This window comes from Paracoccus sp. TOH (genome assembly GCF_030388245.1).
GTDB lineage: Bacteria > Pseudomonadota > Alphaproteobacteria > Rhodobacterales > Rhodobacteraceae > Paracoccus > Paracoccus simplex.
On record NZ_CP098360.1, the window covers coordinates 1390625 to 1499415 of the forward strand.

117 protein-coding genes and 2 pseudogenes (2 of these 119 running past the window's edge) are annotated in these 108791 nt (G+C 67.4%); 65 read left to right on the plus strand and 54 right to left on the minus strand.

Annotated features, from left to right (window positions below):
- The 5 genes from odhB to sucC all read right to left on the minus strand — a co-directional run.
- Window positions 1-997 carry the 5' portion of a 2-oxoglutarate dehydrogenase complex dihydrolipoyllysine-residue succinyltransferase gene (odhB, locus tag NBE95_RS06905; protein WP_289893167.1) on the minus strand. 554 nt of this gene lie to the left of the window's left edge, so the window shows 997 of its 1551 coding nt (coding positions 1-997); the start codon lies at window positions 995-997; its stop codon lies beyond the left edge, outside the window.
- Between the two features lies 1 nt (window position 998).
- Complete coding sequence (locus tag NBE95_RS06910; protein ID WP_289893168.1) at window positions 999-3965, minus strand: 2-oxoglutarate dehydrogenase E1 component; 2967 nt, start codon at window positions 3963-3965, stop codon at window positions 999-1001.
- Window positions 3966-3985: 20 nt separating this feature from the next.
- Window positions 3986-5149 (minus strand): glycosyltransferase family 2 protein, encoded by a 1164-nt coding sequence (locus NBE95_RS06915; protein WP_289893169.1) that lies wholly within the window; start codon window positions 5147-5149, stop codon window positions 3986-3988.
- Between the two features lie 182 nt (window positions 5150-5331).
- Window positions 5332-6216, minus strand: coding sequence for a succinate--CoA ligase subunit alpha (gene sucD, locus NBE95_RS06920; protein WP_289893171.1), 885 nt, complete (start codon window positions 6214-6216; stop codon window positions 5332-5334).
- 4 nt (window positions 6217-6220) lie between these two features.
- Window positions 6221-7414, minus strand: coding sequence for an ADP-forming succinate--CoA ligase subunit beta (gene sucC, locus NBE95_RS06925; RefSeq protein ID WP_289893172.1), 1194 nt, complete (start codon window positions 7412-7414; stop codon window positions 6221-6223).
- Window positions 7415-7747: 333 nt separating this feature from the next.
- On the opposite strand from sucC, the gene NBE95_RS06930 reads away from it, so the two are divergent.
- On the plus strand, window positions 7748-10291 hold the full coding sequence (locus NBE95_RS06930; RefSeq protein WP_289893173.1) for a calcium-binding protein: 2544 nt from the start codon (window positions 7748-7750) through the stop codon (window positions 10289-10291).
- Between the two features lie 67 nt (window positions 10292-10358).
- Here NBE95_RS06930 and mdh read toward each other — a convergent pair whose 3' ends face one another.
- Window positions 10359-11321: a malate dehydrogenase gene (gene mdh, locus NBE95_RS06935; RefSeq protein ID WP_289893174.1), complete on the minus strand. Its 963-nt coding sequence runs from the start codon at window positions 11319-11321 to the stop codon at window positions 10359-10361.
- A gap of 187 nt (window positions 11322-11508) precedes the next feature.
- Here mdh and NBE95_RS06940 point away from each other — a divergent pair, with 187 nt between their 5' ends.
- The 13 genes from NBE95_RS06940 (at window position 11509) to NBE95_RS07000 (ending at window position 20753) form a co-directional block, all read left to right on the plus strand.
- Window positions 11509-12243, plus strand: a complete 735-nt coding sequence (locus tag NBE95_RS06940) for a sulfite exporter TauE/SafE family protein (RefSeq protein ID WP_289893175.1) — start codon at window positions 11509-11511, stop codon at window positions 12241-12243.
- Between the two features lie 80 nt (window positions 12244-12323).
- Window positions 12324-13163 (plus strand): CoA ester lyase, encoded by an 840-nt coding sequence (locus tag NBE95_RS06945; RefSeq protein WP_289893176.1) that lies wholly within the window; start codon window positions 12324-12326, stop codon window positions 13161-13163.
- A gap of 45 nt (window positions 13164-13208) precedes the next feature.
- Window positions 13209-13751 (plus strand): NnrU family protein, encoded by a 543-nt coding sequence (locus tag NBE95_RS06950; protein WP_289893178.1) that lies wholly within the window; start codon window positions 13209-13211, stop codon window positions 13749-13751.
- Window position 13752: 1 nt separating this feature from the next.
- Window positions 13753-13959 (plus strand): DUF1737 domain-containing protein, encoded by a 207-nt coding sequence (locus NBE95_RS06955; protein ID WP_289893179.1) that lies wholly within the window; start codon window positions 13753-13755, stop codon window positions 13957-13959.
- Between the two features lie 9 nt (window positions 13960-13968).
- A complete protein-coding gene (locus NBE95_RS06960) occupies window positions 13969-15003 on the plus strand; it encodes a MaoC family dehydratase (protein ID WP_289893180.1) in 1035 nt (344 codons plus the stop codon).
- A gap of 314 nt (window positions 15004-15317) precedes the next feature.
- Window positions 15318-15710: a succinate dehydrogenase, cytochrome b556 subunit gene (gene sdhC, locus NBE95_RS06965; protein ID WP_289893181.1), complete on the plus strand. Its 393-nt coding sequence runs from the start codon at window positions 15318-15320 to the stop codon at window positions 15708-15710.
- Window positions 15711-15726: 16 nt separating this feature from the next.
- Window positions 15727-16116 carry a succinate dehydrogenase, hydrophobic membrane anchor protein gene (sdhD, locus tag NBE95_RS06970; protein WP_019352759.1) on the plus strand — a complete coding sequence of 130 codons (390 nt, stop codon included), beginning with the start codon at window positions 15727-15729 and terminating at the stop codon, window positions 16114-16116.
- A gap of 9 nt (window positions 16117-16125) precedes the next feature.
- Window positions 16126-17928: a succinate dehydrogenase flavoprotein subunit gene (sdhA, locus tag NBE95_RS06975; protein WP_289893182.1), complete on the plus strand. Its 1803-nt coding sequence runs from the start codon at window positions 16126-16128 to the stop codon at window positions 17926-17928.
- Window positions 17928-18278: a hypothetical protein gene (locus NBE95_RS06980; RefSeq protein WP_289893183.1), complete on the plus strand. Its 351-nt coding sequence runs from the start codon at window positions 17928-17930 to the stop codon at window positions 18276-18278. The genes sdhA and NBE95_RS06980 overlap by 1 nt, the downstream gene beginning before the upstream one ends.
- 23 nt (window positions 18279-18301) lie before the next feature.
- On the plus strand, window positions 18302-18592 hold the full coding sequence (locus NBE95_RS06985) for a hypothetical protein (protein WP_289893184.1): 291 nt from the start codon (window positions 18302-18304) through the stop codon (window positions 18590-18592).
- Window positions 18593-18661: 69 nt separating this feature from the next.
- Window positions 18662-19444, plus strand: a complete 783-nt coding sequence (locus NBE95_RS06990; protein WP_289893185.1) for a succinate dehydrogenase iron-sulfur subunit — start codon at window positions 18662-18664, stop codon at window positions 19442-19444.
- A 128-nt stretch (window positions 19445-19572) separates the two neighbouring features.
- Window positions 19573-19734 carry a hypothetical protein gene (locus tag NBE95_RS06995; protein WP_289893186.1) on the plus strand — a complete coding sequence of 54 codons (162 nt, stop codon included), beginning with the start codon at window positions 19573-19575 and terminating at the stop codon, window positions 19732-19734.
- Between the two features lie 182 nt (window positions 19735-19916).
- Entirely contained in the window at window positions 19917-20753 is an 837-nt protein-coding gene (locus NBE95_RS07000; protein ID WP_289893187.1) for a DUF1989 domain-containing protein, read from the plus strand.
- An 89-nt stretch (window positions 20754-20842) separates the two neighbouring features.
- Here NBE95_RS07000 and NBE95_RS07005 read toward each other — a convergent pair whose 3' ends face one another.
- Window positions 20843-21535 carry a metal-dependent hydrolase gene (locus NBE95_RS07005; protein ID WP_289893188.1) on the minus strand — a complete coding sequence of 231 codons (693 nt, stop codon included), beginning with the start codon at window positions 21533-21535 and terminating at the stop codon, window positions 20843-20845.
- Window positions 21536-21676: 141 nt separating this feature from the next.
- Between NBE95_RS07005 and gatC the strand changes: the two genes are divergently transcribed.
- The 4 genes and pseudogenes from gatC to NBE95_RS07025 all read left to right on the plus strand — a co-directional run.
- Window positions 21677-21964: an Asp-tRNA(Asn)/Glu-tRNA(Gln) amidotransferase subunit GatC gene (gene gatC, locus NBE95_RS07010; protein WP_289893189.1), complete on the plus strand. Its 288-nt coding sequence runs from the start codon at window positions 21677-21679 to the stop codon at window positions 21962-21964.
- On the plus strand, window positions 21961-23442 hold the full coding sequence (gatA, locus tag NBE95_RS07015) for an Asp-tRNA(Asn)/Glu-tRNA(Gln) amidotransferase subunit GatA (protein WP_289893191.1): 1482 nt from the start codon (window positions 21961-21963) through the stop codon (window positions 23440-23442). The genes gatC and gatA overlap by 4 nt, the downstream gene beginning before the upstream one ends.
- A 23-nt stretch (window positions 23443-23465) precedes the next feature.
- Window positions 23466-24035 carry a hypothetical protein gene (locus tag NBE95_RS07020; RefSeq protein ID WP_289893193.1) on the plus strand — a complete coding sequence of 190 codons (570 nt, stop codon included), beginning with the start codon at window positions 23466-23468 and terminating at the stop codon, window positions 24033-24035.
- Window positions 24032-24607, plus strand: a pseudogene (locus NBE95_RS07025) (N-acetylmuramoyl-L-alanine amidase); the annotation flags it as partial. The gene NBE95_RS07020 and the pseudogene NBE95_RS07025, both read left to right, overlap by 4 nt.
- A gap of 246 nt (window positions 24608-24853) precedes the next feature.
- Here NBE95_RS07025 and NBE95_RS07030 read toward each other — a convergent pair.
- The 6 genes from NBE95_RS07030 to NBE95_RS07055 form a co-directional block, all read right to left on the minus strand.
- On the minus strand, window positions 24854-25876 hold the full coding sequence (locus tag NBE95_RS07030) for a tyrosine-type recombinase/integrase (protein WP_289893194.1): 1023 nt from the start codon (window positions 25874-25876) through the stop codon (window positions 24854-24856).
- Between the two features lie 23 nt (window positions 25877-25899).
- Entirely contained in the window at window positions 25900-26109 is a 210-nt protein-coding gene (locus tag NBE95_RS07035; protein ID WP_289893195.1) for a hypothetical protein, read from the minus strand.
- 106 nt (window positions 26110-26215) lie between these two features.
- Window positions 26216-26437, minus strand: coding sequence for a hypothetical protein (locus tag NBE95_RS07040; RefSeq protein WP_289893196.1), 222 nt, complete (start codon window positions 26435-26437; stop codon window positions 26216-26218).
- A gap of 65 nt (window positions 26438-26502) precedes the next feature.
- Complete coding sequence (locus NBE95_RS07045; protein ID WP_289893197.1) at window positions 26503-26706, minus strand: hypothetical protein; 204 nt, start codon at window positions 26704-26706, stop codon at window positions 26503-26505.
- Entirely contained in the window at window positions 26703-26945 is a 243-nt protein-coding gene (locus NBE95_RS07050; protein WP_289893198.1) for a hypothetical protein, read from the minus strand. The genes NBE95_RS07045 and NBE95_RS07050 overlap by 4 nt, the downstream gene beginning before the upstream one ends.
- Window positions 26946-27018: 73 nt before the next feature.
- Window positions 27019-27192: an Arc family DNA-binding protein gene (locus NBE95_RS07055; protein WP_289893199.1), complete on the minus strand. Its 174-nt coding sequence runs from the start codon at window positions 27190-27192 to the stop codon at window positions 27019-27021.
- A 114-nt stretch (window positions 27193-27306) separates the two neighbouring features.
- On the opposite strand from NBE95_RS07055, the gene NBE95_RS07060 reads away from it, so the two are divergent.
- The 4 genes from NBE95_RS07060 (at window position 27307) to NBE95_RS07075 (ending at window position 28868) form a co-directional block, all read left to right on the plus strand.
- Window positions 27307-27738 carry an Arc family DNA-binding protein gene (locus NBE95_RS07060; protein ID WP_289893200.1) on the plus strand — a complete coding sequence of 144 codons (432 nt, stop codon included), beginning with the start codon at window positions 27307-27309 and terminating at the stop codon, window positions 27736-27738.
- Window positions 27739-27962: 224 nt separating this feature from the next.
- Window positions 27963-28085 carry a hypothetical protein gene (locus tag NBE95_RS07065; protein WP_289893201.1) on the plus strand — a complete coding sequence of 41 codons (123 nt, stop codon included), beginning with the start codon at window positions 27963-27965 and terminating at the stop codon, window positions 28083-28085.
- A 94-nt stretch (window positions 28086-28179) separates the two neighbouring features.
- Window positions 28180-28398: a hypothetical protein gene (locus NBE95_RS07070; protein ID WP_289893202.1), complete on the plus strand. Its 219-nt coding sequence runs from the start codon at window positions 28180-28182 to the stop codon at window positions 28396-28398.
- 116 nt (window positions 28399-28514) lie between these two features.
- Entirely contained in the window at window positions 28515-28868 is a 354-nt protein-coding gene (locus NBE95_RS07075) for a hypothetical protein (RefSeq protein ID WP_289893203.1), read from the plus strand.
- Window positions 28869-28956: 88 nt separating this feature from the next.
- Here the strand turns inward: NBE95_RS07075 and NBE95_RS07080 are convergent, their stop codons facing one another.
- From NBE95_RS07080 to NBE95_RS07195, 24 genes are all read right to left on the minus strand, one after another.
- Window positions 28957-29469 (minus strand): hypothetical protein, encoded by a 513-nt coding sequence (locus tag NBE95_RS07080; RefSeq protein WP_289893204.1) that lies wholly within the window; start codon window positions 29467-29469, stop codon window positions 28957-28959.
- Window positions 29470-29471: 2 nt separating this feature from the next.
- A complete protein-coding gene (locus NBE95_RS07085) occupies window positions 29472-29828 on the minus strand; it encodes a hypothetical protein (RefSeq protein ID WP_289893205.1) in 357 nt (118 codons plus the stop codon).
- Window positions 29828-32287: a hypothetical protein gene (locus NBE95_RS07090; RefSeq protein ID WP_289893207.1), complete on the minus strand. Its 2460-nt coding sequence runs from the start codon at window positions 32285-32287 to the stop codon at window positions 29828-29830. Before NBE95_RS07090 ends, NBE95_RS07085 begins: the two co-directional genes overlap by 1 nt.
- Window positions 32288-32296: 9 nt before the next feature.
- On the minus strand, window positions 32297-33901 hold the full coding sequence (locus NBE95_RS07095) for a terminase TerL endonuclease subunit (protein WP_289893208.1): 1605 nt from the start codon (window positions 33899-33901) through the stop codon (window positions 32297-32299).
- Window positions 33901-34335 carry a phage terminase small subunit P27 family gene (locus NBE95_RS07100; RefSeq protein ID WP_289893209.1) on the minus strand — a complete coding sequence of 145 codons (435 nt, stop codon included), beginning with the start codon at window positions 34333-34335 and terminating at the stop codon, window positions 33901-33903. The genes NBE95_RS07095 and NBE95_RS07100 overlap by 1 nt, the downstream gene beginning before the upstream one ends.
- On the minus strand, window positions 34332-34652 hold the full coding sequence (locus NBE95_RS07105) for a head-tail adaptor protein (protein WP_289893210.1): 321 nt from the start codon (window positions 34650-34652) through the stop codon (window positions 34332-34334). Before NBE95_RS07105 ends, NBE95_RS07100 begins: the two co-directional genes overlap by 4 nt.
- Window positions 34649-35122, minus strand: a complete 474-nt coding sequence (locus tag NBE95_RS07110) for a DUF3168 domain-containing protein (protein WP_289893211.1) — start codon at window positions 35120-35122, stop codon at window positions 34649-34651. Before NBE95_RS07110 ends, NBE95_RS07105 begins: the two co-directional genes overlap by 4 nt.
- Entirely contained in the window at window positions 35119-35547 is a 429-nt protein-coding gene (locus tag NBE95_RS07115) for an HK97 gp10 family phage protein (RefSeq protein ID WP_289893212.1), read from the minus strand. The genes NBE95_RS07110 and NBE95_RS07115 overlap by 4 nt, the downstream gene beginning before the upstream one ends.
- Window positions 35547-35855: a head-tail connector protein gene (locus NBE95_RS07120; RefSeq protein ID WP_289893213.1), complete on the minus strand. Its 309-nt coding sequence runs from the start codon at window positions 35853-35855 to the stop codon at window positions 35547-35549. The genes NBE95_RS07115 and NBE95_RS07120 overlap by 1 nt, the downstream gene beginning before the upstream one ends.
- A 1-nt stretch (window position 35856) precedes the next feature.
- Window positions 35857-36303, minus strand: coding sequence for a hypothetical protein (locus tag NBE95_RS07125; RefSeq protein ID WP_289893214.1), 447 nt, complete (start codon window positions 36301-36303; stop codon window positions 35857-35859).
- A gap of 3 nt (window positions 36304-36306) precedes the next feature.
- Window positions 36307-36786, minus strand: coding sequence for a hypothetical protein (locus NBE95_RS07130; protein ID WP_289893215.1), 480 nt, complete (start codon window positions 36784-36786; stop codon window positions 36307-36309).
- A complete protein-coding gene (locus NBE95_RS07135) occupies window positions 36783-37088 on the minus strand; it encodes an HNH endonuclease signature motif containing protein (protein WP_289893216.1) in 306 nt (101 codons plus the stop codon). The genes NBE95_RS07130 and NBE95_RS07135 overlap by 4 nt, the downstream gene beginning before the upstream one ends.
- Before the next feature lie 86 nt (window positions 37089-37174).
- The gene (locus NBE95_RS07140; protein ID WP_289893217.1) at window positions 37175-37555 is read right to left on the minus strand and encodes a hypothetical protein; all 381 of its coding nucleotides are present in this window, start codon (window positions 37553-37555) and stop codon (window positions 37175-37177) included.
- A 13-nt stretch (window positions 37556-37568) separates the two neighbouring features.
- Window positions 37569-39098: a phage major capsid protein gene (locus NBE95_RS07145; RefSeq protein ID WP_289893218.1), complete on the minus strand. Its 1530-nt coding sequence runs from the start codon at window positions 39096-39098 to the stop codon at window positions 37569-37571.
- Complete coding sequence (locus NBE95_RS07150; RefSeq protein WP_289893219.1) at window positions 39098-39487, minus strand: hypothetical protein; 390 nt, start codon at window positions 39485-39487, stop codon at window positions 39098-39100. The genes NBE95_RS07145 and NBE95_RS07150 overlap by 1 nt, the downstream gene beginning before the upstream one ends.
- Window positions 39474-40685: a phage portal protein gene (locus NBE95_RS07155; protein ID WP_289893220.1), complete on the minus strand. Its 1212-nt coding sequence runs from the start codon at window positions 40683-40685 to the stop codon at window positions 39474-39476. The genes NBE95_RS07150 and NBE95_RS07155 overlap by 14 nt, the downstream gene beginning before the upstream one ends.
- An 81-nt stretch (window positions 40686-40766) precedes the next feature.
- A complete protein-coding gene (locus NBE95_RS07160; RefSeq protein ID WP_289893221.1) occupies window positions 40767-41006 on the minus strand; it encodes a DNA-binding protein in 240 nt (79 codons plus the stop codon).
- A gap of 141 nt (window positions 41007-41147) precedes the next feature.
- Window positions 41148-41279, minus strand: a complete 132-nt coding sequence (locus tag NBE95_RS07165; RefSeq protein WP_289893222.1) for a hypothetical protein — start codon at window positions 41277-41279, stop codon at window positions 41148-41150.
- A gap of 10 nt (window positions 41280-41289) precedes the next feature.
- The gene (locus NBE95_RS07170; protein WP_289893223.1) at window positions 41290-41508 is read right to left on the minus strand and encodes a hypothetical protein; all 219 of its coding nucleotides are present in this window, start codon (window positions 41506-41508) and stop codon (window positions 41290-41292) included.
- Window positions 41509-41510: 2 nt separating this feature from the next.
- A complete protein-coding gene (locus NBE95_RS07175; protein WP_289893224.1) occupies window positions 41511-41966 on the minus strand; it encodes a hypothetical protein in 456 nt (151 codons plus the stop codon).
- Window positions 41967-42004: 38 nt separating this feature from the next.
- Complete coding sequence (locus NBE95_RS07180) at window positions 42005-42403, minus strand: helix-turn-helix domain-containing protein (RefSeq protein WP_289893225.1); 399 nt, start codon at window positions 42401-42403, stop codon at window positions 42005-42007.
- The gene (locus tag NBE95_RS07185; protein ID WP_289893226.1) at window positions 42396-42701 is read right to left on the minus strand and encodes a hypothetical protein; all 306 of its coding nucleotides are present in this window, start codon (window positions 42699-42701) and stop codon (window positions 42396-42398) included. The genes NBE95_RS07180 and NBE95_RS07185 overlap by 8 nt, the downstream gene beginning before the upstream one ends.
- Window positions 42702-42841: 140 nt before the next feature.
- On the minus strand, window positions 42842-43609 hold the full coding sequence (gene rlmJ, locus NBE95_RS07190; protein ID WP_289893227.1) for a 23S rRNA (adenine(2030)-N(6))-methyltransferase RlmJ: 768 nt from the start codon (window positions 43607-43609) through the stop codon (window positions 42842-42844).
- Between the two features lie 645 nt (window positions 43610-44254).
- Window positions 44255-44485: a DUF1127 domain-containing protein gene (locus NBE95_RS07195; protein WP_289893228.1), complete on the minus strand. Its 231-nt coding sequence runs from the start codon at window positions 44483-44485 to the stop codon at window positions 44255-44257.
- 341 nt (window positions 44486-44826) lie between these two features.
- Between NBE95_RS07195 and NBE95_RS07200 the strand changes: the two genes are divergently transcribed.
- The 9 genes from NBE95_RS07200 (at window position 44827) to murD (ending at window position 55655) form a co-directional block, all read left to right on the plus strand.
- Window positions 44827-45933, plus strand: coding sequence for an Mrp/NBP35 family ATP-binding protein (locus NBE95_RS07200; RefSeq protein ID WP_289893229.1), 1107 nt, complete (start codon window positions 44827-44829; stop codon window positions 45931-45933).
- Between the two features lie 618 nt (window positions 45934-46551).
- Window positions 46552-47058: a division/cell wall cluster transcriptional repressor MraZ gene (gene mraZ, locus NBE95_RS07205; protein ID WP_289893230.1), complete on the plus strand. Its 507-nt coding sequence runs from the start codon at window positions 46552-46554 to the stop codon at window positions 47056-47058.
- Complete coding sequence (rsmH, locus tag NBE95_RS07210; protein ID WP_289893232.1) at window positions 47059-48027, plus strand: 16S rRNA (cytosine(1402)-N(4))-methyltransferase RsmH; 969 nt, start codon at window positions 47059-47061, stop codon at window positions 48025-48027.
- On the plus strand, window positions 48027-48407 hold the full coding sequence (locus NBE95_RS07215; protein WP_289893233.1) for a cell division protein FtsL: 381 nt from the start codon (window positions 48027-48029) through the stop codon (window positions 48405-48407). Before rsmH ends, NBE95_RS07215 begins: the two co-directional genes overlap by 1 nt.
- A complete protein-coding gene (locus tag NBE95_RS07220; protein ID WP_289893234.1) occupies window positions 48404-50212 on the plus strand; it encodes a penicillin-binding protein 2 in 1809 nt (602 codons plus the stop codon). The genes NBE95_RS07215 and NBE95_RS07220 overlap by 4 nt, the downstream gene beginning before the upstream one ends.
- A gap of 29 nt (window positions 50213-50241) precedes the next feature.
- Entirely contained in the window at window positions 50242-51711 is a 1470-nt protein-coding gene (locus tag NBE95_RS07225; RefSeq protein WP_289894853.1) for a UDP-N-acetylmuramoyl-L-alanyl-D-glutamate--2,6-diaminopimelate ligase, read from the plus strand.
- Window positions 51708-53093 (plus strand): UDP-N-acetylmuramoyl-tripeptide--D-alanyl-D-alanine ligase, encoded by a 1386-nt coding sequence (murF, locus tag NBE95_RS07230; RefSeq protein ID WP_289893235.1) that lies wholly within the window; start codon window positions 51708-51710, stop codon window positions 53091-53093. The genes NBE95_RS07225 and murF overlap by 4 nt, the downstream gene beginning before the upstream one ends.
- Window positions 53093-54175: a phospho-N-acetylmuramoyl-pentapeptide-transferase gene (gene mraY, locus NBE95_RS07235; RefSeq protein ID WP_289893236.1), complete on the plus strand. Its 1083-nt coding sequence runs from the start codon at window positions 53093-53095 to the stop codon at window positions 54173-54175. The genes murF and mraY overlap by 1 nt, the downstream gene beginning before the upstream one ends.
- A gap of 79 nt (window positions 54176-54254) precedes the next feature.
- Entirely contained in the window at window positions 54255-55655 is a 1401-nt protein-coding gene (gene murD / locus NBE95_RS07240; RefSeq protein WP_289893238.1) for a UDP-N-acetylmuramoyl-L-alanine--D-glutamate ligase, read from the plus strand.
- Between the two features lie 159 nt (window positions 55656-55814).
- Here the strand turns inward: murD and NBE95_RS07245 are convergent, their stop codons facing one another.
- Window positions 55815-56936 (minus strand): outer membrane protein transport protein, encoded by a 1122-nt coding sequence (locus tag NBE95_RS07245; protein WP_289893239.1) that lies wholly within the window; start codon window positions 56934-56936, stop codon window positions 55815-55817.
- 165 nt (window positions 56937-57101) lie between these two features.
- On the opposite strand from NBE95_RS07245, the gene NBE95_RS07250 reads away from it, so the two are divergent.
- The 5 genes from NBE95_RS07250 (at window position 57102) to NBE95_RS07270 (ending at window position 63846) form a co-directional block, all read left to right on the plus strand.
- Complete coding sequence (locus NBE95_RS07250) at window positions 57102-58130, plus strand: tellurium resistance protein (protein ID WP_289893241.1); 1029 nt, start codon at window positions 57102-57104, stop codon at window positions 58128-58130.
- A gap of 69 nt (window positions 58131-58199) precedes the next feature.
- On the plus strand, window positions 58200-59648 hold the full coding sequence (guaB, locus tag NBE95_RS07255) for an IMP dehydrogenase (RefSeq protein WP_289893242.1): 1449 nt from the start codon (window positions 58200-58202) through the stop codon (window positions 59646-59648).
- Between the two features lie 200 nt (window positions 59649-59848).
- Window positions 59849-60523, plus strand: coding sequence for a hypothetical protein (locus NBE95_RS07260; RefSeq protein WP_289894855.1), 675 nt, complete (start codon window positions 59849-59851; stop codon window positions 60521-60523).
- A 67-nt stretch (window positions 60524-60590) separates the two neighbouring features.
- Window positions 60591-61742 carry an RsmB/NOP family class I SAM-dependent RNA methyltransferase gene (locus NBE95_RS07265; protein WP_289893243.1) on the plus strand — a complete coding sequence of 384 codons (1152 nt, stop codon included), beginning with the start codon at window positions 60591-60593 and terminating at the stop codon, window positions 61740-61742.
- Between the two features lie 58 nt (window positions 61743-61800).
- On the plus strand, window positions 61801-63846 hold the full coding sequence (locus tag NBE95_RS07270) for an ATP-binding protein (RefSeq protein WP_289893245.1): 2046 nt from the start codon (window positions 61801-61803) through the stop codon (window positions 63844-63846).
- Between the two features lie 28 nt (window positions 63847-63874).
- Here the strand turns inward: NBE95_RS07270 and NBE95_RS07275 are convergent, their stop codons facing one another.
- Window positions 63875-64459 (minus strand): hypothetical protein, encoded by a 585-nt coding sequence (locus NBE95_RS07275; protein ID WP_289893246.1) that lies wholly within the window; start codon window positions 64457-64459, stop codon window positions 63875-63877.
- Window positions 64460-64699: 240 nt separating this feature from the next.
- Between NBE95_RS07275 and recA the strand changes: the two genes are divergently transcribed.
- From recA to NBE95_RS07295, 4 genes are all read left to right on the plus strand, one after another.
- Window positions 64700-65770, plus strand: coding sequence for a recombinase RecA (gene recA, locus NBE95_RS07280; protein ID WP_289893247.1), 1071 nt, complete (start codon window positions 64700-64702; stop codon window positions 65768-65770).
- A gap of 322 nt (window positions 65771-66092) precedes the next feature.
- Window positions 66093-68753, plus strand: a complete 2661-nt coding sequence (gene alaS, locus NBE95_RS07285; RefSeq protein ID WP_289893248.1) for an alanine--tRNA ligase — start codon at window positions 66093-66095, stop codon at window positions 68751-68753.
- Complete coding sequence (locus NBE95_RS07290) at window positions 68750-69040, plus strand: DUF1330 domain-containing protein (protein ID WP_289893249.1); 291 nt, start codon at window positions 68750-68752, stop codon at window positions 69038-69040. The genes alaS and NBE95_RS07290 overlap by 4 nt, the downstream gene beginning before the upstream one ends.
- A 67-nt stretch (window positions 69041-69107) precedes the next feature.
- Window positions 69108-69902: a class II glutamine amidotransferase gene (locus NBE95_RS07295; protein WP_289893250.1), complete on the plus strand. Its 795-nt coding sequence runs from the start codon at window positions 69108-69110 to the stop codon at window positions 69900-69902.
- Window positions 69903-69977: 75 nt separating this feature from the next.
- Here NBE95_RS07295 and NBE95_RS07300 read toward each other — a convergent pair whose 3' ends face one another.
- Entirely contained in the window at window positions 69978-70199 is a 222-nt protein-coding gene (locus NBE95_RS07300; protein ID WP_289893252.1) for a hypothetical protein, read from the minus strand.
- Window positions 70200-70471: 272 nt separating this feature from the next.
- Between NBE95_RS07300 and NBE95_RS07305 the strand changes: the two genes are divergently transcribed.
- Genes NBE95_RS07305 through NBE95_RS07315 form a run of 3 tightly spaced genes read left to right on the plus strand, consistent with a single transcriptional unit; the run spans window position 70472 to window position 72628 of the window.
- Window positions 70472-71764, plus strand: a complete 1293-nt coding sequence (locus tag NBE95_RS07305; RefSeq protein WP_289893253.1) for an adenylosuccinate synthase — start codon at window positions 70472-70474, stop codon at window positions 71762-71764.
- 10 nt (window positions 71765-71774) lie between these two features.
- A complete protein-coding gene (locus NBE95_RS07310) occupies window positions 71775-71987 on the plus strand; it encodes a DUF2842 domain-containing protein (protein WP_019353909.1) in 213 nt (70 codons plus the stop codon).
- Window positions 71984-72628 (plus strand): thiamine diphosphokinase, encoded by a 645-nt coding sequence (locus tag NBE95_RS07315; RefSeq protein WP_289893254.1) that lies wholly within the window; start codon window positions 71984-71986, stop codon window positions 72626-72628. Before NBE95_RS07310 ends, NBE95_RS07315 begins: the two co-directional genes overlap by 4 nt.
- A gap of 41 nt (window positions 72629-72669) precedes the next feature.
- On the opposite strand, the gene NBE95_RS07320 is transcribed toward NBE95_RS07315, so the two are convergent.
- From NBE95_RS07320 to NBE95_RS07335, 4 genes are all read right to left on the minus strand, one after another.
- Window positions 72670-73656 carry an ABC transporter permease gene (locus NBE95_RS07320; RefSeq protein WP_289893255.1) on the minus strand — a complete coding sequence of 329 codons (987 nt, stop codon included), beginning with the start codon at window positions 73654-73656 and terminating at the stop codon, window positions 72670-72672.
- Window positions 73649-74656, minus strand: coding sequence for an ABC transporter permease (locus NBE95_RS07325; RefSeq protein WP_289893257.1), 1008 nt, complete (start codon window positions 74654-74656; stop codon window positions 73649-73651). Before NBE95_RS07325 ends, NBE95_RS07320 begins: the two co-directional genes overlap by 8 nt.
- 16 nt (window positions 74657-74672) lie before the next feature.
- Window positions 74673-76370 carry a peptide ABC transporter substrate-binding protein gene (locus NBE95_RS07330; protein WP_289893258.1) on the minus strand — a complete coding sequence of 566 codons (1698 nt, stop codon included), beginning with the start codon at window positions 76368-76370 and terminating at the stop codon, window positions 74673-74675.
- Between the two features lie 69 nt (window positions 76371-76439).
- A complete protein-coding gene (locus NBE95_RS07335; protein WP_289893259.1) occupies window positions 76440-78155 on the minus strand; it encodes a peptide ABC transporter substrate-binding protein in 1716 nt (571 codons plus the stop codon).
- A 232-nt stretch (window positions 78156-78387) separates the two neighbouring features.
- Here NBE95_RS07335 and NBE95_RS07340 point away from each other — a divergent pair, with 232 nt between their 5' ends.
- Both NBE95_RS07340 and NBE95_RS07345 read left to right on the plus strand, forming a co-directional pair.
- Window positions 78388-80217, plus strand: a complete 1830-nt coding sequence (locus NBE95_RS07340) for an ABC transporter ATP-binding protein (protein ID WP_289893260.1) — start codon at window positions 78388-78390, stop codon at window positions 80215-80217.
- Between the two features lie 257 nt (window positions 80218-80474).
- On the plus strand, window positions 80475-81644 hold the full coding sequence (locus NBE95_RS07345) for a M20 aminoacylase family protein (RefSeq protein WP_289893261.1): 1170 nt from the start codon (window positions 80475-80477) through the stop codon (window positions 81642-81644).
- 92 nt (window positions 81645-81736) lie between these two features.
- Here the strand turns inward: NBE95_RS07345 and lpdA are convergent, their stop codons facing one another.
- Genes lpdA through queA form a run of 4 tightly spaced genes read right to left on the minus strand, consistent with a single transcriptional unit; the run spans window position 81737 to window position 86127 of the window.
- Entirely contained in the window at window positions 81737-83143 is a 1407-nt protein-coding gene (gene lpdA, locus NBE95_RS07350) for a dihydrolipoyl dehydrogenase (protein ID WP_289893262.1), read from the minus strand.
- Window positions 83144-83185: 42 nt separating this feature from the next.
- On the minus strand, window positions 83186-83770 hold the full coding sequence (locus tag NBE95_RS07355; protein WP_289893263.1) for a DUF924 family protein: 585 nt from the start codon (window positions 83768-83770) through the stop codon (window positions 83186-83188).
- A 57-nt stretch (window positions 83771-83827) separates the two neighbouring features.
- A complete protein-coding gene (locus NBE95_RS07360) occupies window positions 83828-85072 on the minus strand; it encodes an MFS transporter (RefSeq protein WP_289893264.1) in 1245 nt (414 codons plus the stop codon).
- Window positions 85072-86127 (minus strand): tRNA preQ1(34) S-adenosylmethionine ribosyltransferase-isomerase QueA, encoded by a 1056-nt coding sequence (gene queA, locus NBE95_RS07365; RefSeq protein ID WP_289893265.1) that lies wholly within the window; start codon window positions 86125-86127, stop codon window positions 85072-85074. The genes NBE95_RS07360 and queA overlap by 1 nt, the downstream gene beginning before the upstream one ends.
- A gap of 120 nt (window positions 86128-86247) precedes the next feature.
- On the opposite strand from queA, the gene NBE95_RS07370 reads away from it, so the two are divergent.
- Together NBE95_RS07370 and bfr are read left to right on the plus strand one after the other, a co-directional pair.
- The gene (locus NBE95_RS07370; RefSeq protein WP_289893266.1) at window positions 86248-86538 is read left to right on the plus strand and encodes a (2Fe-2S)-binding protein; all 291 of its coding nucleotides are present in this window, start codon (window positions 86248-86250) and stop codon (window positions 86536-86538) included.
- Window positions 86486-86971, plus strand: a complete 486-nt coding sequence (gene bfr / locus NBE95_RS07375; RefSeq protein WP_289893267.1) for a bacterioferritin — start codon at window positions 86486-86488, stop codon at window positions 86969-86971. Before NBE95_RS07370 ends, bfr begins: the two co-directional genes overlap by 53 nt.
- A gap of 51 nt (window positions 86972-87022) precedes the next feature.
- On the opposite strand, the gene NBE95_RS07380 is transcribed toward bfr, so the two are convergent.
- Window positions 87023-87700 (minus strand): HAD-IA family hydrolase, encoded by a 678-nt coding sequence (locus NBE95_RS07380; RefSeq protein WP_289893268.1) that lies wholly within the window; start codon window positions 87698-87700, stop codon window positions 87023-87025.
- Between the two features lie 104 nt (window positions 87701-87804).
- Between NBE95_RS07380 and glmU the strand changes: the two genes are divergently transcribed.
- On the plus strand, window positions 87805-89145 hold the full coding sequence (gene glmU / locus NBE95_RS07385) for a bifunctional UDP-N-acetylglucosamine diphosphorylase/glucosamine-1-phosphate N-acetyltransferase GlmU (protein WP_289893269.1): 1341 nt from the start codon (window positions 87805-87807) through the stop codon (window positions 89143-89145).
- Between the two features lie 3 nt (window positions 89146-89148).
- Entirely contained in the window at window positions 89149-90966 is a 1818-nt protein-coding gene (gene glmS / locus NBE95_RS07390) for a glutamine--fructose-6-phosphate transaminase (isomerizing) (RefSeq protein ID WP_289893270.1), read from the plus strand.
- 12 nt (window positions 90967-90978) lie between these two features.
- Here the strand turns inward: glmS and NBE95_RS07395 are convergent, their stop codons facing one another.
- From NBE95_RS07395 to NBE95_RS07405, 3 genes are all read right to left on the minus strand, one after another.
- On the minus strand, window positions 90979-91998 hold the full coding sequence (locus NBE95_RS07395; RefSeq protein WP_289893271.1) for a GlxA family transcriptional regulator: 1020 nt from the start codon (window positions 91996-91998) through the stop codon (window positions 90979-90981).
- A 61-nt stretch (window positions 91999-92059) separates the two neighbouring features.
- Entirely contained in the window at window positions 92060-93622 is a 1563-nt protein-coding gene (locus NBE95_RS07400; RefSeq protein WP_289893272.1) for a BCCT family transporter, read from the minus strand.
- Between the two features lie 85 nt (window positions 93623-93707).
- Window positions 93708-94619 carry a bifunctional 5,10-methylenetetrahydrofolate dehydrogenase/5,10-methenyltetrahydrofolate cyclohydrolase gene (locus NBE95_RS07405; RefSeq protein ID WP_289893273.1) on the minus strand — a complete coding sequence of 304 codons (912 nt, stop codon included), beginning with the start codon at window positions 94617-94619 and terminating at the stop codon, window positions 93708-93710.
- A 418-nt stretch (window positions 94620-95037) separates the two neighbouring features.
- Between NBE95_RS07405 and NBE95_RS07410 the strand changes: the two genes are divergently transcribed.
- Window positions 95038-95748, plus strand: a complete 711-nt coding sequence (locus NBE95_RS07410; protein WP_289893274.1) for a DNA alkylation repair protein — start codon at window positions 95038-95040, stop codon at window positions 95746-95748.
- Here NBE95_RS07410 and NBE95_RS07415 read toward each other — a convergent pair.
- Window positions 95736-96284, minus strand: a complete 549-nt coding sequence (locus NBE95_RS07415) for a hypothetical protein (RefSeq protein ID WP_289893275.1) — start codon at window positions 96282-96284, stop codon at window positions 95736-95738. The genes NBE95_RS07410 and NBE95_RS07415 overlap by 13 nt on opposite strands.
- Window positions 96285-96408: 124 nt before the next feature.
- Here NBE95_RS07415 and moaA point away from each other — a divergent pair, with 124 nt between their 5' ends.
- The gene (moaA, locus tag NBE95_RS07420) at window positions 96409-97443 is read left to right on the plus strand and encodes a GTP 3',8-cyclase MoaA (protein ID WP_289893276.1); all 1035 of its coding nucleotides are present in this window, start codon (window positions 96409-96411) and stop codon (window positions 97441-97443) included.
- Here the strand turns inward: moaA and NBE95_RS07425 are convergent.
- Window positions 97440-97793: a GFA family protein gene (locus NBE95_RS07425; RefSeq protein WP_289893277.1), complete on the minus strand. Its 354-nt coding sequence runs from the start codon at window positions 97791-97793 to the stop codon at window positions 97440-97442. The two genes, moaA and NBE95_RS07425, sit on opposite strands and share 4 nt — an antisense overlap.
- Before the next feature lie 149 nt (window positions 97794-97942).
- Here NBE95_RS07425 and uvrA point away from each other — a divergent pair, with 149 nt between their 5' ends.
- The 14 genes and pseudogenes from uvrA to nuoG form a co-directional block, all read left to right on the plus strand.
- Window positions 97943-100801, plus strand: coding sequence for an excinuclease ABC subunit UvrA (gene uvrA / locus NBE95_RS07430; RefSeq protein WP_289893278.1), 2859 nt, complete (start codon window positions 97943-97945; stop codon window positions 100799-100801).
- Window positions 100798-101166, plus strand: a complete 369-nt coding sequence (locus NBE95_RS07435; RefSeq protein WP_289893279.1) for a DUF4260 domain-containing protein — start codon at window positions 100798-100800, stop codon at window positions 101164-101166. The genes uvrA and NBE95_RS07435 overlap by 4 nt, the downstream gene beginning before the upstream one ends.
- Before the next feature lie 182 nt (window positions 101167-101348).
- The gene (locus tag NBE95_RS07440; RefSeq protein WP_019352138.1) at window positions 101349-101714 is read left to right on the plus strand and encodes an NADH-quinone oxidoreductase subunit A; all 366 of its coding nucleotides are present in this window, start codon (window positions 101349-101351) and stop codon (window positions 101712-101714) included.
- A complete protein-coding gene (locus NBE95_RS07445) occupies window positions 101705-102238 on the plus strand; it encodes an NADH-quinone oxidoreductase subunit B (RefSeq protein WP_289893280.1) in 534 nt (177 codons plus the stop codon). Before NBE95_RS07440 ends, NBE95_RS07445 begins: the two co-directional genes overlap by 10 nt.
- A 4-nt stretch (window positions 102239-102242) precedes the next feature.
- Window positions 102243-102857, plus strand: coding sequence for an NADH-quinone oxidoreductase subunit C (locus tag NBE95_RS07450; RefSeq protein ID WP_019351787.1), 615 nt, complete (start codon window positions 102243-102245; stop codon window positions 102855-102857).
- Entirely contained in the window at window positions 102854-103285 is a 432-nt protein-coding gene (locus NBE95_RS07455; RefSeq protein WP_289893281.1) for a thioesterase family protein, read from the plus strand. Before NBE95_RS07450 ends, NBE95_RS07455 begins: the two co-directional genes overlap by 4 nt.
- A gap of 2 nt (window positions 103286-103287) precedes the next feature.
- Window positions 103288-104526, plus strand: coding sequence for an NADH-quinone oxidoreductase subunit D (locus tag NBE95_RS07460; protein ID WP_289893282.1), 1239 nt, complete (start codon window positions 103288-103290; stop codon window positions 104524-104526).
- Window positions 104526-105227, plus strand: a pseudogene (nuoE, locus tag NBE95_RS07465) (NADH-quinone oxidoreductase subunit NuoE); the annotation flags it as partial. The gene NBE95_RS07460 and the pseudogene nuoE, both read left to right, overlap by 1 nt.
- 48 nt (window positions 105228-105275) lie before the next feature.
- Window positions 105276-105866, plus strand: a complete 591-nt coding sequence (locus NBE95_RS07470) for a hypothetical protein (RefSeq protein WP_289893284.1) — start codon at window positions 105276-105278, stop codon at window positions 105864-105866.
- Complete coding sequence (locus tag NBE95_RS07475) at window positions 105866-106120, plus strand: DUF5337 domain-containing protein (protein WP_289893285.1); 255 nt, start codon at window positions 105866-105868, stop codon at window positions 106118-106120. The genes NBE95_RS07470 and NBE95_RS07475 overlap by 1 nt, the downstream gene beginning before the upstream one ends.
- A 4-nt stretch (window positions 106121-106124) precedes the next feature.
- A complete protein-coding gene (gene nuoF, locus NBE95_RS07480) occupies window positions 106125-107420 on the plus strand; it encodes an NADH-quinone oxidoreductase subunit NuoF (RefSeq protein WP_289893286.1) in 1296 nt (431 codons plus the stop codon).
- Window positions 107421-107569: 149 nt separating this feature from the next.
- Complete coding sequence (locus tag NBE95_RS07485; RefSeq protein WP_289893287.1) at window positions 107570-107968, plus strand: DUF5333 domain-containing protein; 399 nt, start codon at window positions 107570-107572, stop codon at window positions 107966-107968.
- Complete coding sequence (locus tag NBE95_RS07490; RefSeq protein WP_289893288.1) at window positions 107965-108426, plus strand: hypothetical protein; 462 nt, start codon at window positions 107965-107967, stop codon at window positions 108424-108426. The genes NBE95_RS07485 and NBE95_RS07490 overlap by 4 nt, the downstream gene beginning before the upstream one ends.
- A 90-nt stretch (window positions 108427-108516) precedes the next feature.
- Window positions 108517-108791 carry the start of an NADH-quinone oxidoreductase subunit NuoG gene (gene nuoG, locus NBE95_RS07495; RefSeq protein WP_289893289.1) on the plus strand. It continues 1744 nt past the right edge of the window, so only the first 275 of its 2019 coding nucleotides appear in the window; the start codon lies at window positions 108517-108519; its stop codon lies beyond the right edge, outside the window.

The following is a 108791-nucleotide window of genomic DNA, read 5'->3' on the forward strand; positions in this document are numbered from 1 at the left end:
CCTTGTAGGTGTTGCGCAGGTCCATGATGCCCTTCATGTCCACCTCGTTATAGGTGGTCAGCATCGCGGCGGTGTTCTGCGCGTCCTTCAGCCGGCGGGCGATGGTGGCGCGCAGGCGGGTCATCTTGACCCGCTCCTCGCGCGCCGCGTCATCGGCCGAGCTGGGCGCGCGCGGCGCCTGGGCCGGTGCCGGGGCGGGCGAGGCGGCGGCGGGCGCCGCGGCGGCGCGGGCCACGTCCTCTTTCATCACCCTGCCGTCGCGGCCGGTGCCGGTGACGGCATCGCGGGAAATCCCGGCCTCGGCCATGGCTTTCTTGGCCGCGGGCGCGTCCTCGACATCCTTGCGCTCTTTCGGCGTCTCCGGGCCGGCGCCGGGCGATTGCACGGCGGCCGCGGCGGCGGCAGGGGCCTCGGCCTTGGCCGCGGTTGCAGCGCCGGCCGCGCCTTCGGTGACGATGGCCAGCCGGGCGCTGGCCTCGACCGTCGCGCCCTCGGGGGCAAGGATCTCGGCCAGCACGCCGGCGGCGGGGCTAGGCACCTCGACCGAGACCTTGTCGGTTTCCAGCTCGCACAGCATCTCGTCCTGGGCGACCGTGTCGCCGACCTTCTTGAACCAGGTCGCCACCGTGGCCTCGGTCACGCTTTCGCCCAGGGTGGGCACCATCACGTCGACGGATTTTCCGCTCATCTTCTTCTGTCCTTCCTGGGCTTTCGTGCCCGCATCTGCCTTGGGCAACATTTCCTCGGGGCCCGCATCGCCCTCTTCCATGATCTGCGCGAGCAGGGCGTTGGGCGCGACCACCGCGCCCTCGGGGGCGACGATCTCGGCCAGCTTGCCGGCGACGGGCGAGGGCACCTCGACCGTCACCTTGTCGGTTTCCAGCTCGCACAGCATCTCATCGATGGCGACGCGGTCGCCCGGCTTCTTGAACCAGGTGGCCACGGTCGCCTCGGATACCGATTCCCCAAGCGCGGGGACGCGTAGTTCCACGGCCATCTCAGGCACCGATCGTGATGGCTTCGGTCACCAGCGCCTCCTGCTCGGCCTTGTGGCGCGAGGCGAGGCCCGTCGCCGGCGAGGCGGCGGCGGCGCGGCCGACATAGCGGGCGCGGCCGTGCTTGGCGCCGATGCGCGACAGCACCCATTCGATGTTCGGCTCGACGAAGGTCCAGCCGCCCATGTTCTTGGGTTCTTCCTGGCACCAGACGATCTCGGCATCCTTGAAGCGCTCCAGCTCCTTCGACATCGCCTGGGCCGGGAACGGGTAGAACTGCTCCAGGCGCATCAGGTAGACATCGTCGGTCCCGGCGGCATCGCGCGCCTGCAGCAGGTCGTAATAGACCTTGCCCGAGCAGATCACCACGCGGCGGATCTCATTGTCGGGCTTCAGCGCCAGCTGCGAATTGCCGCGTTCGGCATCGTCCCACAGCACGCGGTGGAAGCTCGATCCGGTGGTGAAGTCCTCGGTCGTCGAGATCGCCAGCGGATGGCGCAGCAGCGATTTCGGCGTCATCAGGATCAGCGGCTTGCGGAACGGCCGCTTGAGCTGGCGGCGCAGGATGTGGAAATAGTTCGCCGGGGTCGTGCAGTTCGCCACGATCCAGTTGTCCTCGGCGCACATCTGCAGCCAGCGCTCCAGCCGGGCCGAGCTGTGCTCGGGGCCCTGGCCCTCGTAGCCATGCGGCATCAGCACCACCAGGCCCGACATGCGCAGCCATTTCTTCTCGCCCGAGTTGATGAACTGGTCGAACATGATCTGCGCGCCGTTGGCGAAGTCGCCGAACTGCGCCTCCCACAGGGTCAGGGTGTTCGGCTCGGCCAGCGAATAGCCGTATTCGAAGCCCAGCACCGCATATTCCGACAGCATCGAGTCGGTCACCTCGTAACGCGCCTGCCCGCCGCGGATGTGGTTCAGCGGGTAGAAGCGTTCCTCGGTCGCCTGGTCGATGAAGGCGGAATGGCGTTGCGAGAAGGTGCCGCGGGTCGAATCCTGGCCCGACAGCCGCACCGGATGCCCCTCGACCAGCAGCGAGCCATAGGCCAGCGCCTCGCCGGTCGCCCAGTCGAAGCCCTTGCCGGTCTCGAACATCTGTTTCTTGGATTCCAGCAGCCGGCCGACGGTGCGGTGCAGGTCGAAGCCGTCCGGAACCCGGGTCAGCGCGGTGCCGATCTCGGCCATGGTCTCGGGGGCGATGCCGGTCTGGCCCGGGGCGTATTCCTCGGATTCCGCGGCCAGGCCCGACCACTTGCCGTCCAGCCAGTCGGCCTTGTTCGGCTTGAAGTTCTTGCCGACCTCGAACTCCTCGTTCAGATGCGCCTGGAAGGCGGCCTTCATCTCCTCGATCTCGCCCTCGGGCACCAACCCGTCGGCGACCAGCCGGTCGGTGTAAAGCTGCAGCGTGGTCTTGTGGCCCTTGATCGCCTTGTACATCGCGGGGTTGGTGAACATGGGCTCGTCGCCCTCGTTGTGACCGAAGCGGCGATAGCAGAAGATGTCGATGACCACGTCCTTGTGGAACTTCTGCCGGAACTCGGTCGCCACGCGGGCGGCATGCACCACCGCCTCGGGGTCGTCGCCGTTGACGTGGAAGATCGGCGCCTCGACCATCAGCGCGATGTCGGTCGGATAGGGCGAGGTGCGGCTGAAATGCGGCGCCGTGGTAAAGCCGATCTGGTTGTTCACCACGATATGGATGCAGCCGCCGGTGCGGTGGCCCTTGATGCCGGAAAGCTGGAAGCATTCCGCGACGATGCCCTGGCCGGCAAAGGCCGCGTCGCCATGCAGCAGGATCGGCAGCACCGCCATGCGATGCGTCTGGTCGGAGAGCTGGTCCTGCTTGGCGCGGACCTTGCCCAGCACCACCGGGTTCACCGCCTCCAGGTGGCTGGGGTTCGCGGTCAGCGACAGGTGCACGGTATTGTCGTCGAAGGTGCGGTCCGAGCTGGCGCCGAGGTGGTATTTCACGTCGCCCGAGCCGTCCACGTCTTCGGGCTTGTAGCTGCCGCCCTGGAACTCGTGGAAGATGGCGCGGTAGGGCTTGCCCATGACGTTGGCCAGCACCGACAGGCGGCCGCGGTGCGGCATGCCGATCACCACGTCCTTGACGCCAAGCGCGCCGCCACGCTTGATGATCTGCTCCATGGCCGGGATCAGCGCCTCGCCGCCGTCAAGGCCGAAGCGTTTGGTGCCCATGTACTTGACATGCAGGAACTTTTCGAAGCCCTCGGCCTCGACCAGCTTGTTCAGGATGGCGCGGCGGCCTTCGCGGGTGAAGGCGATCTCCTTGCCATAGCCCTCGATCCGCTCCTTCAGCCAGGCGGCTTCCTCGGGGTTCGAGATATGCATGAACTGGATGGCGAAGGTGCCGCAATAGGTGCGCTTCATCAGGTCGGTGATCTGGCGGATCGTGGCGATCTGCAGGCCGAGCACGTTGTCGATGAAGATCGGCCGGTCCAGGTCGGCGGCGGTGAAGCCGTAGGTCTCGGGCTTCAGTTCGCCGTGGTCGGGAACGTCGCGCATCCCCAGCGGATCCAGATCGGCATGCAGGTGGCCGCGGATGCGGAAGGCGCGGATCAGCATGATGGCGCGGACGCTGTCCAGCACGGCGCGCTTCAGCTGCTCGTCGGTCAGGCTGACGCCCTTTTCGCCGGCCTTGGCGGCGATCTTGTCCAGCGCCGCCTTGGCATCGGCCTTGGGCAGCATCGGCCATTCGCCGGTCAGCGCCGCGGTGTTGTCGTCCGACGGCAGCGGCGGCCAGTCGGTGCGGCGCCAGCTGGCGCCCTTGGCCTCGCGCGTGACCACGGCCTCTTCGTCGCCCAGGCTGCGGAAGAAGGCGTCCCAGGCCTGATCCACCGCCGCCGGGTTCTGCGCCCATTGGCCGTAGAGCTGCTCGACATAGGCGGCGTTGTGGCCTTGCAGGAAGCTTGAATCGTGGAAGGCCGAGTTGGGGGATTGATCGTTCATTGGATTGCCTCCGGGAAATTCTATCGGTTCCCGCCTTGATCAGGGGCGGTTGCATGGTTCCGGCCACGGCCGCGCGGCGCGCCGGTCATGAGCCTTGTCTGGTGGTCCTGATACCATTCGGGCAGGCCGGCGCGGGGCCGGCGCAGCAGGGCGGGCAGGCTGCGGCCGGCCAGCAGGGCGCCGCGCAGCTGCGGCAGATCCCAGCGGCCGCCGGCCAGATCCTTGGGCAGTTCGGCCAGCGTCATGCGCAGGTACCACAGCGCATAGCGGGCGAAGTCGCGGCCCTGCCGTTCTGACTGGCGGCGGACGAAATAGGCGATGTTGAGCAGCGCCAGCGCCGTGTTCACCCGGCGCCGGTCCCGGCCCGCCGCCGCTTGCAGATGCCGGATCGGCGCGTCGGCGGCAAAGGCCAGCAGGCCGTGCCGGCCGAAGCGATAGCTCGCGTCCAGATCCTCGGCGATGGCGCTGCCGACCAGCCCCTCGTCGAAGGGCTCGCGCAGGGCGACGGCGCGGCGGACGGTCAGAGCGAAGCCGACGATGAACGCGACCCGCACCAGATCCGGCGGCAGCGAGGCGTCGCCGGAATAGCGCCGCTCGGGCCGGTCATAGCCCAGGAACCGCTGATCGGCGGGGATCATCAGCAGGTGGCGCAGGGCAAAGTCGATGCCGCGTTGCAGCGCCGCCGGCCGGCCCGAGACCAGCGCCCCGGCCCGGTTGGTCTGCTTGAGCGCGCCGCCCGCGGCCGGCTCGTGCGGCAGGGGCGTATCGCAGGCCGAGATGGCGACGATGCGGCCCTGCGGATCGGCGCGGTAATGCGCCATGATCCGCCCGGCGCAGACGGGATGCAGCAGCGCATCGTCGTCGATCAGGAACAGGATGTCGGCCCGCGCCATGGCGATGGCCTGGTTGCGCTGGACGGTCAGCGAACGGCGCAGCGCCGGCGCATAGCTCAGCGGGCAACCGCCGGCCTCGGCGATCGCCGCCTCGACGCCCGAGCGGTTCGCCTGCCAGTCGGTGCTGGCATCGACGACGACGATCTCGGCCGGGGGTTCGTCCGAAGCCAGCGCGTGGCGGACGCATTCGCGCAGGATGTCGCCGCGATTGTAGGTCGCGACGCAAAGCGCCCAATCCCGTGCCTGGACCGGCGGCGCGTCGGGCAGGGCGGCGGCGGCAGGGGCGCTCATCTCGTCCCTCGCAGCGGCTGGCCGGCAGGTCGCCCGCGGCGAGGACAAGACGATGCCCCGGCGGGTCTGGCGACGATCTGGCGACGAAGGACGTCCAATCTGGCACCTGGCTTGCATGGGTTCGGCGAGGCCCCCTGAAGGTAGGCGGGGGCCAGGCCTAAGTCAAAAGTCTTGCGAAGACGTTACCGGCCGAGAGCCTTCAGCACCGCCTCGCCCAGGCCCGCCGGGCTGTCGGCGACCACGACCCCGGCCGATTTCATGGCCTCGATCTTGGATTCCGCGTCGCCCTTGCCGCCCGAGACGATGGCGCCGGCATGGCCCATGCGGCGGCCCTTCGGCGCGGTGCGGCCGGCGATGAAGCCAGCGGTCGGCTTCCACTTGCCCTTGCGCTTCTGCTCGGCCAGGAACTCGGCGGCCTCTTCCTCGGCCGAGCCGCCGATCTCGCCGATCATGATGATCGACTCGGTCTCGGGGTCGTCCAGGAACATGCGCAGCACGTCGATATGCTCCATGCCCTTGATCGGGTCGCCGCCGATGCCGACGGCCGAGGACTGGCCGAGGCCCACGTCCGAGGTCTGCTTGACCGCCTCATAGGTCAGCGTGCCGGAACGCGACACGACGCCGACCGAGCCGCGCTTGAAGATGCTGCCGGGCATGATGCCGATCTTGCATTCGTCCGGCGTCATGATGCCGGGGCAGTTCGGCCCGATCAGCAGCGATTTCGAGCCTTGCAGCGCGCGCTTGACCTTCATCATGTCAAGGACCGGGATGCCCTCGGTGATGGCGACGATCAGCGGGATCTCGGCGTCGATGGCTTCCAGGATCGAGTCGGCCGCGAAGGGCGGCGGGACATAGATCGCGGTCGCATTGGCGCCGGTCTTGGCCACGGCCTCGTGGACCGAGTTGAAGACCGGCAGGCCCAGATGCTCGGACCCGCCTTTGCCGGGGGTCACGCCGCCGACCATCTTGGTGCCGTAAGCGATCGCCTGTTCGGTGTGGAAGGTGCCTTGCGAGCCGGTGATGCCCTGGCAGATGACTTTGGTGTCTTTGTTGACGAGAACGGCCATCTTCTTATCCCTTCACCGCTTTCACGATCTTCTGCGCCGCGTCCGACAGGTCGTCGGCCGCGATCACGTTCAGGCCGGATTTCGAAATGATCTCTTTACCCAGCTCGACATTGGTGCCTTCCAGGCGCACGACCAGCGGGACCTGCAGGCCGACCTCTTTCACCGCGGCGATGATGCCTTCCGCGATGATGTCGCAGCGCATGATGCCGCCGAAGATGTTGACCAGGATGCCCTTCACGTTCGGGTCCGAGGTGATGATCTTGAACGCCTCGGTGACCTTTTCCTTGGTGGCGCCGCCGCCGACGTCAAGGAAGTTCGCCGGCTCGGCCCCGAACAGCTTGATGATGTCCATCGTGGCCATCGCCAGACCGGCGCCGTTCACCATGCAGCCGATCTCGCCGTCCAGCGCGATGTAGTTCAGGTCGAACTTCGAGGCGGCCAGTTCCTTGGGATCCTCCTCGGTCTCGTCGCGCAGCGCCAGCACGTCGGACTGGCGATAGAGGGCGTTGTTGTCGAAGCCCATCTTCGCGTCGAGGCATTTGAGGTTGCCGTCCTTCATCACGATCAGCGGGTTGATCTCCAGCATCTCCATGTCCTTCTCGATGAACATGCGATACAGGTTCTTGACCAGCTGGACGCATTGCTTGACCTGCGTGCCCTTCAGACCCAGGGCGAAGGCCACGCGGCGGCCGTGGAAATCCGACAGGCCCGAGGCCGGATCGACGCTGAAGCTGACGATCTTTTCGGGGGTCGAGGCAGCGACTTCCTCGATGTCCATGCCGCCCTCGGTCGAGGCGACGAAGCTGATGCGCGATGTGCCGCGATCGACCAGCAGCGCCAGATAGAGCTCACGCTCGATATCCGAGCCGTCCTCGATATAGATGCGGTTGACCTGCTTGCCGGTCTCGCCCGTCTGGTGGGTGACCAGGGTGCGGCCCAGCATCTGGCGGGTCAGCTCTTCGGCCTCGGCGACGGATTTCGCCAGGCGCACGCCGCCCTTCTCGCCGGCTTCCTTCTCCTTGAAGTGACCCTTGCCACGGCCGCCGGCATGGATCTGCGCCTTGACGACCCAGAGCGGACCGTCGAGTTCCCCCGCCGCCGCCTTGGCCTCATCGGCCTTCATCACCACCCGCCCGTCGGAGACCGGCGCGCCGTATTGGCGCAGCAACGCCTTGGCCTGGTATTCATGGATGTTCATGCTACTTCCCCGCAGTTATCGGTTGGCGGGCTTGTGCCACATCCGCCCCGGGCTCTAAAGCCCTATGCGCGGCGCCTTGCGGAAAATTGCGCGGTTTTGCGGTTTTGTGATCACAGCCTTCGACCCTGCGATCACAAAACCCAGGACAGAGGCTGCCGGCAAGGCCGGCGGGCTCCGGCGGGTGCCGGGTGGGGCGGCCGCGAAACGATTCCCGTGACCTGCGGAAAAGCCTGCCAAAACCCGGCCCCGGCGCGGCATTTCCCTTTGACAAGCGCGACGCGATGGGCGGTATTTCCCGCACCATTCCTTATTTGATTGAACGAGAGACTTCTCATGGCGACCATTAACGGAACCGACGCGGCGGATACCCTTGTGGGAACCGCGGATGCCGATGTCATAAATGCACTCGGCGGCAACGACACCATCACCGGCGGCAGCGGCAACGACACCATCACCGGCGGTAGCGGCAACGACACCATGCATGGCGGTTCTGGCAACGACACCTTCTATATCGTCGGCAGCGATTTCGGCCAGGACGTCTTTGACGGCGGCGACGGTGACGACCGCATCCGGCTGAGCGGCGATGTCACCGTCTCCAGCCTGCTCTTGAACGGCAACCATCTGACCAGCATCGAGACGCTGGACTTCTCGATCTACGATATCCGCGGCACCGGCGGCAACGATGTCTTCGACATCAGCGGCGTCACCTACACGGTGAGCTACGACTGGATCTATCTTTACGATGGCAACGACAGCTTCATCGGCTATGCCGGCAGCGACAAGGTCGATGGCGGCTCGGGGGCGGACACACTGAATGGCGGCGCCGACAACGACTATCTGACCGGCGGCGGCGGCAATGACCGGCTGATCGGCGGCACCGGCGACGATACCTTCTATATCGGCGGCACCGATTTCGGCCACGATGTCTATGACGGCGGCGAAGGCGCGGACCGGATCCGGCTGACCGGGGACGTGACCGTGGCCAGTCTGCAGCTGACCGCCGCCAACGTGATCGGCACCGAGACGCTGGATTTCTCGATCTACGACATCCGCGGCACCGGCGGCAACGATGCCTTCGATATCAGCGGCATCACCTACACCGTCAGCTATGACTGGATCCATCTGTCGGACGGCAACGACAGCTTCATCGGCTATGCCGGCAGCGACGAGGCCGATGGCGGCTCGGGGGCGGATACGCTGAATGGCGGGGCCGGCAGCGACTATCTGACCGGCGGCGGCGGCAATGACCGGCTGATCGGCGGCACCGGCGACGACACCTTCTATATCGGCGGCACCGATTTCGGGCTGGATGTCTATAATGGCGGCGAAGGCGCAGACCGGATCCGGATGACCGGCGATATCACCGTCTCGCGCCTGCAGCTGACCGCCGCCAACGTGATCGGCACCGAGACGCTGGATTTTTCGATCTACGACATCCAGGGCACTGGCGGCAACGATGTCTTCAATATCAGCGGCATCACCTACACCGTCAGCTACGACTGGATCCATCTGTCGGACGGCAACGACAGTTTCGTCGGCTATGCCGGCAGCGACGAGGTCAATGGCGGCTCGGGGGCGGATACGCTGAATGGCGGCGCCGGCAGCGACTACCTGACCGGCGGCACCGGCAATGACCGGCTGATCGGCGGCACCGGCGACGACACTTTCTATATCGGCGGCACCGATTTCGGGCAGGACGTCTATGATGGCGGCGCCGGCGCCGACCGGATCCGGCTGACCAGCGACGTGACCGTGGCCCGGCTGACCCTGACCGCCGCCCAGGTGATCGGCACCGAGACGCTGGACTTCTCGATCTACGATATCGCAGGCACCGGCGGCAACGATGTCTTCGACATCAGCGGCATCCGCCAGACCGTCAGCTATGACACGATCTATCTGCAGGACGGCAACGACATCTTCGTCGGCTATGCGGGCAGCGATTATGTCGATGCCGGGGCCGGGCGTGACCTGCTGTTCGGCGGTGCCGGCAACGACCGGCTGGACGGCGGCGCCGGCATCGACCTGGTCGGCTATGGCGCGGCCGGCGGCGGCGTGCGGGTGAACCTGTCGCTGACCTCGGCCCAGGTCATTGGCGGCGGGCAGGGCACCGATACGCTGACGAATATCGAGAACGTCAACGGCTCGCGCTTTGCCGATGCGATCACCGGCAGCGTGGCGGGCAACGTGCTGAACGGCGCTGCCGGCAACGACGTGCTCAACGGGCTGGGCGGCCATGACCAGCTGTTCGGCGGCCTTGGCAACGACCTGATGAACGGCGGGGTCGGCAACGACCGGCTGGACGGCGGCGCCGGTTTCGATACCGCCGGCTATGGCAATGCCACCGGCGGCATCCGCGTCGACCTGCGGCTGACCACGGCCCAGGCGATCGGCGGCGGCCATGGCAGCGACCTGCTGCTGGGGATCGAGGCGGTGAACGGCTCGAATTACGGCGACCGGCTGGTCGGCAATGGCGTGAACAACCGGCTGAACGGCGGCGGCGGCCATGACCGGCTGGAGGGCTTGGGGGGCAACGACGTGCTGCAGGGCGGCGCCGGCAGCGACACGCTTTTCGGCGGTGTCGGCAATGACGTGGTGACCGGCGGCACCGGCAACGATTTCATGGCCGGCGGCGCCGGGGCGGACGCTTTCGTCTTCGCGGTCGGCAACGGCGTCGACCGGATCACCGACTGGCAGGACGGGCTGGACCGGATCCGCATCGTCTCGGGCAACTGGCAGGGCCAGCGCTACGACGGTTTCGACGACCTGACCGTCACCCAGGCGGGCGGCAATGCCGTGGTCAGCTTCGGCGGCACCTCGATCACCCTGGCCGGGGTGCAGGCGGGGGCGCTGAACGCTTCGGACTTCGTCTTCATCTAAGGCGAGCGCGCAAGAAAAAACCCCGCGGGCGCGACCCGCGGGGTTGTCCGTTCCGGTGCGGTCCGGCTCAGGCCAGGGTGGCGTCGATGCCCTTGCAGGCGGCGACCAGGCCCTTCACCGCGTCGACCGACTTGTCAAACATCGCCTGTTCGTCCTTGTCGAGCTTGATGTCGATCACCTTCTCGATGCCCTTGGCGCCGATCACGGTCGGCACGCCGACATAAAGCCCGTCCAGCCCATAGGCGCCGTCCACATAGGCCGCGCAGGGCAGCACGCGCTTCTGGTCCTTGAGATAGGCTTCCGCCATCTCGATGGCCGAGGTGGCCGGGGCATAGAAGGCCGAGCCGGTCTTCAGCAGGCCGACGATCTCGGCGCCGCCGTCGCGGGTGCGCTGCACGATGGCGTCCAGCTTCTCCTGCGTGGTCCAGCCCATCTTGACCAGGTCGGGCAGCGGGATGCCGGCGACGGTCGAATAGCGGGCCAGCGGCACCATGGTGTCGCCATGGCCGCCCAGCACGAAGGCGGTCACGTCGCGCATCGAGACGCCGAATTCCAGCGACAGGAAGTGGCGGAAGCGCGCCGAATCGAGCACGCCGGCCATGCCGACGACCTTTTCATGCGGCAGGCCCGAGAACTGGCGCAGCGCCCAGACCATGGCGTCCAGCGGGTTGGTGATGCAGATCACGAACGCGTTGGGGGCGTGCTGCTTGATGCCCTCGCCCACGGATTTCATGACCTTGAGGTTGATGCCCAGAAGGTCGTCGCGGCTCATGCCCGGCTTGCGCGGCACACCGGCGGTGACGATGCAGACATCGGCGCCCGCGATGTCGGCATAGTCGTTGGTGCCTTTCAGCACGGCGTCGAAGCCCTCGGACGGGCCCGATTCCGCAATGTCCAGCGCCTTGCCCTGAGGGGTGCCCTCGGCGATGTCGAACAGGACGACGTCGCCCAGTTCCTTCATCGCGGCCAGATGCGCCAGCGTGCCGCCGATCTGCCCCGCGCCGATGAGTGCGATCTTGGGTCGGGCCATGGTAACCTCCGATTTCCATCATGGTTCGGGCGGTGGCCTAGTCCCTTGGAATGGGAATCGCAAGCCTTGCCTGCGGCGCGACGGATGAAATCGCCCCATGTCAAGCGCTAACAGGCAGACCCCTCCTGCGTTGCGGAGCCGCCCGCCCTGGCTTACTGCTGCGTGCAAAGGCCGAAGGAGCGCGCGCATGGACATGCTGGGCTGGGTGCTGGCGGTGGTCGCCGCCTTTTCCATCGGGCTGGCCAAGGGGGGGCTGTCCATGGTCGGCACCATCTCGGTGCCGCTGATGGCGCTGGTCATGTCGCCGGTGCAGGCGGCGGGGATCCTGCTGCCGGTCTATATCGTTTCGGATATCGGCGGGCTGATCGCCTTCCGGCGCGATTTCGACGCCCGGGTGCTGCGGACCGTGGTGCCGGGGGCGATCACCGGCATCGGGCTGGGCTGGGCCACCGCGCGTCACGTCAACGATGCGCAGGTCGGGCTGATCGTCGGGGTGATCGGCCTGGCTTTCGCGTTGAACGCCTTGCTGCGCAGCCATGTGAACGGCAGCGCCCGGCCGCCGCGCTGGGGGGCGGGCAGTCTTTGGGGCGTGGTCTCGGGCTATACCAGCTTCGTGTCGCATTCCGGGGCGGCGCCCTATCAGGTCTATGCCCAACCGCTGCGCATGACGCCGATGACCTATGCCGGGACCACGACCATCTTCTTTGCCATCTGCAATGCGGTGAAGCTGATTCCCTATGCGATGCTGGGCCAGCTTTCGGCGCATAACCTGGCGGTGGCGGCGGTGCTGATGCTGCCCGGCGTGCTGGGGGTGCTGGCCGGGCTGTGGCTGGTCAGGCGCATGTCGCCGCGCGTCTTCTACGGCTTCATCACCTGGGCGCTGATGCTGGTTTCGGCCAAGCTGATCTGGGACGGGATCTGATGCCGCAGCGCGGCAAATGAGTGCTTGCGATTCGGGTCGTTTCCGGGCAGTTTCGCGCAAGATTATTACGCGAGGCCCCGATGACCCGTCCCTACCGCTCCGTCCTCTATATTCCGGCCGCCAATCCGCGGGCCATGGAAAAGGCCCAGACGCTGGCGGCCGATGCGATCATCTTCGATCTCGAGGACGCGGTGGCGCCGTCGGGAAAGCTCGCCGCGCGTGAGCTTCTGGCCAAGGCGCTGCTGGCCGATTACGGCGGCCGGGCCCGGATCGTGCGTATCAATGGCCTGGACACCGAATGGGGCGAGGGCGATGCCCGCGCCTTTGCCGCCGGCGCCGATGCGGTGCTGGTGCCCAAGGTCAGCCGCGGCGCCGATCTGGACCGGGTGGCGGCGCTGGTGCCCGATACGCCGCTTTGGGCGATGATGGAGACGGCGGCAGGGATGCTCAACGCCGCCGAGATCGCCGCGCATCCGCGCCTGCAGGGCATGGTCATGGGCACCAATGACCTGGCCAAGGAACTGAACAGCCGCTTCCGTGCCGACCGGTTGCCGATGATGCCGGGGCTGGGCCTGTGCCTGCTTGCAGCGCGGGCGCATGGCCGGGTGATCGTCGACGGCGTCTTCAACGCCTTCAAGGACGAGGATGGCCTGCGCGCCGAATGCGAACAGGGCCGCGACATGGGTTTCGACGGCAAGACGCTGATCCACCCGGCGCAGCTGGCCATCGCCAACGAGGTTTTCGCGCCCTCGGCCTCGGAGGTGGCACTGGCCCGCCGTCAGATCGAGGCCTTCGACGAGGCCAGCGGGCAGGGCAGGGGCGTCGCGGTGGTGGACGGCAAGATCGTCGAGAACCTGCATGTCGAGACGGCGCGGGCCACATTGGCCAAGGCGGCGGCGATTGCCGAACTGGCAGGGTGATGGCAAAGTAAAGGCCATTAACATCCAGCGGAAAGGAATAGCCAGATGTTGATCCTGATCCTTGGCCTCGCCCTGTGGTGGGGTGCGCATCTGCTCAAGCGCCTGGCGCCGCAAGCCCGCGCCCGGCTGGGCCGTGGCGGCGTCGCGGGGCTGCTGCTGCTGTCGGTGGTGCTGATGGTGGTCGGCTATCGCATGACCGACGGGCCCTATTGGTGGGGTGCCTCGGCGCCGCTCAAGGGCGTCAACAACCTGCTGGTGCTGGCGGCGTTTTACCTGTTCGCCGCCAACGGCATGAAGACCCGCATCACCCGCCGCCTGCGGCATCCGCAACTGACCGGCTTCGCGCTCTGGGCCTTTGCGCATCTCGTGCCGAACGGCGACCTGCCCAGCTTCGTGCTGTTCGGCGGCCTGCTGCTTTGGGCGCTGGTCGAGATGGCGGTCATCAACCGCGCCGAGCCGCGCTGGACCCCGCCCGCCGGACCGTTCCCGGTCCGCAAGGAGGCGATGGCGGTGGTCGGCGCGCTGGTCGTCATGCTGGTCGTGGGGCTGATTCACGCCTGGCTGGGCTATAATCCCTTTGGAGGCTGACATGCCGAAGATCTATCGCCTGCTGACCGAGGACGACACCTCGGCCTTCTGCCACAAGGTCAGCGAGGCGCTGGCGAAAGGCTGGGCGCTGCATGGCGCCCCGGCCTATGCCTTCGACGCGGCGCGCGGCGTGATGCGCTGCGCCCAGGCCGTCACCAAGGAGATCGAGGCCGACTATCACCCCGAGATGAAACTGGGCCAACAGTAAGGGACCGTCATGAGCAAGACCAATCCGGGCCGCTTCTTCGAGGATTACCACATCGGCCAGGTGATCCGCCATGCCGTCCCCCGCACCGTGGCCGAGGGCGAGCGCGCGCTGTACCACGCGCTCTATCCGGCGCGGCACGCGCTTTATTCCTCGGACGAGTTCGCGGCGGCCTCGGGGCTGGAGGGCAGCCCGATGGACGACCTGATCGCTTTTCACATCGTCTTCGGCAAGACGGTGCCGGATATCAGCCTGAACGCCATCGCCAATCTGGGCTATGCCGAGGGCCGCTGGCTGAAGCCGGTCTGGCCGGGCGATACGCTGCGTTCGGAATCCGAGGTGATCGGCCTGCGCGAGAACTCGAACGGCAAGTCCGGCGTGGTCTATGTGCGCACGCGCGGGCTGAACCAGCTCGACGAGGTGGTGCTGGAATATGTGCGCTGGGTCATGGTGCGCAAGCGCGACGCCGCCGCCCCGGCGCCCGAGCCGGTGGTGCCGGAGCTGGCGAAGGCGGTCGCGCCCGCCGATCTGGTGGTGCCCGAGGGCATGGATTTCGCCCAATACGATTTCGATCTGGCCGGCGAGCCGCATCGCTGGGGCGACTACCAGGTCGGCGAGATCATCGACCATGTCGATGGCGTCACCGTCGAGGAGGCCGAACACATGCTGGCCACCCGGCTGTGGCAGAACACCGCCAAGGTGCATTTCGACGTGACGGCGCGCGAGGACGGCAAGCGGCTGATCTATGGCGGCCATGTCATCAGCATGGCCCGCGCGCTCAGCTTCAACGGGCTGGCCAATGCGCAGATGATCGTGGCGCTGAACGGCGGCGCCCATGCCAATCCCTGCTTTGCCGGCGACACCATCCGCGCCTGGTCCGAGGTGCTGGACAAGGCCGACACCCATGCGCCGGGCATCGGCGCGATCCGTCTGCGGCTGGTCGCCCACAAGGGCCCGGCCGGTGATCAGGTGCTGAAGACCGGGGACGGCAAATACCCGCCGCAGGTGCTGCTGGACCTGGATTACTGGGCCCTGATGCCGAAATGACCGGCCCGCAGCGCCACGTCCGACGGTTGACGAATCGGCCCGCTGCCCGGGCGGAACATGACAGAAACTCTCGGCCATCCGGGCGGACCGGCCGAGTCCGGCGTGAGACCGGCATCATTTCCGCTGTCGGGAAGGATCGTGTGATCACAGCCGGCGTTTGCGTGATCACAAAACCGGAAAATCTTCCGCATATCCGGCTTCGGTCTGGTTTCCGCCCGTGACAGATGCAACAAGACGGCTAAAAGCAAACCAAATTTCGGCCAGCCCTCGCCGCCAGCCGTCGCGTGCGGGGCCTGAACGCAGGAGAGCGCATCATGGCTGACGTCAACCGGGGCAACCGGCCACTGTCACCGCATCTGCAGGTCTATCGCCTGCCACTTGCCGCAATCACCTCGATCATGACCCGCATCACCGGACACGCCCTGGTCGCCGGGATCGTGCTGATCGTCTGGTGGCTGGTCGCCGCCGTGGCCTCGCCCGGCGCCTTCGCCTGCGCCGACTGGGTGGTGCGGTCCTGGCTCGGCTTCATCATCCTGACCGGCTCGATGTGGGCGCTGTGGTATCACCTGCTCGCCGGGCTGCGCCATCTGTTCTACGATGCCGGCTACGGGCTCGAGATCCGGCAGGCCGAGCGGTCCAGCCAGGCGCTGATCGCCGGTTCGGTCGTGCTGGCCGTGCTGACGCTGATCATCTTCTTCGCGTTCTGAGGAAAGGGCAGGGATCATGCGTTACATCACCCCCCGCAAAGCCGCCGAAGGCCTTGGCTCGGCCCATGAAGGCACCCAGCATCACTGGGCCATGACCGTCAGCGCCGTGGCGCTGACCGTGCTGACGCCATTGTTCATGATCGTCGTCGCCCGCGCCATCGGCCTGCCGCACGAGCAGTTCCTGGCCTATTTCGGCCGGCCCTTCCCGGCGCTCATCACCGCGCTGTTCGTGATCGTGGGCATGGTCCACTTCATCAAGGGCACGCGGATCATGATCGACGACTATTTCCAGGGTGGCACGCGCAAGGCGGCCATCATCTTTTCCGTCATCTTCGGCTGGGCGGTGATCGCCGCCGCCGTCTATGCGCTGGCCCGGATGGGTCTTGGCGCGATCGTCGTCGTCTGAGGTTCCGCCATGGCTGCTTACAAATACGAAACGCACGAATACGATGTCGTGGTCGTCGGAGCCGGCGGCGCGGGCCTGCGCGCGACGCTGGGCATGGCCGAACAGGGGTTGCGCACCGCCTGCGTGACCAAGGTGTTCCCGACCCGCTCGCACACGGTCGCGGCGCAGGGCGGCATCGCCGCCAGCCTGTCGAACATGGGCCCCGACAACTGGCAGTGGCACATGTATGACACCGTCAAGGGCTCGGACTGGCTGGGCGACACCGACGCCATGGAATATCTGGCGCGCGAGGCCCCGAAGGCGGTCTACGAGCTGGAGCATTACGGCGTGCCGTTCAGCCGCACCGAGGAGGGCAAGATCTATCAGCGTCCCTTCGGCGGCCACACCACCGAATTCGGCGAAGGCCCGCCGGTGCAGCGCACCTGCGCCGCCGCCGACCGCACCGGCCACGCCATCCTGCACACGCTCTATGGCCAGTCTCTGAAGGAAAAGGCCGAGTTCTTCATCGAATATTTCGCCCTCGACCTGATCATCACCGACGGCGCCTGCACCGGCGTGGTGTGCTGGAAGCTGGACGACGGCACCATCCATGTCTTCAACGCCAAGATGGTGGTGCTGGCGACCGGCGGCTATGGCCGCGCCTATTTCAGCGCCACCTCGGCCCATACCTGCACCGGCGACGGCGGCGGCATGGTGGCGCGCGCCGGCCTGCCGCTTCAGGACATGGAATTCGTGCAGTTCCACCCGACCGGCATCTACGGCTCGGGCTGCCTGATCACCGAGGGCGCGCGCGGCGAAGGCGGCTACCTGACCAACTCGGAAGGCGAGCGGTTCATGGAACGCTATGCCCCGACCTACAAAGATCTGGCGTCCCGCGACGTGGTCAGCCGCTGCATCACCATCGAGATCCGCGAAGGGCGCGGCGTCGGCCCGCACAAGGATCACATGTTCCTGAACCTGATGCACCTGCCGCCGGAAAGCCTGGCCGAACGGCTGCCGGGCATCAGCGAATCGGCGAAGATCTTCGCCGGCGTCGATGTCACGCGCGAGCCGATCCCGATCCTGCCGACCGTGCATTACAACATGGGCGGCATCCCCACCAACTATTGGGGCGAGGTGCTGAACCCGACCGAGGAGAGCCCCGACGCGGTGTTCCCCGGCCTGATGGCGGTGGGCGAGGCCGGCTGCGCCTCGGTCCATGGCGCGAACCGGCTGGGCTCGAACTCGCTGATCGACCTGGTGGTCTTCGGCCGCGCCGCGGCGATCCGCGCCGGCCAGGTGATCGACCGCAAGGCGGCGATCCCCTCGACCAACAAGGAACAGGTGGACAAGGCGCTGGACCGCTTCGACAGCATCCGCAACGCCAATGGCGCGGTGCCGACGGCCGAGCTGCGGCTGGAGATGCAGCGCACCATGCAGGCCGACGCCGCGGTGTTCCGCACCGACAAGACCCTGGCCGAGGGCGTCGAGAAGATGACGCGCATCGCCGCCAAGATGGACGATCTCAAGGTCACCGACCGCAGCCTGATCTGGAACAGCGACCTGATGGAATCGCTGGAACTGACCAACCTGATGCCCAACGCGCTGGCCACCATCGTCGGCGCCGAGGCGCGCAAGGAAAGCCGCGGCGCCCATGCCCACGAGGACTGGCCCGAGCGGGATGATGCCAACTGGCGCAAGCACTCGCTTGCCTGGGTCGAAGGCAACGATGTTAAACTGGCCTATCGGCCCGTTCATCTTGAACCCCTGACGACCCAGGACGAGGGCGGGATCGACCTGAAAAAGATCGCACCCAAAGCGAGGGTTTATTGATGCGTCTTCCCCTGATCCTGACCGCCGCCGCGCTGGCCCTTTCGGGCTGCGTGGTGCAGAATCCCGGCATGGCACCCGCCCCCGGGCCGGTTCCGCCGATCGCCACCCCGGCGCCCGATGCGGCCGTCCGCTCCTCGGCCCGGGTGGTCGTGAACCGCGAGATGGCCCGGCGCCTGCCCGGCGCCAATGTCGCGCCCTATACCGATTGCGTGATGCAGAACGCGACCACGGCCGAACTGGCCGGCATCGCCGACAGCGCCAATGCCAGCGGCGCCGTCGCGGCCATCGTCGGCCGTCCGGCGACCTCGCAATGCATCGCCGGCGCCGCCGCCGCGGCCAAGCGGGCGTGATGCCGGGGGCGCGGCGCGTTCTGATGGCTTTGGCCCCGGCGATGCTGGGCCTGGCCGCCTGCGCGCCGCTGCCCGTCGACCAGGCCGAGCGCATCTGCCGCGACAGCGCGCGCGACGCGCTTGGCCCCCGGACCCGGGCCGGCTTCGGCGTCGGCTCCGAAGGCGTGCGGGGCGACTTCATCGAGGTCGGCATCTCGTCCGACTATGTCATGGGTCGCGATCCGTCGCAGATTTTCCAGGAATGCGTGCAGCGCCGCTCGGGCCAGATGCCGACGCGGCCGCTCTACGAACAACCCGGCTGGAGGGCGCGCTGACGCCCCGGCCCAAGCCCACCGCATGACGGGCCGTCGCAAGGCGGCGCTCTGACCACCAGGAGTTACCCAATGGTCCAACTTACCCTTCCCAAGAACAGCCGCATGCGGGTCGGCAAGACCTGGCCGAAGCCGGCGGGCGCCAAGAATGTCCGCCGCTTCAATATCTATCGCTGGGACCCGGATACCGGGGAAAACCCGCGCATCGACACCTATTTCATCGACCTGGACACATGCGGGCCGATGGTGCTGGACGCGCTGATCAAGATCAAGAACGAGATCGACCCGACCCTGACCTTCCGCCGCTCCTGCCGCGAGGGGATCTGCGGTTCCTGCGCGATGAACATCGACGGCGGCAACCACCTCGCCTGCATCTTCGGCATCGACGAGGTCAAGGGCAAGGATGTGAACATCTATCCGCTGCCGCATATGCCGGTGGTCAAGGACCTGGTGCCGGACCTGACGCATTTCTATGCCCAGCACGCCTCGGTCCAGCCCTATCTGATCACCGAGACGCCGACCCCGGACAAGGAATGGCGCCAGTCGATCGAGGACCGCAAGAAGCTGGACGGTCTCTATGAATGCGTGATGTGCGCCTCGTGCTCGACCGCCTGCCCGAGCTACTGGTGGAACGGCGACCGCTATCTGGGCCCGGCGGCCTTGCTGCACGCCTATCGCTGGATCATCGACTCGCGCGACGAGGCCACGGGCGAGCGGCTGGACGCGCTCGAAGACCCGTTCAAGCTCTACCGCTGCCACACGATCATGAATTGCACCAATACCTGCCCCAAGGGCCTGAACCCGGCCAAGGCCATCGCCTCGATCAAGCATATGATGGTGGATCGGATCGTCTGATCTGCAGGCCGGTCATGGCCGGTATGCCATGACATACCGATTGACGCCGCGTCGCAGAACTGGATTTTTCTGCGTCGCGGCGTTATCTTTTCGGCGGGGAGAGCACAATGCGACCCGGAGATTCCCAGATGACATCCCAAGCCGAAACCCGGAAACCGACCGCCAACCTGACCATGCTGAAACCGGCCAAGGCCGAGAGCCGTGCCGCCCTGGCCGTTCTCGAGCAGATGTATGGCTATTTCAGCTTCGACCCGCTGCCGCTTGAAGCCGACATTCGCCGCGCCGCCTGAGGCCCGGTCACCCGCCCGCGTCTCGCGGGCCTTCCGGCGCGGCTTCCCGGCCGCGCTTTTGTTTTTTGGGTATTTGGACAACAGAGAAGCCGGCAAGGCGGCGCCTCGCTTCTCTGTTGTCCAAATACCCATGGGGCAGCGCGCGCTTGCGCTGCCGTGGACGCGCGCATAGCATCCGCGCCATGATCCGAACCATTCCCGAAGACGCCGCCGAGCGCCGAGCCGTCCGCCCGGTCATCTGTTATCCGAACCACACGCTTCCCGACCCGGACCTGCTCGGTTTGCAGGCGGTGCGCCTGACCGCCCGCAAATCCGGCGAATGCCTGGTGCCGCCGCGCGAGGCGCGCTGTTTCCATGTCCCGGCCGGGCATTTCTTCCGCATCACCAGCGTCGAGGGGCCGCAGGTCGGCGATCTGAACCTGTGGTCCGCCGCCGATCCGCGCGAGCGGTTCTATTCCGGCAAGACCCGGGCGCTGCATGGCACGCATCTGACGCGCGGCGACCGCATGTGGTCGAACTTTCCCAACCTGCGCCCGCTGGCCACCGTGACCGAGGACACGCTGGAATGGTACGGCATCGACGAATATGGCGGCTCGGTCCATGACGTGATCGGCACGCGCTGCGATCCCTATACCCATCGCCTGCTGCACGGGCAGGATTACCACCATTGCTGCCATTCCAACCTGGTCAACGCGCTGATGGCCGAACTGGGTCTGCCGCGCGCCGAGGCCGAGCCGCTGGTGCATGACGTGCTGAACGTCTTCATGTGCACCGGATTCACCCGCGACACCGGGCAGTATTTCATGAAGGCGAGCCCGGTGCGCCCCGGCGACCATATCGAGTTCTTCGCCGAGATCGACCTGATCGGCGGGCTGTCCGCCTGTCCGGGCGGCGATTGCGGCAGCGAGCATTCCAGCGACGCCGCCGCCTGCCATCCGCTGCTGGTCGAGATCTTCGCGCCGGCCCGGCCCGCGGCGCGCGCGCAGCCCCGCCCCAGCGGCTATCGCTGGCCCGAGTAGCGTTTCGGCCATGCGCCCGAAGGGCTGCAGCGGCTTGATCCCGCGCATGTCCGGGCGCAAAGCCCGCAGCGGCTTGCGCCGGAAACGCGTCAGAGCGTGATCGGCCGCATCACCTCGGGCTCGATCACCTGCACGCCGGGCAGGCCGGCCTTCAGCGGTTCGGCATCCTGCGCCAGCAGCGGGAAGGTCCGGTAGTGGCAGGGGATCACGGTCTTGAAGTCGAAATATTTCCGCGCCGCCCAGGCCGCGCGTTCCATGTCCATGGTGAAATGCCCGCCGGCGCAGAGAATGCCGATATCGGGCCGATGGTATTCGCCCATCCATTCCATGTCGGCCATGATGTCGGTATCGCCCGAGACATAGATCACATGCCCTTCGCCGGCGATCATGTAGCCGGATTCGTGACCGGCATAGACCGGCCCCTCGTTGCCGTCGAAGGACGAGCTATGGCTGGCATTGACCATCGTCACCTTGGCGCCGCCCAGATCGACGGTGCCGCCCTTGTTGAAGCCGATGCCCTCGATGTCCTGATGCGTCTGCCAGGTGTTGATCAGGTCGTAGATGCCGACCACCGGGATCTTCAGCTCGCGCGCGATCGACAGCGTGTCTCCGGTATGGTCGCCATGGCCATGAGTCAGCAGGACATGGGTGGCGCCGCGGATCGCCTCGTCCCGCCTGTCCTCGGGGAACATCGGGTTGCCGGAGAGCCAGGGGTCGATCAGGATCACCGCCTGTTCGATCTCCAGCCGGAAGCCGGAATGGCCAAGCCAGGTCAGTTTCATCGGAAGGCTCCTTTGCTTGCGTTGCCGCATCCTGCCAAGCCGGGCGGCGGGCGTAAAGTTCCGCCGCAAGTTCCGCCCGCGCGGTGCTTGCCCCGCCCCGGCCGCCCCGGTAAAACCCGGCGCAAGCGAAAGGAGCCTCTCATGGCGATCACCGAGGACGAAGCCCGCAAGGTCGCGCATCTGGCGCGGATTGCGGTCAAGGACGCCGACCTGCCCGCGCTGGCGCAGGAGCTGAACGGCATCCTGCATTTCATGGAACAGCTGAACGAGGTCGATGTCGAAGGCGTGGAGCCGATGACCGGCGTCGAACCGATGCGCCTCAAGCGCCGCCAGGACGTCGTCACCGATGGCGAGATGCAGGAGCTGATCCTGAAGAACGCGCCCGATGCGCGCGAGGGCTTCTTTGCCGTGCCGAAGGTGGTGGAATGAGCGATCTGAACAAACTGACCATCTCGGCCGCCCGCGACGGGTTGCGCAAGGCCGAGTTCACCAGCGCCGAGCTGACCGAAGCCTGTCTGGGCGCCATCGAGGCGGCGGGCGCGCTGAACGCCTATTCCCACAAGACCCCGGAAAAGGCGCGCCAGATGGCTGAGGCGGCCGACAAGCGCATCGCGGCCGGCGAGGCGCCGGCCATGTGCGGCATCCCGCTGGGCATCAAGGACCTGTTCTGCACCAGGGCAGTGCCCTCGCAGGCGGCCAGCCGGATCCTCGAAGGCTTCCTGCCGCAATATGAATCGACGGTGACGCAGAATCTGTGGGATGCGGGCGCGGTGATGCTGGGCAAGCTCAGCATGGACGAATTCGCCATGGGATCCTCGAACGAAAGCGCCTGCTACGGCCCGGTGGTGAACCCGTGGAAGGTGGACGAACGCCGGCTGACGCCGGGCGGCTCCTCGGGCGGTTCGGCGGCGGCGGTGGCCGCCGACCTGTGCCTGGCCGCGACCGGCACCGATACCGGCGGCTCGATCCGCCAGCCGGCGGCCTTCACCGGCACGGTGGGGCTGAAGCCGACCTATGGCCGGGTCAGCCGCTGGGGGGTGATCGCCTTCGCCAGCTCGCTGGACCAGGCCGGGCCGATGACGAAATCGGTGCGCGACGCCGCGATCATGCTGGGCGCCATGGCCTCGGTCGATCCCAAGGATTCGACCAGCGCCGAGCGCGCGGTGCCCGATTACGAGGCGGCGCTGACCGGCGACATCCGCGGCAAGCGCATCGGCATTCCGCGCGAATACCGCATGGAGGGCATGTCTGAGGAGATCGACGCGCTGTGGCACCAGGCGGCCGAGATGCTGCGCGATGCCGGCGCGGAAGTTGTAGATATCAGCCTGCCGCATACAAGATATGCGCTTCCGGCCTATTATGTCATCGCCCCGGCCGAGGCTTCCTCGAACCTGGCGCGCTATGACGGGGTGCGCTACGGCCGCCGCGCGAAGCTGGGTGCCGGCGACGGCGTCGTCGAGATGTATGAAAAGACCCGTGCCGAAGGCTTCGGCCCCGAGGTGCAGCGCCGGGTGATGATCGGCACCTATGTGCTGTCGGCGGGCTTCTACGACGCCTATTACAACCGCGCCCGCAAGGTGCGGGCGCTGATCAAGCGCGACTTCGACCAGGCCTATGCCGAGGGCATCGACGCGATCCTGACCCCGGCCACCCCCAGCGCCGCCTTCGGCCTGGGCGAGATGGCGGGCAAGGATCCGGTCGAGATGTATCTGAACGACGTCTTCACCGTGACCGTGAACCTTGCCGGGCTGCCGGGCATCTCGGTGCCGGTGGGGCTGGACAAGCAGGGCCTGCCGCTGGGCATGCAGCTGATCGGCCGCCCCTGGGACGAGGGCAACCTGTTGAACCTTGCGCAGGCCCTCGAATCTGCGGCAGGCTTCACGGCGAAACCCTCGCGCTGGTGGTGACCGGCTTCAAACGGGAGAGACCGATGCGGAACCTGGCGATCCTGGGCCTTGCCCCGCTGCTGGCGCTGGCGGCCTGCGGCGAGAATACCGGCTGGAACCCGAATTACAGCGCCATGCACAATGGCTCGCGCTATGCCGAATACCTTCAGCAGCGCGAGATCGCGCTGCAGGGCAGGGGACCGGTGCCGGCGGCAATTCCCGTGCAATTGCCGGTGCAGGCGCCGACCGCCGCCGATATCGCCGGCACGCCGGCGAAACGGGCGGGGACGACGACCGTGCGCGCCCCGGCCCCCGCGGCGGTTCCGGCCAATGCGCAGGTCGCCGCCACCGGCCCCTATCCCGGCTCGACCCCGGTGCTGGTGCGTTACGCGCATCAGGAAACCCAGGCGCGGGGCACGCGGAAATATCAGCGCAGCGGTGGCTCCGAATCGGCGGCGGCGCGGACTTGCCGCGGCTATGCCGGCGCCGATGCGGCGCAGACCGCCTTCATCGCGGCGGGCGGGCCGGTGATCGACCCGCGCGGACTGGACCCCGACGGCGACGGCTTCGTCTGCGGCTGGGATCCGCGCCCCTTCCGCCAGCCCCGGCTTTGAGCCTTTCGCCCAATCACGGCGACCGGCGCGGGCAGGTTCCGTCGCTGGTGGTGATCCATTACACCGGCATGGCGGACGCGGTCTCGGCCCGCGCCCGGCTCTGCGATCCCGGGGCCGAGGTCAGCGCGCATTGGCTGATCCACGAGGATGGCCGGACCGAGCCGCTGGTGCCCGAGCCGCGCCGTGCCTGGCATGCCGGGGCCGGATCCTGGCAGGGGCGCGAGGACGTGAATTCGCGCAGCATCGGCATCGAGCTGGCCAATCCCGGCGACCGACCCTTCCCCGAGCCGCAAATGGCGGCGCTGGAGGCGCTGTTGCGCGGCATCATGGCGCGCTGGCCGATCGGGCCCGCCGGCGTGATCGCGCATTCCGACCTGGCGCCGGGCCGCAAGATCGACCCCGGCCCGCGCTTCGACTGGCGGCGGCTGGCCTTGCAGCGGCTGGCGCTCTGGCCGGACGGCGCGGCCGAAGACCGGCCGCTGGCCGATAGCCTGACCCGCATCGGCTATCCCGAACACCCGGCGCGGCTCGCCGCCTTCCGCCTGCGCTTCCGCCCCTGGGCCTGCGGCCCCGAGGACGCCACCGATCGCCGGCTGGCCGCGGCGCTGGCCGACCATCCGCTTCTTCGTTGCCGAAATACCCCGCAGGGGAAGGCCGCCGCGCCAGCGGCGGACGGGGGACGCGCAGTCCTTTGCACCGTCATTCCCGTTCCTGCCTTCATCTGCAAATATACAGTTGTTTTTGCTTCATTTCTTTCAATGTCGTTGCGCATCATCTTTCGCCGCCTCTGACCTGTAGCCCACAGCGTGAGCCCACTTTCATGTTTCGTTTTTGTTTCGTTCGCGCTTGGTCTGCGCGCTGCGGGACAGCTTCTTCTTGTCAGCGAGCCTTCGGTAGTAGGCGACCGTCTTGGCCGACTGTCCCGTCACCGCTTGGATCTCCGCATCGCCAGCACCGCCTTCGGCCAACTCGATGCAGGCGAGCTTGCGCAGGCCGTGCAGGGTGTATTCCTGCGCCGCATCGCCCAGCGTCTTGCGCCAGGTCCTGAATGCCTTCTCAACAGAATCGTAACCCTTCCCCTCGGTCAGGTTCTTCGCCACCAGATGGGTGCCCTGCTTGCGCAGAGAGGCCACGAAAGCCCGTAGCCGGGGCGGGCAATACACCTCGAACCGATCCTTGCCCTTCTCGTCCCAAACCCACATCCATTCGCCCGAGAAATCGTCGTAGCGCATCATGATGGCAGCGTTGGGGCGCTGGCCGGTGCCAAGGATCAGTTCACAGGCCACCCGCACGTCATGGGGCGCCTCGGCCAGCTTCCCGACCAGCCATTCAGGCCAGGGCAGGAATTCTCGGGTGGTGCCGTAAAGCTCCAGCCCTTCTGCGGGGTTTTCTCCCAGCGGCCAGTCGAGCTTGTTCTTGGCATAGTTCCACAGCAGGCGAATGACCTGCAAATGATGATCGGCCTTCCGAGGTGTGGCCGACAACTTGTCGTGGAGCGCACGGACATGCGCGCGGGTGGTCTGGCGAACATCCTTGTCGGCGTTCTTCTCTAGCAGCGCATCCATCGTGCGGCGATAGCTGCGCTTCGTGCCATCGCTTAGACGATTCTGCACCCTAGGGTCGGAACGCCATGCAATGACCAGCGCTCGCCAGCTGGTGGCCGGTGCCGGGGGCTTCTGCCGGGGATGCTGCCCGCGCTCGCACAGCCAATACAGACGGTCCAGCTCGGCCAGATCACCTTTCCAGTCCAGAGTAACGACACGCTCCCGGCGTTTGCCGTTCTCGGTCCACGTAATGCGATGGCGGGGCGTATCAACGCCCCGCACGTTCTTCCATTCCAAGCGCGGCTTTTCCGGTCGGCGCGTCACAGCTCAAGCCCTCCATCCGGTCGCGCCAGCCTGCCGGCCCGCAGGTTGCGCAGATGATCGGTTTCCCAGCGCATCACACCAGGGGCTATTTCCTCGCCCCTGGGCAGGTGTCCGGCTTTGACCAACTCTCGGAACTCTGCCGGCTTCATATCCAGCAGCGCTGCAGCCGTCTTTTCCGACGCGAGGAAGGGTGTAAGAGATTTCATATCTATACCTCCCTGCGCCGCAACGGTTCGCCACGCCGCCATGCCGTCGCCGGCTCAAACAGGTAATTCAGATTGAACCCAAGGCGAACCGCCGCGCGAGCAATGATCACGCGGAGAGGCATTCCGAACCCTCCTCGCTAGTTGCCGGCTTGTCGCGCCAGATGCCGCGCTTAGCCTCACGCTGCAACGCATCCACGCCGGCATAAGCTCGCACCACGCAGGCGTTCAGGATTTCCAGCACCGTCGCCACCTCATTGGCAATGCGCTCGGCATTGTTTCCGTCCGCATCCATGAGGGCACAATGGGCAGCCGAGAGCAGGTCCAGCATGCGGTCAAGGATCGACGTAGCATTGTCAGCCGGATCATCCCTGCAAAGCAGATCAGCAAAATCCCTCATGCCGCCACCTCGAACCGTTGGGGCGTATCGAGGCCATGCGCGATAGCGCTGGTGATCGAGGAAAGCGTTTGTGCGATCTCCATGCTGGTTTCCCGAAATTCGGCATCGTCCGCCAGCGCGTTCAGCGCATCGGCCAGCGCCTGCGCCTTCACCGCAAAGGAGTGCAGGCGGGCGAGGTGGGCTTCCAGAGCCGGGCTCATGGCAGCACCTCCTGCGCAAGATCAAGGCGGCCGCCGGCCACACCAAGGGACGACAGGGCAACGCCGATCACCTCGGCCACCGCGTCCGCTTCCCGTGTTTTCATACCCTCCATGAGAAGATGAGCCGCGAACAGCAGGTTCGAAACCTGTTGCATATCGTCCCGGGCGTCAGTGATATGCGCGCTCGCTCTCAGCATGGGCGAGGGATTGATTTTCGTCTCGGGTTGCGCCATGGTCATGGGCAAGATCCTTTCTGCTATGTTTGGATTTTCAGAGACCGTCAGGGTGGCCGCCCAGGCGGTCTCGCTCGTTTCAGGTTTGGGCATCAGAATCTTCCAGCGCCCGCTGCAGGATCATCACGACATGGGTGTTGAATGAACGCCCGGCCCTGATCGCCTGGATCTTCACCTCATCGCGCACAGCGCGGGGAAGACGTAGTGACGTCGCAGCCACATCTCCCTCATTTCGCCGTTGGATCGTGGTCATGTGGCTCCTCACAGTGTATCGCCTAGTGCGATAGTGCAGTTATCGCCTGATGATATCATTGCGTCAACGCCTATTTATCGCCTATTGCGATCATAAGGCATGAAGGAAGCTCAAATGGTGCAAGACTCCCCGAGCCGGAAGATGGATCAGTTCATCGTCCGTCTGCCGGACGGCATGCGCGACCGGATCAAGGCTGCCGCGGAGACGAACAACCGCAGCATGAATGCCGAGATCGTTGCCGCGCTTGAAGCGGCATATCCGGCCCCGCCTACAGAGAACTTTGCTATCTGGCTTAGCCTTGAGAAAGAAAGAATAAAAACGGTCCTAGAGGCGGATGAGCTCTGGCATCTAGCTCAAGACGCCAAGGATTCCCCAGACTACTTCGACATGACTCAGCGCGTGTTTCAAATCCACAAGAAAATTGATGCATTGAGAGATCGTCAAGCAGAGATTCTTGACCCCGAAATGGTGGCATTACTTGAGAGATTGTACAAAGCTGGCACCCTGGAAAAGCTGATCGAACAAGCATCGCCCATCATAGACTGAGCCATGACTCTGATCCCCAACGAGCGTACGAAGCTGCTGGCGAACGCGCTGGACCGCGCCTCGACGGCATGCATTGCCGTGGGCTTGATCGGCCCGACCGTTGCGACCACCAACGACGGGAACCCTCTGCACCTGTCCTGGGTTGCCATCCTGTCGAGCGGCGCTTGGATTCTAGCCGCTGTTGCCCTACATTTGGGGGCGAGGCATGTTCTCGGGAGGCTGAAATGAACGGCGCTGCCATCTTCTTCTTCTTCGGCCTGCCCGCGCTGATCGCTGCGGCGGGTTGGGGTGCCGTGCTGCTGAACGACTGGAACGAGCGCCGGCGGGCGCATCATCCGGCCGAGTAAATCGCCCGCCAGGCCCTTGAAATTGAACAGATACAATTCCTAGCTGTGATCAAGGCGGGCAATGTTGCTCGCTTTGTCAGAGATGGAGAGGAAATTGGCGGATAAAACCGTTGCGGTTAAAGAAGAAAACGTCGCAAAAGTTGCATACGACATGGCAAGGGACCTTTGGTTGAACGAGTATCAGGAAGTGCCAAAGGCCTCGGACTCCACCTTTATTGGACTCGTTGCTGCATGCGCCGGCGCACTCAAGGCGCATACCAGTCCCTACGAAAGCTTGGTCAATTACATCGCCAAGAACTTCCCCAAGAACTGACCTTTTTACATATCTCCAAGAGGGGCGCGCCCTGCGCCTCTCACCCGAACATCGCGTCGAACCGCGGGGCCGTCAGCTTGCGGACGCGTAGGCCGGGGGCTCTGCCGGCATCATAGTTGAACCTGCTGAAACACGACTGCGAACAGAACTGCCCGCGTTTTCCCCACCGATTCCGGAAGATCTTGCCGCAGCCCCGGCAGGGGATCATCTGGCGCGCCCGCTTGGCCGCGTTCTTGCAAGCCCGGCTGCAATGCACCTGGTCTGCCCGCAGCGGAGAAAACAGCGCTTGGCAATGCGGGCAGACCTTTCCATTCGTGAGCCGCCGCCGATCCCGCCGGCTTCTGTCCCGGCAGGCGACGCTGCAAAACAGCGCGCTCGCTTTCATGGCAACGGGGATCAGTCCCGCACAGAAGGTGCAGGAACGGGCGGCCCGCTCCTCCTCGCGCGCCTGCCGTTCCATTTGTCGGTAATGAGCATTGTAGCAGGATCTGCTGCACCACCCCCGCCGCGCTGTCGAGCCCGCCGGCAAAGGCTTTCCGCAGCCTTCGCACCGCGCCGTCAGATCGAGCGGACCGCCATCATCACGGCCAGATCCTCGCCCGCAGCCTTCAGCCGGCCGAGGCGGTGCGCATGGTTTGACTGGCAGAGCTTCCCGCAGAACTTGAAATGCCCCTCGGGCAAGGGCGCGTGACAGCGGATGCAGCGGGTCCGCTCGATCAGGGTTCCGCCTTCGATTGTCCATTCCGGTTGTCCTTCGTTCCAGTCCGGGCGCAGCCGCGCGCCCGCAGCCCGCAAGGCATCGTCGAGAAGATCGCGGGCCAGCAGATCGGCCGTGAGCCAGCCCCAGCCCTGAAGACAAAGATCTGCCCTAACGCCAGCCCGCAAAGGGCCTTCCATTCCCCAGAGCGAGCCTGTCACGCCCTCCTCGAAAGCGAGCCGAATGACGCGCGCCAGTTCTTTGGTCAGTGCGCTTGCGTGACCCGGCCCGAGGCGGCCGCGCCGGGCATCGCGTTCCTGCCGCGCCTGCTTGCGCTTGCTGGCCTCGGTCTCCGCAAAATCCGAATGCCGCACCTTCACCCCATCACCGCGTCGAGGAGCGCCGCGCTGATCGGGTGCGCCGAAACCGGAGGCAACGCCTTGACGCCCTCGGGCGCCCGCGCCTTGGCATAGGCTTGGTCGAGCCAGGCCTGATCCATCGCCAGCAGGATATTGACGTGATGCGGGGCGAGCGGCAGGCGGTGCAGCTGGCACCACGCGGCAATCTCGCTGGGCTGGATCGAATTCGGCCCGGCTGGGTGATAGGTTCGCGTGGCGGATAGGCCCTGAAAGGCGTTCCACAGCAGCAGACCAGCCTCGGGGGGACAGCCTCTCTTGCCGCGCAGGGCGGCTACCACGGCGGCGCACAGGCGCTTTTTCAGACGTTCAGTCATCAGCGCTTCCTCGGGTTGCGTTGATACTGCTGGATGCGGCCAGGGATCGAGGCGCTGACAGTCTTGCCCATGGCCTGCGCAGCCGCGCCGGCGCGCTCATCCACAAAGGCGGTCAGGTTGCCGCTGTTCGGGTCCACCCCGACCGTGACATGCACCGCCTGCGGTCCCGAGGATGCGCTCGGCACCTGCTGCCCCTTGTGGTGGTCAGTGATGGTCTCGCGCGGGTGGACCATGGCGAGCCGGCCGCCCTTGCCGTCAAGCCCGCCGGTGCGCGGCCCGTCGCCGGTATAGCCGCCGCTGTCGAAGGACAGCATGCTGCCCAAACCCTGGAAGAACCCCGTGTTGCCCGTGAATGCATCCAGAAGTCCCATGACGCCCTTGAGGAGCTGGACCTTACCGATCTCGGCCAGCATCTGGGCAAAAGCCTCCTTGCCCGACATCGAACCGTCGATGATCGCGCCGAACATGTCCTGCAAGGCGTCCCTGCCGCGCTGCGAATGGTCCTGAATGGTTTGCAGCTTCTCTGCGGCATCCTCTGCATTGAGGCCGGCCGTGACATAGGCCTGCGCCAGCTTGTCGATTTCGGCTTCCAGTTGGGGCGTGATCGCCTTGCCCTCCTGCTGTGCCGCGTGCAGAAGCTCGGCCTTCTTGCGGGCGAATTCGAGGGCGTCGCCATAGTCCTTGCCGCTGGTGGCGACAGCCGCCATGACCAGCGCCTCAGCCTCAAGCGCGGCGGTCTGTTCCCGGATCTGTTCCGCGCCGCGCGTGAACTCGTCCTGCCGGCCGGCGCCGCCCCGGCCACGCTTCGACTTGGAGGAACCACCGCCCTTGCCCGTCGATGCCCGCGCCGCATCGCCGGCAAGCGAGGCCTCCGCAAAGCCGCGCACCTGGTCGTCGGACAGCACCGCGCCGGCATCCTTGGCGCGCTTGCGCACCTCGGCCATCTCGCGTTCCAGCGCGATCTGTTCCCTGGTCGCAGTATTGCGCGCGGTCTCGGATGCGGTGAAACGGTCGTTGGCCTCGGCCAGGGCCGTGGCGCTGTCCATCGAGGCCTTTTCCGCCGCCTGGCGCTGGCGCATGGCATCGAGGTTCGCCTTGTCGGCCGAGGTGCCGGCCGCAGCGGCCAAGGCGCCCTTGAGACTGTTCGCCAGCGAAATCACCCCGGCGATGGTGCCGCCGAGACTGCCCAGCTGGCCGATGACCGCCGCGAAGGAAATGCCGTCGATCTCCCCGAGGCCCTGCACCGCACTGTCGGCGCGGTCGCGCACGTCCACCAGCTTGGCGGTAAAGTCTTCGGCGCTGGTTTCGCCGTTCTGGAACTCGGCCACGGCGCGCTGCATCTCATCGGCCAGCGACTGCAAGGCATCGGCCGCGCCGGTCTCACCCATCATGCGCAGCTGCGCCGCCGTTTCCAGCAGCACCGGCACCGTCATGCCGGCCGCATCGGCCAGGCCGTCATACTGCGCGTTCAGCCCTTGCAGGGAACCGGCCAGTTCCTCGGCCGCAGCCATGTTCTGTTCAAGGGTCTCATAGCCTTCATCGCCGATGAGCTGCCGGCCCCGGCCCTCGTTCGGGAACAGCGCATCGAGATGCGCCTCGAAATCCGCAAGCACCCCGAGCGAGGTGGCGACATCGACAACCACCTGCTTGAAGAAATTGCCGGCCGAGGTCTGCAACTTGCGGAAGCGCCGATCCAGATCCTGCGCCTTGGCGATCATCTCGTCATCGAGGACGGCGCCGGCTTCGTGGGCGCGGGCGATGGTGTCGCGCAAGGCGTTCTCGCCCTGCCCCAGCAGTTGCACGAACTGCTCGCCGCCGGTGCCGCCGAACAGCTCATCAGCGATGCGGATCTGCGCCGCCTTGTCCATGCCTTCCAGGCGCTGCATGATTTCCAGCATCAGCGCCGAGGGGTCTTTCAGCTTCTTCTTCAGATCCTCGGCCCGATAGCCCAGCCGGCCGAAGGCCTCGGCCGCCGGCCCGGCCCCCGTGCTGATCAACTCGTCGGCCCGCAGCGACAGTTCCTTGAACCCATCGACCAGCGCATCGATGCTGATCCGGTTCGAGTCAGCCACGAACTTCCATTCCTGGAAGGCCTGCATCGAAAGGCCGGCGCGTTTGGCCTCGTCCCCGATCTCGGCAATGCCGGCCACCACCTGGCGCGAGCTGCTGATCAGCTCAGTCATGCCCCCGATTGCCACGCCACCAAGGAAGCCGCCGGCCAGTGCCTTACCCATGGAGCCGATGCTGCCGGTCACGCTGGCGACCGACTGGCGCACACTGCTGGCGGATCGCGCCATGTCCTGTTCCATCTGCCGGGTGGCCGAGCGCGAGCCGCGCCGCAGGCCCTGATAGGTCCGAGTGCCGGTGCCTTCGGCCTGCCGCATCCGCTTCTCGAAATCTGAAATCCGGGCTTCCAGCATCACCACAAGGCGTTCGTCCGCCCCCACGCTCGCGTTCATTGCGGCCCCCTATGCCATCCACATGTCTTCGGTGAACCAGCTCGCGGCGCTGGTGAATTGCTCCTCGCCCGCCGCCGCTCGGGCCACGGCCATGGCCGCCGCGACGGCGCCATCGATCTTGTTGCCGGACTTGCCCTTGTGGAACATGCGGTTGCCGGCCTTGTCGGTCTCGACCTGAATGTTCGAGAAGTTCCAGCGAAGAACCGGGTGCCCGCCATGCGCCAGCCCGCCCGACAGGATGGCGCGTTCCAGTTCCTTCACTGCCGGCGCCATGCTGACCCAGCCTTGCCGGAACTCGACCGCCGGCAAGCCGTCCTCGTTCAGGCTCGCCATCATCGACCGGCCGAATGTCGGGTCGAAAGCCGATTCCTTGACGTTGAACCGGGCATAGAGCTCGCGGATATGATCTTCGACCATGCGCAGATCGACGGTATTGCCCGGCGTCGGGATGATGAAGCTATCCTCTGCCCATTGCAGGTAATCGACACCGTGCAGCTCGCCCCGGGCCCGCAGGTTGTCCTCTGGGCAGAAGAACCACGGCCATACCTGATAGCCATTGCCGTCGCGCCAGGCGGCGACAACCACAGTCAGATCCTCGTTCTTGGAAAGGTCGACCCCGAGCCAGCAAGGCGCCTGGGTGATTTCCATCTCCTCCAGATCGACCTCGCGCGCGCCGGCATCGTAAACCTGCATCTCGACAAAGGGCGAGGTGGACTGGTCGAGCCAGCGGTTCAGGTTGAATTGCAGGAAGCTGTCGCGGTCGAAAGGCGAATGCAGGGCCTTCCTGGCCTTGTCCCGATAGGCGTCGATGTCGGGGTAGCCATGCGGCAGGCCGGGATTGACCGCGAACCAGAGATCCTCGTCCTGCCAATCGTCCTCGGGCTCGGCCATGAAGATCACCGGCAGGGTGGCCGGGTCGTCGATCTCGCCCTTCTGCACCTTCATGGCATATTCGACGGTCTTCCAGGCGAGGTTCTCCTGGCCGCGCCCCGAGGTGCTGGCGACGATCATCAGGGTTCCGGGCACCTTGACCAGCGCCGAATCCAGCGCCTCCCACTGCTTCAGGCCCGGCCGGCCTTCCCAGGCGTGAAGTTCGTCGGCGATGACCACGTTCGGGGTCTTGCCGTGCTGGGTCTTGCCATCCGAGGCGATGGCGACATAGCGCGTCCCGGCCTTCTGGCAGGAAATGCGCGAGACATATTCCCGGACCTGCAAATGCTTCTCCAGGCGCTTGTCGTTGTTGATGATCAACGCGGCCTCGTTGAACAGTTCCATCGCCTGTTCATGAGCCGATGCCGCCGAGATGGTCAGCCCGCCCGCCTCGCGCTCGGTGCCCAGCAGGTGCAGAAGCGTCATCGCCGCACACAGCGAGGTCTTGCGGTTGCCGCGCGGCAGCAGAAGCACCACCCGCCGCACCACGCGGGTGCCATCGGGATGGCGTGGGCCATAGATGCGACGAATGATCCGTTCCTGCCACGGATCGAGCTGAAAGGCCCGGCCCGGAAGCTTACTTTTCGGGTGCTTGAGCATCCGCAGCCATTTCACCGCGGCCTCGCCCCGGCCCATGGGATCAGGGATTTCATCGTCGTTGTCGATCCAGGACGGTCGCAGCATCAGCCCAGCAACCCCGCAGAGAACAGATCATCGTTGCCCTCGCTGTCCTCGACCATCGGACGCGAGCGCGAGACCGGGGTGCAGCCGAGCTCGGCCGCCAGAAGCCTGGCGCGGGTCATGGCGTCGGACTGAATGGAGACAGCCGGGTTCTTGCGGATGCCGATCAGTAGCGAATTGCCATCCTTGTCCAGCTTGTAGACCTTCTGGACGTGGCCGAGCTTGCGGATTTCCCGCTCCATCTCGCGCACCGTGCCCTGCGCCACGCAATAGTTCTCGAAGGTGCCGAGGTCCGCCTCGGTCAGGATGCGGCGCTGCGCCAGCATCGGCAGGATGCGCCGCCATTCCTCCTTGGCATCCTCGGAAAACCACTCTGGCGCCGGCATGTCCTCCAGCGCGTCCAGGTCGGTCTTGATGTTCGGCTTTGCGCCCCTCATCTGTCGATCCTCATGCATTCGAGGTCCAAGCCCTTGCGCCGGCCGATAGGCTCGACCCGCGTGATCTCGAACAGCTGGTTGTTCCATGCCAGCCGATCCGAGACCTTCACCTGGTCGCTGAACCGCACCCGGAAAACGACCGTCAGTTCCACCCTCGCGCCGTCCGGGCCGGGACGGTCCACCAGCCCTTGGGAAACACGCTCGGCCCGCAGCGTGGCGACCTCGTAGGGATCGCCCGCCACTGGGGTGCCGGCATCGTTCACCGAGAAGCCGCGCCGCTCGATCACCACGATCTCGACCAGCCGACCGGACTTCATGACAGCACCTCGCAAACCAGGGCCTCGACCACGACGACGCCATGGGCGAACTCGCCGTTGGGATCGCGCAGGAAGCGCATCGAGGACACGCGCGCGTCGGCGCAGTGATAGGGCGCGGCAAGGACCAGGCGGCCGGCGTGAACGGCGCGGCGCAGCTCGCCGGCGATGGTCTTGACGCCCTCCAGCGAGATTTCCTTCTTCCAGACATGCAGGCTGTGATAGATGCGCGTATGCGCACGCCGCAGGCTGGTGCCGGCATCGACGGCCTGGCTGTCGCCCAGGATGATCGCCGGCTGTTCCGGGGCGCGCGACACATCGGTGGACCCGTAGTTCACCGGCAAAGGCCCGGCCGGGAAAAGGTCCGCCAGCGCCACATGGGTGTCGATGATCCTGTTCGGCCGAACCCCCAGCGCGGCCCAGGTGGTCAGGCGCGCCCGCAGCCCCTTTTGCAATTCCAGATCCGCGCTCATTTCGCCTCCCGGATCGCTTTGCCAACAGCGCGCTTGATGCGGTTCAGCGCGCGCTTTCGCGTCAGCCGGAAGGACGGCCAGAAGAACGGATGCGGCGGGACCGTGGTGCCCCCGAAGCCGTTGCCATGTCCGTATTCGACCAGGTGCGCATAGCGCACATCCGCATTGCCGGCAGTGATTGCCGCCGTGAGCTCGGGAACCACCATGCTGCCGCCGGGCTGGGAATAGGGCGGCGTGGACAGGCCGGGGCCGGTGACCTTGATCGAATCCCGCAGGTCGCCATCATCCACCGGCACGGTGGCGCGCATCACGTCCGCGACCTCATCGGCGGATTTCACCAGCGCCGGCACCACGGCACGGCGCGCCGCCTCGGGCACGGCGCGCATGTGGCGCTGGAACTTCGCAAGGCCACCGTCATCCGACATCAGAAGGTCCACTCCCTGAAACCGTCCACGATATCCCGGACGCCGAAAGGCAGTTCCCGGCCCATGTCGGTCGCCGACTCGCGGTTCTCGAACCACCAGGCCACGAGTTGCAGAACCGCCTCCTTGAGCGCAGGCGGGACGGGCCGCAGCGATTCGTCGTCGAAACGCTGTTCGATGCGGAAACCGAGCATCCGCTCGATATGGTTCTGCGCGGCATCGATCTTTCCGGCGATCAGCCAATCATCCTCGTCATGCGATGGGGTCAGCCCGAGTTGTTCCTTTGCATCCTGAAGCGTGACAATCGGCATATCAGGCATCCTCGCTGCGGATCGTTTGCGAACTGGGCAGGATATCGGCTTGCAGCTTCATGATGCTGTTCGCCGTGTCGAAGACCTCGGACAGCCCCACCACCAGCCCGAACCACGCCCGCCAGCGGGCACCGCCCGGAAAGACCAGGCGGACAGGGTAATGCTCACGGGCGCGTGATGCCTGCCACAGGATCGCCTGTCCGACATCCCCCGGGTCTTGCCCGAAGATGATCTGCACGGGCGGCCGGCGCACCAGGCCCTTCATCAGTTCCTCGGCACCGCCCGGCGATTCCAGATGCGTAGCATCGACGATGTCCCACGCCACACCCAGCATGCCGATCGCCTCGGCCTCGCCGATCTCGACCCAGCCGGAAGCCGGCACCGTCCCCGGCGTCTCGGTCGGAGCATCGGCGATGAAGATCCGGCTTCCGGCGGTCGGGTAGAGCATGGGTCAGGCCTCGTCCGCGTCCACCTTGACCACGTTCGAGTTCACCCACAGCGTGGCGTTCAGCTTCATGACGCTGTTCGCGCTGTCGAGCGCCTCGACCGCGCTCGCGACCTTCGCCACAAAATAGCGCATGGACGGCGTGCCGCCGGGCGGGGCGTCGTTCAGCACCAGGCGGAAGGCGTAATCATGCGGGGTCTTCTCCGCTGCGATCACCGCGATCTGCCCCGCGTCGGCATAGTCGATGCCGCAAACCACCTCCATGGAGCCGGCGTTGCGGGTGCCCTTCAGGCGCCGGGTGCGAGAAGCCGCGATGCTGTCGAAGGTGATTTCCGCCGAACTGTCGCCCACCGAGCCGAGCCCCTCGGTCTCGCCGATCTCGACCCAGGTCTGCGAGGTGAAATCCGCCGCCACGAAGTCGGCGGACTTCGCCGCCAGTGCGGCGCCGATATAGAGCTTGGCGCCATTGGTCGCGTAGATGGTCATTGCTGATCCTTTCGGGTGCTGCGCCGTTCCAGCCGTTGCTTGGCGCTGTTGTGATGATGGGCGCAAAGGCCCTGCCAGTTGCCGGGATCGTCCCGCAGCTTCGCATCGCCCTTGTGCGGAATGACGTGATCCACATGGGTGGCGAGTGCCGGCCCTCCCTTGTGCCCAAGATCGCAGCCCGGCCATTTGCAGAAGCGGTTCTCGGGCCGGCCGAGGAAGGCCTTGCGGGCCTTCTCCCATGACCGGCCATAGCCGCGCTGGCTGCTGTTCGGCCGGGTCTTGTCGAATCGGGCCTTGCGCATGGCGTCGAGCGTCGCCTGGCACGGGCACCGCATCCCGAAGGGAACACGGCGCCCGCAGGGGCAGAGGCGAGGCGCGCGCACCGGCATCAGGCCACCGGGCGGCTGTCGGGGACGATGATCGCCGTGGCGCCGGCCGCGATGCTGGTGCCGCTGGCACGGGTCAGCGACAGGCGCACGAACCGCTTGTAGCCGCGATAGCCCAGCCGGTAGACGCTGGACGCCGCCAGTGCCGCCGGGGCGTTGCTGTCCATCTCCTCCGCCGCGACATTGGTCCAGCCGCTGGCGCCGGTATCGCTTTCCTGCAAGGTCACGCCGAAGACGCCCGAGCCGGCGATCTCGCCGGTGTTCACGACGAAGGCCGCGCGGCCAGCGCCCTTGAGGTCGATCGCCGCGCCTTGCGCCGCCGCCGTCTGCACCGCGGGCGCCAGCGCCTGGATGGCGGCGATGTTCGAGTAAAGGTCACGCATCGTTTCATGCTCCTCAGCTGGTCGCCATGCGAAGTTTGCGGAAGCGCGCGGCCTGCAAGACGCCGCCGCCCACGCGCCGGGTGGCGTGGATGCGGGTGATGCCGTTGGTCGCGCGGGTGTAGGGATCGACCAGGACCGACATCGAGGTGCGGTCGATGATCCGATAGGCCGAGAAATCGCCGTAGATGATCGGGAAGGCGTTGGCCGCGATATCGGGCATGTCCACCATCTCGATCACCGGACGGCCGAGGATGGTCTCGGGCTGGCCGGCCTGGAAGCTCGGCTGCCACAGGAACCGGCCGTCGCCATCCTTCAGCAGGCGCAGCTTGCCCAGGGTGGTGCCGTTCATCGCCCAGGCGCCGCGATTGCGATAGGTCGCCGGCAGGGCGTAAAGCAGGCCGATCAGCGCATCCGCCGACAGGGTGGTGGCGTGGCCGTTCGCGGTCGAGGCGATACCCTCGTGGACCATGAAGCCTTCGGGTTCGAGGACGCCCTGCCCCAGGACGAAGGCGCGGGCCTCTTTCTGGCCGAAGTCCTCGGACAGCGCCGTGCGCACCTCGGTCTCGGCCTGCGGGGCGTCGGCCAGCAGGCGGTTCGAGATATCCACGAAGGTCGCCAGCTCCTTCGGCTCCATCTCCTTCTGGCCGAAGCTGATGTCCGATTCCGTGCGGGTCTGGGTCTCGCCAGCCCAACGGGCATTGGTGATATCGCCACGCGTCGGATAGAGCACCGAGGGAGCCGAGGTCGAGCGCACCGAGGCGAACTGGCGGATCGGGCTGATCTCGACCAGATCGCGGATGATCTCGGCCGAGAGTTCGGGCGGGGCGAGATAGCCGCCCTGCGGATCGCTGGCAACGATCAGCGCCTTGCGCTCGGCCTCGGGGATCTGGTTGCCGAGGCGCAGGTAATGCGCGAAGGCCTTGCGCTCCTCGGTCGGCTCATCCTCGGCCTTGGTCTCGGTCGCCGGGCGGTTCATCTTGGCTTCCAGCTTGTCGAGCCGGGCCGTCAGGGCCGAGGTATCGGCCTTCTTCTCGAGGTCGGTCATCTTGGCTTCCAACGCCGCGATACCGCCCTCGTCCTTGTCTTCGGTCTTGTCCGTCATGGTCATGTCCTTTGCTGACGTGATGCGCGCGCCGGGATGCATCGGCACCGCGACCACGCTGATTTCGAGAAGATCGACGGCATGCAGATCGCGGCCGCCGCCGCGCCGCGCCGCCTTGCGGGTGGCGACATAGCCGATGGAAAGGCCTTGCAAGGCCTTGGCGAGGATCAGGTCGCGAACCTCGCGCGCCCGCTGCACGGTCAGGGTCAGGCGGCCCTTGACCCGCAGGCCCTCCATGGTCTCGGTGCCTTCCTCCCAGACGCCGATCACCTCGGCCTGGTCATGGCCGGCAAGCATCGGAATGGGGAAGCTCGCGCCCGAGAACGCGCCCTTGTGGACGATATCGCCACCCCGATCCGTGGTGCCGAAGACCGAGGCCAGACCCTCGATCCGGCCTTCTTCATCGACGCTGAACGCAGCCTTGCTTTCGATCCGATCCATCAGCCGCGCCTCCAGAAGGCCGCACGGTCGGAGGCGAAGCCATCGACCTGCTGTTGCACCCAGAGCGCGGCGCGCAGGAAGCGCACGACATTGGCTTGCGAGAAGGGCACCGGCGCACCGTCCTCCTTCACGTCCCAGCCCAGGACGCAGCGGGCCAGCGTGTTGAGGCGGGCCTTCTCGCGATCCGCCGCCGAAACCCGGCCATCGGCATCCGCCATCTCGGCCAGGTCATCGACCATTTGCACCCGGGCCCGCGCCTGGGTGGCACTGTCCGGGCCGGCGATGCGCAGGGTGATGCCCACCGGCTTCCCGGTCACGGGGTCCAGCAGATCGAAGTCGCGGCCCCGATCCTGATCCTGCGCATCGGCCAGAATGTCATTCAGTTGCATCGTCGTCCTCGGGTTGTTCCGGCGCCGGCTTTTCGGCCGGGGCAGCGGAAATGTTCGGGTTCAGGAACTCGTCGCCGCCCACGCGGGGCGGCAGGCCCAGCCATTGCCGGCCCTCGTTCGGGTTGATGGTGCGGCTGGAGATCAGGCTGTTGATGGTGGTGGCGCGGGTCGCCAGATCGGCGCGGGTCAGGTCGTCGCGGTCGAAGCGGATCACGTGATTCGCGCGCTCCTCGTCCGAGAACAGCGCCCGGCGCAGTGCGCCTTCCAACCCGCGCAGCCAGGGTTCCAGCGTGTAGGACAGGAACTCGCGGCCCTTCTGTTCCGAGTTCGACCAGGTGGCGCGCGACAGGTCGCCCACCATCGGCGCCGGGATGTTGAAGACCCGGGCGATCTCCTCGATCTGGAACCGGCGGTTTTCGAGGAACTGCGCATCCGTGCTGTTGAAGGTGAACGGCTCGAAGGTCATTCCGTCATAGAGCATCGCCGTGCGGCCCTGGTCCTCGCCTTCATGCGCGAGCCGCCACGCTGCCCGCGCCGCCTTGACGGCTTCTTCCTGCATGCCCTTGGGGATCAGCAGGGCGCCCGAGGGGCGGGCGCCACGGGTGAACAGCTTGCCGGCGTGGCGGTCGAGCGCGACAGCGATGCCGATGGCCTCTCGGGCCAGCGTCAGCGGCGAGCGGTCGAGGGGCGGCAGAAGGTGGACCACATCACGGGCCGGGATTGGCCGATTGGTCAGCCGGTAGCTGCGTTCGCCGGTCTCGGTATCGAGGTCGAATTGCAGCGAGGCCACGCGGTAGCGGATGATTTCGCGCGGCTCGCCGTTCACCCGGTTGACCCAGGCGAGACCGCCGGCGTCGTTCATCAGGGCGTCCCGGACAATCTGCCGGATCAGCTCAAAGCCCGTGGTCCAGTCGTTCGCCTCGTCACGCAGCAGGGACAGCAGCGGGTGGTCGGGCACGTCCACCTCGTCCTGCCCCTCGATCCGCTTCACGGTCACGTCGAGCGAGGCGACGGCTTCCGAGATCAGCTGGATCGCGTTCGCCACCACCGGCACCTTGAGCGCCTCGGCCTGGCTGACCACGATGCCCGTGGACGTGGTTTCCGTCAGCCCGAAGGCCGCCAGCAGCGCCGCATCGGGCGAGGCCAGCGACTTGCGCTCGGGCGCGAAGGCTTTGCGAAGATGGGTCCAGATGCTCATGGACCAGTTTATGCGGCTCGCCGCGCCGGTCTGATAAGCTCCAAGATCCTACAAAATCCTCCAAATTCCTACAAATCCATTTCAGGCCTTGCGCCGAAGCCAGGCCAAAAGCTCGGATCGGAACGCGAAATAGCTGCCCGACCCGGCCGGCTTGTAGATCGGAACCTCGGGCATCTGCGCCCAGGTGCGCGCCGTGTTGACGCTGACGCCGAGAACCTCGGCAATCTGGTTGAGGCCCCAGATCTTCCGCTCGGGGTCCAGCACGGCATCCACGCGCCACCGATCCAAAGGCGGTTGCTCCAATTTTTCCTGTTTCGCCATGGTGATTTCCTTCCGCCGCTCCTCTGTCATTCTTCCATCTATTTGAACTGAAATGAAAAAATCCTATTTCCCGCAAATGTTGCGCTTGCCACCCCGCGCCGGTCCCCGCCAAAGGGCCAAAATCGGGGACCACCCCCCGGGTCAGGTGACGCGGGTCCATTCGGCCGTCCGCCACAGGGTCAACCGCCCGAACAGGACCAATCGGCGCCGGGTCACCCGATATCGGCACCCGAACCCCTCGACGGTCTCGCTGCTGGTGATGATCTTCAGCATGCCGGCACCCTCACTCGACCACCCGGTCAACCACCGGCAGCCGGGCCTTCCGCGCCATGGTCTCGCCCATCAGGATTGCCGCCTCGTAGCTGCGCCCTTGCCAGACCATCTGCCTGCCCACTTCACCGCCGACGCCGAGGTCAGCCACCAGCACCACGAAGAAGAAGCTGTTGCCGGGGCAGGTAGCGATCTCGATACGGGCCGGCTCGGCCATCGCTGTCTCGGCCATGCTCATACTCGCACCCCCGCGCCCTGCAACTGCGCCACGGTCAGCAGCCGCTTGCCGAGGATGCAATCGAGAATGGCCGGGCTGAACGCCGACGACACGACAGGCGCACCGGCCCGCACCTTACCGGCCAGCATCTCCGCCGTCGCTTCGATGCCCCGCATCCGTTCATCCATCGACACGAACGCCTTTCCCGGCTCGCCCTCCCAGCGCCGTTGCTCCAGCCAACGGTCCGACGAAACCAGATACTGGGCATCCTTGCCCTGGTTGACCTGCCGATACCGCTGCGCCTCGCAGATGATGCGCTGCGGATCAGCCCCGCTTTTCTCAGCAGCCAGCCACAGCGCAAACGAGCGATCCCGCTGCCGGGCTTTCGGATGCACCTGCCAGAAGCGCTCGAAGGCCACGAGCGTGTCAGGATCGGGCACCGCCTCGCGCTCGCCCGCGCCCGTATGGTTCAAGGATGGTTCTAGGATGGTTTGTGTCGCGCTGTGCGACATCATGGTGTCGCGCTGTGCGACGGGTAGCGCTGTGCGACGGGTAGCGCAGCGCTACGGGTCGAGGCATTTCCGGCCTCGCGGGGCGCCGGTTCCGACCGGGGCAATTCCACTTCGGGAAGCCGCTCGACCGCTTCCAGCGAGATGTCATATTCGACAGTCGCGCCGTTGCGGTGCCGACGGTCACCGACGACGATCAGGATGCCTTCCGCGACCAGCTCGTTGATGGTCCTGATCACCGTCGCACGGTGCATTTCAAGCTCCGCCGCGATGGTGGTTTTCGAGGCCCAGATGCCTTCGCCGCCGTCGCTGGCCTTGTCCGCGAAATAGATCATCACGGACTTGCGCGTGGCTGAGCCGAACACCTTCTTATGAACCTTTGCCGAGACGAGGTTACTCATTGCGCACCCCCTGCCCAATCGCGGGATCCTCAATGAGCAACCGAAAAGACACGAGACCGCTGCCCCCACTTTTGGGGCCAGCGAAGCTCGGGCATTGGATCAGCAGCTTTCGCTCCAAGAGGTAGAGATGCTTTTCAAGGATAGGCCTGCTGATCTCGCAAAATTCGGCCAGATGGTCGAGATCGACCCAGCATCCGCTTGCAGGGCAGTGACGGTCGGCCAGCACGGCCAGAACCCGCCATGTCGCGGGCTTTAAGCCGCGCTGTTTGAAGGCCCAGGAGGTGGCGTCGTGGCTCATGCCGCACCTTTAAGCGGCAAGCCCATTTTCCCGATTCGTTCACGAAACGTCCATGGGCTGCAATCAGTGCTAACCGATTGCAGCCCATGTTTTTCGACCGAACGCGCAGTCCCCCCGCAACGATGTCCGGACCCGCGGCCCTAGAAAAGCGCCTCGATTCGCCGGGCTTCCTCGGCCAGCCCATGGGGCGGGTTCAGCACCGCCATGCCCGAGCCGATCATGCCGTGGCCGGGCCGGGCCGGCGGAAACCGCACCTCCGAGATCAGCGCCTGGGGATGGTCCCGGCGCAGCGCCTCGACCATGGGTGCATGGCGGCTGTCGGTCAGGATCGGATACCACAGCGCGATGACGCCCACGTTCCACTTGCGCGCCAGCTTGGCGATGTGACGCGGGATGGCGTCGTAATCGGTCTTGACCTCATAGCTCGGGTCGATCAGCAGCAGGCCCCGGCGCGGCAGCGGCGGGCAGAGCGCCTGCGCCATCTGAAACCCGTCCTGCCGGTGCAGATGCGCGAAACCGGCGACCTGCGCCAGCGCCGCGTGCTCGGCCGGGTGCAGTTCGGCCAGATGCGCCGCGTCGCCCGGCCGCAGGAAATGCCGCGCGATCAGCGGCGAGCCGGGATAGGCGGTCGCGCCGTGGCGGATGCGCACCGCGTCCAGCGCCAGCCGCAGCGGGTGGTCCCGCGGCAGCCAGCTTTCGGACAGCGCCCGGGTGATGCCGGCCGCCGCCTCGCCGGTCTTTGCCGCCACGGGCGCCGCCAGGTCGTAAAGCCCGCGCCCGGCATGGGTTTCCAGATAGGACAGCGGTTTCGGTTTGGCGGTCAGATAGGCCAGCATCCAAGCCAGCAGCGCGTGCTTGTGCAGGTCGGCCAGATTCCCGGCGTGATAGGCGTGCTGATAGGACAACATGTCCCGCGATTAACCCGATGGCCCGGAAATGAAAAGCGGCGGCGCCCAGGGAGGAGGAGGGGGCACCGCCGCGCAACGCTGGCCCAGGGAGGAGGAGGGGCCGCGTATGGGGTGCGGCAATGGCAGGGAGGAGGGAGCCATTACCGCGTGCTGACGATCCCAGGGAGGAGGAGAGGACCGTCGCATCTTGTTCCGCCTTGCGGCGGTATTTCTTGGCGGCACCCTCAGGGAGGAGGAGGGAGGGTGCCGCCGGAACCGGGAAGCCCAGGGAGGAGGAGGGGCTTCACCGTATCGGTTTGGCGGCGCCTCCGGGAGGAGGAGGGAGGCGGCCGCCGGAACCGCGAGACCCAGGGAGGAGGAGGGGTCTCGCCGTATGGGGTGCGGCAATGGCAGGGAGGAGGGAGCCATTACCGCGTGCTGACGATCCCAGGGAGGAGGAGAGGACCGTCGCATCTTGTTCCGCCTTGCGGCGGTATTTCTTGGCGGCACCCTCAGGGAGGAGGGAGGGTGCCGCCGGAACCGGGAAGCCCAGGGAGGAGGAGGGGCTTCACCGTATCAGAGCGGCGGCATCCTCAGGGAGGAGGAGGGAGGATGCCGCCTGAACCCGGACCCAAGGGAGGAGGAGTGGGTCGGGTGTTCTATGCCTTACTTGGCCCCCCAGGCGGCCTCATAGGCCACGCTGCGGATGCTGCCGCGGTTCAGGCCCAGATCGGCCAGGTCGCGGTTCGAGAGTTCACCCAGTTCGCGCAGGGTCTGGCGATAGACCGCGCGGCGGGCCATATTCTCACGGATATTGGCCACGAACTTCGCGATCCCGCCATTGCCGGCGACGTCGTTGCGGTGCATACCGCCATGGATCAGGTCGAGGACAGCCATTTCATACACTCTTCTTCGTCTTGCGGATGGCGCGGCGGGCGTTTCGTCTTCAGCCTGCCGTGCTGTTAGGGCGAACATGGGGCTTTTTCTGCGATTGCACAACGGCCGAAGGCGACATGCTGCTATGCAGAAACGGCATGGCTGTTCCAGGAACCCTGTTACAAATGCTTAATATTTCGCGAAATTTTCTGTCCCGATTCATGGCGGTCACGGTCATTTCCTATCTGATCGGTCGTATTTTACGCGGGGTCACAGCAACTTAGGCGCGCTGGACCTTTGCGCTTGCTTGCCGTTCCCGGCGCAAATTGCCATGCTGCCGCCGCTGCAAATCGGGGGAAGTCATGGCGATTTCACGGGAACGTGTGCTTGAGGAGCTGGCACGGATCGCGGTGCCGGGGGGTGGAACCCTGGTTTCGCGCGACCTGGTGCGGGCGCTGAACGTGGAATCGGGGGTGATCCGATTCGTCATCGAGGCCGAGGATGCCGGCGCCGCCCGCGCGCTCGGCCCGGTCGAGGCCGAGGCGCAGCGCCTGCTGTCCGCGCTGCCCGGGGTCGAGAAGGTGCAGATCGTCACCACCGCCCCGGCCGCGCCGCGTGGCGCCGCCCCGCCGCAGGTCGCGGCACGTTCGGGCGGCGAGGCGCCGCCCAGCCTGAAGATCGGCCGCCACCCGACACCCCAGGCCGGACCGGCCCCGGTCAGCGGCGTGGCGCGGATCCTCGCCATCGGCTCGGGCAAGGGCGGGGTGGGAAAATCCACCCTGACCTCGAATCTGGCGGTGGCGCTGGCGCGCAAGGGTCGCCGGGTCGGGCTGCTGGATGCCGATATATACGGTCCCTCGCAGCCGCGGATGCTGGGCCTGACCGGGCAGCGCCCGACCAGCGACGGCCAGATGATCGAGCCGCTGCACGCCCATGGCGTCACCGTCATGTCGCTGGGCCTGATGATGAAGGAAGGCGAGGCGGTGGTCTGGCGCGGCCCGATGCTGATGGGCGCGCTGCAGCAGATGCTCAACCAGGTGAAATGGGGCGAGCTGGATGTGCTGCTGGTCGACCTGCCGCCCGGCACCGGCGATGTGCAGCTGTCGCTGTGTCAGAAGGCGCAGGTCAGCGGGGCGCTGATCGTCTCGACCCCGCAGGACGTGGCGCTGATCGACGCGCGCCGCGCCATCGACATGTTCGACAAGCTCAAGACTCCGGTGCTGGGCCTGGTCGAAAACATGTCCACCTATATCTGTCCCAATTGCGGCCATGAGGCGCATCTGTTCGGCCATGGCGGCGTCGCGGCCGAGGCGCAAAAGCTGGGCCTGCCCTTCCTGGGCGAGATCCCGCTGAATCTGGAGGTGCGGCTGGCCGGGGACGAGGGCACCCCGGTCGCGGCCGGCGACGGTCCGGTGGCCCAGGCCTTCGCCCGGCTGGCCGATCGGCTGATCGCCGGCGGCATGGCCTGACGCCGCTTTCGGGAAAGCATGGGAATGGCGGCTGGGATTTCACGGGAATGCCGGCCGATCCCGAATCACCGCCGCGTGATTGCCCGTGAGCATGGGCGGATTTGCCTAGGGACAGCGGCTTCGACCGGGGCCGAACGGCGACCTTCGGGGCCGCCGCTGTCGATTTCGGGAATGCGTGGGATTTATTTGCCACAGCTGGGCTGACACCATATCTAGTGGTGGCGCCGCGTCAAACTCCGATACCTCGCATTGCTGTGAACTTGTTCGCTGGCTGTTCGCCGGCGGAGCTTTGCCTGCCTGGGGTTTGGCCCCGAATAAATCCATTGCGTCCCATAAATTCCCATGGCATCCCTTTCCTCACGGAACGGGCAGAAGGGGCAGCAAGACCCCATAAGGCGACAAGCAGCTTTCATACAGGCAACCCGCTTCCGAAACGACCTCTGCGGCGCGCGAGCAGCACCTCCCCCAGGTGGCGCGAAACGCAGGGCGCGATCCCCGAAACTACGGGGCCCAGAGATGGGAACGAGGGCGGCGGATCGGGCAGTGGCAGCAGCCCGGTCCGCCTTTCCTTTTCGGCAATGACCGAAAGGGTCGGGACAGTGAAAGGAGGGCGCGCCCTTGGCACGCCGTTTCAGAGGATCGGAAGAGGTCAAGGTGGACGCGAAGGGCCGCGTTTCCATCCCGGCCAAGTTCCGCCGGGTCTTTGAAGCCTCCGATCCCGACTGGCAGGCCGGCAAGCGCGCGCAACTGGTGATCGTCTACGGCACCCGCGACTGGAACTGGCTGCAGCTTTTCACCATCGACGCCATGGAAGAGATCGAGGACGGCATCGCCCGCATGCCGCGCGGCTCGGCCGCCCGCAACCTTCTGGAAAACATCTATCAGGGCCATGCCGACGAGGCCGAGATCGACGGCGACGGCCGTCTGGTCCTGGCCCAGAAGCTGCGCGAGAAGATCGGCCTGACCGACAGCGCCTTCTTCATCTCGGCCGGCGACAGCCTGAAGGTCTGGACCCCCGAAGCCTATGCCGAGGAAGAACGTGCGCTGGAGGCCCGCGTGCCCGAGCTGGAGCCGGGCGCCGATCCGCTGTCGTTGCTGGCCCCGGTCTCGAAGGACGAGGGATAGATGGCCGAGGATCCGCATATTCCCGTCCTGCTTGGCCCGCTGTTGCGGGCCGTTGCGCCTGTGAAGGGCACCTGGGTCGACGGCACCTTCGGCGCCGGCGGCTATGCGCGCGGCCTGCTGGAACAGGGCGCCGAGTGCGTGATCGGCATCGACCGCGACCCGGCCGTGTTCCGCATGGCCGCGGCCTGGGCCGGCGCATACGGCGACCGGCTGCGGCTGGTCGAGGGCACCTTCTCGGAACTCGACACGCTGGCCGGGGGGCCGGTCGACGGCGTGGTGCTGGACCTGGGCGTCAGCTCGATGCAGCTCGACCAGCCCGAGCGCGGCTTCTCGTTCCTGCGCGACGGCCCCCTGGACATGCGCATGGGCGGCGAGGGGCCGACGGCGGCCGACCTGCTGAACACCGCGCCCGAATCCGTCATCGCCGACGTGCTTTACCTTTACGGCGAGGAGCGTGCCTCGCGCCGCATCGCCAAGGCCATCGTGGCGGCGCGGCCGCTGTCGCGCACCGGCCAGCTTTCGGATGTCGTCGCCGGCTGCCTGCCGCGCGCGAAGCCGGGGCAGAGCCATCCCTCGACCCGCAGCTTTCAGGCGATCCGCATCTGGGTGAACGACGAGTTCGGCCAGCTCGTCGCCGGGCTGGCGGCGGCCGAGCGGGCGCTGCGGCCGGGCGGCAAGCTCGCGGTGGTGAGCTTCCATTCGCTCGAGGACCGCATCGTCAAGCGCTTCATGCAGGCGCGCTCGAACAGCGCCGGCGGCGGCAGCCGCTACGCGCCCGAGGCCGCGCGCGAGGAGCCTGCCTTCACGCTGCCCTTCCGCCGCGCCATCGGCCCGGACGATTCGGAACTGGCGACGAATCCGCGGGCGCGCTCGGCGCTCTTGCGCGTCGGCATCCGCACCGGGGCGCCGGCCGGCCGGGTCGACCCGGCGATGCTGGGCCTGCCGCAGCTGTCCGGAAGGGGGGCGTGATGCGATCCGTGCTGTACCTGCTGACCGCGCTGGTGGTGATGGGCCTGGCCTTCTGGGCCTATCGCGAGAATTACCGCACCCAGTCCGCGATCAGCGAGATGAGCGACATCCAGCGCCAGATCGGCCGGCTGCGCGAGGATCTGGGTGTCCTGCGCGCCGAATGGGCCTATCTGAACCGGCCCGAGCGGTTGCGCCAGCTGGTGAACCTGAATTTCGACAAGCTGAAGCTGGTGCCTTTCGGCTCGGACCAGTTCGTCGATGTGGGGCAGGTGGCCTTCCCGGCGCCCAAGGCCCCCGAGCCGCCGCCCGCCGCCGCAGGCATCCCGGCCGAACGCCCCGCCGGCTATCCGCCGCGCCGACCACAGGAGAGCACGCCATGATCCGCACCCCGCTGCGCCCGCTGGCCCGCATCCTTCGCGCCCGCGAAAAAGGCGAGAATCCCGACGCCATCGAGGCCGAGAACCGCGCCCAGAGGCATGCCGAGATCCAGGAACGGGCGCGCGGCAGCGCCCGCACGCGGCTGTTCTTCATGTCCTGCGCCTTCGCCGTCGCCTTTGGCACCGTCGGCGCCAAGATGGGCGTCCTGGCCTCGAGCCAGCCCAGCGAGCCGCGGGTGCAGACCACCGGGGCGCAGATCATCTCGCAGCGCGCCGACATCACCGACCGGCAGGGCCGGGTGCTGGCCACCAACCTGCTGACCCATTCGCTTTACGCCCACCCGCAGCAGATGGTCGAGCCGGAACGCGCCGCGCATGAGCTGAAGAAGATCTTCCCCGATCTGGACCTCGAGCGGATGCTAAAGGACTTCACCGGCAAGCGCACCTTCGTCTGGATCAAGAAGAAGATCAGCCCCGAGCAGATGCAGGCCGTCCACGACATCGGCGAGCCGGGACTGCTGTTCGGCCCGCGCGAGATGCGGCTTTATCCGAACGGCCGCATCGCCAGCCATATCCTGGGCGGCGCCACCTTCGGCAAGGAGGACGTGGCCAGCGCCGAGGTCGTCGGCGTGGCCGGGGTCGAGAAAGCCTTCGACCACTGGCTGCGCGACCCGGCCAATGACGGGGCGCCGCTGGTGCTGTCGCTGAACCTGACCGTGCAGGCGGCGATGGAGGAGGTGCTGTCGAACGGCATGAAGGTCATGAACGCCAAGGGCGCCACCGGCATCCTGATGGAGGTCAGGACCGGCGAGATCGTCGCCATGGCCAGCCTGCCGGATTTCGACCCCAATGACCGGCCGCGGCCGTTGCTCAAGGGCGATCCCTCGGACAGCCCGCTGTTCAACCGCGCGGTGCAGGGGCAATACGAGCTGGGCTCGACCTTCAAGATCTTTCCGGTGGCGCAGGCGATCGACCTGAAGCTGATCAGCCCCACCACCATGATCAACGCCAAGGCGCCGATGAAAATCGGCAAATACCTGATCAACGAATTCCGCGGCCACAATTACGGCACGCTTTCGGTGACCGATATCATCGTAAAATCCTCGAACGTCGGCACCGTCCGTGTCGCGCAGCTGCTGGGCGCCGAGCGGCAGAAGGAGTTCCTGGGAAAGCTGGGCTTCTTCGAGCCGACGCCGATCGAGATGAGCGAGGCGCCGACCGGCAAGCCGCTGGTGCCCAAGCGCTGGCCGGCGGTGACCTCGGCCACCGTGGCCTTCGGCCATGGCCTGGCCGCCAGCCCGCTGCATCTTGCCACCGCCTATGCGACGGTCGCGAATGGCGGCCGGCGCGTGGTGCCGACGCTGATCCACGACCGCAACCAGCAGCGCCCGGGAGAACAGGTGCTGTCGCCCGAGGCGGCGCGCATCGCGGTGCAGATGCTGCGCCAGGTGGTGATCCGCGGCAGCGGCCGCAGCGCCAATGTCGAGGGCTACGAGGTGGCGGGCAAGACCGGCACCGCCGACAAGCCGCGCCCGACCGGCGGCTATTACGGCAACAAGGTGGTGTCGAACTTCGCCTCGATCTTCCCGGCCAGCGATCCGCAATATGTGCTGGTGCTGTCCCTGGACGAGCCGTCGACCATGCGCGGGGGCGGCGAAACCCGCACCGCCGGCGCGACCTCGGCCCCGGTGGCGGCCGAGGTGATCCGCCGCGTCGCACCGCTGCTGGGCCTGCGCCCCGCCACCGAATCCGAACTGCCGATGGTTGAACGGCCTTTGCCCGATGGGCTAAAGCTCGTCTCGAACTGATGAGCGGAGGTTCCGTGACCGAACGGGTGATGCGGCTGTCCCTTCTGGGGCTTCGGGGGGACAAGGGGCGCGACCCCGGGGTGACGGGGCTGTCCGTCGATTCGCGGCAGGTCAGGCCCGGGCATCTGTTCGCGGCCCTGCCGGGCTCGGCCACACATGGCGGCGCATTCATCCAATACGCGTTGCGTCAGGGTGCGGGCGCGATCCTGACCGACCGCAAGGGCGCCGAGATCGCGGCGGCCGAACTGGCCGGATCGGACGCGGCGCTGGTGGTGGCCGAGGATCCGCGCGCCGCGCTGGCCGGGGCCGCCGCGCTGTGGTTCGCCGCCCAGCCCGAGACCATGGTCGCCGTCACCGGCACTTCGGGCAAGACTTCGGTCGCGACCTTCACCCGGCAGATCTGGCAGGCGCTGGGCCACAAGGCGATCAGCCTGGGCACCATGGGCGTGCAAGGCGACTACCAGGCCAAGCTGGCCCATACCACGCCCGAACCGATCACCCTGCACCGCGTGCTGGCCGAGGCGGCCGCGGCCGGCGTCACCCATGCGGCGATGGAGGCCAGCTCGCACGGGCTCGACCAGCGCCGGCTGGACGGCGTGCGGCTGAAGGCCGGCGCCTTCACCAATTTCAGCCAGGATCACCTGGATTATCACAAGGATTTCGACGAGTATTTCGCCGCCAAGGCGCTGCTTTTCGACCATATCCTGGACGAGGGCGCCGGGGCGGTGATCAACATCGACGACCCGCGCGGCCGGCAGATGGCGCAGATCGCGCGCGAGCGTGGCCTGGAACTGACCACCATCGGCAAGGATGAGCGCGCCGACCTGCGCATCCTCGGGCAGCGCTACGACGCCACCGGCCAGGATCTGCGTTTCAGCCTTTTCGGCCAGGCGCATCTGGTGCGGCTGGCGCTGATCGGCGGCTTCCAGGCCGAGAACGTGCTGGCCGCCGCCGGCCTCGCCATCGCCGCCGGCGACGATCCCGCCCGCGTGATCGGGACCCTGCCAGGTCTGACCACCGTGCGCGGTCGCATGGAACTGGCCGCGGTGCGCGAAAACGGCGCCGCGGTCTTTGTCGATTACAGCCACAAGCCCGGCGCGCTGGCCTCGGCCCTGCAATCGCTGCGCCCGCATGTCATGGGCCGCATCGTCGTGGTCTTCGGCGCCGGCGGCGATCGCGACCGCCTGAAACGCCCGCTGATGGGCGAGGCGGCGCGGCAATTCGCCGATGTGGTCTTTGTCACCGATGACAATCCCCGGTCCGAGGATCCGGCCGCGATCCGCGCCGAGGTCATCGCCGGTGCCGGTCCGGACGCCATCGAGGTCGGCGACCGCGCCGAGGCGATCCTGCGCGGCGTCGATGCGCTGCAGCCGGGCGACGCGCTGTTGATCGCCGGCAAGGGGCACGAGACCGGCCAGATCATCGGCAGCGACGTCTATCCCTTCGACGATGCCGAACAGGCCTCGGTCGCCGTCGCGGCGCTGGATGGCAAGATATGACGCTCTGGACCTCGCCGGATGCCGCCGCCGCGACCGGCGGCCGCGCCACCCGTGATTTCACCATCGGCGGCGTCTCCATCGACACCCGCACCATCCGACCGGGCGATCTGTTCGTCGCCCTGCAAGCGGCCCGCGACGGCCACGACTTCGTCGCCCAGGCCCTGCAGAAGGGGGCCGGCGCCGCGCTGGTCAGCCGCATCCCCGAGGGCGTGGCGGATGATGCGCCGCTGCTGGTCGTCCCCGACGTGCTGGCGGCGCTGGAGGCGCTTGGCCGCGCCGGCCGCGCCCGGATGCGCGGCAAGGTCGTCGCCATCACCGGCTCGGTCGGCAAGACCTCGACCAAGGAAATGGCGCGCATCGCCCTCTCCGGGCAGGGGCGAATCCACGCGGCCGAGGCCAGCTACAACAATCACTGGGGCGTGCCGCTGACGCTGGCGCGGATGCCCGCCGACACCGATTTCGCCATCATCGAGATCGGCATGAACCATCCCGGCGAGATCGAGCCGCTGGCGCGCCTCGCCCGCCCGCAGGTGGCGATGATCACCACCGTCGCGGCCGCGCATCTGGAAGCCTTCGGCGCCATCGAGGGCATCGCCCGCGAGAAGGGCGCGATCTTTGCCGGCCTTGAACCCGCCGGCCATGCCATCATCCCCGAGGACCTGGCGGTGACGCAGATCCTGCGCGACTGCGCGGATGCGGCGGGCGCGCTGGTGATCGGCTTCGGCCAGCATGGCATGGCCAAGCCGGTCAAGGCCGAGACCGTGGACGGCGCCACCCGGGTCCGCGCCCGCATCCTGGGGGAGACGGTGGATTTCACCCTCGCCACCGCCGGCACGCATTTCGTGATGAATGCGGTCGGCGTGCTGGCTGCGCTGTCGGCCGCCGGCGCCGATCTGGCCGCGGCGGCGAAGCATCTCTCGGACTGGAACCCGCCGCTGGGTCGCGGCGCGGTCGAGGAACTGGGCGGCATCCGGCTGATCGACGATGCTTATAACTCGAACCCGACCTCGCTCTCGGCCGGCCTTGCGACGCTGGCGCGGCTGACCGGCGGGCGGCGGGTGGCGATCCTGGGCGACATGCTGGAACTGGGGCCGGAGGAGATCGCCATGCATGCCGGCATGGCCGAGGATCCGGCGATGGCCGCCGTCGATCTGGTCCATACCGCCGGCCCGCGCATGCGCGCCCTGCACGAGGCGCTGCCGGAAACCCGCCGCGGGCTGCATGCCGAAACCGCCGCTGAACTGGCGGCGCGGGTGGGCGAGCTGGTCGCGCTCGGCGATATCGTGCTCGTGAAGGGCTCGAAGTCCTCGAAGGTCTCGACGGTGGTTGACGCGCTGCGGCGGACGCGCCAAAGCACGCCGCCTGGCGAAAGGACAGCGTAATGCTCTATTGGCTCACCAACCTCTCCGACGGCGGGGATTTCTTCAATCTTTTCAGATATATCACCTTTCGCGCCGGCGGCGCCTTCTTTACCGCGCTGATCTTCGGCTTTTTCTTCGGCCGGCCGCTGATCGACCTTCTGCGCCGCAAGCAGAAAAAGGGTCAGCCGATCCGCGACGACGGCCCGCAAAGCCACCTGTCCAAGGCCGGCACCCCGACCATGGGCGGGCTGCTGATCCTCGCGGCGCTGACGCTCGGCACGCTGCTTTGGGCGCGGCTCGACAACGGCTATGTCTGGATCGTGCTCCTGGTGACGCTGGGCTTTGCCGCCATCGGCTTCGCCGACGACTATGCCAAGGTCACCAAGCAGCACCACGCCGGGCTTTCGGGACGGGTCCGGCTGCTGATCGGCCTCTGCATCGCTGCCGCCGCCGGAGCCGCCGCCGCCTATCTGCACCCGGCCCCGCTCAGCGGCGAACTGGCGCTGCCCTTCTTCAAGAACGCGCTGATCAACCTGTCGCTGCTCTACGTGCCCTTCACCGTTATCGTGATCCTCGGGGCCGCCAATGCGGTGAACCTGACCGACGGGCTGGACGGGCTGGCGATCATGCCGGTGATGATCGCCGCCGCCACCTTCGCGGTGATCGCCTATATGGTCGGCAACGCGAATTTCGCCAATTACCTCGGCGTGCATTTCGTGCCCGGCACCGGCGAGCTGGCGGTCTTCGTCGCGGCGCTGATCGGCGGCGGCCTGGGCTTCCTGTGGTATAACGCGCCGCCCGCCGCCGTCTTCATGGGCGATACCGGCAGCCTCGCGCTCGGCGGCGCGCTCGGCGCCATCGCCGTGGTGACCAAGCACGAGATCGTCCTGGCCATCGTCGGCGGCCTCTTCGTGGTCGAGGCGCTTTCGGTGATCATCCAGGTGCTCTACTTCAAGCGCACCGGCAAGCGGGTGTTCCTGATGGCCCCCATCCACCACCATTTCGAGAAGAAGGGCTGGGGCGAGGCGCAGATCGTCATCCGCTTCTGGATCATCGCGCTGATCCTGGCGCTGATCGGGCTTGCCACGCTCAAGCTGCGCTGATCTTTCTCCGTTTGACAAATACCCTCGGGGGGTCCGGGGGGCGAAGCGCCCCCGGCCTTCCTCTACCGAAGGCAGAACCATGATCCCCGTCCAAGGCGTCGAAAACCAGACCATCGCCGTGCTCGGCCTCGGCCGCTCGGGCCGCGCCACCGCCGCCGCGCTCGCCGCCGGCGGCGCCCATGTCGTCGCCTGGGACGACGGCGCCGACACCCGCGAACAGGCCGAACAGCAGGGGCTGCGCATCCTCGACCTGACCCGCGACGCCCACTGGGAGGGCATCTCGGCCCTGATCACCAGCCCCGGCATCCCGCATCTCTACCCGAAACCGCATCCGGTCATCGCCAAGGCCTATGAACTGGGCATCCCCGTCGACAACGACATCGGGCTGTTCTTCCGCAGCTTCGCCACCCGCGACTGGGAAAGCTACGACACCACGCCGCGCGTCATCGCCATCACCGGCTCGAACGGCAAGTCCACCACCACGGCGCTGATCCACCACATCCTGCGCGAGGCCGGCCGGCCGACCCAGATCGGCGGCAATATCGGCACCGGGGTCCTGTCGCTCGACCCGGCCCATGACGGCGAGGTGGTGGTGCTGGAGCTTTCCAGCTACCAGACCGACCTCGCCCGCGCCCTGACCCCCGATATCGCGGTGTTCACCAACCTCTCGCCCGACCATCTCGACCGCCATGGCGGCCCGGGCGGCTATTTCGCCGCCAAGCGCCGGCTCTTCGCCGAGGGCGGCCCCGACCGGGCCGTGATCGGCGTCGACGAGATCGAGGGCCGCTATCTTGCCGACCAGCTTGCCATGGCGCCCTCGGACGACCGGGTGATCCGCATCTCCTCGGGTTTGAAACTCGAACGCTTCGGCTGGTCGGTCTTTGCCCGCAAGGGCTATCTCGCGGAATACCGCAAGGGCCGCCAGGTCGCATCGCTGGACCTGCGCGACATCAAGGGCCTGCCGGGCGAGCACAACCACCAGAACGCCTGCGCCGCCTATGCCGCGACCCGCGCCCTGGGCCTTGCCCCGCGCGAGATCGAGCGCGCCTTCCACAGTTTCGAAGGCTTGCCGCATCGCAGCCAGACCGTGGCCGAGATCGGCGGCGTGGCCTGGGTCAACGACAGCAAGGCCACCAATGCCGATGCCGCGGCCAAGGCGCTGACGGCGTTCAGGAACATCCGCTGGATCGCCGGCGGCCTTGGCAAAGAGGGCGGCATCGCCGCCCTGCAACCGCATCTGGGCCATGTCACCAAGGCTTATCTGATCGGCCATTCCGCCCGCGACTTCGCGCTGGAGATCGGCCAGACCCCCTACGAGATCGCCGAGACCATGGAACAGGCCGTGGCCCATGCCGCGGCCGAGGCGCAGCCGGGCGACACCGTGCTGCTCGCCCCCGCCGCCGCCAGTTTCGACCAATACCCGAACTTCGAGAAACGCGGCGAGCATTTCATCGCCCTGGTCCGGGCGCTGCAGGGCTGACCTTCACCGTTTTCCAAATACCCAAGGCGCGTGGACCCAGAGGTCGGCACCCGGCGCATCGTTCCCCCAATGCGCATGCAGCCGGGCCGCCTGGGGCAGGAAGCGCATGAAAAAGGCCCCGGGGCAGAGCCGCCGGGGCCTTGATCGTTGCCGCCCGGATCAGAAGGAATAGCCGATCCGCACGCCGATGCCCCAGGCCTCGCTGTCGTCCATCTTGGCGACCTCGCGCTTGGCGCCGCTCGGGCCGACGCCCAGGGTGGCGTCGCCCAGCTTGGTGTAGTTGATGCCGGTGGTGATCTTGATGTTGTCCATGGAGTAGATCGCCGCCAGCGTCACCGCCTTGCGGCCGTTCACCGGCGCCAGCGGCGACACCGTGTCGCCCTCGCTGGGCTCATAGAGGAACGAAACCGAGCCCGACCAGTTATCGGTGAACTTGCGCCCGACGCCGATGGTGTAGGTGGTGGTGTCCTCAAGTTCGACCAGCGGGATCTCTCCGGCGGGTGAAGCGATCGGGAACAGGAGGTTGTCCACATCGAACTCGGACCATTTCACCCAGCGGATCGAACCGAACAGCAAGGTATCCTTGGCAATGCCGGTCTGGCCCTCCAGCGTCCAGCTGCGCGGGGTTTTGACGGTATACTGGTCCTTGAAGGTGATCGGCAGCGGCCCGCCGCTTTCCGACATGTCGAAGTCGTGCTCGATGGGCGAGTTGTAGGTCAGCGAGACCCGCGCCGCGATCTCGGGCATCTCATAGGCGACGCCGGCGACCCAACCCACGCCCCAGGCGCCGTCGATGTCCAGATTGTAGCCCGAGGTGGTCGCATAGCCCGCGCCCTGCAGCCGGACGCCGCCATCGGCATGCGAGCCCCGGACACCGCCATGCACCGAGAAGTTGTTGTCGAACTTGTAGCGCAGCAGCGCGGTATAGGTGGTCGAGTTCACCTCGACCCGCGTGCCGCCCAGTACCGGCGAACTCGCTATCGGATAAAGGACATCCGCCCCGAAAGGCTGCTCGACGATGATCGCGCCGGAAAGGTTGTCGGTGAACTGGTGCTTGTAGGCGAGGCCGAAGAAGCCATAGCCCTGCGCGACATCGCCGGTCTCGAAGCCCGCGGCGTCGGTGCCGCGCACGCTGGGATTGACGCCGCCGAAGCTCAGCTCGGCATAGTTCCCGTTCTCGAACAGCGGCGCCAGCGATTGCGGCGCGCGTTCGATCCCGCCGGCCAGGACAGGCGCGGCCGTGGCCAGCAGAGCGCCGATGCCGGTGACGATCTTTTTCATGATTTCCTCCCATGGTCTGGCCCTTGCCGGGCCGCTGCATCCAGCCTGCGGCACGCTCCCCGGTTGCGTCAATCGGCTGGGCTCCATGACGCGGCGTTCTGACGCGCCCGGCCGCTCTGGCGTGGCCGGCCGGCAACGCTATGAGATGCGGGGCAGGAGGTCGCCATGCCGTTCACCCCGCCCCGTGCCCCGCTGCCCCGCCCCATGATGCCGCGCCCGGTGCTGCCCCGTCCGGTGATGGCCCGTCCCAGGCCGCCCGGACTCTGGCGCAGCGTCCCGCCCGCGATCTTTCCGCCGCTGCTGGGCGCGCTGGGGCTGGCGCTGGCCTGGCAGGCGGCGCTGCCGCTGGGTCTTGCGCCCGCGGTCCCGGGGCTGATGGCGGGCATGGCCATCGCGGCATGGGGCTTTGCCATGCTGGCCTATGGCAGCAAGCTGCTGCACCGTCCCGCGGTGCTGGCCGAGGAGCTGCGCATCCTGCCCGGCCGCGCCGGCATCGCTGCCGCCGTCGTCGGCATCTATGCCGCGGCGCATCTGCTGTCCCCGTTTGCGCCGGCGCTGGCCCGGGTGGTGCTGGCGACCGGCATGGCGGCGCAACTGGTGCTTTGGGTGGTGGCGATCCCGGTCATGACGCGGCTGCCGGGGCAGGGGCGGGTGACGCCGGTCTGGCAACTGACCTTCGTCGGCCCCATCGTCGCCGCGCAGGCGGCGGCGGGGCTTGGCTGGACCGCGCTCGCGCAGGGGTTGTGGTGGCCGATGGCGGCGACGGCCGGTCTGGTCTGGTTGCTCAGCCTGCGCCAGGCCCTGGCCGAGCGCGTGCCGGCGCCGCTGCGGCCGCTTCTGATGATCCATCTGGCGCCGGTTGCCATGCTGGGCCATGTCGCCGCCGCGCTGGGCTGGCCGCGGGTGGCGCTGGGCCTCGCCTTCGTCGCGGCGGCGGTGTTGGGGCTTGCCGTGCTGCGCGGGCGCTGGCTGACCGAGGCCGGTTTCTCGCCGCTCTGGGGCGCCTTCACCTTCCCGCTGGCGGCGACGGCGGGGCTGTGGAGCGCGGTCGCCGGCTTCGCGCCCGGCTGGGCGCTGCCGGCGCTGATCCTGCTGGTGATGGCCAGCCTGGTGGTGCTGTGGATCCTGTTCCGGATCTGGCGGGCCTGGGCGGCGGGCGGGCTGGCCGCGAAAACCAACGCGGCCGTCGCCTGACAGGCTGGACATTCCCGGCCGCGCGTGAAATGGGAAACTGCCAAACGAACCCCTGACAAGGATGCTCCCATGCAGATTCGTGAGGCTCTGACCTTCGACGATGTTCTTCTGGTTCCTGCGGCGTCCTCGGTGATGCCCTCGACCGCCGATGTGACGACCTATGTCACCAAGCAGATCCGGATGAACATTCCGCTGCTGTCCAGCGCCATGGATACCGTCACCGAAAGCCGCATGGCCATCGCCATGGCCCAGGCCGGCGGCATCGGCGTGATCCACCGCAACCTGACCGCCGAGCAGCAGGCCGACGAGGTCCGCCGCGTGAAGCGCTTCGAATCGGGCATCGTCTACGACCCGATCACCCTGACCCCCGACCAGACCATCGCCGATGCCAAGGCCCTGCAGGAACGCTACAACGTCACCGGCTTTCCGGTGGTGGACGCCGCCGGCCGGGTCGTCGGCATCATCACCAACCGCGACATGCGCTTCGCCAACAGCGACGACATGCCGGTGCGGGCCGTGATGACGGCCGAGAACCTTGCCATCCTGCGCGAGCCCGCCGACCGGGCCGAGGCCATCGACCTGATGAAGGCCCGCCGCATCGAGAAGCTGCTGATCACCAATGCCGATGGCAGGCTGACCGGCCTGCTGACGCTGAAGGATACCGAGAAATCGGTGCTGAACCCGCTGGCCTGCAAGGACGAGCTGGGCCGGCTGCGCGTCGCCGCCGCCTCGACCGTCGGCGACGAGGGTTATGAGCGCAGCCTGGCGCTGGTCGAGGCCGGGGTGGACCTGGTGGTCATCGACACCGCCCATGGCCATTCCGAGGGCGTGGCCCGCGCTGTCAGCCGCATCAAGGCGCATTCCAACCAGGTGCAGGTGGTGGCCGGCAACGTCGCCACCGCCGAGGCGGCCCGGGCGCTGGTCGATGCCGGCGCCGACGCGATCAAGGTCGGCATCGGTCCGGGCTCGATCTGCACCACCCGCATCGTCGCGGGCGTGGGCGTGCCGCAATTGACCGCGATCATGGACGCGGTGCGCGGCGCCGGCGAGGTGCCGGTGATCGCCGATGGCGGCATCAAGTTCTCGGGCGATTTCGCCAAGGCCATCGCGGCGGGGGCGTCCTGCGCCATGGTCGGCTCGGCCATCGCCGGCACCGATGAATCGCCGGGCGAGGTGATCCTCTATCAGGGCCGCAGCTTCAAATCCTATCGCGGCATGGGCAGCCTTGGCGCCATGGCGCGCGGTTCGGCCGACCGCTATTTCCAGAAGGACGCGGCCAGCGACAAGCTGGTCCCGGAAGGGATCGAGGGTCAGGTGCCCTACAAGGGCTCGGCCGCCGCGGTGATCCACCAGCTTGTCGGCGGCTTGCGCGCCGCCATGGGCTATACCGGCAACGCCACCGTGGCCGAGATGCGCGGCGGCTGCCAGTTCGTGCGCATCACCGGCGCCGGGCTCAAGGAAAGCCACGTCCATGACGTGCAGATCACCCGCGAAAGCCCGAACTACCGCATGGGCTGAGCCGTTTACCGAATCTTGACCGGATTGGCCTTAAGGTCGCGGGGGAACCACCTTCGCGGCCTTTCATGTTTCTTCGGGCTTTCCCTTGTCTTCTGGCGCTTTGCCTTGCGGTTTTCGGTCCCGGCCGGGCCCTGGCCCTGCCTTCGGCCGCAGTCTGCGAATGGGCGGCGCAGCAGGCGGCGCAGGAATATGGCGTGCCCATGGACATCATGGGCGCCCTGACCCTGACCGAGACGGGACGGCGGCTGGACGGCCTCGTCCGCCCCTGGGCCTGGAGCGCCAATGCCGAGGGCGAGGGGACATGGTTCGACGACCCCGCCAGCGCCGTCGCCTTTGCCGAGGATCGCGTGGCGCAGGGCCGCACCAATATCGACATCGGCTGCTTCCAGCTGAACTATCGCTGGCATGGCGGGAACTTCTCCTCGGTCGCGCAGATGTTCGATCCGTTGCAGAATGCCCGCTATGCCGCGCGTTTCGTGCGCGATCTGTATGGCGAGACCGGGGATTGGCGCCGCGCGGCCGGGGCATTCCACTCGCGCACGCAGGTTCACGCGCAAAAATACCTCGCCCGCTTCGACACGCTGCGCCAGATGCTGCGCGAGCGCGGCTTCCAGGGCCTGACCGGCGGGCCCGAGACCTATAACAGCTTCGCCTCCATCGCCTCGGGCCAGCGCCAGCGGGTGCGGGAACGGGTGATGCTGCTGGGCGCGCCCTTGGGCACCGGCGTCACCGGCACGCCCGGCTCGCTGGCTGCCATCGGCCAAGGGCGCGGCGCGGCGATCACCGCGCCGCGCGGACCGCTGCTGCTGGCCTCGCGCGGGCCGCCGCTGGCGGTGCCGGCGCGCGGGGCCGGGCCGCCCGACGCCTGGGATTGACATTCGCGGCCCCGCGGATTTTCTGCACCGCGGTTCAGCAACCTTCCGCGCCGGGGGCGCAGGCATCATGACTCCAGCCGCCCGCATCGATGCGGCGACCGCCATCCTCGACCAGATCCTTGCCGGCCAGCCTGCCGAAGCCGCGCTGCTGCGCTGGTCGCGCGCCAGCCGCTTTGCCGGGTCCGGCGACCGGACAGCGGTGCGCGACCTGGTGTTCGACAGCCTGCGCCGGCTGCGCTCGCGCGCGGCCTTGGGCGGCGGGCGTTCCGGCCGCGGGCTGATGCTGGGCCTGTGCCGCGAGGAGGGGATCGACCCCGACACGATCTTCACCGGCGACCGGCACGCCCCGCCGGCGCTTTCGGACGCCGAACGCGCCGGCGGCCAGGCGCCGGATGCCGAGGCGGCGCTGGATCTGCCCGGCTGGATCCTGCCGGCCTGGCGGGCGGCGCTGGGGCCGGATGCGGAAGCCGTGGCGTTGGCGCTGCGCGATCGCGCGCCGGTCTGGCTGCGCGTCAACCTGCATCGCGCCGAACCCGGGGCGGCCGTGGCCGCGCTGGCCGGCGAAGGCATCGCGGCTGAGCCGCATGCCGAACTGCCCTCGGCGCTGCGCGTCATCGACGGCGCCCGGCGGTTGGCGGGATCGCGCGCCTATCGCGACGGTCTGGTCGAGCTGCAGGACCTGTCGCCGCAGATGGCCTGCGCCCTGTTGCCGCCACGCGGCAGCCTGCTGGATTTCTGCGCCGGCGGCGGCGGCAAGGCGCTGGCCTTGGCGGCGCGCGGGGCGGGGCCGGTGACCGCGCATGACATCGACGCCGGGCGCATGGCCGACCTGCCGGCCCGGGCCGGCAGGGCCGGGCTGCGCATCCGCATCGCCGCGCCGGGGAAGGTCGCCGGGCAATACGATACGGTCGTCGCCGATGTGCCCTGTTCGGGCAGCGGCACCTGGCGGCGGACCCCCGATGCGAAATGGCGCCTGACGCCCGAGGATCTGCAGCGCCTGCTGGCGCTGCAGGCCCGCATCCTCGACCAGGCCGCCGGCTTCGTCGCGCCCGGCGGGCAGCTGGCCTATATGACCTGCTCGGTACTTGCCGCCGAGAACGAGGACCAGAGGACCGCGTTCCTGGCCCGCAATCCGCAATTCGACGAGATCCTGCAGCGCCGCTATTCGCCGCTGACCGCCTCGGACGGCTTTTACCTCGCGCTGATGCGGCGCCGTTAACCCTTCGTTAATGCCCATGCGCTATTCCCGGCGGAAACGGTCGCTGGCGAGGGGCTTGATGATTTCCGAACGGGCAGAGATCCTGCGTTCCGCGCAAATCCTGGTGCCTTTCCTGGCGCTGCCGGCGGTGATCGGCGCGCTCTGGCTGGCGCTGCGGCCGGCCGACGCGGAAGCCGGCATCGCGCTTCTGGGCTTCGGCGCGGCGGCGGCGTCCTGGTATCTGCTTGGCGGCGCCATCTCGGCCCGGCATCTGTGGCGGGGGCTGGCCATCCGCCGCGACCTGGCCCGGGTCGCGCCGGGGGTTCTGGGCCATGATCTTCCCGCCTTTGCCGTCGACCCCGACGGGTTGGTCCTGGCCCAGAATCAGCTGGCGCTGGACCGGCTGGGCGATCTGGTCGGCCGGCAGGTGCAGGACCGGCTGGGCCGCCGGCATGCCGATCCGCAGGCGAAATGGCGCGAGCTGGGTATCAGCCTGGCCCGGAACGGCCGCCTGCGCGCCGATCTGGGCGATTTCGGCGAATATGTCGTGACGCGCGAGGCCGGGGCGGCGGTGCAGCTCTGGCAGGCGGCGCTGGCCGAACGCCCGGCACCGCCGCAGGCCCCCTCCCGAACCGGGGGCGACGATTTCGACCTGCTGCCGGTCGCGGTGCTGGTGCTGGATCCCGCGGCCGGCATCCTGCGGGCCAATGCCGCCGCCTGCCAGTTGCTCGGCGGCGAGATTGCCGGCCAGAACCTGTCGGCCCTGTTGGACGGGCTGGGCCGCGAGCTCGGCGACTGGGTCGCGGATGTCTGCGCCGGCCGCACCCAGGGCGGCACCGAGGTGCTGCATGTCAAGGCCGAGGGGCCGCAGCGTTTCGTGCAGGTCTCGCTGACCCGGGGGCGGGGCGATTGCGTCACTGCGGTGCTGTCGGATGCCAGCGCGCTGAAAACGCTTGAGGCGCAGTTCGTGCAAAGCCAGAAGATGCAGGCGATCGGCCAGCTTGCCGGCGGAATCGCGCATGATTTCAACAACCTGCTGACGGCGATCACCGGCCATTGCGACCTGCTGATGCTGCGCCACGACAAGGGCGATCCCGATTACGCCGACCTGGACCAGATCAGCCAGAACGCCAACCGGGCGGCGGCACTGGTGCGGCAATTGCTGGCCTTTTCGCGCAAGCAGACGCTCAAGCCGCAGATCATGGACCTGCGCGACACCCTGTCCGAGCTGACGCATCTGCTGAACCGCCTGGTGGGCGAGCGGATCGTGCTGACCTTCGATCACGATCCCTCGCTGCGGATGATCCGCGCCGACCGGCGCCAGCTGGAACAGGTGATCATGAACCTGGTGGTGAATGCCCGCGATGCCATGCCGGATGGCGGCGACATCGCCATCGGCACCGACAATGTCCGGCTGGAGAGCTCGGCCGGATTCGGCCGCGCCACCCTGCCGGCCGGCGACTATGTGCGCGTGCAGGTCCGCGACCAGGGCTGCGGCATCGCCGCCGACGACCTGGCCAAGATCTTCGAGCCCTTCTTCACCACCAAGCGCACCGGCGAGGGGACGGGGCTCGGCCTCTCGACCGCCTATGGCATCGTGAAGCAGACCGGCGGCTACATTTTCTGCGACAGCACCCCGGGCGAGGGCAGCTGCTTTTCGCTGTTCTTTCCGGCGCATGATCGGGGCGAGGTGGCCGAGACGCCCGAATCGCCCGCCGCGGCCGGTGCGATCCGCGCCCGGCGCGAGGTCGAGGCCACCGTCCTGCTGGTCGAGGACGAGGCGCCGGTCCGCGCTTTCGCCAGCCGGGCGCTGAAACTGCAGGGCTTCAACGTGCTCGAGGCCGCCTGCGCCGAGGACGCGCTGTCGCTGCTGGCCGATCAGCGCCTTGTGGTGGATGTCTTCGTGACCGACGTGGTGATGCCGGGCATGGACGGTCCCGCCTGGGTGCGCACCGCGCTGCGCGACCGGCCGGACACCAGGGTGATCTTCATGTCGGGCTATGCCGAGGACATCTTCTCCGAGGGGCGGCCGCCGGTGCCGGGCGCGGCGTTCCTGTCGAAACCCTTTTCGCTGTCGGACCTGACGGCGCTGGTGACGCGGCAGCTTGAACGGGTCGAGCGCTAGCTAGGGATGTCGGCTGCCGGGACGGCGGTCAGAGCATGTCGTAAAGCCGGAAGTCGCGCGCCATCACGTCGCGCAGGTCCGCTTCCTGCTCGGGACTGAGGCTGACATCCACGGCCGGCGGCACGTTGACGCGCGGCAGGCTGATGGCGCAATCCAGCCGATCCTCGAGGAAATGGGTGAAGGTCTCCATGTCCTCGTAGCGGAAGATGCGGTCCACCCGATCCCCGGCCTCGGTCAGGAAATCGGCCTGGCTCCCCACCCGCGCGATCTGCGGGCCGTCGGGATCGGCATAGGCCCGGGCGAAATCCGCGAAGCTGACGCCCTGCATGACATGGTCGGGCGTCTCGCCGTCGTCGCGCAGGCGAAAGCGATACCAGCTGCGCAACCACCCCAGCGGCTCGCGCATCAGCGCCACGGTGGTGAAGCGGTCGCCGGTCGCCGAATGCAGCCAGGGCTCGACATGGCGGCGATAGCTGCACAGGTCGGCATGTTTCAGCGCCGCCGGGCGCCGGACCGCCAGTTCGGCCAGCGGCTCGAGCGCGGATTCGATGGCGGTGGATCCGGCTTTCGGCGTGGCGAGGAAGACCAGACGTCTTTCCCAGAATATCAGCATTCCCGACTCTTCAAGCCGTTGCGGCAGGCCGTGGATTAGCCATTCGCCTCACGGCTGTAAACCGTTTCTTAATCTTCCGCCGGCAGTCTGGCGTGGGGAAGGGCGCGGCCCGACCGATTCGCCAACCAGGACTTGCAATTCCGCGCTAGAGGGCGCAAATAAGAACAACCCGTGAACAAAATGGGCGGGCGGGCGCTGATTGCCCCGGATGGCGGGGTGTGAAATAAGCATGAGGACCGCATGGCAGGGGCAACACTTTTCGACATGAACGACAAGCGATCCGCAGACAAACAGAAGGCGCTGGACAGCGCCCTGGCCCAGATCGAACGGCAATTCGGCAAGGGCTCGATCATGAAGCTGGGCGCCGACAGCCCGGTGGCCGAGATCGAGGCGACCTCGACCGGCTCGCTGGGGCTCGACATCGCCCTGGGGATCGGCGGCCTGCCCAAGGGCCGGATCATTGAGATCTTCGGCCCGGAAAGCTCGGGCAAGACCACGCTGACGCTGCATGTCGTGGCCGAGGAGCAGAAGAAGGGCGGCGTCTGCGCCTTCGTCGATGCCGAACATGCGCTGGATCCGCAATATGCCAAGAAGCTGGGCGTGAACCTGGACGAGCTGCTGATCAGCCAGCCCGACACCGGCGAACAGGCACTGGAAATCGTGGATACGCTGGTGCGCTCGGGCGCGGTCAGCCTGGTCGTGGTCGATTCGGTGGCGGCACTGACCCCCAAGTCCGAGATCGAGGGCGACATGGGCGACATGCAGATGGGCAGCCAGGCCCGGCTGATGAGCCAGGCGATGCGCAAGCTGACCGCCAGCATCGGGCGCAGCAACTGCATGGTGATCTTCATCAACCAGATCCGCATGAAGATCGGCGTGATGTTCGGCAATCCGGAAACCACGACCGGCGGCAATGCGCTGAAATTCTATGCTTCGGTGCGCCTGGACATCCGCCGCACCGGCTCGATCAAGGACCGCGACGAGGTGGTCGGCAACGCCACCCGCGTCAAGGTGGTCAAGAACAAGGTCGCCCCGCCCTTCCGCCAGGTCGAATTCGACATCATGTATGGCGAGGGCATCTCGAAGGTCGGCGAACTGATCGATCTTGGCATCAAGGCCGGCGTGGTCGAGAAATCCGGCAGCTGGTATTCCTATGGTGACGAACGCATTGGCCAGGGCCGCGAGAATGCCAAGCAGTTCCTGCGCGACAATCCCGATGCCGCCTATGCCATCGAGGACAAGATCCGCGCCAGCCACGGCCTGGATTTCGGCGCCACGGACGATGGCGACGAGGCGTTGACCGAGGATTGATCGGAGGCTGCGCGGCTTCCCATGCGGCTCTCGCTTCCCGATGCGCGGGGCGCGACCCCCGCGCATTTCGCGTGCCCCGGGGGCTTTGCTTCAGCGTTTCGCGCGGCTCTCAACGGGGTGCGCGCCGCTTCGATGCTTTGCCGGCACGTCTCACCTTCTGTCCCCCGCTGGGTGCCGGAGGTGTCCTTCCCGCGATTTGCGTGTGAAGAAGCCGGGCCCGCGCCCGGCCGTGCGGGATTGCTGGACAGCCGCCATGGCTGGGGCTAGACCGGGCGGCGACCCGGTTCTGGCCGGAAAGACCGCTTTGCGATGAAGGCCCGATATGCCCAGCTTGAATGAGATCCGCTCAACCTTCCTGAACTATTTCGAACGCAACGGCCATCGCGTCGTCGACTCGAGCCCGCTGGTGCCGCGAAACGACCCGACCCTGATGTTCACCAATTCGGGCATGGTGCAGTTCAAGAACCTGTTCACCGGCGTCGAGACCCGCGATTACAAGCGCGCCACCACCGCGCAGAAATGCGTGCGTGCCGGCGGCAAGCACAACGACCTCGACAATGTCGGCTATACCGCGCGCCACCATACCTTCTTCGAGATGCTGGGGAATTTCAGCTTCGGCGACTATTTCAAGTCGGATGCCATCCCCTTTGCCTGGGAATTGCTGACCAAGGATTTCGGCATTCCCGGGGACAAGCTGCTGGTCACCGTCTATCACACCGACGACGAGGCCGCGACGATCTGGAAGAAGGTCGCGGGCCTGACCGACGACCGCATCATCCGCATCCCGACCGACGACAATTTCTGGCGCATGGGCCCCACCGGCCCCTGCGGCCCCTGCACCGAGATCTTCTACGACCACGGCGACCAGATCTGGGGCGGCCCGCCCGGCTCGGCCGATGAAGATGGCGACCGCTTCATCGAGATCTGGAACCTGGTCTTCATGCAGAACGAGCAGTTCGAGGACGGCTCGATGCGCGCGCTCGACATGCAGTCGATCGACACCGGCATGGGGCTGGAGCGGATCGGCGCGCTTCTGCAGGGCAAGCACGACAATTACGACACCGACCTGATGCGGTCGCTGATCGAGGCCAGCGCGCATGCGACCAGCGCCGAGCCGGACGGCCCCGGCAAGGTGCATCATCGGGTCATCGCCGACCATCTGCGTTCGACCAGCTTCCTGATCGCGGACGGGGTGATGCCCTCGAACGAGGGCCGCGGCTACGTGCTGCGCCGCATCATGCGCCGCGCCATGCGGCACGCGCATATGCTGGGCGCCAAGGATCCGGTGATGCATCGCCTGGTGCCGGCGCTGGTGCGCGAGATGGGCGCCGCCTATCCCGAACTCGGCCGCGCCCAGGCGCTGATCGAGGAGACGCTGAAGCTGGAGGAGACCCGCTTCAAGCAGACGCTCGACCGCGGCTTGCGGCTGCTGGACGACGAGCTGGCGAAGCTGCCCGAGAACGCGAACCTGCCGGGCGAGGCGGCGTTCAAGCTGTACGACACCTATGGCTTCCCGCTGGACCTGACCCAGGACGCGCTGCGCGAAAAGGGCCGCGCGGTCGATACCGCCGGCTTCGACGCCGCCATGGCCGAGCAGAAGGCCAAGGCCCGCGCCGCCTGGGCCGGCTCGGGCGAGACCAAGGATGCCGCGATCTGGTTCGACATCGCTGAACAGCACGGCGCCACCGAATTCCTCGGCTATGATACCGAGATCAGCGAGGGCCAGATCCTGGCGCTGGTGCAGGACGGTGCCGCGGTGGATGCGGCGGCCGAGGGCCAGACCGTGCAGATCGTGGTGAACCAGACGCCCTTTTACGGCGAATCCGGTGGCCAGGTCGGCGATACCGGCCTGATCAAGACCGAAACCGGCGCGGCGCGCGTCACCGATACCCGGAAGTCGGGCGGCGTCTTCATCCATATCGCCGAGGTGACGCTGGGCACGATCCAGCGCGGCCAGGGCGCGCAGCTTGCCGTCGATCACGACCGCCGCAGCGCCATCCGCGCCAACCATTCGGCCACGCATCTGCTGCACGAGGCGTTGCGCCGCGCCCTGGGCGAGCATGTCGCGCAGCGCGGCAGCCTGAACGCGCCGGACCGGCTGCGCTTCGACTTCAGCCATGCCAAGGCGATGACCGCCGAGGAACTGGCGCAGGTCGAACGCGAGGTGAACGACTTCATCCGCCAGAACAGCCCCGTCGAGACCCGGATCATGTCCCCCGACGATGCCCGCGCCCTAGGTGCGCAGGCGCTGTTCGGCGAGAAATACGGCGACGAGGTGCGCGTGGTCTCGATGGGCGAGCTGGCGGGCTCGGGCAAGGGCACCGGCGGCCAGACCTATTCGCTGGAGCTGTGCGGCGGCACCCATGTCGCGCGCACCGGCGATATCGGCATGTTCGCCCTGACCGCCGAAACCGCCTCGGCCGCCGGCATCCGCCGCATCGAGGCGCTGACCGGCCAGGCGGCGATGGAGCAATTGCGCCGCGTGGACGCCGAGCTTTCCGAGATCGCCGGCATCCTCAAGGCGCAATCGGGCGACGTGGTGAACAAGGTCCGCGCCCTGGCCGAGGAGCGCAAGGCGCTGGCCAACGAGATCGCGCAGCTCAAGCGCCAGCTGGCCATGGGCGGCGGCGGGTCCGAGGACGGGCCCAGAGAGATCAACGGCATCAAGCTGATCGCCCGCCGCGTCGAGGGCGTGACCGGCAAGGAACTGGGCCCGCTGGTCGACGAAATGAAGGCGCGGCTCGGCTCGGGCGCCGTGGTGGTGCTGGCCGAGGCGGATGGCAAGGCGACGGTGGCGGCGGGCGTGACCCCCGACCTGACCGGCCGGATCAGCGCCGTCGAACTGGTGCAGGCCGCGACCGCGGCGCTTGGCGGCAAGGGCGGCGGCGGCCGTCCCGACCGCGCCCAGGGCGGGGCGCCCAGCCTGGCCGCGGCGGACAACGCCATCTCGGCCGTCGAAACCCTGATCGGAGAGAAAGCATGACCGCTTTGTGGATCGCCCATGTGACCGTCACCGACCCCGAGGCCTATGGCGAATATGCCCGGCTGGCGGGGCCGGCGATCGCCGCGCATGGCGGCACCTTCCTGGCCCGCGGCTCGCGCTATGTGCAGCTCGAGGGCAAGGAGCGCGCCCGCAATGTCGTGGCGCGCTTCCCCAGCGTCGAGGATGCGGTGGCCTGCTACCGCTCGGCCGAATACCAGGCGGCGCTGGACCATGCCCGGGATGCGGCCGAGCGCGACCTTGTGATCGTGGAAGAGAATCCCGCCTGAGACTTTTTGGTGATTCGTCAGGCTTTTCGTGCTAGCTCTTGGAAAAAGCGCGGAAAGGGGCAGGATAATGTGCCGCTGGGCAGCCTATGTCGGCAGTCCGATCTATCTCGAGGACGTCATCTGCCGGCCCGGCCATTCGCTGGTCCGGCAAAGCCACGGGGCGACGCGCTGTCACACGCCGGTCAATGCCGACGGCTTCGGCATCGCCTGGTATGGCGAGCGCGACGAGCCCGGCCTTTACCGCGACATCATGCCGGCCTGGTCGGACAGCAACCTGCGCAGCCTGACCGCCACGGTGCAATCGCATCTGTTCTTGGCCCATGTGCGGGCCTCGACCGGCACGGCGACCAGCCGCAACAATTGCCATCCCTTCGTGGTCGGCCGCTGGAGCTTCATGCATAACGGCCAGTTCGGCGGCTATGACAGCTATCGCCGCCATGCCGAGGTGCTGATCCCGGATGAGCTTTACCCGCATCGCAAGGGCGCCACCGACAGCGAGGCGCTGTTCCTGATGGCCCTGGGCGAGGGGCTGGAGGACGACCCCGCCGGCGCCATGGCCCGCGCCACCGCGAAATTCGAGGCGCTGGCCCGACAAAGGGGCAGCGCCCCGCATGTGCGGCTGACGGCGGCCTTCTCGGACGGGCAAAGGCTTTATGCCCTGCGCTATGCCAGCGACGACCTCGCGCCGAGCCTGTTCCACCGCTGGTCCGATACGCGCGGCGGCCGGGCGGTGGTCTCGGAACCGCTGGAAAGCGACGAGACCGGCTGGCTGGAAGTGCCGGCGCAAAGTTTCTGTGTCTTCGACGGCGCCGAGTTGGCGATCACGCCCTTCCAGCCCGAGCCGCTGCGCAGCGTCGCCTGAATCGCCGGCGGGGTCGCGCAGATCCGGCCGCCGCCAGCGGATGGTTCCGCCGGCCGCAGCCGCCGCTCTGCGGGATCAGATGTAGAAGCGATCGGCAAAGACGTAAAGCGCGATCCGGTCGCGGGTCAGACCCATCCGGGCCAGTTCGGCGTCGGATTTCGCCTCCAGCGCCTCGATCTCGGCGCGGCGCGAACGACTGGCGATATAGGCCTCGGTGCCGCGCGACAGCCATTTCAGGAACGCGTCGAACAGCGCCGGCAGCCGGGGCGCGGAAGTGTTGGTCGAGATCGTAGCCATGGGAAACCCTTTCGGTATCGGCGAATGGTTTCCTCCCCTGCTGCCGAATTTAGGCCAGCCCTCCGGCCGCCGCCACCGCTTCTTTTGCAATGCAGCATTGCATTGGTGGCCCAGGCGGGCCTGCGCAAGGGAAATCCCGGCCCCTGGGCGGCCGGCGGCCGGCGCGTCTTGCGCATCCCCGGCATTTGGTGCCGCGGGCGGAATGCGCTTTCCCCCGCGCGGTTCGGCCATTATACCAGCCGCGGCATTCATGACCGCAAGGGGATAGCACTATGGCCAATGTGGTGGTCGTCGGCGCGCAATGGGGCGACGAGGGCAAGGGCAAGATCGTCGACTGGCTGTCGGAACGCGCCGATGTGATCGCGCGCTTCCAGGGCGGCCACAACGCCGGCCACACGCTGGTCATCGGCAACCAGGTCTTCAAGCTGTCGCTCTTGCCTTCGGGCATCGTGCGCAAGGGCAAGATGGCGGTCATCGGCAATGGCGTGGTGCTGGATCCCTGGTCGCTGTTCGCCGAAATCGACAAGCTGGCCGCCCAGGGCGTCGAGATCTCGCCGGAAAACCTGATGATCGCGGAAAACACCCCGCTGATCCTGCCGCTGCACCAGGATCTCGACAAGCTGCGCGAGGAAGCCGCCGGTGCCAGCAAGATCGGCACCACCGGCCGCGGCATCGGCCCGGCTTATGAGGACAAGGTCGGCCGCCGCAGCATCCGCGTCGCCGATCTGGGCGATGCCGAGACGCTGGAGTCCCGCCTTGACCGCCTGCTGGCGCATCACGACGCGCTGCGCCAGGGCCTGGGCGCCACGCCCATCGACCGGGCCGAGCTGCGCGCCAGGCTGCTGGACATCGCCCCGAAGCTCTTGCAATACGCCCAGCCGGTCTGGAAGGTGATGAACGACGCCCGCAAATCCGGCAAGCGCATCCTGTTCGAGGGCGCGCAGGGCAGCCTGCTGGACATCGACTTCGGCACCTATCCCTATGTGACCAGCTCGACCACCATGTCGGGCATGGCGGCCAGCGGCACCGGGCTCGGCCCCTCGGCCATCGGCTTCGTGCTGGGCATCGTCAAGGCCTATACCACCCGCGTCGGCGAAGGCCCGTTCCCGACCGAGCTGGACGATGCCGACGGCCAGCGCCTGGGCGAGCGCGGCCATGAATTCGGCACCGTCACCGGCCGCAAGCGCCGCTGCGGCTGGTTCGACGCGGTGCTGGTGCGCCAGACCTGCGCCATCTCGGGCGTGGACGGCATCGCGCTGACCAAGCTCGACGTGCTGGACGGCTTCAAGACCCTGAAGATCTGCACCGGCTACGATGTGGATGGCCAGCATTACGACCACCTGCCCACCGCCGCGGCGCTGCAGGCCCGCGCGAAACCCGTCTACGAGGAGATGGAGGGCTGGCAGGACTCGACGCAAGGCGCGCGCAGCTGGGCCGATCTGCCCGCCAATGCGATCAAATACGTCCGCCGCATCGAAGAGCTGATCCAGTGCCCCGTCGCGCTGCTCTCGACCTCGCCCGAGCGCGACGATACCATCCTGGTCACCGATCCCTTCGCGGACTGATAGGGACGCCATGGACCTCAAGACGCGCAAACGCTGGTCGCTGCTGATCCTGCTGGTCGGGCTGCCGCTTTATATCGTGGTGGCGGTAAGCCTGGTGAACTGGATGGACCGGAGCTGGGGCCGCCAGCCGATCCTGGTCGAGCTTGCGGTCTATGTGGTCCTCGGCATCCTCTGGGCGCTGCCGTTCCGCAAGGTGTTCACCGGCATCGGCAAGGGCGAATGAGGCTCGCCAGCGCCCGCCCGGTCACGCTGATCGGCGGCGCGCCGGCCGTCGCCCGGGCCGACCTGCAGCAGGCGCTGCGGCTTGCCCCGGTGGTGGCGGCCGCCGACAGCGGCGCCGACACCGCGCTGAGCCACGGGCTGATGCCGGCGGCGGTCTGGGGCGATTTCGACAGCATCTCGGCCCGTGCCCGGGCCGAGATCCCGGCCGAGAATCAGCACCCCATCGCCGAACAGGACAGCACCGATTTCGAGAAATGCCTGGCCCGGCTCGACACGCCCTTCGTCATCGCCTTGGGGTTCTCGGGCGCGCGCCACGACCATTTCCTCTCGGCGCTCGGCGTGCTCGCCCGCCGCATCGGCCCGCCCTGCCTGCTGATCGCCGGCGAGGACGTGATCACCCTTGCGCCGCCGCGCCTGACGCTGGACCTCGCGCCCGGCACGCGGGTCTCGCTTTTCCCGATGGGCCCGGCCTCGGGCCGCTCGACCGGGCTGAAATGGCCCATCGACGGGCTCGCCTTCGCGCCCACCGGCCGCAGCGGCACCTCGAACGAAGCCACCGGCCCGGTCACGCTGGAATGCGAGGGGCCGATGCTCCTGATCCTGCCGCGTTCCGAGCTTCCGGCGCTCGCAGGCGCTCTCTGACCGCCTTCACCGTTTTCCAAATACCCCGGCAGCCGCGCCGTTCAGCGCTTGCGGATCCGCGGGTCCATGGCATCGCGCAAGCCGTCGCCGATATAGTTCACCGACAGCACCGTCAGCGAGATCAGCAGCCCCGGCAGCACCACCCGCCAGGGATACATCTGCATCTGGTCCACCGCGTCGTAAAGCAGCCGGCCCCAGGTCGGGAAATCCGGCGGAAAGCCCAGCCCCAGGAAGGACAGCGCGCTTTCGGTGATGATCGCCGTGGCGATGCCCAGCGTCGCCGCCACCACGATGGGCGAGACCACGTTGGGCAGCACATGACGCAGGATCATCCGCGGCGCCGGCGTGCCGATGGATTTCGCCGCCAGGATGAACTCGCGCTCCTTCAGCCCCAGCACCTCGCCGCGCACGATGCGCGCGGTCTGCATCCACGAGGTGACGCCGATGGCGCCGACGATCAGCAGGAAGGTGCCGCCGGCCGGGCCCATCGCCTTGCCCAAAGGCTCGCGGAACAGCGTCACCATCAAAAGCAGCAGCGGCAGCAGCGGCAGGGCCAGGAACAGCTCGGTCAGCCGCATCAGCGGCGCGTCGAGCCGGCGGAAATAGCCCGAGCTGATGCCGATCAGGCTGCCCAGCGTCAGTGCGATCGCCATGGCGGTCAGCCCCACCGCCAGCGACACCCGCCCCCCGGCCATCAGCCGCGCCAGCAGGTCGCGGCCCAGCTGGTCGGTGCCCAGCGGATGCGCGACGCTGAAGCCCTGGTTGCGGGCACGGATGTCGACGAAGGTCGGCTCGATGGTCCAGACCAGCGGCCCGGCGGTCACGAACAGGATGATCGCCACGAACAGCACCAGTGCCACCATGGCGCCGCGATGGCTGCGGAACTGCCGCCAGATGTCGCGTCCCTGGCTGCGGGCCGGGGCCTCGGGCGGCGTCCCACCCCCGACAGGATCGGCGGGCGGCAGCGCCTCGGCCCCCGGCGCCGCGGCGTTGACCGCGCTTTCCTCGATCAGCAGCCGGTCAGTCATAGCGGATCCTCGGGTCCAGCACGCCGTAAAGCAGGTCGGCGATCAGGGTGAAACTGACGATCAGCACCGCGAAGATGAAGGTCAGCGTCATCACCATCGGGATGTCGTTGGCGTTGATCGCCAGGATCAGCAACTGCCCCAGCCCGTTCACCTTGAACACCTGCTCGGTGATGATGGCGCCGCCGAACACCGCCGGCAGCCCCAGCGCGATCACCGTCACCACCGGGATCAGGCTGTTGCGCAGCACATGCTTCAGCACCACGATGCGCTCGCTCAGGCCCTTGGCCCGCGCGGTGCGCACGTAATCCTGCCGCAGGTTGTCCAGCATGGATGCGCGCATGAAGCGGCTGATCTGCGCGGCATTGTAAAGCGCCAGCACCGTGACCGGCATCACCATCTGCCGCACCTGCTGGACGAAACTGTCCCAATCCGTCACCCGCAGCGTGGTGTCATAGATCGACGGGAACCATTGCAGCTTGATGCCGAAGACGATGATCAGCACCACCCCGGTGAAAAAGGTCGGCAGCGAGAAGCCGACCATCGACACGAAAGTGCCGATCTGGTCGAACCAGGAATATTGCCGATAGGCCGAGACGATGCCGATCGGGATCGCGATCAGCACCCCGATCAGGTAGGACATGCCGACGACGGTCAGCGTCTGCGGCAGCCGCTGCGCGATCACGTCGAAGACCGGGCTGCGGCTCTGGAAGCTGATGATGCGCTGCATGCCTGCGCTGAACCCGGTGCCGAAGGCGCGGTCGAACCAGTAAAGCGGCTCGACCCAGAAGAACTGCTTCAGCCACAGCACGTAGCGGATATACCAGGCCTGCCCAAGGCCAAGCGCCTCGCGCATCCGCTCCTTGACCTCGGGCGGCACGGTCAGCGGCACGTCGCCCAAGGGGTCGCCGGGCGAGGCTTCCAGCAGCAGGAAGATCACCAGCGAGATGAACAAGAGCGTCGGGATCGCCAGCATAAGCCGGCGCAGGGCGAAACTCAGCATGGCGATCCCCCGCCTTTCACTCGGCTCGGCTCCAGTCGGCGACGTTCCACAGCTGCCCCTCCCAGCCGTTCGGGGCGACGCCCGCAAGGCTGTTCGCATGGGCCGAGACCATGCCGCGATGCACCAGCGGCAGCAGGTAATGGCCCTCGGCGGTCAGCGTGTCGGTCAGGCGCTTGGCGATCTCCTGCCGCTTTTCCGGCTCGGCGCTGCCATGCAGCTCCTCGATGCCCGCGTCATAGGCCTTGTCGCAGAAGCGCACGGAATTGTTGCCCTGCCACTGGTTTGCCGCCGAGGGGATGCGCGAACAGACGAACTTGTTCAGGAACGAGGCCGGATCGGGGATATAGAAGGCATCGGTGAACATCTGCGCATCGGCATAGAATTTCTGCTGCGAATCGGGATTGCCGGGGTCGCCGCCGAAGAAGGCGGCGCCGTCCACCGCCTTCAGCTCGGTCTCGACGCCGATCTCGGACCACCATTGCTTGACCAGCGCCTGCACGTCCTGGCGCACCGGGTTCACCGTGGTCTGGAACACCAGCGACAGCCGATGCCCGTCCTTTTCGCGGATGCCGTCGCCGCCCGGCAGCCAGCCGGCCTGGTCCAGCGCCGCTTTGGCGCCCGCGATGTCCTGCGTCAGGCATTCGTCGCGGCCCGAGGCATAGGCGGCCGGCACCGGCACGATGGTGCAGGTCGGCTTGCCGGCCGGGCCATAGGTCAGCTCGGCCAGCAGCGGCCGGTCGATGGCCATGGACAGCGCCTGGCGCACCGCCGGATCGCTCAGCACCGGATGCGGATGCGCGGCCGTGGACCGCTCGCCCTCGGGCAGGTCCGAACTGGGGTCGGTCTGGTTCAGCTCGATCCGTTCGACCATCGAACCGAAGCTGGCGACCAGCTTGCCCTTGCCCTGCGCCTCCATCGCCGCCACCGTCTCGGGCGGCAGCTGCAGGTTCCAGGCGAAATCGTATTCGCCCGATTCCAGCACCGCGCGCGCCGCCGCCATGGCGTCGCCGCCGCCCTTGACCGTCACCCGGTCGAAGGCGGGCTTGGCGGGGTCGCGGTAATGCTGGTTGATCTCGAACACCGCCACGTCGCCGGGCCGGAAATCCGTCACCCGATAGGGGCCGGTGCCGATGGGGCCGAAATTCTGCGCCGTGCAGCTGGCGCCCGCCGCGCCCATGCAGGGCTGGAACTGTGCCTTTTGCAGCACCGGCGTGCGCCCGCCGACGAAGGCTTGCAGGGGCGCATAGCGCGGCGCGTCGAAATTCAGCCGCACCCTCTGCGCATCCAGCGCCTCGACCGAGGCGATGCCCTCGAACTCGGCCAGCACCGCGCAGCCAAAGGCGGGGTCCATGCAATATTCGGCGGTGAACTGCACGTCCTCGGCGGTGACCGGCGTGCCGTCCGACCAGACCAGCCCCGGCTTCAGCGTCCAGGTGACCGAGGTGAAATCCGCGGCGATGCCGCCATTCTCGCGGCTGGGGATCTCGGCCGCCAGCACCGGCAACAGGCTGCCGTCATCGGCGACCAGCGCCAGCGGCTCGACCACCATCGAGGCCGGGTCCACGTCCTTGGCGCCGGTGGACAGATAGGGGTTCAGCACCGTGGCGGCCTGCCAGTACAGCACGCGCAGCGCGCCGTCGCCGCCGCGTTCGGCCAGGGCGGGCGAGGCGACGGCCAGCGCAAGCGCCGAGACAATCAGTCGGGAAATCATCATGGTGTTTCAGCCTGTTGACGGGGTGGGGAACCGGCCCCGCGACGGGGGCCGGCCTTGCGCCAGCATGGCCTATTGCTGGATGCGGTGCCAGTCCGCGACGTTCCACAGCTCGCTGTCCCAGGCGTTCAGCTCGACCCCGCCCAGCGTGTTCGACACCGCCGAGGCGGTGCCGCGATAGACCAGCGGGATCACGGCGTTGCTGTCCCTGGTCAGCATCTCGTTCAGCGTCCTGCCCATGGCGCCGCGCTCGGCCGGGTCGACGATCTGCGTCATCTCGCCGATCAGCCGGTCGAATTCCGGGTCGCAATAGCGGCTGGTGTTCTCGCCCTGCCACTGGTTGTCGGGGCCGGGGATCTTGTCGCAGGTCTGCCGCGCCAGATAGGGCTCGGGGTTGTTGCCCTCGAAGTTGTTGGCATACATCTCGATATCGGCATAGAACTTCTGGAACGTGTCGGGCGAGCCGGCGTCGCCGCCGAAGAACACCGAAGGATCGACCGTCTTCAGTTCGGTCTCGACGCCGATCTCGGACCACCATTGCTTGATCAGCGCCTGGAAATCCTGCCGCACCGCGTTGACCGAGGACTGGAACACCAGCGTCAGCCGCTTGCCGTCCTTTTCGCGGATGCCGTCGCCCCCCGCGACCCAGCCGGCCTGGTCCAGCAGCGCCTTGGCGCCCGCGATATCCTGGGTCAGGCATTCGGTGTTCTCGGACGCCCAGGCGGCGGGCGCCGGCACCAGGTTGCAGGTCGGCTGGCCGGCGGGGCCGTAGCCCAGCTCGGTCAGCAGCTGGCGGTCGATGGCCATGGACAGCGCCTTGCGCACATTGGCATCGGTCAGGATCGGGTGCGGATGCTTGGCCGTCGAGCGTTCGCCCTCGGGCAGGTCGGAACTCGGATCGGTCAGGTTCACATGGATGCGCTCGACCAGGGAACCGAAGGCGGCGACGTTCTTGCCCTTGCCGGCCGCCTCCATGCCGGCGATCACGTCGGGGGCCAGTTGGGTGTTCCAGGCATAGTCGAACTCGCCCGTCTCCAGCACGGAACGCGCCGCCGCCGCCGCATCGCCGCCGCCCTTGACCACCAGCCGGGCGAAGGCGGGCTTTTCGGGGTCGCGATATTCCGGGTTCGCCTCGAAGGTGATGGTGTCGTTGGTGCGGAACTCGACCACCTTGAACGGGCCGGTGCCGATGGGGTTGAAATTCTGCTGGGTGCAGGTCGGGGCCCTCTCGCCGGTGCAATCCGCGAACTGCGCCTTTTGCAGCACCGGCGACTGCGCGCCCACGAAGGCCGAGAACGGGTCGGGCCGCGGCGAGACGAAGCTGATCTTCACCGTCAGCTCGTCCACCGCCTCGACCGTCTCGACGCCCTCGAACTTCGCCAGCTGCGCGCAGCCGCCGGAAGGGTCCATGCAATAGGCGGCGGTAAAGGCCACGTCCGCGGCGGTGAACGGGCTGCCGTCGGCCCATTTGATCCCCGGCTTCAGCGTCCAGGTGACGCTTTTCAGGTCTTTGGCGATGCCGCCATTCTCGACCGTGGGCAGTTCGGCCGCCAGCCGCGGCGCGATGGTGCCCTCGGTGGTGAAGCTCGCCAGCGGCTCCAGCGCGATGGAACTGGCGATGATGTCCTTGGTGCCGGCCGAGAGATAGGGGTTCATCGTCGAGGGCGCCTGCCACATGATGACGCTCAGCTGCCCGTCGCTGCCCCGCGCGGCAAGGGCGGCCGGGGCCATGGTGGCGGCAAGGGCGGTGGTCGCCGCCGCGCCCAGCATCAGGGTTTCCAGTTTCATCGCTCTCTCCTGTCGGTGGATCTGCGCGGGACGTCTGGCACCGCCGGCCCCGGTGGCCGTCTGCCTGCTCTGCCGTTTCCCCGGTCCTGCTGTCCCTCGGTTGCGCCGAGTTTCAGACAGGTTCCGGATCAAAAGCAAGAAACAAGTTCCGCCCCGGTTTGCGGTTGCAATGTGACCGCGGGGCATTAGCCTGAATGCCGCAGCAATGGGCGGGTGATGGTCGGGGGTGCGGATGCTGGACGGAAAGCCGCTGGTCCGGGTCGAAGGATTGCGGGTCGAGTTCCAGACCCATGACGGCCCGGTCACCGGCGTCGAGTCGCTGTCCTTCGACATCCGGCCCGGCGAATGTCTTTGCGTGGTGGGCGAATCCGGCTCGGGCAAGTCGGTCAGCTCGCTGTCGCTGATGCGGCTGGTCGAGTTCGGCGGCGGCGAGATCGCCCAGGGCCGGCTGCTTTTCCAGCGCGACGGGGGCCAGGTCGATCTGGCCCGGGCCGCGCCCGCCGCCATGCGCGCCATCCGCGGCAACGAGATCGCGATGATCTTCCAGGAGCCGATGACGGCGCTCAATCCGGTCTTCACCGTGGGCGAACAACTCTCCGAAGGGCTGATCGCGCATCGCGGCCTGTCGCGGCGCGCGGCCCGCGCCCGGGCGCTGGAGCTTCTGGCCGAGGTGCGCATCCCCGAGCCCGAGCGGCGGCTGCGGCAATACCCGCACGAACTGTCCGGCGGCATGCGCCAGCGCGTCGTCATCGCCATGGCCATGGCCTGCCGCCCGCGCCTGTTGATCTGCGACGAGCCGACCACGGCGCTGGACGTCACCATCCAGGCCGAGATCCTGGCGCTGATCGACCGGCTGAAGCGCGAAACCGGCATGGCGGTGCTGTTCATCACCCATGACATGGCGGTGGTGGCGCAGATGGCCGACCGCGTCGTGGTCATGTTCCGCGGCAACAAGGTCGAGGAAGGCCCGGTCGAGCAGATCTTCGAGGCCCCGCGCCAGCCCTATACCCGGACGCTGCTCGCCGCCGTGCCGCGGCTGGGCGAGATGGCCGGCCGCGACGCGCCCGAGCCGATGCGGCTGATGCGCGACGGGCAGGCGGCCCGGCCCGAGCCGGTCGTCCCCCGCGCCGCCGCGCCGCTGCTGACGGTCCGCAACCTCAGCACCCGCTTCCCGGTCAAGGGCGGCGTCCTGCGCCGCACCGTCGCCCAGGTGCATGCGGTCGAGGATGTCAGTTTCACCGTCAATGCCGGCGAAACCCTGTCGCTGGTCGGCGAATCGGGCTGCGGCAAGTCCACCACCGGCCGCTCGATCCTGCGGCTGGTCGAGCCGGCATCGGGGCAGGTCGGGCTGGGCGGGCGCGACATCCTGGCGCTCGACGCCCGCGCGCTGCGCAAGGCGCGGCGCGACATGCAGATGATCTTTCAGGATCCCTTCGCCAGCCTCGACCCGCAGATGCGGCTTCTGGACCAGATCGAGGAGCCGATGCTGAATTACGGCATCGGCAACCGCGCCGAGCGCCGCGACCGCATCGCCCAGCTGTTCGACCGGGTGGAACTGCCGCGCGGCTTCATGAAGCGCTACCCGCACGAGATGTCGGGCGGCCAGCGCCAGCGCATCGCCATCGCCCGCGCCCTGGCGCTGAACCCGCGGCTGATCGTCGCCGACGAGGCGGTCTCGGCGCTGGATGTCTCGGTGCAGGCGCAGGTGCTGAACCTGCTGATGGAACTGCAGCGCGACCTGGGCATCGCCATGCTGTTCATCAGCCACGACATGGCGGTGGTCGAACGCGTCAGCCACCATGTCGCGGTCATGTATCTGGGCCGCATCGTCGAGATCGGCAGCCGCCGGCAGGTGTTCGAGACCCCGCAGCACAGCTATACCCGCCAGCTCATGGCCGCCGTCCCGGTGGCCGATCCGCGCCGCCGCAAGATCAGCGAGGATCTGCGCTTCCGGCCGATCCCCTCGCCGATCCACCCCATCGGTTACGTCCCGCCGCCCTCGACCTATGCCGAGGTGGCGCCGGGTCATCTGGTGCTGACCGATCCGGTGACGCATGGCTGAGCCGCCTGCTGACCGCTGGGCCCGAGACGGAGGCGCCCCGCGGCCTGTTGCGGTCGGGGTGCTTGCGTCCGGCGGTGGACGCCCTGTGTACGCCCGGTGTACGGCCGCTGCACGGCGATCACCGCCAAAACCCCGGCAATTGCCGGGGTTTTCGCGTTCCGGCCCCGGCGCGGTGCACGGCGCAACGCCCGCAGCCGTTGCGCGGCCTTGCGGCGCTGGGCGAAAGGCGTAACCTTCCCGGCGAAGGAGATTGTCACATGCCCGTCAAGAACCGCTTTGCCGACCTGCTGCCCGAGATCACCGCCTGGCGCCGCGACTTCCACCAGAACCCCGAACTGGATTACCAGGTCCACCGCACCGCCGGCCGCGTCGCCCAGCTCTTGCGCGAATTCGGCGTGGACGAGGTCGTCGAGGGCGTCGGCCGCACCGGCGTGGTCGGCGTCGTCAAGGGCCGCAGCGACAGCAGCGGCCGGGTGATCGGCCTGCGCGCCGACATGGACGCGCTGCCGATCCGGGAACAGACCGGCGTGGAATATGCCTCGAAAAATCCGGGGGTTATGCATGCTTGCGGCCATGACGGTCATACTGCCATGCTGCTCGGCGCGGCGAAATACCTGGCCGAGACGCGGAATTTCGACGGTCGTGCCGTGCTGATCTTCCAGCCCGCCGAGGAGGGTGGGGCAGGCGGCCTGGCCATGGTCCGGGACGGGCTGGTCGAGCGCTGGGGCATCCAGGAATTCTACGGCATGCACAACATGCCCGGCTATCCGGTGGGCAGTTTCGCCATCCGCGAAGGCGCGATGATGGCCGCCGCCGACCAGTTCGACATCCTGGTCACCGGCAAGGGCGGCCATGCCGCCAAGCCGCACGAGGCGATCGACACGCTGCTGGTGGCGGCGCAGATCATCGTGGCGCTGCAATCGGTGGTGTCGCGCAATGTCGATCCGCTGAAAAGCGGCGTGGTCTCGGTCTGCATGGTCGAAACCGACTCGACCGCCCACAATGTCATCCCCCAAGAGGTGAAGCTGAAAGGCACCGCCCGCAGCCTCGCCCCCGAGGTGCGCGACCAGCTGGAGGACGGCATCAAGCGCGTTGCGGCCAATGTCGCCGCCGCCTTCGGCGCCACCGCCGAACTGCATTACGAGCGCGGCTATCCGGTGACGGTGAACCACCCGGAAGCCACTGTTTTCGCGATGGAAGTGGCGCGTGAGATCGCCGGAGAGGTGAACACGGACATGCAGCCGCTGATGGCGGGCGAGGATTTCAGCTACATGCTGAACGAACGGCCCGGCGCCTATATCTTCGTCGGCAACGGCGACACGGCGATGATGCACCACCCGGCCTATAATTTCGACGACAATGCGATTCCGGCCGGGTCGAGCTGGTATGCCGGCATGGTCGAGGCGCGGATGCCGATCCCGGCGTGACGGCCGGGCCGGGGGCCGTCTGCCCCCGGACCCCCGAGGGTATTTGCGAAACGGAGAAAGCAGGGGCCGCGCGGCCCCCGCCGCGGAGCCGTTCAGAAATGGATGGCGCGGCCATAGGCCGAGAGCGTGGCCTCGTGCAGCATTTCCGACAGCGTCGGATGCGGGAACACCGTCTCCATCAGCTCGGCCTCGGTGGTTTCCAGCGTGCGGCCGACGACATAGCCCTGGATCAGTTCGGTGACTTCCGCGCCGACCATGTGGGCGCCCAGGAGTTCGCCGGTCTTGGCGTCGAACACGGTCTTGATCAGCCCCTCCGGCTCGCCAAGCGCGATGGCCTTGCCGTTGCCGATGAACGGGAAGCGGCCGACCTTGACCTCGTAACCCGCTGCTTTCGCTTTCTCTTCCGTCAGGCCGACCGAGGCGACCTGCGGGTTGCAATAGGTGCAGCCGGGGATCGAGTTCGGCTTGATCGGATGCGGGTGCCCGCCGGCGATCAGTTCCGCCACCATCACGCCTTCATGGCTGGCCTTGTGCGCCAGCCAGGGCGCGCCGGCCACGTCGCCAATGGCATAGAGCCCCTCGACGCCGGTGCGGCAATATTCGTCGGTGACGACATGGGTGCGGTCGATCTTGGCGCCCAGCTTTTCCAGGCCGAGATTTTGCACGTTGCCGACGATGCCGACGGCCGAGATCACCGTGTCGAATTCCTGGGTCTCGGTCTTGCCGCCGGTCTCGATATGGGCGGTGACCTTGCCGCCGCCTTTTCCATCGGGGGCGCGGTCGAGCTTCTTGACCGTGGCCTTTTCCAGGATCTTCATGCCCTGCTTGACGAACTGCTTTTTCGCCAGGGCCGAGATCTCGGCATCCTCGACCGGCAGCACGCGGTCCATGACCTCGACCACCGTGGTATCGGCGCCCAGCGTATTGAAGAAGCTGGCGAATTCGATGCCGATCGCGCCCGAGCCGATGACCAGCAGCTTTCCGGGCATACGCGGCGGCTGCAGCGCATGCTTGTAGTTCCAGACCAGGTCGCCGTCGGGCTCCAGCCCCGGCAGTTCGCGGGCGCGGGCGCCGGTGGCGAGCACGATGGATTTCGCGGTGACTTCCTCGGCGCCCTTGTCGGTCTTGACACTGATCTTGCCGGGGGCGGCCAGCGTGGCCTCGCCCATGATGACGGTGACCTTGTTCTTCTTGAGCAGGTGGCCGACGCCGCCGGCAAGCTGTTTGGCCACGCCGCGCGAACGCTGCACGACCGCGCCCAGGTCATAGCCGATCCCGTCGGCAGAGAGGCCGAATTCCTTGGCGCGGTGCATGAGGTGAAAGACCTCGGCCGAACGCAGCAGCGCCTTGGTCGGGATGCAGCCCCAGTTCAGGCAGATGCCGCCCAGATGCTCGCGCTCGATGCAGGCCACCTTCAGCCCCAGCTGCGCGCCGCGGATGGCGCAGACATAGCCGCCAGGGCCGGAACCGATCACCACCATGTCGAAGCTCTGCGCCATGGATGCTCCCCTCTCAGAAAAGATAGTTCAGCGTTAAACCATTTATTCCAGGTCAGCAAGCGACAGCTTGCCGGCGACCAGTGCGCCATAGCCGCCGGCCTCCATCACGCGGGTTTCCGCCGCCGTCGGCACGCGTTTCAGCGCCGCGTTGCGCCAGGGGAAGCGGCCGAATTTCGCGATGGTGTCGCGGTGCAGCTCGGCGTGGCGCAGGTTTTCGCCCGGCATGAACTCGGCGAACAGCGCGACCGCGCGTTCCTGGTCGGCCAGATCCTCGGCATGCTCGAAGGGCAGATAGAAGAACTGCCGGCCGGGCGGGGCGATGCGCAGGTGGAAGCCGTTCCCGATGGCCTCGCGGGCGAGGCTGCGGGCCAGCGGGTCGGTGTCGAAGGCGCGCGGATCATCCCGGAACATGTTGCGCGGAAACTGGTCGGTCAGGATCAGCGCCGCCAGCGCGCCCTCGGGCGTTCTGGCCCAGCCCGGCGCCAGGTCGGCAGCGCGTTCCCAGGCGGGCAGGAAGCGCTGGCGGATGGTTGCGTCCAATGCGTCCGAGCGGGCGTACCAGCCCGCCTCGCCGATTTCGTCCAGCCAGAAGCGGTTGATGCCTTCGGGTGTCATGGTTTCGGTCATGGCTGCGCCCTCCGTTTTCCGGGATGGTTGCAGAGCCGGCTGGTCGCCGCAACCCCGTCAGACGGGTTTGGCGGCGTCGTCGGAACTGGCGGTTTCCAGCGCCGCCTCGACCGCGACCGGGGTGGCCGAGGGGGCGATGACCGCGAAGTTCTGATCCAGCGCCGGGGTCGGGCGGCGGGTGCGCCGCCAGCCGGCATAGAAGGTCAGCGCCGCCAGCAGCGCGCCGATATAGATCCAGAACCCGTCCGGCCCCAAAAGCGACATCAGCCAGCCGGTGATCAGCGGCCCGGCCATGGCGCCGACGCCGTTGATGAACAGCAGCCCCGCCGAGGCCGCCGCCATGTCCGAGGCGTCGAGAAAGTCGTTGGTATAGGCCAGCAGCAGCGAATAGACCGGATTGGCGACGCCGCCGATCAGCGCGGCGGCCAGCAGCAGCCCCCAGATGCCCGGCTGCAGCGTCACCGTGGCGAGACAGACCAGGGCGCCAAGCGCGCTGAGTCCCAGCACGATGAAGCGGCGGTCGCCATGGTCCGACAGCCAGCCGATCGGATATTGCAGGAACAGCCCGCCGGCATAGATCGCGGCGACGAAGGCCGAGATCTCGCGCACCGACAGCCCCTTGGTCGAGCCCCAGACCGAGGCCATGCCGAACAGCGCCGAGAACACCCCGCCCATCAGGAAGAGGCCGATGCAGCCCAGCGGCGAGACGCGGAACAGGTCGCCGAAGCTCATGCGTTTCAGCGTGGCGAATTGCGGCGCGGGCTGGGTCGACAGCAGGATGGGCAGGAAGGACAGGCTGACCAGCACCGAGGGGATCACGAACAGCAGGTAGCCGGCCGGATCCGCCGTGTTCATCAGCAGCTGCGCCGAGATGATGCCCAGCATCTGCATGATCATATAGGCCGACATGGCCTGGCCGCGGGTCTGGTTCGTGGTGCCGGCGTTCAGCCAGCTTTCGGCGGTGATGTAGACGCCCGAGAAGCAGAAGCCGATCAGCAGCCGCATCAGCGACCAGGCGATCCAGTGCGGCGCCGCCGCGTAAAGGATCAGCACCGAGGAGATCAGCGAGCCGAGCGCCGCGAAGACCCGCACATGGCCGACATTGCGGATCAGCTTGGGCACCACGCGCGAGCCGAGCAGGAAGCCGCCGAAATAGGCCGACATCACCACCGACATCTGGGTGGTCGAGATGTCCTCGATCTTGCCGCGGATGCCCAGAAGCGTGCCCTGCATCCCGTTCCCGACCATCAAGAGCAGGATGCCCAGAAGCAGCGGCCAGGTGGTGCGGAGCACGGTAAGCATCACGGATCCTTCGGAATCAGCAGGGAGGCGTCGCCATAGCTGAAGAAGCGATAGCCTGATTCCACCGCATGGCGATAGATCCTGCGGATGCGATCCTGGCCCATCAGGGCGCTGACCAGCATCAGCAGGGTCGATTTCGGCAGGTGGAAATTGGTCATCAGCGCATCCGTCACCCGGAAACGATAGCCGGGATAGATGAAGATCTCGGTAACGCCGCTGAACGGGTGCACGCTGCCGTCCTCGGCCGCCGCCGATTCGATCAGCCGCAGCGCCGTGGTGCCGACCGGGATCACCCGTCCGCCTTCGGCGCGGGTGCGGTTGATCGCCGCGGCGGCCTCGGGCGTGACCTCGCCCCATTCGCCGTGCATCCGATGCGTGGTCACGTCCTCGACCTTGACCGGCAGGAAGGTGCCGGCGCCGACATGCAGGGTGACATGGGCGAAGCGCACGCCGCGCGCCGCCAGCCGCTCGAGCAGCGCGCGGTCGAAATGCAGGCTGGCGGTCGGCGCCGCCACCGCGCCCGAGCGGCGGGCCCAGACGGTCTGGTAATCCTCGCGGTCGGCCTCGTCCGGCGGGCGCAGCGCGGCGATATAGGGCGGCAGCGGCATGGCGCCGACCTGCGCCAGCGCGGCGTCGAACGCCTCGCCCGCGGCGTCGAAGCGCAGGGTCAGGGCGCCGTCCGAGATCGCCGCCACTTCGGCCGAGAGCGCCTCGGAAAAGCGGATCACCTCGCCGGGCCGCAGCTTGCGCAGCGGCTTGGCCAGCGCCCGCCAGCCGTCGGCGGCGGGCTCCAGCAGCGTGATCTCGACCTTCGCCACCGCCTCGCCCTGTGCGGTCCGGCGCGTGCGGGTGCCGGTCAGCCGGGCAGGGATCACCTTGGTGTCGTTCAGTACCAGCAGGTCGCCGGGCTCCAGAAGGTCGGTCAGGTCGCGCACATGCAGGTCGCGGAGCGAATCGCCCTGGGCCAGCAGCAGCCGCGCCGACGAACGCGGGCGCGCCGGGCGGGTCGCGATCAGCGTTTCGGGCAGGTGAAAGTCGAAATCGTCCAGCTTCATGAGCTTAGGTTCTGTCCGGCCGCTTCGGAGGCGTCAAGGCGGCGGTCATCACAAAGTGAAAAACTCAGGCTTTACTTCTCCGAGGATTTTGCTAAGTCTTGGGGCAATCAAGGTGAGCCCATGATCGTCTGCCATTGCACCCAGATTTCCGACCATGACATCCGAGCCGCCGTCGACTGGATGCGGGCCGCCGATCCCGAGACGATCATCACCCCCGGCAAGATCTATCACGCGCTTGGCAAGCGCGCGGATTGCGGCGGCTGTATGCCCTTGTTTCTGGACACCATGCGCGGATGCGATAATCTGGCGGTGCCTCCCATCCTGAGAGGATTGAGAGCCAACCGTACAGGGGTGAGCCATGAAGGGCGACGCAAAGGTCATCGACTATCTCAACGCAGCGCTACGGTCTGAACTGACCGCCGTCAGCCAATATTGGCTGCATTACCGTCTTCAGGAAGACTGGGGCTACGGCAAGGTCGCCGACAAGTCCCGGGCCGAATCGATCGAGGAAATGCATCACGCGGATCGGCTGATCCAGCGAATCATCTTCCTGGAAGGGCATCCGAACCTGCAGAAGCTGGATCCGCTGCGGATCGGCCAGAATCTCAAGGAAACGCTGGAATCCGATCTGGCGGCCGAATACGACGCCCGCAGCCTGTATATCGAGGCGCGGGAATATTGCGACAAGGTCGGCGATTACGTCAGCCGCAGCCTGTTCGATTCGCTGCTGGCGGATGAGGAAGGCCATATCGACTTCCTCGAAACCCAACTGGGTCTTTACGAGCAGATCGGCGCGCAGAACTACGGCCAGCTCAACGCCAAATCGGCGGACCAGGCCGAGTAACCGGCGGAGCATCTCGCGCATGGGGGGCCGCCGGCCCCCCTTGAAACGCTTTCAGCCCGCCAGCCATTCCTCGGCCAGTTCCGGCAGGTCGTCGTAATGCCGCAGCATCGCCTCGGGCGCCAGCCGGGCCAGTCCTGCCCCCTCGGGGCCGAAGGCCACCAGCGCCACCCTGACCCCCGCCGCAGTCGCGGTCTTGCGGTCGGTTTCCGTATCCCCCACCAGGAACGAACGCCCCAGCGCGCCGCCGGCGCCCTGCACCGCCGCCTGATAAGGCCGGGGATCGGGTTTGCGCACCGGCAGCGTATCGGCGCCGATCATCGCCGCGAAACGGTCGCGGATGCCGAGTTCGCGCAGCAGCGTTTCGGCCAGGGCGGCGGGCTTGTTGGTGCAGACCGCCAGCTGGTGGCCGGCATCGGCCAGCCGGTCCAGCGCCGCCTCGGCCCCCGGATAAAGCCGGGTGTGGATGGCGATGGCCTGACCGTAATGGCCCAGCAGGCGGGGATAATCCTCGTCCTCGGCGCCGGGGGGCAGGATGGTGTCGCCGGGCAGCCGCGCATAGCCGGCGCGCAGCATGGCCCGGCCGCCGTGAAAGGCGATCAGCGCGTCCTCGACGGGGTCCAGCAGCGCGCCCAGGCCGCGGGCATGGAAGCAGGCATTGGCCGCCGCGATGAGATCGCCCGAGGTATCGGCCAGCGTGCCGTCCAGATCGAAGACCACCGTTCCCGCCATGCTGTAACCTTCCGTCAAGATGTTTGATCCGCGGGGGCCTTTCCCCACCGCCGCCCTCTAGGTAGAACGCCCGGCAAGGATAAGGAACAGGCAAGAGGGCAGAGATGACCGAGAAACCCGTCGCGCTGATCGTGCTGGCCGCCGGACAGGGCAGCCGGATGCAGTCCGACCTGCCCAAGGTGCTGCATCGGCTGGGCGGCGTGCCGCTGGTCGGACACGCGCTCGCCACCGGCCGCCTGCTGGAGCCCGAGGCGGTGATCGTCGTCGCTGGCCATGGCGCCGAGGCGGTCGGCAAGGCGGTCGCCAAGCTCGACCCCGAGGCGCGCATCGCCCTGCAGGAGGAGCAGCTCGGCACCGCCCATGCCGTGCGCCAGGCCCTGCCGCTGCTGGACGGTTTCGAGGGCCGGGTGATCGTGCTTTACGGCGACACCCCCTTCATCGGCGAGGAGACGCTGGCCAATCTCGCCAGCCATGCCGCCGATGTGGTGGTGCTGGGCTTCGAGGCCGCCGATCCCGGCCGCTACGGCCGGCTGGTCACCGGACCCGAGGGGCTGGAGCGCATCGTCGAATACAAGGATGCCGACGCGGCGATCCGGGCGATCCGGCTGGTCAATTCCGGCGTGCTGGCGGCGGATGCGGCCTTGCTGCGCGAATTCCTGCCGCGGATCGGCAACCGCAATGCGGCCGGCGAATACTATCTGACCGACATTCCCGAACTGGCCCGCGCCGCCGGCCACCGCGTCGAGGTGGTGACCTGCGACGAGGCCGAGACGCTGGGCATCAACACCCGCGCCGAACTGGCGCAGGCCGAGGCCGCCTTCCAGGCCCGCGCCCGCGCCCGGGCGCTGGAGGATGGCGTGACGCTGTCCGATCCGGCGACGGTCTGGTTCGCGCTCGACACCTGCATCGGCCGCGATGCGGTGATCGGCCAGAACGTGGTCTTCGGCCCCGGCGTGACCGTCGAAAGCGGCGCCGAGATCCTGCCTTTCTGCCATCTCGAGGGCTGCCATGTCAGCGCCGGCGCCACGGTCGGCCCCTTCGCCCGGCTGCGCCCCGGCGCCGAACTGGGCGGCGACGTGCATGTCGGCAATTTCGTCGAGATCAAGAACAGCGTGCTGGACGAGGGCGTCAAGGTCGGCCACCTGACCTATCTGGGCGATGCCCATATCGGCGAAGCCACGAATATCGGCGCCGGCACCATCACCTGCAATTACGACGGCGTCGGCAAGCACCGGACCGAGATCGGTCCGCATGCCTTCATCGGTTCGGACACCATGCTGGTGGCGCCGGTGCGGGTGGGGGCGCGGGCGATGACCGGCTCGGGCTCGGTGATCACCGAGGATGTGCCCGACGATGCGCTGGCGCTGGGGCGCGCCAAGCAGGTGACCAAGCCCGGCCTTGCCACGCGGCTGATGCAGGTGCTGCGCCAGAAGAAGGGGAACTGAGCCATGTGCGGCATCATCGGAATCCTGGGCGATCACGAGGTTTCCCCGCAACTGGTCGAGGCGCTGAAGCGGCTGGAATATCGCGGCTATGACAGCGCCGGGGTGGCGACGGTGGATGCCTCGGGGCGGCTGGACCGGCGCCGGGCGGTGGGCAAGCTGGTGAACCTGTCCGACCGGCTGGTGCATGAGCCGCTGGCCGGCCATGCCGGCATCGGCCATACCCGCTGGGCCACCCATGGCGCCGCGACCGAGGCCAATGCCCATCCGCATCGCCGCGGCCCGGTGGCCGTGGTCCATAACGGCATCATCGAGAATTTCCGCGAGCTGCGCGACGAGGTGCTGGCGCTTGGCATGCAGCCGGAATCGCAGACCGATACCGAGACCGTGGCGCTGCTGACCGCCTGGCACATGGACCAGGGCCAAGGTCCGGTCGAGGCGGCGCGGGCGACGCTGGCGCGGCTGCACGGCGCCTTCGCCCTGGCCTTCCTGTTCGAGGGCGAGCCCGACCTGATGATCGCGGCGCGCAAGGGCAGCCCGCTGGCGGTGGGCCATGGCAAGGACGAGATGTTCATCGGCTCGGACGCGGTGGCCTTGGCGCCGTTCACCGACCGGATCACCTATCTGGAGGACGGCGACCACGCCGTCATCCGCCGCGCGGGCGCCGAGATCTTCGATGCCGAGGGCCGTCCGGCCAATCGCGAGATCCAGCAGATCGACGTCGGCGCCACCCAGATCGACAAGGGCGGCTATCGGCATTTCATGGCCAAGGAGATCGCGGAACAACCGGTTGTTTTGGGCGATGCGCTGAACCACTACATCAAGGGCGATCGCATCGTGCTGCCCGAGGCGCTGGATTTCCGCGAGGTGGACCGCCTGACGCTGGTCGGCTGCGGCACCGCCTTTTATGCCGCGCATGTGGCGCGCTATTGGTTCGAGAGCCTTGCCGGCCTGCCCTGCGACCTGGATGTGGCCTCCGAGTTCCGCTATCGCGAACCGCCCCTGTCGCCGCAAAGCTGGGCGATCTTCGTCAGCCAGTCGGGCGAGACGGCGGACACGCTGGCGGCGCTGCATTATGCCCGGGGCAAGGTGGCGCGCACGGTCGGGGTGGTGAATGTCGGCACCTCGGCCATCGCCCGGGATGCCGATATCGCCCTGCCGACTTTGGCCGGGATCGAGGTCGGCGTGGCTTCCTCGAAGGCCTTCACCTGCCAGTTGGCGGTGCTGGCGGTGCTGGCGCTGAAGGCGGCGCGGGATCGCGGCCGGCTCTCGGAGGCCGAGCTGGCGGGGCATCTCGCCGACCTGCGCAGCCTGCCGGGGCTGCTGAACCAGGCGCTGGCGGTGGGCGACGAATGCCGCCGCCTGGCCGGCTGGCTTTCCGAGGCGCAGGACGTGCTGTATCTGGGCCGCGGCGCGCTTTACCCGGTGGCGCTGGAGGGCGCGCTGAAGCTCAAGGAGCTGAGCTATATCCATGCCGAAGGCTATGCCTCGGGCGAACTGAAGCATGGCCCGATCGCGCTGATCGACCGCAACGTGCCGGTGGTGGTGCTGGCACCGCGCGACGGGCTGTTCGACAAGACCGTCTCGAACATGCAGGAGGTCATGGCGCGGCACGGCCAGGTGCTGCTGATCTCGGATGCCGAGGGGCTGGCGACCGGCGGCCATGGCGTGCGGGCCGGCCTGGCGATGCCGGCGGGCGGCGGGCTGTTCCAGCCGATCCTTTACGCGGTGCCGATGCAGTACCTGGCCTATTTCGCGGCGGTGGCCAAGGGCACCGACGTGGACCAGCCGCGCAATCTGGCGAAATCGGTGACGGTGGAGTAGCGGGCTCTCCCCCTACCGGCCGGCGGCTTCCCTTTGCCGATAGGGTGTGCTGCCGAAGGTTGCGCGGTAGCATTTTGAGAAATGGGCGGTGCTTGCGAAGCCGCAGGCGAGAGCGATCTCGATCATGCTCATCTCGGTCTGGACCAGCAGGTGGCGGGCGCGCTCCAGGCGCAGCTCCATGTAATAGCGCTTGGGCGAGCGGCCGAGATGGCGGGCGAAGAGCCGTTCGAGCTGGCGCGGCGACAGCCCGGCCTCGGCGGCCAGCAGCGCCGGGCTGATCGGGTCCTCGATATGCGCCTCCATCCGGGCCAGCACCTGGGCCAGCCGCGGGTGGCGGGCGGCGATGCGGGCGGGCGCGGCCAGGCGCTGGTCGTCCTGCTCGGAGCGGATGGCGGTGTGGATCATCTGGTCGGCCACCCGCCCGGCCAGGTCCTGGCCGTGGTCGCGGGCGATCTGGCGCAGCATCAGGTCGATGGCGGCGGTGCCGCCGGCGGCGGTCAGGCGGTTTCCGTCCTCGACGAAGACGGTGCGGATCAGGGTGGCGTCGGGGAATTTCTCGGCGAAACCGTCCTGGTTTTCCCAATGGATGGTGCAGCGGCGGCCGTGAAGCAGCCCGGCCTCGGCCAGCACCCAGGCCCCGGTGCACAGCGCGCCGATGCGGGTGCCGCGCCGGGCCTCGCGCCGGAGCCAGGCCAGCACCGGGCGGGTGGCGGCGCGGGTGATGTCGAGCCCGCCGCAGACCAGCACGGTATCGCCGCGCGCGGTGTCGGCAAGCCCGCCGTCAAGCATGACGCGGGCGCCGTTCGAGCAGGCGGCGGCGCCCTGTTCTGCGGCCTGTTCTCCGGCCTGTTCGCCCACCAGCCGCCAGTCGTAGAGCGTCCGTCCGGCCAGGCGGTTGGCCAGCCGCAGCGGCTCGATCGCCGCGGCGAAGGAGACCAGGGTGAAACGGTCCAGAAGCAGGAAGACATAGCGCTGCACAGCCGGCGCGGCAGGCGGTGGGGGCGGGGCGGGGGAAGGGGAGGCGGCGGACATTTCTGCACCAGGGTTGGGACGCGCTGCGCCGGTAGGTCGGAGCGGCACGTCCGGAAGCGGTTCAGCGTGGCCGTTCCTTCAGCCCGCCGGTATGCGGGTCGATCTCCTCGAAATGGCCATGCACCTCGATATCGTCCAGTAGCCCCTTCCAGAGCGAGCCGCAAAGTCCCACCATCACCACCAGGAAGGGCGCGGCCACGATGATCGAGGCGGTCTGCAACCCGTCCAGCCCGCCCATCACCAGCAGCACCGAGGCCGAGGCACCGGCCAGCAGCCCCCAGAGCACGACGATGCCGGCGCGCGGATGCGTGGTGCCATGGCAGGACAACATGCCCATGACCACCGAGGCGGCATCGGCGCCCGAGACGAAGAAGATCGCCACCAGGAACATCGCCACCACCGAGGTCAGCCCGGCCAGCGGATATTGCTCGAGCAGCGCGAAAAGCGAGACCGGGGCGCCCTGCTGGGCAATCGCCTCGACCAGGCCGCCGGGGCCGCTGAGTTCCGAGAACAGCGCGCTGCCGCCCATGACGGTGAACCAGACGAAGGTCACGGCGCTGGGGATCATCAGCACGCCCACGACGAATTCGCGGATGGTGCGGCCGCGCGAGATGCGGGCGATGAACACGCCGACAAAGGGCGCCCAGGAAATCCACCAGGCCCAGTAGAAGATCGTCCAGCTGGCCAGCCATTTGCTGTCGCTGAAGGCCGAGGTGCGGAACGACATCGACACCAGGTCGCCGAAGTAATAGCCCAGCGACTCGATCAGCGTGTCGAGGATGAAAACCGTCGGGCCGAGCAGCGCCAGGAACAGCAGCAGCAGCACCGCCACCACCATGTTCATGTTGCTGAGGAACTGCACGCCCTTGCCGACGCCCGAGACCGCCGACAGGATGAACAGCACCGACAGCACGGCGATGATGCCAAGCGCGATGCTGGGCGATTCCCCGGTCTGCCACAGGTAGTTCATGCCGCTGTTGATCTGCTGCGCCCCCAGTCCCAGCGAGGTGGCGGTGCCGAACAGCGTGGCGATGATCGCCAGCACGTCGATGGTGCGGCCGATGGGCCCGTGCACGCGGTCGCCCAGAAGCGGGTGGAAAGCGCTGGAAACCAGCGTCGGCAGGTCGCGGCGATAGCTGAAATAGGCCATGGCCAGCCCGGCCATCGCATAGATCGCCCAAGGATGCAGCGCCCAGTGGAAATAGGCGTATTGCATGGCGACCAGCGCGGCGTCCCTGGTCTGCGGCTCGGCCAGGCCGTGCGGCGGGGTGCCGAAATGGCTGATCGGCTCGGCGACGCCCCAGAACATCAGCCCGATGCCCATGCCGACGCTGAACATCATGCAGACCCAGGACCGGGTCGAGAATTCGGGCTTCTCGTCGTCATGGCCCAGCTTGATGCGGCCGAAGCGGCTGAAGGCCAGGAACAGGGCAAAGGCCAGGAAAAAGGCCGTGGAAATGACAAAACTCCATCCGAAGACCCGGATGATCCAATTCAATGTGGCCGTGGCGATGGCGGCCAGGCTGTCGGGGGCGAAAACGCCCCACATCACGAACCCCCCGGCAATGGCGATGGCAGGCCAGAAGACGCCGGTGTTGATTCCCCTCTCGGGTGTTGTCTGCATATGCGATCTCCTCCGCAGTCTCCTCCAAGACTCGTCAATGCTTCCGACGCTGTCGGCGGAAGCCCGTCCGGCTTGCGGCCGCGGCTCAGGGGCCGCGCAGGGTGGCCGGCGGCAGCCAGCCGGACGCGACCTGGCGCTTGTGCGCGGTCAGCGCATTGCGCATCAGCATGGCCACCGTCACCGGACCCACGCCGCCGGGGACCGGGGTGATCCAGCCCGCCACCTCGCGCACCCTGTCGGTGTCGACGTCGCCGAGGATCCGCAGCGTGCCGTCCGGCGCGCTGACCTGGTTGATGCCGATGTCGATGACCGCGGCGCCCGGCTTGATCATGTCCGGCCCGATCAGATGCGGCTTGCCCACCGCGACGACCACCACGTCGGCGCGCCGCGAATGCATGGCGACGGAACGGGTCATGTGGTGGCAGACGGTGACGGTGGCGCCCTCGGCCATCAGCAGGAAGGCGGCGGGCTTGCCGACGATCTCGGAATGGCCGATCATCACCACCTCGAGGCCGCGCAGGTTCAGCCCGGTCTCGCGCACCAGCTCCACCGCCGCCGCGGCGGTGCAGGGCGCCAGCGCCACATCGTTATAGACGATGTTGCCGATCGAGGCGGGGTTCATCCCCTCGACATCCTTCAGCGGATGGATCGCCGATTGCAGCGAGCGGACATGGATGTGCGCCGGCACCGGCCGCTGCAGGATGATGCCCAGCACCTCGGCATCGTCGTTCAGCGCCGCGATCCGGCGCTTGCATTCCTCTTGGGTGATGTCGGCGGGCCAGAGCTGTCGCTCGAAGGGCAGGCCGACCCGTTCGGCGCCGCGGGCCTGGTTGCGGACATAGACCTCGATCTCGGGCGAGGGACCGATCGAGACCGACAGCAGCCGGCCGACCGGGCGGATCGCCCTTTCGCGTTCCAGCTCGGCGCGCAGTTCGGTCAGGATGCGGGCCTGCACGGCCCGGCCGTCGATGAGGCGGTGATCGTGGCGATTGGTCATGAAGCGGGTTTCTTCCTGATCCTGATCTGGCTCTGGTTCGGCGGCTGCGAACAGCCATTCGGCTCAGGCGACGCCTTCCGGCACGAGGATGGGATAAGCGCGCGGCGGCGCAGTGCACTCAACCGACGTTTTGGGGAACAAAAGCGTCGTCATGCGACGTCGTGGGATCGGTCGGGCGGAATGTTCGCCGGTTTCTCCGGCATCGTCCGGGCGCTGCGCTGGCCAGTGGCAGGGCGGTGGCTGGTTGTCCCGGGCGGTTGGCCGGCCAGGCTGCGCGCGCCGCGCATTTCGATGCGCTGGCCCGAGGTATCCTCCCTTGCGCGATTCCTTGCCGCTTGTCACCGCAAGGCGTATGGATCGCGGCCGGCGCGCCATCCGGTCGCCGCGTGGCGCTTAGAGAATCGAGGGCACGAGACAGATGCGGGAACTGGACGAGTTGAAGGCGCGCGGCGATGCCGTCAAGGCGGCCGAGATGGCGGCCTATCACAAGGCGCCGCGGGTCTATCCGGGTGTTTCGGTGCCCGAGATCGACACGCTCGCCCGTGCCTGGCGCGAGGGCAGGGAAGTGCCGGCGCGGGTCGATCTGGCGCGGCGGCTCTGGGACAGCGACGTGCATGAGGCGCGGATCGCGGCGGCGAAGCTGCTGACCCAGGCCCGCATCCGGCCGGACGAGCCGGTCTGGCGGCTGATCGCCGGCTGGGTGCCGCAATTCGACGGCTGGGCAATCGCCGATCACGCCATGAAGGCCGGCGAGCGGCGGTTGCTGGCGGAACCTGCGCGACTCGACGAAGTGGCGCTGTGGCTGGATCATCCCAGCCTGTGGGTGCGGCGCGCCGCCCTGGTCGGAACCCTGCCCTGGACCCGCATCCGCAATCCCAAGCCGCAGGATCTGGCGCGGCGCGAACGGGTGCTGTCCTGGCTTGAACGGCTGGCCGATGACCGCGAATGGTTCATCCAGAAGGCCGTCGGCAGTTGGCTGCGCGACCTGTCCAAGCACGATCCGCAGCGCGTCCGCGACTGGCTGGCGGCGCATGGGCCGCGGCTGAAGCCCTTTGCCCGGCGCGAGGCGGGACGATGGCTGCCCGAGAACCGCAAGGATGCGCCCGGCAACGGCGATCAGCTGCCATAGACCTCGATGGTGGGCAGGTCGGTCAGGCTGACGCCGATCAGCTGCAGCGCCGGCAGAGAGACCTGGCTGCCGGCGCTGGCCGGGCCGCCCATCGGGATCAGCCGCACCTTGGCGGATTTGCCGTTCGCCGGGTTCACGATCCGGCCCTCCGATTCGGATTTTGCCAGCGGCGTCTTGATCCAGAAGCCCGGCTGCGACGGATCCCCCAGCGAGGCGATGGTGGTGCCGAGCCGGCGTTCGCCGCTGGCCGGCGCGGTGGCCGCCGCGGCCTTCTGCTCGCGCGTCGTGGTGTCGAATTCCGCCGCGGTGCGGGCCGCGGGCATGGGGGGCGGGGCGGTGCTGAGCGTCTTGCCCGGCGTACGCGGCGCCGTGCCGGTCAGGACCGGGCCCGAGATCACCGGCTGGCCGGTCGCGGGGTCGATCATGCCCTCCATCACCCGGCCGGCGGGCGCGTCCCCTGTCTGCGGGTTCTGGGTGCAGGCGGCCAGCGCCAGCAGCGCCAGCGCGCCCGGAAGGCGCAGGATCGGCTTGATCATTGGCGGTTCCCCTCGTCGTCCGCATGGTGGTCGGGGTCGAGGCTAGACCCGTCGGCGCCCGCCTGTCCACCCGAGCTTCCATTCGTGGTTACGACAGGATTAACGGATCGGCCGGCTTGTGCCGATGCCGGCCCCGCTCTATCTTTGCGGCATGGACGCGCAGGCCCCGCTGATAGACCCCTTTGCCAGGCCGATCACCTATCTTCGGGTATCGGTGACGGATCGCTGCGATTTTCGCTGCACCTATTGCATGGCCGAGCATATGCAGTTCCTGCCGAAGCGCGACCTGCTGACGCTGGAGGAGCTGGATCGGCTGTGCTCTGCCTTCATCGGCCTGGGGGTGCGCAAGCTGCGCGTCACCGGCGGCGAGCCCCTGGTGCGGCGCAACATCATGGAATTCTTCCGCGCCATGTCCCGGCATCTGGGCACCGGCCTGGACGGATTGACGCTGACCACCAATGGCAGCCAGCTGGCGCGATTCGCCGATGAACTGGCCGATTGCGGCGTGCGGCGGGTCAATGTCTCGCTGGATACGCTGGACGAGGAGCGTTTCGCCCGGATCACCCGCTGGGGCAGATTGCCGCAGGTCTTGCAGGGCATCGAAGCCGCCAAGGCTGCCGGCATGCGGGTCAAGATCAATGCCGTGGCGCTGAAGGGCTTCAACGAGGACGAGCTGTTCCGCCTGACCGACTGGTGCGCGGCGAATGGCCATGACCTGACCTTCATCGAGGTCATGCCCATGGGCGAGATGGGTGAGGAGCAGCGGCTGGACCAGTATTGGGCGCTGTCCGACCTGCGCGCCCGGCTTGCGGAACGCTTTACCCTGACGCCGCTGGCCGAGCGCACCGGCGGGCCGGCGCGCTATGTCCGGCTTGAGGAGACCGGGCAGAAAATCGGCTTCATCACGCCGCTGACGCATAATTTCTGCGAAAGCTGCAACCGGGTGCGCGTCACCTGCACGGGCGAGCTGTTCATGTGCCTGGGGCAGGAGGACCGCGCCGACCTGCGCGCGCCGCTGCGCGCCGGCCCGGATGACGCGCCCCTGCGCGCCGCCATCCGCGACGCCATCACCCGCAAGCCCAAGGGCCATGATTTCGACTATTCCCGCCGGCATGTCGCCGGCCAGGTCAGCCGCTTCATGAGCCATACCGGCGGCTAGTAGCTGGCCCCGTCCACCGCCTGGCTGGCCAGCCCGCGCGGATCGACCCCTTCCAGGCAATTCACGTTCACCGCCACCATCTCGGCCCCGTCCGGCCCGGTGCCGAAAGCATAGGATTCCACGCCGCAGGTCGGGCAGAAGCGGTGATGGATCTGCTTGCGGTTGAACAGGTATTCCGTCACCGGCCCGTCGCTGGTCAGGTGGAAATCCGCCCTGGGCACGAAGGCCAGCACGAAGCCCAGCCGCTGGCAGCGCGAACAGTTGCAGGTGAAGGTCTGGTCCAGATCGGCATCCACCTCATAGGCGACGCTGCCGCATTGGCAGCTGCCCTTGTAATGCTGTCGGGTCATTTCGCACCTCCGATTTCGCGATTCGGCCCGCATGGTGGGGCAGGGCGGCCGGGGTCGCAAGCAGAAATGTTCCCGAGTTGTTCCGTTCCGGGTTGCCATTTCGCCGCAGATGCCTATCTCATGCGCTTGGCGGAATCAGGACTGGCGCGATGGAACAGAAGTTCATCGAGGTTCGCGGCGCGCGCGAGCACAATCTGAAGAACGTGGACATGGACATTCCCCGCGACCAGCTGGTGGTGATCACCGGCCTGTCCGGCTCGGGCAAGTCCAGCCTCGCCTTCGACACCATCTATGCCGAGGGGCAGAGGCGCTATGTCGAAAGCCTGTCGGCCTATGCCCGGCAGTTCCTCGACATGATGGGCAAGCCGGACGTGGACCATATCACCGGCCTGTCGCCGGCGATTTCCATCGAGCAGAAGACCACCTCGAAGAACCCGCGCTCGACCGTCGGCACGGTGACCGAGATCTATGACTATCTGCGGCTCTTGTTCGCCCGCGCCGGCACGCCCTATTCGCCGGCGACCGGCCTACCCATCGAGGCGCAGCAGGTGCAGGACATGGTGGACCGGGTGATGGAGCTGCCCGAGGGCACGCGCGCCTATCTTCTGGCGCCCATCGTCCGCGACCGCAAGGGCGAATACAAAAAGGAATTCCTGGAGCTGCGCAAGCAGGGCTTCCAGCGCGTCAAGGTCAACGGCCAGTTCCACGAACTGGACGAACCACCGGTTCTGGACAAGAAATTCCGCCACAATATCGACGTGGTGGTGGACCGCATCGTCGTGCGCGAGGGCATGGAGACGCGGCTGGCCGACAGTTTCCGCACCGCGCTGGACCTGGCCGACGGTATCGCGGTGCTTGAAACCGCGCCGGCCGAGGGGGAGCCCGAACGCATCACCTTCAGCGAGAATTTCGCCTGCCCGGTCAGCGGCTTCACCATCCCCGAGATCGAGCCGCGGCTGTTTTCCTTTAACGCGCCCTTCGGCGCCTGCCCGGTCTGCGACGGGCTGGGGGTCGAGCTGTTCTTCGACGAGCGGCTGGTGGTGCCCGATTCGGCGCTGTCGGTGGCGCAGGGGGCCGTCGCGCCTTGGGCCAAGTCGAAATCGGCCTATCTGACCCAGACCATCAACGCGCTGGCCAAGTTCTATGGCTTCGACAAGAAGACGCCGTGGAAGGATCTGCCGGAATCGGTGCGGCAGATGTTCCTGCGCGGCTCGGGCCAGGACGAGATCCCGTTCCGCTTCGACGATGCCGGCCGGGTCTACGAGGTCACCCGCCAGTTCGAGGGCGTGATCCCGAACATGGAACGCCGCCTGCGCGAAAGCGACTCGGCCTGGGTGCGCGAGGAGTTCGAGAAATACCAGAACAACCGTCCCTGCGGCGCCTGCGAGGGCTACCGGCTGAAGCCCGAGGCGCTGGCGGTCAAGATCGCGGATACCCATATCGGCCAGGTCACCGAGCTGTCGATCCGCGAGGCGCTGGCCTGGGTCGAGGCCGCGCCCGCCCGTCTGACCAAGCAGAAGAACGAGATCGCCGCCGCGATCCTCAAGGAGATCCGCGAACGACTGGGCTTCCTGGTGAACGTGGGTCTGGATTACCTGACGCTGTCCCGCGCCGCGGGCACGCTGTCAGGTGGCGAAAGCCAGCGGATTCGCCTCGCCAGCCAGATCGGCTCGGGCCTGACCGGGGTGCTTTACGTTTTGGACGAGCCCTCGATCGGTCTGCACCAGCGCGACAACGACCGGCTGCTTTCGACGCTGAAAGGGTTGCGCGACCAGGGCAATTCGGTCGTGGTGGTCGAGCATGACGAGGATGCGATCCGCCATGCCGATTACGTCTTCGACATGGGGCCGGGCGCCGGCGTGCATGGCGGCCAGGTGGTCGCCCGCGGCACCCCGGCCGAGATCGCCGCCGATCCCTGCAGCCTGACGGGGCAATACCTGTCCGGCGCGCGCGAAATCGCGGTGCCCGCGCAGCGCCGCAAGGGCAATGGCAAGGCGATCAAGGTGGTCGGCGCCACCGGCAACAACCTCAAGGACGTCACCGCCGAGTTTCCCTTGGGCAAGTTCGTCTGCGTGACCGGCGTCTCGGGCGGCGGCAAATCCACGCTGACGATCGAGACCCTGTTCAAGACCGCCAGCCTGCGGCTGAACGGCGCCCGCCAGACGCCTGCGCCCTGCGAGACGATCAAGGGCCTGGAATTGCTGGACAAGGTCATCGACATCGACCAGCGGCCCATCGGGCGGACGCCGCGATCGAACCCCGCAACCTATACCGGCGCCTACACGCATATCCGCGACTGGTATGCCGGCCTGCCCGAGTCGAAGGCGCGCGGCTACAAGCCCGGCCGCTTCAGCTTCAACGTCAAGGGCGGCCGCTGCGAGGCCTGCCAGGGCGACGGCGTCATCAAGATCGAGATGCATTTCCTGCCCGACGTTTACGTCACCTGCGAGACCTGCAAGGGCAAGCGCTACAACCGCGAGACGCTCGAGGTGCAGTTCAAGGGCAAGTCCATCGCCGACGTGCTGGACATGACCGTCGAGGATGCGCAGGAATTCTTCAAGGCCGTGCCCTCGATCCGCGACAAGATGGACGCGCTGGTCGAGGTGGGCCTGGGCTATATCAAGGTCGGCCAGCAGGCCACGACGCTTTCGGGCGGCGAGGCGCAGCGGGTCAAGCTGTCCAAGGAACTGTCGCGCCGCGCGACCGGCAAGACGCTGTATATCCTGGACGAGCCGACCACCGGGCTGCATTTCGAAGATGTGCGCAAGCTGCTGGAAGTGCTGCATTCCCTGGTCGACCAGGGCAATACGGTGGTGGTGATCGAGCATAACCTTGATGTCATCAAGACCGCCGACTGGATCATCGACATCGGCCCCGAGGGCGGTGACGGCGGCGGCCGCATCGTCGCCACCGGCACCCCCGAGGCCGTGGCCGGGGTCGAGGCAAGCCATACCGGCCGCTATCTGGCGCCGCTGCTCGGCGCCGCGCGCAGCCGGGCGGCGGAATGAGTCCGATCCTCTGGCAGCGGCTGGAAGGCGCGGGGCTGGGGCTTGGCGGGCTGCTGGTCGCGGCGCTCGCCTCTCCCGGCTGGGGGGCGCTGGTCTGGCTGGCGATTCTGCTGGCGCCCGACCTGTCGATGCTGGGCTATCTGGCCGGACGGCGGATCGGCGCCGCGCTTTACAACCTGGTCCATCTCTATGCGCTGCCCTTCCTGATGGCGGCGGCCGGGGTGGCGCTGGGATCGACGGGGCTGATCGCCGGCGGCGGGCTGTGGCTGGCCCATATCGGCATCGACCGGGCGCTGGGATATGGGCTGAAACGGCCTACGGGCTTTCGCAATACGCATCTGGGTCGCATCGGCCGCGAAAGCTGAGTAAAGTACCTAGAAAGTCCGGTCCTGAAAGCTGTGCTTTTGTCGCCTCCCCGGCCTTGCAAAGGCAGTATGACGCGGGGTCCGACCGTTGACCATACCGGCGACCGGGGCTAAACGGGCGTCAGCCAAACCCATCGCGGGGCGCCAGTCGGGTTCCTGCGAGCGAAAGGGAGCCCAACCCAGTGGAATATCTGCTGCAAGAATACCTGCCGATCCTGGTTTTTCTGGGGATGGCCTCGGGCCTTGCCATCGTGCTGATTCTGGCCGCGGCGGTCCTGGCGGTCCGCAACCCGGATCCGGAAAAGGTCAGCGCCTATGAATGCGGCTTCAACGCCTTCGACGACGCCCGGATGAAGTTCGACGTGCGCTTCTACCTGGTGTCGATCCTGTTCATCATCTTCGACCTCGAGGTGGCCTTCCTGTTCCCCTGGGCGGTCAGCTTCGGCAGCCTGACGGACGTGGCCTTCTGGGGCATGATATTGTTCCTGGGGGTCCTGACCGTGGGCTTTGCCTATGAATGGAAGAAGGGGGCGCTGGAATGGGCGTGATGACCGGCCCGAACACCGCGGGCGCCGACCGTGATTTCGCCACGGCCGAGCTGAACCGCGAGCTGCAGGACAAGGGCTTCCTGCTGACCACGACCGAGGACATCATCAACTGGGCCCGCAACGGCAGCCTGCACTGGATGACCTTCGGCCTGGCCTGCTGCGCGGTCGAGATGATGCAGACCTCGATGCCGCGTTACGACCTCGAGCGTTTCGGCACCGCGCCGCGCGCCAGCCCGCGCCAGTCCGACCTGATGATCGTCGCCGGCACGCTGACCAACAAGATGGCGCCCGCCCTGCGCAAGGTCTATGACCAGATGCCCGAGCCGCGCTATGTCATCAGCATGGGAAGCTGCGCCAATGGCGGCGGCTATTACCATTATTCCTATTCGGTGGTGCGCGGCTGCGACCGCATCGTGCCGGTGGACATCTACGTTCCCGGCTGCCCCCCGACCGCCGAGGCGCTGCTCTACGGCATCCTGCAACTTCAGCGCCGCATCCGGCGCACCGGCACGCTGGTGAGGTAAGGCCATGTCCGACGACACCCTGCTGGAACTGGCCGAGCACATCACCCTGCGCCGCGAAAGCGACGTGATCTCGACCCGGGTCACCTTTGGCGAGCTGACGGTGAATGCCACGCTGTCCGGCGTGATCGGCCTGATCGAGTTCCTGCGCAACGATCCGAACTGCCGCTTTTCGACGCTGATCGACATCACCGCCGTCGACAATCCGGCCCGGCCGGCGCGCTTCGACCTGGTCTATCACCTGCTGTCGATGTACCAGAACCAGCGCATCCGCGTGAAGGTCCAGGTGCGCGAGGACGAGCTGGTCCCCAGCCTGACCGGCATCTTCCCCGGCGCCGACTGGTACGAGCGCGAGGTGTTCGACCTGTTCGGCATCCTGTTCTCGGGTCACCCGGACCTGCGCCGCATCGTGACCGATTACGGTTTCCGCGGCTATCCGCTGCGCAAGGATTTCCCGACCACCGGCTATGTCGAGGTGCGCTGGAACGATGTCGAGAAGCGCGTGGTCTACGAGCCGGTGAAGCTGGTGCAGGAATACCGCCAGTTCGATTTCCTGTCGCCGTGGGAGGGTGCGAAATACGTGCTGCCCGGCGACGAGAAAGCCCCGGAGGCGAAGAAGTGAAACCCGGCCTGACCCCCGGCGCCCGCGCCCGCTTCAGCATGACGGTTGCCGAGGACGATACCGTGCGGGCGCTGTTCGCGGATCGCGGCGCGTTTCCGCAGATGCCGGCGGTCTTCGCCACGGCCAAGATGGTCGGGCTGATGGAATGGGCCTGCGTCGAGCAGTTGCGCCCCTATTACGCGGAAGGCGAGGATTCGCTGGGCGTGCATGTGGACGTGGACCATACCGCCCCGACCCTGCCCGGCCAGGCGGTCACCGTCGAGACCGAGGTCGAGGAGATCGACGGGCGCTTCATCTGGTTCAAGGTCGTGGCCCATGACGGCATCGACCGCATCGGCGCCGGCCGGCACCGCCGCGCGCTGATCACTACCGCGAAATTCAACGACCGGCTGGCCGCCAAGCGCGCCATGGCCGGGCTGGAGGGATGACCATGGACGGCGACATCCGCAAGAGCAGCTATGACGACGGCTCGGTCGACGCCCTGACCGGCGAGCAGAGCATCCGCAATTTCAACATCAACTTCGGTCCGCAGCACCCGGCCGCGCATGGCGTGCTGCGCATGGTGCTGGAGCTGGACGGCGAGATCGTCGAACGCGCCGACCCGCATATCGGCCTGCTGCACCGCGGCACCGAGAAGCTGATGGAAAGCCGCACCTATCTGCAGAACCTGCCCTATCTGGACCGGCTCGATTACGTGGCGCCGATGAACCAGGAACATGCCTGGTGCCTGGCCATCGAGCGGCTGACCGGCACGCAGATCCCGCGCCGCGCCAGCCTGATCCGGGTGCTCTATTCCGAGATCGGCCGCATCCTGAACCACCTGATGGGCCTGACCACCGGCGCGCTGGACGTGGGCGCACTGACCCCGCCGCTTTGGGGCTTCGAGGCGCGCGAGGAGCTGATGGTGTTCTACGAACGCGCCTGCGGGGCGCGGCTGCACGCCGCCTATTTCCGCCCCGGCGGGGTGCACCAGGATCTGCCTCCGGACCTGCTGGACGACATCGAGGAATGGTGCGAGCGCTTCCCGAAGCTGGTCGACGACCTCGACACCCTGCTGGTCGAGAACCGGATCTTCAAGCAGCGCCTGGTCGGCATCGGCGTGGTGTCCGAGGAGGACGCGCTGGACTGGGGCTATACCGGGGTGATGGTGCGCGGCTCGGGCCTGGCCTGGGACCTGCGCCGCAGCCAGCCTTATGAATGCTACGACGAGTTCGATTTCCAGATCCCGGTCGGCACCAATGGCGATTGCTACGACCGCTTCCTGTGCCGCATGGCCGAGATGCGGGAATCGACCAAGATCATGCAGCAGGCCATCCAGAAGCTGCGGGCCGAACCGGCCGGCGACGTGCTGGCGCGTGGCAAGCTGGCGCCGCCGAAGCGCGCCGACATGAAGCGCGACATGGAAAGCCTGATCCATCACTTCAAGCTGTATACCGAGGGCTTCAAGGTTCCGGCGGGCGAAGTCTATGCCGCCGTCGAGGCGCCCAAGGGCGAGTTCGGCGTCTACCTGGTCGCCGACGGCACCAACAAGCCCTGGCGGGCCAAGCTGCGGGCGCCGGGATTTGCGCATCTGCAGTCGATCGACTGGATGTCCAAAGGCCACATGCTGGCCGACGTCCCGGCGATCATCGCCACGCTCGACATCGTTTTCGGAGAGGTTGACCGCTGATGCTGCGCCGTCTGTCCCCCATCCAGCCGGACTCGTTCGAGTTCACCCCAGCCAACCTGGAATGGGCCCGCGCCCAGATGACCAAATACCCGGAAGGCCGCCAGCAATCGGCGATCATCCCGGTGCTGTGGCGCGCGCAGGAACAGGAAGGCTGGCTGTCCCGTCCCGCCATCGAATACTGCGCCGACCTGCTGGGCATGCCCTATATCCGCGCGCTCGAGGTCGCGACCTTCTATTTCATGTTCCAGCTCTATCCGGTCGGCACCGTCGCCCATATCCAGATCTGCGGCACCACGACCTGCATGATCTGCGGCGCCGAGGAGCTGATCCGGGTCTGCAAGGAAAAGATCGCGCCGGCGCCGCATACGCTTTCGGCCGATGGCCGCTTCTCCTGGGAAGAGGTCGAATGCCTGGGCGCCTGCACCAATGCGCCCATGGCCCAGATCGGCAAGGATTTCTACGAGGATCTGACCGCCGAAAGACTTGCGGCGCTGATCGACCGCGTCGCGGCGGGCGAAGTGCCGCTGCCGGGCCCGCAGAACGGCCGTTTCTCGGCCGAGGCCCTGGGCGGCCCGACCGCGCTGGCCGATCTGAAGGGCGGCGAGCAGTATAACGGCAGCGTGGCGCTGGCGGTGCGGCTGGGCGACACGATCAAGCGCATCGACGGCACCGAGGTTCCGATCACCACGCCTTGGCTTGGCGCGGAAAAACACGCTTAGATCACGGGGGCGGAAAGAAGTCCGATCACGATGGAACGGGTTGAGTGCAACAGGAACTGCTGGATCTCGGCGGCCATCGCCGGGGTCTTGGTGCTGTTGTCCGCCTCGGGCATCGGTGATCTGCACTGGCTGGCCGGGCTGTTCCTGGGTGCGGTGACCTTCGCGCTGTTCGGCGCGCTGATGGTCTGGCTGATCTGCGAGGGGCAACCCGAGCCGCTGCCGCCCTTCGTGCCGGTGATGCCCGAGGATCTGCAGCGCCGCCAGCTGGACAGCCAGCCCGAGGCGCTGCTGGTCTCGGCCTTGCTGCCCGAGCAGCCGACGGCGGCGCAGATGCCCATGGACAAGGCCATGCCGGCCGGGGCAGCCGCGGCGACGGCCGACGACCTGCGGCGGATCAAGGGCATCGGCCCCAAGATCTCGGACTGGCTGCAGGAACATGGCGTGACGCGCTATGCGCAGATCGCCGCCTGGGACCGTGACGCGGCTGCGGGTTTCGCGCAGCGCATGGGCCGGATGGGCAGCCGGATCGAGGCCGACGACTGGGTCGGCCAGGCGAGACTGCTGGCGGCGGGGGGTGAGACGGCCCATTCGCGCCGCGTCGATACGGGCGAGGCCGGCTGATGGCCCGCCCCGCGAGACAGGACCCGGCGCAGAGCCCTCCGGCCGATGCGCGGCAGATGCGGCTGGTGGCGGTGGTGATCGCCGTCACCATGGCGCTGTGGCTTGGGGTGCAATGGCTGGGGGGCCAGCAGGACTGGCCCGCGAAATACGCCTTTCTCGCCGATCTGGCGGCGATTGGGGCCTTGATCTGGTCGCTTCTGGTGACCTGGCGGATCTGGCGGCGGCGCAATGCGTCCTCGCAGGGACAAGGATAAGACGATGCTGAACGATCAGGACCGGATCTTTACGAACATCTACGGCATGGGCGACCGCAGCCTGGCCGGCGCGCAGAAGCGCGGCTGCTGGGACGGCACCGCCGCCATCATCCAGCGCGGCCGCGACAAGATCATCGACGAGATGAAGGCCTCGGGCCTGCGCGGCCGTGGCGGCGCCGGTTTCCCGACCGGGATGAAATGGTCCTTCATGCCCAAGGAATCGGACGGCCGCCCGTCCTATCTGGTCATCAACGCCGACGAATCCGAACCCGCGACCTGCAAGGACCGCGAGATCATGCGCCACGATCCGCATACGCTGATCGAGGGCGCGCTGATCGCCAGCTTCGCCATGGGCGCCCATGCCGCCTATATCTACATTCGCGGCGAGTTCATCCGCGAGCGCGAGGCGCTGCAGGCCGCCATCGACGAATGCTATGACGCGGGGCTGCTGGGCCGCAACGCCGCCCAGTCGGGCTGGGATTTCGACCTTTACCTGCACCACGGCGCCGGCGCCTATATCTGCGGCGAGGAAACCGCGCTGCTGGAAAGCCTTGAGGGCAAGAAGGGCATGCCGCGCATGAAGCCGCCCTTCCCGGCGGGCGCGGGCCTCTATGGCTGCCCGACCACGGTGAACAACGTCGAATCGATTGCCGTGGTGCCGACCATCCTGCGCCGCGGCGCCGAATGGTTCGCCGGCTTCGGCCGCCCGAACAACGCGGGCGTGAAGCTGTTCGGCCTGACCGGTCATGTGAACACCCCCTGCGTGGTCGAGGAGGCCATGTCGATCCCCATGCGCGAGCTGATCGAGAAGCATGGCGGCGGCATCTGCGGCGGCTGGAAGAACCTCAAGGCGGTGATCCCCGGCGGTGCCTCCTGCCCGGTGCTGACCGCCGAGATGTGCGAGACCGCCATCATGGATTACGACGGCATGCGCGAGCTGAAATCCAGCTTCGGCACCGCCTGCATGATCGTCATGGATCAGGACACCGACGTGGTGAAGGCGATCTGGCGGCTGTCGAAATTCTTCAAGCACGAAAGCTGCGGCCAGTGCACGCCCTGCCGCGAAGGCACCGGCTGGATGATGCGGGTCATGGAGCGGCTGGTGCGCGGCGATGCCGAGGTCGAGGAGATCCACATGCTCTTCGACGTGACCAAGCAGGTCGAAGGGCACACCATCTGCGCCTTGGGCGATGCGGCCGCCTGGCCGATCCAGGGCCTGATCCGCAACTTCCGCGAGGAGATCGAGGACCGCATCAAGGCCAAGCGCACCGGGCGCATGGGCGCGATGGCGGCAGAGTAAGAGCCATGGCGCAGGTCCGGGACAATGCGGCGCGGCGGACCCCCTTGGGGGACGGCGCCGGCATGGCCGGGCAGCGCTCAAGACAAGGTGTCGAACCCATGGGGCGCGGCCGTGTTATGACCGGGTGTCATGACAGAAAGGCCAGAACCATGAAACTTCTGCCGCTTGCCCTGATGGGGGCCATGCTGGCGACGCCAGCTGCCGCGCTGGAGCCGTTGAGCAAGGAAAAATACGTCAACGACCGGCTGATCGCGGCGCGCATCGCCGACCGCATCCGCCGCACCTGTCCCAGCATCGACGGCCGGATCCTTTACGCCTATGGCGAGGCCCGCAAGCTCAAGCGCTATGCCGAGCGGAAGGGCTATTCGCGGGCGCAGATCGACGCCTTCCTTGACAGCAAGGACGACAAGAAGCGCATCTATGCCGTGGCCGAGGACTATCTGGTCCGCAACGGCGCCACGGCCGACGATCCCGAGAGCTTCTGCCGGATCGGCCGGCAGGAGATCCAGAAGAACACCGTGATTGGCAGCTTGCTGGTGGCGAAATGACGAAATGGCTCAACCGGATCGGACTGGGACTGATGGCCGCCGCGGCGGCGGCGATGATCGGGGCGGACGCCTTCGCGGGCGAGCCCTCGGACCCGTTCCAGCCGACGGCGCAGAAATTCTACCTGCAATTCTCGATCTTCGCGCCGGGCGACCTGCAATGCGACGCGACCGGACCGGGCGTGCGCACCAAGCTGACGCGCGGAATCACCGGCGCGCCGCTGCTGCGCATCACCGGCAATGCGGCCGGGGCCGAGATCGCCTGCTGGACCCGCGACGGCAGCCGCTATACCACCGATGTCAACCGCAGGGTGCGCTATAACACCGCCGGCGCGGTGCGGGCGACGGTGATCTTCCAGCCCGGCCAGGAAGCAGCCGCCGTGCTGGTCGCGCGCGACAATGAATCAGACAGAATGGTGCCGACCGTCTATCCGCGAGCCTTCGTGAAGGTGCAGCAATGACGGCGCACAGGACAACCGGGCCAGCCTTGGACCAGCATTTGAAACTCGCATCGGCCAGCCGCCGCCGCGGGGCATGAGGGAAGACGAAAGATGGCAGATCTTCGCAAGATCAAGATCGACGACGTGGTTATCGAGGTCGATCCGAACCTGACCCTGATCCAGGCCTGCGAGCAGGCGGGGATCGAGGTGCCGCGCTTCTGCTATCACGAGCGGCTGTCGATTGCCGGCAACTGCCGCATGTGCCTGGTCGAGGTGGTGGGCGGCCCGCCGAAGCCCGCCGCCTCTTGCGCCATGCAGGTCAAGGATCTGCGTCCCGGCCCGGACGGCGCGCCCTCGGAAGTCCGCACCAACTCGCCCATGGTCAA

Coding starts and splice junctions, on each gene's coding strand:
- NBE95_RS06910 (WP_289893168.1), bottom strand. CDS start 3,965: ATGAACGATCAATCCCCCAACTCGGCCTTCCACGATTCAAGCTTCCTG.
- NBE95_RS06915 (WP_289893169.1), bottom strand. CDS start 5,149: ATGAGCGCCCCTGCCGCCGCCGCCCTGCCCGACGCGCCGCCGGTCCAG.
- sucD (WP_289893171.1), bottom strand. CDS start 6,216: ATGGCCGTTCTCGTCAACAAAGACACCAAAGTCATCTGCCAGGGCATC.
- sucC (WP_289893172.1), bottom strand. CDS start 7,414: ATGAACATCCATGAATACCAGGCCAAGGCGTTGCTGCGCCAATACGGC.
- NBE95_RS06930 (WP_289893173.1), top strand. CDS start 7,748: ATGGCGACCATTAACGGAACCGACGCGGCGGATACCCTTGTGGGAACC.
- mdh (WP_289893174.1), bottom strand. CDS start 11,321: ATGGCCCGACCCAAGATCGCACTCATCGGCGCGGGGCAGATCGGCGGC.
- NBE95_RS06940 (WP_289893175.1), top strand. CDS start 11,509: ATGGACATGCTGGGCTGGGTGCTGGCGGTGGTCGCCGCCTTTTCCATC.
- NBE95_RS06945 (WP_289893176.1), top strand. CDS start 12,324: ATGACCCGTCCCTACCGCTCCGTCCTCTATATTCCGGCCGCCAATCCG.
- NBE95_RS06950 (WP_289893178.1), top strand. CDS start 13,209: ATGTTGATCCTGATCCTTGGCCTCGCCCTGTGGTGGGGTGCGCATCTG.
- NBE95_RS06955 (WP_289893179.1), top strand. CDS start 13,753: ATGCCGAAGATCTATCGCCTGCTGACCGAGGACGACACCTCGGCCTTC.
- NBE95_RS06960 (WP_289893180.1), top strand. CDS start 13,969: ATGAGCAAGACCAATCCGGGCCGCTTCTTCGAGGATTACCACATCGGC.
- sdhC (WP_289893181.1), top strand. CDS start 15,318: ATGGCTGACGTCAACCGGGGCAACCGGCCACTGTCACCGCATCTGCAG.
- sdhD (WP_019352759.1), top strand. CDS start 15,727: ATGCGTTACATCACCCCCCGCAAAGCCGCCGAAGGCCTTGGCTCGGCC.
- sdhA (WP_289893182.1), top strand. CDS start 16,126: ATGGCTGCTTACAAATACGAAACGCACGAATACGATGTCGTGGTCGTC.
- NBE95_RS06980 (WP_289893183.1), top strand. CDS start 17,928: ATGCGTCTTCCCCTGATCCTGACCGCCGCCGCGCTGGCCCTTTCGGGC.
- NBE95_RS06985 (WP_289893184.1), top strand. CDS start 18,302: ATGGCTTTGGCCCCGGCGATGCTGGGCCTGGCCGCCTGCGCGCCGCTG.
- NBE95_RS06990 (WP_289893185.1), top strand. CDS start 18,662: ATGGTCCAACTTACCCTTCCCAAGAACAGCCGCATGCGGGTCGGCAAG.
- NBE95_RS06995 (WP_289893186.1), top strand. CDS start 19,573: ATGACATCCCAAGCCGAAACCCGGAAACCGACCGCCAACCTGACCATG.
- NBE95_RS07000 (WP_289893187.1), top strand. CDS start 19,917: ATGATCCGAACCATTCCCGAAGACGCCGCCGAGCGCCGAGCCGTCCGC.
- NBE95_RS07005 (WP_289893188.1), bottom strand. CDS start 21,535: ATGAAACTGACCTGGCTTGGCCATTCCGGCTTCCGGCTGGAGATCGAA.
- gatC (WP_289893189.1), top strand. CDS start 21,677: ATGGCGATCACCGAGGACGAAGCCCGCAAGGTCGCGCATCTGGCGCGG.
- gatA (WP_289893191.1), top strand. CDS start 21,961: ATGAGCGATCTGAACAAACTGACCATCTCGGCCGCCCGCGACGGGTTG.
- NBE95_RS07020 (WP_289893193.1), top strand. CDS start 23,466: ATGCGGAACCTGGCGATCCTGGGCCTTGCCCCGCTGCTGGCGCTGGCG.
- NBE95_RS07035 (WP_289893195.1), bottom strand. CDS start 26,109: ATGAAATCTCTTACACCCTTCCTCGCGTCGGAAAAGACGGCTGCAGCG.
- NBE95_RS07040 (WP_289893196.1), bottom strand. CDS start 26,437: ATGCTGGACCTGCTCTCGGCTGCCCATTGTGCCCTCATGGATGCGGAC.
- NBE95_RS07045 (WP_289893197.1), bottom strand. CDS start 26,706: ATGAGCCCGGCTCTGGAAGCCCACCTCGCCCGCCTGCACTCCTTTGCG.
- NBE95_RS07050 (WP_289893198.1), bottom strand. CDS start 26,945: ATGACCATGGCGCAACCCGAGACGAAAATCAATCCCTCGCCCATGCTG.
- NBE95_RS07055 (WP_289893199.1), bottom strand. CDS start 27,192: ATGACCACGATCCAACGGCGAAATGAGGGAGATGTGGCTGCGACGTCA.
- NBE95_RS07060 (WP_289893200.1), top strand. CDS start 27,307: ATGGTGCAAGACTCCCCGAGCCGGAAGATGGATCAGTTCATCGTCCGT.
- NBE95_RS07065 (WP_289893201.1), top strand. CDS start 27,963: ATGAACGGCGCTGCCATCTTCTTCTTCTTCGGCCTGCCCGCGCTGATC.
- NBE95_RS07085 (WP_289893205.1), bottom strand. CDS start 29,828: ATGACTGAACGTCTGAAAAAGCGCCTGTGCGCCGCCGTGGTAGCCGCC.
- NBE95_RS07090 (WP_289893207.1), bottom strand. CDS start 32,287: ATGAACGCGAGCGTGGGGGCGGACGAACGCCTTGTGGTGATGCTGGAA.
- NBE95_RS07095 (WP_289893208.1), bottom strand. CDS start 33,901: ATGCTGCGACCGTCCTGGATCGACAACGACGATGAAATCCCTGATCCC.
- NBE95_RS07100 (WP_289893209.1), bottom strand. CDS start 34,335: ATGAGGGGCGCAAAGCCGAACATCAAGACCGACCTGGACGCGCTGGAG.
- NBE95_RS07105 (WP_289893210.1), bottom strand. CDS start 34,652: ATGAAGTCCGGTCGGCTGGTCGAGATCGTGGTGATCGAGCGGCGCGGC.
- NBE95_RS07110 (WP_289893211.1), bottom strand. CDS start 35,122: ATGAGCGCGGATCTGGAATTGCAAAAGGGGCTGCGGGCGCGCCTGACC.
- NBE95_RS07115 (WP_289893212.1), bottom strand. CDS start 35,547: ATGTCGGATGACGGTGGCCTTGCGAAGTTCCAGCGCCACATGCGCGCC.
- NBE95_RS07120 (WP_289893213.1), bottom strand. CDS start 35,855: ATGCCGATTGTCACGCTTCAGGATGCAAAGGAACAACTCGGGCTGACC.
- NBE95_RS07125 (WP_289893214.1), bottom strand. CDS start 36,303: ATGCTCTACCCGACCGCCGGAAGCCGGATCTTCATCGCCGATGCTCCG.
- NBE95_RS07130 (WP_289893215.1), bottom strand. CDS start 36,786: ATGACCATCTACGCGACCAATGGCGCCAAGCTCTATATCGGCGCCGCA.
- NBE95_RS07135 (WP_289893216.1), bottom strand. CDS start 37,088: ATGCGCAAGGCCCGATTCGACAAGACCCGGCCGAACAGCAGCCAGCGC.
- NBE95_RS07140 (WP_289893217.1), bottom strand. CDS start 37,555: ATGCGTGACCTTTACTCGAACATCGCCGCCATCCAGGCGCTGGCGCCC.
- NBE95_RS07145 (WP_289893218.1), bottom strand. CDS start 39,098: ATGGATCGGATCGAAAGCAAGGCTGCGTTCAGCGTCGATGAAGAAGGC.
- NBE95_RS07150 (WP_289893219.1), bottom strand. CDS start 39,487: ATGCAACTGAATGACATTCTGGCCGATGCGCAGGATCAGGATCGGGGC.
- NBE95_RS07155 (WP_289893220.1), bottom strand. CDS start 40,685: ATGAGCATCTGGACCCATCTTCGCAAAGCCTTCGCGCCCGAGCGCAAG.
- NBE95_RS07160 (WP_289893221.1), bottom strand. CDS start 41,006: ATGGCGAAACAGGAAAAATTGGAGCAACCGCCTTTGGATCGGTGGCGC.
- NBE95_RS07165 (WP_289893222.1), bottom strand. CDS start 41,279: ATGCTGAAGATCATCACCAGCAGCGAGACCGTCGAGGGGTTCGGGTGC.
- NBE95_RS07170 (WP_289893223.1), bottom strand. CDS start 41,508: ATGGCCGAGACAGCGATGGCCGAGCCGGCCCGTATCGAGATCGCTACC.
- NBE95_RS07180 (WP_289893225.1), bottom strand. CDS start 42,403: ATGAGTAACCTCGTCTCGGCAAAGGTTCATAAGAAGGTGTTCGGCTCA.
- NBE95_RS07185 (WP_289893226.1), bottom strand. CDS start 42,701: ATGAGCCACGACGCCACCTCCTGGGCCTTCAAACAGCGCGGCTTAAAG.
- rlmJ (WP_289893227.1), bottom strand. CDS start 43,609: ATGTTGTCCTATCAGCACGCCTATCACGCCGGGAATCTGGCCGACCTG.
- NBE95_RS07195 (WP_289893228.1), bottom strand. CDS start 44,485: ATGGCTGTCCTCGACCTGATCCATGGCGGTATGCACCGCAACGACGTC.
- NBE95_RS07200 (WP_289893229.1), top strand. CDS start 44,827: ATGGCGATTTCACGGGAACGTGTGCTTGAGGAGCTGGCACGGATCGCG.
- rsmH (WP_289893232.1), top strand. CDS start 47,059: ATGGCCGAGGATCCGCATATTCCCGTCCTGCTTGGCCCGCTGTTGCGG.
- NBE95_RS07215 (WP_289893233.1), top strand. CDS start 48,027: ATGCGATCCGTGCTGTACCTGCTGACCGCGCTGGTGGTGATGGGCCTG.
- NBE95_RS07220 (WP_289893234.1), top strand. CDS start 48,404: ATGATCCGCACCCCGCTGCGCCCGCTGGCCCGCATCCTTCGCGCCCGC.
- NBE95_RS07225 (WP_289894853.1), top strand. CDS start 50,242: ATGCGGCTGTCCCTTCTGGGGCTTCGGGGGGACAAGGGGCGCGACCCC.
- murF (WP_289893235.1), top strand. CDS start 51,708: ATGACGCTCTGGACCTCGCCGGATGCCGCCGCCGCGACCGGCGGCCGC.
- mraY (WP_289893236.1), top strand. CDS start 53,093: ATGCTCTATTGGCTCACCAACCTCTCCGACGGCGGGGATTTCTTCAAT.
- murD (WP_289893238.1), top strand. CDS start 54,255: ATGATCCCCGTCCAAGGCGTCGAAAACCAGACCATCGCCGTGCTCGGC.
- NBE95_RS07245 (WP_289893239.1), bottom strand. CDS start 56,936: ATGAAAAAGATCGTCACCGGCATCGGCGCTCTGCTGGCCACGGCCGCG.
- NBE95_RS07250 (WP_289893241.1), top strand. CDS start 57,102: ATGCCGTTCACCCCGCCCCGTGCCCCGCTGCCCCGCCCCATGATGCCG.
- guaB (WP_289893242.1), top strand. CDS start 58,200: ATGCAGATTCGTGAGGCTCTGACCTTCGACGATGTTCTTCTGGTTCCT.
- NBE95_RS07260 (WP_289894855.1), top strand. CDS start 59,849: ATGGACATCATGGGCGCCCTGACCCTGACCGAGACGGGACGGCGGCTG.
- NBE95_RS07265 (WP_289893243.1), top strand. CDS start 60,591: ATGACTCCAGCCGCCCGCATCGATGCGGCGACCGCCATCCTCGACCAG.
- NBE95_RS07270 (WP_289893245.1), top strand. CDS start 61,801: ATGATTTCCGAACGGGCAGAGATCCTGCGTTCCGCGCAAATCCTGGTG.
- NBE95_RS07275 (WP_289893246.1), bottom strand. CDS start 64,459: ATGCTGATATTCTGGGAAAGACGTCTGGTCTTCCTCGCCACGCCGAAA.
- recA (WP_289893247.1), top strand. CDS start 64,700: ATGGCAGGGGCAACACTTTTCGACATGAACGACAAGCGATCCGCAGAC.
- alaS (WP_289893248.1), top strand. CDS start 66,093: ATGCCCAGCTTGAATGAGATCCGCTCAACCTTCCTGAACTATTTCGAA.
- NBE95_RS07290 (WP_289893249.1), top strand. CDS start 68,750: ATGACCGCTTTGTGGATCGCCCATGTGACCGTCACCGACCCCGAGGCC.
- NBE95_RS07295 (WP_289893250.1), top strand. CDS start 69,108: ATGTGCCGCTGGGCAGCCTATGTCGGCAGTCCGATCTATCTCGAGGAC.
- NBE95_RS07300 (WP_289893252.1), bottom strand. CDS start 70,199: ATGGCTACGATCTCGACCAACACTTCCGCGCCCCGGCTGCCGGCGCTG.
- NBE95_RS07305 (WP_289893253.1), top strand. CDS start 70,472: ATGGCCAATGTGGTGGTCGTCGGCGCGCAATGGGGCGACGAGGGCAAG.
- NBE95_RS07310 (WP_019353909.1), top strand. CDS start 71,775: ATGGACCTCAAGACGCGCAAACGCTGGTCGCTGCTGATCCTGCTGGTC.
- NBE95_RS07315 (WP_289893254.1), top strand. CDS start 71,984: ATGAGGCTCGCCAGCGCCCGCCCGGTCACGCTGATCGGCGGCGCGCCG.
- NBE95_RS07320 (WP_289893255.1), bottom strand. CDS start 73,656: ATGACTGACCGGCTGCTGATCGAGGAAAGCGCGGTCAACGCCGCGGCG.
- NBE95_RS07325 (WP_289893257.1), bottom strand. CDS start 74,656: ATGCTGAGTTTCGCCCTGCGCCGGCTTATGCTGGCGATCCCGACGCTC.
- NBE95_RS07330 (WP_289893258.1), bottom strand. CDS start 76,370: ATGATGATTTCCCGACTGATTGTCTCGGCGCTTGCGCTGGCCGTCGCC.
- NBE95_RS07335 (WP_289893259.1), bottom strand. CDS start 78,155: ATGAAACTGGAAACCCTGATGCTGGGCGCGGCGGCGACCACCGCCCTT.
- NBE95_RS07340 (WP_289893260.1), top strand. CDS start 78,388: ATGCTGGACGGAAAGCCGCTGGTCCGGGTCGAAGGATTGCGGGTCGAG.
- NBE95_RS07345 (WP_289893261.1), top strand. CDS start 80,475: ATGCCCGTCAAGAACCGCTTTGCCGACCTGCTGCCCGAGATCACCGCC.
- lpdA (WP_289893262.1), bottom strand. CDS start 83,143: ATGGCGCAGAGCTTCGACATGGTGGTGATCGGTTCCGGCCCTGGCGGC.
- NBE95_RS07355 (WP_289893263.1), bottom strand. CDS start 83,770: ATGACCGAAACCATGACACCCGAAGGCATCAACCGCTTCTGGCTGGAC.
- NBE95_RS07360 (WP_289893264.1), bottom strand. CDS start 85,072: ATGCTTACCGTGCTCCGCACCACCTGGCCGCTGCTTCTGGGCATCCTG.
- queA (WP_289893265.1), bottom strand. CDS start 86,127: ATGAAGCTGGACGATTTCGACTTTCACCTGCCCGAAACGCTGATCGCG.
- NBE95_RS07370 (WP_289893266.1), top strand. CDS start 86,248: ATGATCGTCTGCCATTGCACCCAGATTTCCGACCATGACATCCGAGCC.
- bfr (WP_289893267.1), top strand. CDS start 86,486: ATGAAGGGCGACGCAAAGGTCATCGACTATCTCAACGCAGCGCTACGG.
- NBE95_RS07380 (WP_289893268.1), bottom strand. CDS start 87,700: ATGGCGGGAACGGTGGTCTTCGATCTGGACGGCACGCTGGCCGATACC.
- glmU (WP_289893269.1), top strand. CDS start 87,805: ATGACCGAGAAACCCGTCGCGCTGATCGTGCTGGCCGCCGGACAGGGC.
- glmS (WP_289893270.1), top strand. CDS start 89,149: ATGTGCGGCATCATCGGAATCCTGGGCGATCACGAGGTTTCCCCGCAA.
- NBE95_RS07395 (WP_289893271.1), bottom strand. CDS start 91,998: ATGTCCGCCGCCTCCCCTTCCCCCGCCCCGCCCCCACCGCCTGCCGCG.
- NBE95_RS07400 (WP_289893272.1), bottom strand. CDS start 93,622: ATGCAGACAACACCCGAGAGGGGAATCAACACCGGCGTCTTCTGGCCT.
- NBE95_RS07405 (WP_289893273.1), bottom strand. CDS start 94,619: ATGACCAATCGCCACGATCACCGCCTCATCGACGGCCGGGCCGTGCAG.
- NBE95_RS07410 (WP_289893274.1), top strand. CDS start 95,038: ATGCGGGAACTGGACGAGTTGAAGGCGCGCGGCGATGCCGTCAAGGCG.
- NBE95_RS07415 (WP_289893275.1), bottom strand. CDS start 96,284: ATGATCAAGCCGATCCTGCGCCTTCCGGGCGCGCTGGCGCTGCTGGCG.
- moaA (WP_289893276.1), top strand. CDS start 96,409: ATGCCGGCCCCGCTCTATCTTTGCGGCATGGACGCGCAGGCCCCGCTG.
- NBE95_RS07425 (WP_289893277.1), bottom strand. CDS start 97,793: ATGACCCGACAGCATTACAAGGGCAGCTGCCAATGCGGCAGCGTCGCC.
- uvrA (WP_289893278.1), top strand. CDS start 97,943: ATGGAACAGAAGTTCATCGAGGTTCGCGGCGCGCGCGAGCACAATCTG.
- NBE95_RS07435 (WP_289893279.1), top strand. CDS start 100,798: ATGAGTCCGATCCTCTGGCAGCGGCTGGAAGGCGCGGGGCTGGGGCTT.
- NBE95_RS07445 (WP_289893280.1), top strand. CDS start 101,705: ATGGGCGTGATGACCGGCCCGAACACCGCGGGCGCCGACCGTGATTTC.
- NBE95_RS07450 (WP_019351787.1), top strand. CDS start 102,243: ATGTCCGACGACACCCTGCTGGAACTGGCCGAGCACATCACCCTGCGC.
- NBE95_RS07460 (WP_289893282.1), top strand. CDS start 103,288: ATGGACGGCGACATCCGCAAGAGCAGCTATGACGACGGCTCGGTCGAC.
- NBE95_RS07470 (WP_289893284.1), top strand. CDS start 105,276: ATGGAACGGGTTGAGTGCAACAGGAACTGCTGGATCTCGGCGGCCATC.
- NBE95_RS07475 (WP_289893285.1), top strand. CDS start 105,866: ATGGCCCGCCCCGCGAGACAGGACCCGGCGCAGAGCCCTCCGGCCGAT.
- nuoF (WP_289893286.1), top strand. CDS start 106,125: ATGCTGAACGATCAGGACCGGATCTTTACGAACATCTACGGCATGGGC.
- NBE95_RS07485 (WP_289893287.1), top strand. CDS start 107,570: ATGAAACTTCTGCCGCTTGCCCTGATGGGGGCCATGCTGGCGACGCCA.
- NBE95_RS07490 (WP_289893288.1), top strand. CDS start 107,965: ATGACGAAATGGCTCAACCGGATCGGACTGGGACTGATGGCCGCCGCG.